Below are 86,042 nucleotides of genomic sequence, written 5' to 3' on the forward strand. Positions count from 1 at the left end.
TCGCGCAGCATCGCCGCCGCGAAGAGCACGTTGCCGTACCCGGTGGCCTCCGGCCGGATCAGCGAGCCGCCCCAGCCGGGGCCCTTGCCGGTCAGGACGCCGGCCTCCCAGCGGTTGGTGATGCGCCGGTACTGGCCGAAGAGGTAGCCGATCTCGCGGCCGCCGACGCCGATGTCGCCCGCCGGGACGTCGGTGTGCTCGCCGATGTGCCGGTACAGCTCGGTCATGAACGACTGGCAGAACCGCATGACCTCGGCGTCGCTGCGTCCGTGCGGGTCGAAGTCGCTGCCGCCCTTGCCGCCGCCCATGCCGAGGCCGGTGAGGGCGTTCTTGAAGATCTGCTCGAAGCCCAGGAACTTGATGACGCCGAGGTTGACCGACGGGTGGAAGCGCAGGCCGCCCTTGTAGGGGCCCAGCGCGCTGTTGAACTCCACTCGGAAGCCCCGGTTGACGTGCACGCGCCCGTCGTCGTCCTGCCACGGCACCCGGAAGATGACCTGGCGCTCGGGCTCGCACAGTCGTTCGATCAGCCCCGGTTCCGCGAACTCCGGCCGCGCCGACAGCACCGGCGCGAGCGTCTCGAGGACCTCGTGGACGGCCTGGTGGAACTCGGGCTGCGCGGGGTTGCGGCGCTCGATCTCGTCGAGCAGGTCGGCGAGCACGGTCTTCGTGTCGGAACTCGTCGTCACGTGGGCCCTTTCTTGCACGGCTGCCACCGGGACCGGGGACGGCACGGGCCGCCCGATCCCGGGCTGGGCGCTCGGCGCCGTTGCCGGGCGCGGGACGGTCAAGTGTTACGTACGCGTAAAGCCGCTGGCCAGTGTGCGGACCCGGGACGTCCAGGGTGTGAGACGCCCCGGTCGCCGGGGCCGTCGGCGCCTCAGGCGTCCCACGCTCCGCCGGCGGCGGCATCGAGGGCGAAATCCGCGAAGTCCCTCGGCTCACGCCCCAGCGCCTTTCGGGCCCCGTGGACAGGTGGGCGTTACGGCCGTCCCGGATCAGCTCGAGCAGGTCGGCGAAGCCCACCGGGAGCCCAGCGTCCGCCAGCGCCGTGCGGTACTCGTCCGCCGTCACGGGGACGTACGTGATCCGCCGGCCGGTCGCCCTGCTCAGTTCCGCGGCGATCTCGTGGAAGCTCAGCAGGCGCGGGCCGGACAGCTCGTAGGTCCTGCCGATGTGCCGGTCGCCGGTGAGGGCGGCCCCGGCGACGTCCGTGATGTCGTCCGCGTCGACGAACGCCTCCACCGCGTCCCCGGTCGGCAGGGCGAGCTCACCGGCACGGACCGGCTCGCGGAAGAAGCTCTCGCTGAAGTTCTGCGCGAACCAGCTCGCCCTGATCACCGTCCAGTCGGCACCGGACTCCTTCAGCCTGTCCGCACTGACCCGCGCGCCTTCCTCCCCGCGCCCGGGAAGGCGAGGTCCGGGTAGTAGGTGACATAGACAGCCCGGACGCCTTCGAGGGCGGCGTCCCACGTACCGGGGTCCTCCCACGACGAAGGGCGGCTCACCGGACCTGGACCCGACCCGCACGGGGACGCCCCGCACGACCAGGCACCCGCGTACGTACCCGGCGGGCTGCGCGCCTCGCCGGTCAGCCTCCGGGGGTGGGAGTCGGCGAGGACGGCGGCGCGTCGGCGGACCAGAAGTCGGAGTGCACGTGGGGGAGCCCGTCCGCCCCGGGAGAGCCGGGGGCGATGGGCCGACGAGGCGGCTCGGTCACTTCGGACTCGAGGGCGCAGGGGGAGGTGACGCTGAAAGAGGCCTGGCCTTTGTGGCCGACCTCCAGGCTGAGCCGGAATCCCTCGGGGGTGGAAGCGAAGATGGCGGGCATTTCCCTGTGCTTGCGAACAGAGGTGATCTCGTACCCGTCCTTCTTCCACTGGCGCTCGATCACGCCGAGGAAGTTCCCCCGCCGTTCCTCCGAGATGATCGTCATGACGTACCGCCTGCGGGTGACGGTCTTGGCTCCTGTCCCGTCATTCTGTCCGTCAGCGCAGATCGAGTCGCTGGACGGCCCCCGGAGAGCCTCGACTTCCGGCTTGATCCCACCCAGGGTGCCGTCGAGGATCTGTTCCGCCCGGTCGGCGGCTTCCTGCAAGTTCACTTTCTTCTCCGGCTTGCTCGGGGTATCGGTGCCGTCGTCACCGATGAGGCCGCAGCCGGACAGGGCCGACGCGGCCAGCACGAACGCCACAGCGTTACGCGGAGCCTGGTGCTTCATCGGGGCTTCTCCGAGGTGACGAGGTCGGGGCGACCCGCGACGATGGCGGCCACATTGGCGGCAGACTCGGGGTCGACTTCAGGGTTGAAGTAATTGGAGTGCGCCGGGGTGGGGCCCTCCCCGTCGATCACTGGTCGCGGACCGTCGTCGACCTTGATCCGGTGCGCACCGAAAGCCTCGCTCGACGGGTCCCTGCCGAACCAGATGTCGTCGTCCCGCTGGTCGGCGATGTCGCCCGCAAGGTATCCGAGCAGCGGTCCACCTCCGCTGAACACCGCTCCCGCGGCAGCCTCCTGCTTGGACGGCAGTTGCGTCACCGGGTCGTTGTCGGCAGCGCCCACGAAGACATGGCCTTTGCCCACGCCCAGGTCCTCTGCCCTGTCGACACCCACGCCGGGACTGCCCAGCAGCACGATGTCGTCCGCTCCGGGGATGCCCCCTGCTTCCTGGGCGGCCGCCCCGACCAATCGCGAGCCATAGGAGTGCCCGATCGCCGTCAGGTGCGGGTCCGAGTGTGAGTTCGTGGCCGTCAGACCGTTCATGAACGCGTTGTAGGCGGGGGCGCCTCTCTCAGCCCGCTCAGCGGACATCACTTCCGTGTTCGAAAGCAGCGTCGTGGCGTCCGCACCGCCGAGTTGGGGCGGGTCATAGCCGAGCCACACGATGGAGGCGCTCGACGGGTCTTTGTCGCGGGCTCCGATGGCGGTGTCCCTGGCGCGTTTGAGGTCGTTGTTCGCAAAATCACTGTCGAGAGCCGTACCAAGACCGGGCACGTACGCGGAGACGTTCTTCGAGGTGTCCGGGTTACCGAAGGCGACGATGGCCCGCCCCGTTCCCTCGTCGGCCAATCCCAGAAGGTACATCGGCGGCTCTTTCGGGTCCGTCAGCCGGTTGGCCGCGTTCAACTTCAACTGGCGCCTGATCTCCTTCAGCCCACCGAGCCGCTCCCGTGCCTGTTCACCCTCCTGGCCCTCCAGCTTGGCGATCAGCAGCGGGAGATTGTCACGGTTCGCCTCGTCGCGTACCACGGCCGGGATGCCGTCCAGATTGCCGATGACGTCCGGATAGCTGGCCAGATACTCCTCACGCTGGGCTTCGGTCAGACCGTCCCACCATTCCCTGCGTTCAGCCGGGGACTTGTCGAGCGGGATCTCACGTCTGAGGTACTCGTCCGCGGCTGCGCGGACCGCCCGCATGTCGGCTGCGGCGTCCGCCCACGTCTTGGTGTCGACTGTCAGCCCAGGTGCGGCCTTCAGCTTCCTCAGGGCCCTGCTGTAGCGCTCATCGGTCTCCCGGGCCTGGCGCAGGGCCCGGGAAATGCTGTCGGCGATCTCCTGGGCCTTGGCGTGGTGCGGGTTGGGGCGGATCAGACCAGGCGTCTGCTCGCCAGGCTGGTAGCGACCGCCCTGGCCTGGACGGTGGAGGCCCTTGCCGCCCGGTCCGAGCAGGCCATCGTTGCCGATCACGGTACCGCCCGGCGCCGGTTCCCCGGTCAGCTCGTTCTTGCCCCCGGCCGGGTAACTGACACTGCCGTCCTCATGGATCGTGTAGGACAGCGCCGCAGCATCCGCCACGGCACCTTTCACCATCTTCTGACAGGGCGCGAGTTCGGCCGACAGACCACTCACCGCCGTACGGATGAGTCCGCACTCGGTCTTGATGTAGTCGTAGTTGGCGCTCAGCCTCTTGAAACGGCCCACCGCTGCCTTTGCAGACTCACTCTCCTGCGTCTTCGACAAGGCGCCGTCCATGTCTCCGTCGACGCGCTCCTCCGCGACGTCGGCATGCCGCGACGCAGCCGCCCAACCGTCCGCTGCGTCGTCCAGCTCCGTCAGCTTCAGGTCGGCGAGCTGCTGCCAGGTCAGTGAAGACGTCACTGGACGCCACCACCTCGCGGAACGGGCACCGAGCCGACCTTCGCGGCGATTCCGGCATCGACCCCGACTAGCTCCCTGCCGACCGAACGCAACGTGGGCACCAGCGACTCGCACTCGTCGCGCACAGCGCCCAGCCTGTCCTCCCAGGAGGCCAGCACGCTCTTCAGTTCCGCCAGACTCGCCAGCCCCGACAGACCGCCCGCCATGCCGGCGTGTGCGGTGACCAGTACCTTTTTGGTCTTGTTGGTGCTGATCCGTAAGTCGTCGGCCGTACCGGCGGCCCGGTTCCACGGCTTGGCACCGTGCTTCAGGCGGTCCCGTCCGCGCAAGGAGCTGGTGCCGCCCGCATCAGAGGCCTGGTTCAGTGTCATTCCTGTGGAATGCCGCTCCGCTGCCGCCGCTTTGAGCTGCTCCCACTCTTCCCACGCCATGCGTGGCCCCTCCAAGTGTCACAGTGATGCCGAAATCGCCACTGGACACGTACGGTAACCCCTCTCGCACGCAGCGCATCCGCCATACAGATCAGCGCAGCCGAGTACCAGTACTCATGACAGAGCGGTTTCGGCACCGACGGAAGGCCGATACGCCCTCCACGACATGGAGCAGGCCCGGCGTGCGGAGCCTCCACGAACCACCCATTCGCGTGGGCACAGGAGGTGGAAACGTCAGCCCTCCGAGGCGTACGACACGAAGCTCGCCCAAGCTGCGGGGGTGAGCGCGAGCCGGGGACCGTCGGTGTGCTTGGAGTCGCGGACGTGGACGGTGCCGGGAGTCGTGGCGACCTCGACGCAGGAGTTGCCGTCCGTGCCGCTGCTGTAGCTGCTCTTGAACCACGCCAGCTCGGGGGTGTCCCCGGTGATGGCCTTGCGGATCATGTTTCTCCCAGCGGTCGTTGTGAAGGTCGCTGGCCAGCACCCGGCCCCGGGGCCGTCCAGGGGTGCGCCGCCGCTGCCGCGGTGTCAGGCGTCCGACGCTCCGGTGACGGCGGCGGCAGCCCATCCCGAGGCATACGGCACGAAGGCCGCCCAGGTCGCGGGGGTGAGCGCCAGACGAGGCCCGTCGGTGTGCTTGGAGTCGCGGACGTGGACGGTGCCGGGAGTCGTGGCGACCTCGACGCAGGAGTTGCCGTCGTTTCCGCCGCTGTAGCTGCTCTTGAACCACGCCAGCTCCAAGGCGTCCCCGGCGGTGGTCTTGCGGATCATGTTTCTCCCAGCAGTTGCTCGATGAAGGCCAGCGACTCCCCGGGCGAGAGCGCCTGAGCCCGGATGGTGCCATAGCGCGGATCAAGGATGCGCAGGTGCTTGGGCTCGGTGATCGGCCGACTGTTGAAGGCCCCGGTCGGAGCGCCCCACCGCCGTACCGTCCGGGAACTTCAGCAACTCGATCCGGCCGTCGAGACCGGAGTGGGTGTCGCAGTCGGTCGGCATCACCTGAAGCACGACGTTGTGCAACCTCCCCACCTCCAGCAGGCGTTCGAGCTGCTCACGCCAGACCATTGTGCCGCCGATGGGCCGCCGCAGGGGACCCTCTTCCAGGACGAAGCTCAGCGCCGGAGCCGGCGAGCGCTCGAAGACCGACTGCCGGGCCAGCCGGGCGGCCACCATGCGCTCCACGTCATCCGGTGAGTACGGCGGCTGCGCCGCCCCGATCACGGCACGTGCGTGCTCCCGCGTCTGCAACAACCCCGGGATGATGTGGCACTCGTACAGGGCGATCTCGACGGCCTTCGCCTCCAGCTTCCCCAGCTCCCGCACCTTCTTCGGGTACCGGACCTTCTTCACGTCCTCCCAGGCCGCCGAGATGAGCCCGCCCGCGCGCAGGACCTCGTCGGCCCTGTCCAGATACTCCTGGCGGGGAATCCGCTTGCCGCTCTCGACCTTGTAGACCAGGTCCTCCCCGTACCCGACCGCCGCCCCGAAATCGGCGGCCCGCACCCCCACCGCCTCGCGCCGCAGCTTCAGCTGGCGGCGACGGTCTCGATGACCGCGACTCCCCACTCGTCGTCCGGGTCCACCTCCCAACCGGACTCCTGCGCCTCGCGCCCGAGCTCCACCGTCATCCCGTACCACCCCTCTGCCGTGCCTCCGTGCAGCACAAGCGCCCTACCCGTACGGGCCGCACCGACAGCCCCGGACACACCGGACAAGCTCCGGACAGTCACCGTACGTACCCGCTGAGTCACTTCTCACGGTATGCGCACGCCGCCACGCTGAGTGACGTGAACCAGGAAATCGCCGAACTCTCCGCCCCCGTCCGTAACTTCAGCGTGCGGCTCTCCCCCACGCCACGCGGCGCCCGGCTCGCCCGGCTGCTGGCGACCGAGCAACTCCGCACCTGGGGCCTGCCCGCGGACCCGGCGCGTCAGCTCGTCGCCGAGCTGGCGTCCAACGCGGCGGGCCACGGACGCGTCCCCGGCCGCGACTTCCGGCTCACGCTCTACGTCGTCGGCGGCACCCTCCGCATCGAGGTCACCGACACCCGGGGCGAGGCCCTCCCCCGCGTCCAGGCGCCCGCCCCCGACGCGGAATGCGGTCGCGGCCTGCTGCTCGTCGATGCCCTCGCCCACCGCTGGGGAGTGACCGAGGGCCGCTTCCCCCGCAAGACCGTCTGGGCCGAACTGCGTCTCACACCGCCCAAGGGCGCCGGCTGAGCCGCCGGGCCCGGCCCGGCGGCCCCTGCCTCCCCGGAGCCTCGCCTTGCTCCCGTCACCGCGGCCGGTCAAGATCGAGAGGTCACCGAGGCCATCGGCCGAAACCGAACCAACGACCCGGGACGTCCGTGCTGCAGAGCCACATGCTTCGCTGCGCTGGAAGCGGGCGGACGGACAAGGAAGGGGGCCCAGGACATGGCCTGGGAAGAGTGGGAACAGCTGAAGCAGGAGGCGGCGCAGCGTCAGCCCGCCCAGACGCAGCTCAATCAGCTGCCCGCGGACGGCGGGGGCGGGGGCGGCACCACTCCGCAGGGAGTGCTCACGGTGAACCAGCAGGATCTGGCCGCCATCGGTGACAAGGCGTTCGATCTGTGGGACTCGCTGGGCAACCACGGCCGGGACGCCTGGTCCAGCAGCCAGGCCGCCGCTTCCGACCTCAAGACGCAGGGGTACAGCCTGGGCGGAGCGCTGGACCATGTGCAGGAGAAGTGGGAGAAGCAGCTGACGTCGCTCCTCGACGCCTGTGCCCACATATCCAACCACCTCGAATTCACCAAGAAGGTGCACCGGGGCGACGAGCACTACATCAGCGGCCAGTTGAGCAGCATTTCGGTTCTCGACCAGGGCTTCCGTGAGGAGGCGGGTCGCTGATGGATCTGGAAGCGCTCCGGTTCGGCAACTTCACCAAGCTGAACACGGCGATCGAGGACTGGTCGAAGGTCGTCAAGCACCTGGAGAAGCTGGAGAAGGACGCCCGCGACGGCCTCAAGCGTGCGGCCGAGAAGGCCAACTGGGCGGGTGTGAACGCCTCCGTCTCACGGGAGTTCATCACGAAGACGGCCGGTGAGTTCGCCGACGCCCACGCCGAGGCGACCACCATCCACAACATTCTGAAGGACACGCACGGAGAGCTGGTCGGCTACCGCGACCAGCTGAACGAGGCGATCGACCGGGGGCTGAAGAAGAACCTCACGGTCAGGGACAACGGCAACGGATCGTTCACCGTCACGATGAACATCCATCCCGACCGGGCAGCCGAGGGCACCTCCGTTCCCGACCACAGCCAGCAGGACGTCGACGCCCTGCGCGACGAGGTGGAGCGCATCCTGAAAGCGGCCACCAAGAGCGACGACTCGGCCGCCCAGGCGCTGCGCGTCCTGGTCGACCAGGCCGAGTACGGCTTCTCCGGCGCCTCGTACGAGGACCGGGACTCGGCCGCGAAAGCCATGGAGGAGGCGGAGCGGTACGCGAACCTGGTCAAGGAGAAGGGGGACTCGATGTCCCCGCAGGAGCTGGACCAGCTCAACCGGGCCCTGGCGACCTACCGGAACGACCCCCTCTTCCAGGAGAGGTTCGCCACCACCCTCGGTCCCCGCGGCACCCTCGACTTCTGGGCCGACCTGTCGGACCCCTCCGACGGCGGCGACCTTCAGCGCGCGCGCCGCGACGAGCTGGGCGAGCTCCAGAAGAACCTGGGGCTCACCCTCGCCGGTGCCACCCGGTCGGACTCACCCGCCATGCGTCAGTGGGAGAACCAGATGGTGCAGCTCGGTGACGAGCGCATCCAGACGCGCGGGACGCAGGTCTACGGGTTCCAGCTGATGAGCAACCTGATGCGGGTCGGAGACTACGACGACACGTTCCTCAACAAGTACGGCAATGCTCTCGTCGAGACCGAGAAGAAGATGAAGCTGCCGGACCGCTACTGGAATTCCGGTCTGCCGCCGATGCCCAAGATGAACTTCATGGGCGAGGACTTCGGACGCGATCCGATGACGGGCTACATGACCGCCCTGTCCCGCAGCCCCGAGGCCGCGACCTCCTTCTTCAACGCCACCGAACCGCAGGACAACGCCCAGTGGGTGCTCAAGGACCGGCCGGTCTTCGACGACACCCCGCTGGACGACGACGACGGCAACCAGTCGCGCGAGGCGACCGGCAAGGCGCTGGTGGCCGCGGCCACGGGGGTCAATCCCCACGACTCCCAGGCCACGCCGGTGGCGCACACCGCGGAGAACCGGCAGGTGCTCGACCGGTCGCTGAAGTACCTCTCCGAAGCGGGCGACGACATGCCCTCCGAGTTCCGTGACGACATGGCCGCAGTCCTGGTCAACTACGGCGACGAGGTCCATCACACCGCCAGCTCCCTCGCCGACGACGCGAACGATCCGCGGCAGCTGGACCGCCGCCAGCTGCTGGAGGTGACCAAGCAGGTCTCCCGCGACCAGCATGCGTACAGCGTCCTCAACGACGGGCTGAACCAGGAAATGGTCCGCGACATCTACAACGACCGGCCCACCGACCCCAAGGAGACCCTCCTGCGGGCCGGGCACACCGCCGGGTTCCTGGAGGAGGCTCGCTACCAGGCGCTGGACACGGACAAGGAAGACCCGTCCTGGGAGGCCAAGTGGCGCTACCACGGGTGGGGCGGTGCCGTGAACTTCATCCCGGTCGTCGGCGACGCCGCGCAGCGGGGCGTCGACGCGCTGGCCTACCAGTGGCAGCTGGACGAGCAGGCTCGCATCGACCAGGAGAACGCCCGCCAGAACGGGGAGGTCTTCACCGCCCGCGAGAACCAGTTGCAGGCACTGGCCGACATCTGGATGGACGCCAACCCCGATCATCCCGGCAACAATCGCTACACCCTCACGTCCGAGATCAACGGAGCCGCCTTCGACGGGAACGCGCGCGCTCAGGGACTGGCGGGGGACCAGTGAGCACGCACACCGCCTCCTCCCGGTCCTGGCCCCGTCGTCCCGGCGCCCGTGCGGTCACGGCCGCGGCCGTCCTGCTCTGCCTCGCCACCGGCTGTTCGGACGGGGGGCGGGACTACGCGGTGCCGGACGACCTCTGCGGCGTGGAGGTGGGGGCCGAGCGGCTGACCCCCCTGCTGCCGGACGGCGGGGAACTCGCCCAGCGGGCCTACGACGCCGGGGAGACCAGCCCCCGGTGTCGCGTCTCCGTCGACGACCAGCTGATCGTCTACGTCGCCGACGACCTGGTGCCGCCGGACACCGATCCGATCCGGACACGGGAACGCGCGCTTCGGCGGCTGGGCGACCCCTCCCCCGTCGACGTGGGCGATGCCGCCCGGGTCGGCGACCGAGGGGCGACGGCGGTCGCCGGGTGCACGCGCGACGGCGCGGACCGACAGTTCGTCACCCTCGTCCAGCTCGAACAGGAGACACCGCAGAACACCGCGGAGCGCCGGGAGGCGCTGACCGAACTGCTCCGCGCCTATCTTCCCCGGGCGATGGCCCGGATGGGCTGTGAGGGGACGTAGGGCGTCGGCCGTACGCCGTAGGCCGTAGGCCGTAGGCCGTCCTGGTAGGCCGTCCTGGCGGCGTCCGGCCGGCCCGGCCCGGCCCGGTCCGGTCGGGTCCGGTCGGGTCCGGCTCTCTGACGGTGTGCTCGTTGTAGCGATCCTGTGCGTGATTGCCTGACGCCATTGGCTTGAATGGTGAGCGGTGTGGCTGATGTGCCACCGTTGTGCGGTGACTGATTTCGGGGGTGGCGCGGGGGCGCCGGAACGGCGCTCCCGACTCGCCGAGTACGCAGAGATGACCCGACGGCCCGGACCGCCGGAGACCCGGCGTCCGGCGCCGCCGCCCGGCACCCTTCCCGCGCCGGAGGCAGCCGGCCCCTCGCCGGAGGAACCCGGCGCCAGGCCGGAAGAATCCGGTGCCAGGCCGGAAGAATCCGGACCCTCGCCGGAGGAACCTGGACCCACACCGGAGGAAGCCGGACCCACGCCGGAGGAGGTGGCCGCCCGCCGCCGGGAGTTCGCGGCGCTGCTGGAGGCCTTCCGGGACACCGCCGTACTGGTTCCGCTGCGCGACGGTGGCTGGCTGACGGCCGACTTCGGCGGGGTCCGCTGGATCCTCGCCTTCTCCGACGAGTCGGCACTGGCCCGGTACGCGGTCGCCCGGGACGAGGCGGACCGGGAGTGGACGTATCGGACGGTGCTCGGGGCGAAGCTGCTGGACGTGGCGGTGCCGGAGGCCGGTGTGCCGTGCGGGGTGGCCCTGGACGCCGCCGACGGACCCGAGCACGCTGTGCTGCTGCCGCCGGTGACCGGGATCGTGCCCGACGCCTTCGCGGTGGACAACGTGGATCAGGTACGGCAAGGAGGGGCGCCTCGATGACGGGGGGCGGCGGCAACGGCAAAGACCTGGCGGCGATCGGCCTCGACGAGATCGCCAAGGGGCTGACGGCTGCGCTGGGCGAGCTGAAGGAACTCGGCATGGCCGGTGAGGCCGGCGCGGGCCGGGGCTTCGGCGACATCGCGCTGTCCGGGCTGGAACTGGGGGCCGAGGGGCTCACCGGCACCTTCAAGTCCTTCTGCGAACGGTGGGAGTGGGGCGTCCGCTCGCTGATCCAGGAGGGCAACGGGTTCGCGCTGAGGACGGGGCTGGCGGCCGGGACGTACTACGAGACCGACCAGTACGTCGAGGGAGCGCTGAAGGTCGGCGTCAACTCGCTGATCGGCAACCCGCACGCCTCCGAGGACGAGATCACCGGCAAGGACTGGGGCGAGGTCTGGTCGAACAACCCGATCACCCAGATCAGGGACGCGGACTACAGCAAGGAGTCCTTCGAGCGGGCCTGGGAGAACAGCGCCCAGGGGTGGAAGGACGCCGGCCGGGACGTGATGACCTCCGACAGCCTCGGCGGGATGGGCCTGGGACCGAACAGCTACCGCGAACGCGCGGGGATCTCGGACGAACAGTACGAGCGGATGCTCGACGAGACCTTCGGCCCCTCCCCCGAGGAACGCGCCCGGATGCAGGGCGCGGGTGGAGGTGAGGGCTGATGGGCGTCCTCGACGACATCGGCAACGGCCTCGGCAGACTGAAGGACGGCGTCAACCACGGGCTCGGCGTCCTGGAGGACGGTGTCGACGCCGGCAAGAAGGTGCTCGGCGAGGGCGTCGACTGGGGCACCGACCGGCTCGGCGACGGCCTGGAGTACGTCGGCCTGGAGGACGCCGCGGACGCGGTGGAGGACTGGGGCGACGGCATCGCCTCCGACCTAGGCGCCACCCCGGGCGAACAGCAGCTCGGCCAGACCGAGGAGGCCGACGAGCTCGTCCACGGCAACCCCGAGAAGATCCGCGGCAGCGCCAAGCACCTGCGGGACTTCTCCGCCGCCTTCGACAAGGTCGGCTCGGGGATGAGGAAGGTCGACTCCTCCTCCTGGCGCGGCGAGGGCGGGGACACCTTCCGGGAGAAGTTCGGCGTCCACCCCACGAAGTGGGTCCGGGCCGCCGACGCCTGCGAGACCGCCGCGACGGCGCTGGACTCGTACGCGGACACGGTCAAGTGGGCGCAGCAGCAGGCGCAGGAAGCCATCGAGCTGTACCGGCGGGGCAAGAGCGCATCCGAGAAGGCGGTCGAGGAGTACAACCGGAAGGTCGACGCCTACAACGCCAAGATCAAGGCGGACCAGGACCCCGGCCCGACGCCCGGGCCGTTCCACGACCCCGGCGAGGAGACCATCCGGCAGGCGCGGGAGAAGCTGGCCCGGGCCCGCGCCCAGCGGAACACGGCCGCCGGGGACGCCGAGGCACAGATCAAGAAGGCGCTCACCCACGCGCCGGCCGAGCCGCCGCCGCTGGACCGCATCACCGGCAACGTGGTCGACGGGTTCGTGGCCACCGGCGTCGAGCTGAACCACTTCGTGGGCGGTGTCATCAAGGGCACGGCCGGTCTGGTCAGCTTCGCCCGCGGCCTCAACCCGACCGACCCCTACAACCTGACCCACCCGGCCGAGTACCTCCAGAACGTCTCGCTGACGCTGTCCGGGCTCGTCTCCACCGCGGCCCACCCCGAGCGGGCGCTGAACGCCGCGGTGGAGGGCTTCAAGAAGGACCCCTCCGAGTTCCTCGGCCGCCTGGTGCCCGAGCTGATCGGCACCAAGGGCGCCGGCCTCGCCCGGGGCGGCCTGCGGATGGCGATGAAGGAGGGCCTGGAGACCGGCGCCGGGGCCGGCGTCCGCCCGCACTCGCCGTTCGGCGACGGCGCGGTGCACTCGGATTCCCTGGACGCCGGGACCGCGCGGGAGTTCCTGGACGACCACTACGGCGACACGGCGGACCTCCGGCCGGACTCGCCGGGCAGCGGCTTCTCGTACCGCCCCGATGTCCCCGACGACGTCTGGGACAGCTTGAGCGTCGAGCAGCGACACCAGGTCGCCGCTGCCGAGCTGGAAAGGGGCGCCCGTTCCTTCGCGGACCCCGACGCGGCCATTTCCTACGGCAGGGACACGTGGAACCGCTACGTTGAGGAGCTGCCGCCCGAGACACGTCAGGCGCTGCGGGACTACACGGGTGAGCCACCGCACTTGGGCGCCCCGGGGTACGCGACGTACCAGGAGATGAACGGTTTCCTGCGCGGGACGCCCGAGCTGGGCACTCCGGAGGTACTCAACAACATCCGTGAGGTGGACCGGGCACTCTCCGGGGCGCCCCTGCCCGAGGACGTGATGGTCGTCCGGGGAACCGGCGTCAGCCATATCGACTTCGACGACGTGGACGACCTGGTGGGCCGCACGATTTCCGACGCCGGCTACACATCGACGTCGCTCGGCAATCACCCGGTGGCCAGTTTCGAAGGCAAAGACGCGATCCTGCGGCTACGCGTGCCGGAAGGAACCCACGCGGCATGGTTGGAAAAGGTCAGCGACTTCGGTGTCACCGAGAGGGAGCTGCTGCTGGGGCGCGGCACGAGCTACAAAGTGACGCGCGCCTTCATGGACGAGAACGGCCAACTGCAGATCTACGGCGAAGTACAGCCGCGTGATTGACTGACCGCATGACCGCGACGAGTCACCTGGCGCCCAGCGCAGTGCCGTAGCGAACGACCGAGGAAAGACGCACATCCCCATGAATTCCGAGCACCCCGGCCGTCCGACCAATCCCCGATTCGCCCAAGACGTGGGTGGAGTCGTCTCGGGTGGGCCCCCGCGCTACGCCCGTCACACCGGCCGGCCCGTGCAGTACGCGACGATCGCCGACCACGACGACCAGGTGATCGGTTACGTCTGGGCGAACGACGAGGACGAGGCCGGGGGCGTGCGGACACGCGAAGCCGCGGGTCCGACCGCCGCCAACGAGGCCGGAGTATGGGGACGGCGGCTGCGCAAGGCCAAGGAAAGGGGACTGCGGCCCACCGAGGCCCTGGCCGAGCTGCTGGCGACGCCCTCCACCAGCCCGCGCAGCCACATCCTGCCCGGCTCCCTCTCCCGCGCCGAGAGCCTCGCCGTCCTCGACGACCTCACCGGGCGGATCTGGCGCAGGGACAAGATCAAGGGCGGAGCCACGGGCAGCGTGTTCGGGCTGGCCATCGGGGACGCCATGGGATACCCCACCGAGTTCCTCGGCATCGACCAGCTCACCAGCCGGTACGGCTCGTGGCGGCAGCTGGAGCTGCCCGTCCGCTCCGGCGTCGCGCAGGTCTCGGACGACACCCAGATGACGCTCGCGGTGATCGAGGCCCTCGCGGAGGTCGCGGAACACGGCGTCGGCTCCCTCACCGCCGCGACGATCGAGCCGGCCCTGCGCGCACGCTTCGTCGCGTGGCTGCGCTCCCCGGACAACAACCGCGCCCCGGGAAACACCTGCCTGGACGCGTGCAGGGCGCTGGAACGCGGGGTGCCCTGGCAGGAGGCGACCGTCATGGGCTCGAAGGGCTGCGGCGCGAACATGCGGGTCACGCCCGTCGGCCTGCTCCCGGGGCTGACGGCCGAGCAGCGGGCGGGCACCGCCCAGTTGCAGGCCGCCCTCACCCACGGCCACCCGACCGCCCTGGCGGCCAGCGACCTCACGGCGCACGCCGTCTGGCTGCTGACCCACAACTGCCACCCCTCCGAGCTGCTGCCGCGCCTGCGCCACTACGCGCGGGCCGCACGCCGGACGTACCACGGGGACTGGCTCGGCGACCTGGCGCGGCGGGCCGGCGCGGCCGACCCCGCGGACTTCATCGCCCACGGCTGGGACGAGACCCTCGCGGCGCTCGACAAGGCCGACGCCGCGCTTAAGCGCCCCCTGCCGGACCGGGACCCGTGCGAGGCGGTCAGCGCCGGCTGGATCGCCGAGGAAGCGCTCGCCACCGCCCTGTACTGCTTCCTGCTGTTCCCCGAGGAGCCCATGGCGGTCGTCCGGCGGGCGGCCTTCTCCTCCGGGGACTCCGACTCCGTCGCCGCGCTGGCCGGGGCCCTGGCCGGGGCGTCGGCCGGTGCCGCCGCCTGGCCGGCCGACTGGGTGCGGCCGCTGGAGTACCACGACCGGGTGCGCCCGCTGGTGGGCTGGTGGGACGAGGGACAGCCACGCAGCGTCCGGGACACGCGAGGCCGCCGCGGATGACCGGCCCCGTACAGCGTGCCGCCGAGTGGCTGCACCGCACGTACGGCGGCCTGGTGGAACTGGCCGCCGCCGGCGTCGTGTACGAGACCCCGACGGCATCGCTGCTGAGCTGCCGGACGGTGGCGCAGCCCGGCTACCCGCGCACGCCCATGCTGGCCGCGTCGGTCGTCGTGCCCCGCTACGGAGGTCTGCCCTTCCACCCGGCGCCCAGCGCGCCGCTGGCGGACCTGGAAGCCGCCCCGAACTGGACACTCGCCGACCGGGTGGTGTCCCAGCCGACCAGGCTCAATGTCCGCGGCCGGGTGGTGGCCCTGCACCACCGGATCGACGGGACCGAGACGACCCCGCTGCCGTGGGCCCCCGCCCACGAGGCCCCGGGCTGGTGGGGCAGACTGGCCCGGCGCTACTTCCCGGGGTTCGCGGAGCGCGCGGCCGGTGACTGGGACGACGTCGTCCGCACGATCGCCGACTCGGGACCGGACGCCCGCGGCCTGGTCTGGGTCCGGCGCGAGATCGCGGGACACGAGATCACGGGCCACCTCGTCTGTGTGCACAACAACGCCGGACGCGTCGTCTTCCTCGATGCGACGACCAAGTCGTTGGCCAAGCTGGACACCGACGGCGTCCGGGAACTGCGCCTGCTGCACGCCCGCCCCGCCGCCGGGACCGCCGCCTCTGCGGAGCCGGGCGACTGACCAGGGACGACATCACGTACGCGTCCGGGGCCCTCTACGCCCTCGCCGCGGGCGCGGTGACGGTGGGCGCCCTGGTGTCGCGGGTCGAGCCGACCCTGCCGGCCGTCGGGACGTTCGCGTTGTTCGGCGTTCTGCTTCCGGCGTTCGCCGCCCATTCCGTCCTGGTGCTGGCGACGCGGGGCCGCCCCGAGACGGACGCCCGGTGGCAGCGCGGGGTCGCGTGCGGCGTCGCCGCGGGCGGCGGACTGGTGTCGGTGGGGCTCGTCGGCTGACGCTGCCCACCGCGCGGTGCGGTCCTCGGGTGACCGCCGTGGGACCGCACCGCCGGCCGAGCCTCACTGCGCTGCGCAGCGAAGCTCAGCGCAGCGAAGCTCAGCGAGGCGCGAACGGGACGTGTCCCGCCCCTCGCCTCGCGCCGTGGCCGGCCGTGGCGCGGCCCGTCGGGAGCAGGGCGCCGAACACTGGTCTGTACCAACCTCTTGCCCTCTCCCCGGCCTCGCCGCAAGCTCACCTCATGGAGCTGGAGTTGCGGCATCTCAGGACGGTCCGAGCCATCGCCGACGCCGGCAGCCTCACCCGGGCGGCGACGGCACTCGGGCTCGCGCAGCCCGCGCTGAGCGCACAGCTCAAGCGGATCGAACGAGCCCTGGGAGGCGAGCTGTTCGAGCGCGGACGGCACGGCGTGCGGGCCACCGCACTGGGCGAACTCGTCCTCGAACGGACCCGCATCGTCCTGCCCGCGGTGACCGAACTCCAGCAGGAGGCGGCCCGGTTCGCCCGCACCCCGCGCTCGACGGCCGGCATCCGGCTGGGCGGCACCCACGGCCCGCTGCTCGGCGCCCTCGTCGACCGGCTGGCGGACGTGGCGCCCGACGCCCGGGTGACCACCTGCACCTCCTGGTCCGAGCGGGAACTGGCCGACCTGCTCACCGAGGGACGGCTGGACTTCGCGCTCGCCGGGACCTGCGGGTCCGCCGCTCCGCCCGGCGCCGAGGGGCTGGTGTGGCGGGAGGTCGCCGTGGACCCGGTGTTCGTGATGGTGCCCGACGGACACCGGCTCGCCGGCGCCCCCGAGGCCGACCTCACCGAGCTGGCCGGGGAGCGATGGGCCTGCGTCCCCGGCGACGGCTGCTTCGGCGACTGCTTCACCGCGGCGTGCACCCGCGCCGGGTTCACCCCGTGCCGGATGTACGAGACGGACACTTTCTCGCTCGTGCACCTGGTGCAGGTGGGGCGGGCGGTCGGGCTGTGCCGGGCCACCTTCCCGACCATGCCCGGCATCGTGACCGTGCCGCTGACCGGCACCCCCCTGTCCTGGCGGCACCTGCTCGGCTGGCACGAGACGAACCAGGACGCGGACACGACCGCCACGGTCCTGGCGCAGGCGCGCATGGCCCACGCGGGTGTGGCCGCGCGCAGCGACAGCTACACCCGGTGGCTGGCCACCCACGGCGTCCCGTGACGCCGGCCCCCCGTCCGCCGTCACAGCGCGTTCCATAACGCCGGGCAGAGGGCCAACCGACGTCTTACGCGGGCCCGTTGCCCCTTCCTACGGTTTCGGCACCTCCCACCGAGCGAGACGAGACCGAGGAGATCCCCCATGCTCCAACGAGGCACCAGAGCCGTGTGCGCCGCCGCCGCGGCGACGGCCGCCCTGCTCGTGGCCGGGCTCAGCGGCTCCGCGAGCGCCGGGACGGCCGCCGCCGATGCCGCCGCCCCGACGGCCGCCGAGACCCTGCGCACCGACGCCGCGCCGCCCGCCCTGCTCCGCGCCATGGAGCGCGACCTCGGCCTGGACCGGCGGCAGGCGGAACTGAGGCTCGCCAACGAGGCCGAGGCCGGTGCCGTCGCGGGCCGGCTGCGGGCCGCGCTCGGTGGCGACTTCGCGGGCGCCTGGGTGCGCGGCGCCGAGTCCGGCACGCTGACCGTCGCGACCACCGACGCCGCCGACGCCGGGGCGATCGAGAGCCAGGGCGCGCAGGCCGCCGTCGTACGGCACTCCCTCGCCGACCTGGACGCGGCCAAGGCCCGGCTGGACCGGGCGGCGGCCAAGAAGGGCCCGGCCGACGCGCCCGTCTGGTACGTCGACGTGCGCACCAACACGGTCACCGTGCAGGCGGTCCGTCCCTCCGCGGCGCGGGCACTGATCGACGCGGCCGGCGTCGACCGCTCCCTCGTCCGGATCGAGCGGACCACCGAGCGGCCCCGCGCGCTGTACGACCTGCGCGGCGGCGAGGCGTACTACATCAACAACAGCGGGCGCTGCTCGATCGGCTTCCCCGTCACCAGGGGCACGCAGCAGGGCTACGCCACCGCCGGGCACTGCGGGCGGACCGGCGCGAGCACCAGCGGCCACAACCGGGTGGCGCAGGGCACCTTCCAGGGCTCGGTCTTCCCCGGCCGCGACATGGCGTGGGTGGCGACCAACTCCCAGTGGACGGCGACCCCGTACGTCCGCGGCGCGGGCGGCCAGAACGTGCAGGTGACCGGCTCGACGCAGGCACCCGTGGGCGCGTCGGTGTGCCGCTCCGGTTCCACCACCGGCTGGCACTGCGGCACCATCCAGCAGCACAACACCAGCGTGACCTACCCCGAGGGCACCATCACCGGCGTCACCCGCACCTCGGTATGCGCCGAGCCCGGCGACTCGGGCGGTTCCTACATCTCCGGCAGCCAGGCCCAGGGCGTCACCTCGGGCGGCTCGGGCAATTGCAGCAGCGGCGGCACCACGTACCACCAGCCGATCAACCCGCTGCTCCAGAACTACGGGCTCACCCTGAAGACGACCGGCGGCGGCGAGGAACCGCCGCCCGGCGAGGAACCGCCCGGCGGCACCTGGGCGGCCGGCACCGTCTACCAGGCCGGCGACACCGTGACCTACGGCGGCGCCACCTACCGCTGCCTCCAGGGCCACCAGGCCCAGCCGGGCTGGGAGCCGCCGAACGTACCGGCGCTGTGGCAGCGGGTGTGAGCCACTGACCCACCGCGGGGGTGTGGAAACGGGCCCGGGTGTGCGTGACGGAGCACACCCGGGCCCGCGCACGTCCGCTCAGGTCCGGGTGACCGTCCCGCACCCTTCGTGCTCCTCCTCGCCCACGGCCTGGCTGCGGTCGTAGGGGTCGGCGGCCGGGCCGGTGGCCGGCGCGCCCGTGACGCGCGCGTCGGGGAAGACGGGGTGCAGATGGCCGTCGTACACCTCGCACGCGTTGTTGAACGTCTCGACCGCGTAGGCGCCGATGCTGAGCTTGCCCCGCGTCGCGATCCACCGGTCCGGGTCCATCAGGAGCATCGTGATGTCACGGCGCACGATGGTGCGCTCGACGTGATCGCCGCCCTCGGCCCGCACCAGGGGATACACGAAGGTGTAGTCGGCGTGCACCTCCACCTGGCCCGCCTCCCCCGCGGCGACCGACATGTGGCCGCGCACCTTGACCACGTCCCCCGCGAGCCGCACCTCGTCCGGGTCGAACCGGCTGAAGAGCCCGACGGGATCGTCCTCGCGCGTCGGCTGGCGCAGCGCGCGCCGTACGCCCGGCAGCAGGTCCGGCGTCTTGGGGTCGAGCAGATCCAGCGCCTTGTCGGGCTGCCCGCCCGCGATCACGTCCGGGTCGAGGTTGGCGGCGACCAGGAACTCCTTGGTGCGGCGCAGCGCCAGCTCCACGTCGGCCTTGCTCATCCCGGCGACCGGCTTCGCCTCCGGCAGCTCGATGGCCTCCGCGCCCTCGGCCCAGCGCAGGGCGGGTGAGCCGCGGAACGGGTGCTCACGGGTGGGTCCGCCCTCCGACTTCACCTGGCCGGGGGCACCGGTGGGCAGCGCCGTCTCGGCGGGCAGCGGTGTCGGGGACGCGGCCGCCTCGGGCTCCCCGCCCGGCAGGTGGTCCGTCACCAGCGAGGGGCGTACGGCCACCACGGCCAGGGCGACGGCCACGGCCACGCCCAGCACGGCACCGGCCCGGCGACGGCGGGGGCGGGTGCCGTTCATCTCCTGCCACGCGGGCCCGGTCCGCCAGCCGGGCGGGGTGCCGGGCGGCGGCCCCGACGCCTTCCGCTTCCGGCGCGGCCACCTCCCCCGGCGGCCGCCGTCCGGCGTCCGCCGGGCCGCGGCCTCCTGCTCGCGCAGCCGCGCGGTCACCATCCGCGCCCGCGCGGACGGCTCCTTGGGCGCCGGTGCGCCACCGCCTTCGGCGGCCTCGCGGAGGAACGACTCCAACGCGTCGTCGGATATGGAGGCGGAATCTCCGCCCGAGGGATCGTCGGGGTGCTCGGGGGGCGGGACGGTACTCACGGACTCACTCTCATCGACGGCCACACCTGCGCCGGTCAGTTTCCCCTCTGCCGGGCCGGGCGCGCGGCGCCGTGTGGAAGCCGTGATCGAATCGGTGCTGCTCCGTCAGCTCGGCACGGGAGCCGCCGCGACGAGCACCCCGAGCGGGCTCGCCGCGGAGTGCGACTGGTGCCTCGGCCGTGCCGGTGCCGTCCGCGCTCCCCCTTTCCGGTGCTCCCCGACTCCGGATGGCCTAGGGGAGCCGGTCGGGGAGCGCGGCCACCGACCGGTGTGTGCGCATGATCGAACGCCAGGCCGCGCACGGGCTCTCCTCCGCGTCGGCCGGCGTCCCCGTCGAACGCCCTCCACCGAAAGGCAGTTCCGACCATGCACGAGACCGAGGACCGGCCGGAGCCCGCCGAGCAGGTCGAGCGGGCCCCCGAGCACCACCCGCAGCCGGCCACCTGGCAGACCCCCGGACTCACGGTGGTCGACACCGCTCTGGAGGTCACCGCCTACTACGCCCGCGAGTCCCGCTGACCCGAGAGCAGGTGCCATGCTGCTGCTGGTACTCGGCACCGCGGCAGGCGGCGGTGTCCCCCAGTGGAACTGCGCGTGTCCCGGCTGCTTTGGGGCACGCACCCACCCGCACCGGCGCCGCCGGCACGCATCGCTCGCCGTACGGACGGGCGCGGGCCGCTGGTACCTCGTCAACGCCACCCCCGACCTCGGCGACCAGATCGAGGCCCGGCCCGAGCTGCACCCGGGCCCCGGCCCCCGCGAGACCCCCCTCGCCGGACTCGTCCTCACCGACGCCGAACTCGACCACACCCTGGGCGTCGCCCGTCTGCGGGAGGCCGACGGCCTCCAGATCCTCGCGGCGCCTCCCGTCCGCCAAGCCCTCCTCGGCCGGCTCCGCCTCGGCGACCTCCTCGCGCCGTACACCTGCCTGACCTGGCGGGAGCTGCCCCGGCGCGGAGCGGAGCCACTGGACCCGCAGGACCCGGGCGGCCTGCGGATCACCGGCATCCCGGTGTCGGGCAAGCGCCCGCGGTACGCCGCCGACGCCCCCGACGACGACGCGTGGGTCGTCGCACTGCGCCTGTACGACCCCGCCTCCGGCACCTCGGCGCTCTACGCCCCCGCTCTGGCCGCCTGGCCGGACCGCTTCCAGCAGGCCGCCGAGGAAGCCGACTGCGTGATCGTCGACGGCACCTTCTGGGACGACGACGAACCCCGCCGCACCGGCATCTCCTCCCGCACGGCGACCGGCATGGGACACCTGCCCGTCGACGGGCCGGGCGGCACCGCCGAGCGCCTGGCCGCCCTCCCCGGCCGCGGCCTCTACACGCACCTCAACAACACCAACCCCCTCGTCGACCCGGCGGCCCCGCAGCACAAGCGGCTCGCGCGCCAGGGCCTGGAGGTGGCGTACGACGGGATGGAGATCGAGCTGTGACCACGGCGATCGCCCCGCTCGAGAAGCCCTGGAGCCCCGCGGAGTTCGAGGCGCGGCTGCGCGCCGTCGGCGAGGAGCGCTACCACGACCGTCACCCCTTCAACCTCCGGATGCACAGCGGCGGGCTGCGCCCGGCCGAACTGCGCCGCTGGATCGCCAACCGCTTCCACTACCAGCGCCACATCCCCGTCAAGGACGCCCTGATCACCGCCAAACTGGACACCCCCGCGCTGCGCCGGACGTGGCTGCGCCGCATCCGGGACCACGACGGGGCCGCGGAGGGCGAGGGCGGCATCGAGCGCTGGCTCAGGCTGGGCGAGGCGGCCGGCCTGGACCGCGCGAGGCTGCTCGCCGCCGACGGCGTACTGCCGGGCGTACGGCTGGCGGTCGAGGGCTACGTCAACTTCTGCCGGCTGCGCCCGCCGCTGGAGGCCGTCGCCGCGTCCCTGACCGAACTGTCCGCCCCGGATCTGATGCGCACCCGCATCGACGCCTTCGAACGCCACTACCCGTGGGTCGAACGGGAGGGCCTCGACTACTTCCGCACCCGCGTCCCCCAGGGCCGGCGCGACGCCCAGGAGGCGCTCGGGCTGGTCCTCGCGTGGGCCCGCACCAGGGACGACCAGGAACGTGCCGTGGCCGCGCTGCGGTTCAAGTGCGACGTCCTGTGGTCCCTGCTGGACGCCGTGGACGCGGCGGACCGCCAGGAGCGGCCGTGACGCCGGCGGCGCCGCGGACCGACTGGCGCCCCGTCCTGGCCCCCGGCGCCGTGCACCGGCACGACCCCGTGCGGGACACGGCCCTGCTGCTCCTGCCCGAGCGCGTGGGAGTGCTGACCGGACACGGCCGGCAGATCCTCGAACTGTGCGACGGCACCCGGCCGGTGAGCGGGATCGTCGGCGAACTGGCCGCGCGCTTCCCCGGCGCGCCGGTGGCCGGTGACGTACCCCCCTTCCTGGAACGCCTGCGCGAGGACGGCTGGCTGCGATGACCACCGCCGGACCCGCGCGCCGCACCGCCCCGGCCCCCGCACCCCGGCCCCAGCCCGCACCCGCGCCCGCACCCGCCCGGCCCTGGGCCCTGCTCGCGGAACTCACCCACGCCTGCCCGCTGCACTGCGGCTACTGCTCGAACCCGCTGGAGCTGACCCGCAGATCCCGCGAGCTGAGCACCGGACAGTGGGCCGACGTGCTGCGCCAGGCCGGCGAGTTCGGCGTGGTCCACACGCACCTCTCCGGCGGCGAGCCGCTGCTGCGCCCGGACCTGGAGCGCATCGTCGGCGCCGCCGCGGCGGCCGGGATCTACACCCAGCTGGTCACCAGCGGCGTCGGCCTCGGCCGGGCCCGGCTGACCGCGCTCGCCGACGCCGGCCTGAACAGCGTCCAGCTCTCCGTCCAGCACGCCGACCCGGCCGCCTCCGACCGCATCGCCCACCACCGTTCCTCCTTCGCGCAGAAGGAACGGGCCGCCGCGCTCGTACGCTCCGCCGGTCTCCCCCTCGGCCTCAACGTCGTCCTGCACCGCGAGAACCTCGACGCCGTCGACGACCTGATCGCCCTCGGCGTCTCCTGGGGCGTGGACCGCATCGAGCTGGCGAACGTGCAGTTCTACGGCTGGGGCCTGCTGAACCGCTCCGCGCTGCTGCCCGGCCGGGACCAGCTCGCCCGGGCCCGGAACGCCGTCGAACGGTGGCGGGAGCGGATCGCCTCCCGGGCCGGGGACGGGGCGCCGCGACCCGACCTGGTCTGGGTCCTCCCCGACTACTTCGACGGTGTCGCCAAACCGTGCATGGGCGGCTGGGCGGCGGTGTCCCTCACCGTCGCCCCGGACGGCACCGCCCTGCCCTGCCCGGCCGCGGCCGCCCTGCCGGACCTGGAACCGCCGAACGTCCGCGACCACCCGCTGTCCTGGATCTGGGAACACTCCCCGGCGTTCACCCGCTACCGCGGGACCGGCTGGATGACCGGTCCGTGCCGCGGCTGTTCCCGCCGCGAGGAGGACTTCGGCGGCTGCCGCTGCCAGGCCCACGCCCTGACCGGGGACGCCACCCGCACGGACCCCGCGTGCCGGCTCTCCCCCGACCACGGCCTGGTCCGCGCGCTCACCGACGGGGTCGCCACCGGCCCGGGCGGCCGGCCCCCGGTGCCGGTCACCCCGCGGACGCCCGGCCGCTGACGGCCGGCGCACACGGCGAAGGGGCCCGCACGACCGAAGTCGTACGGGCCCCTCCGAGCCACTCAGGTCAGGTGACCGTCAAGCGAGCGAACTCACTTGTTGATCTTGGTGACCTGGCCGGCGCCCACGGTCCGGCCACCCTCGCGGATGGCGAACTTCAGGCCCTCCTCCATGGCGACGGGCTGGATGAGCTCCACCTTCATCTCGGTGTTGTCACCCGGCATGACCATCTCGGTGCCCTCGGGGAGGGTCACCACGCCGGTCACGTCCGTCGTGCGGAAGTAGAACTGCGGGCGGTAGTTGTTGAAGAACGGCGTGTGGCGGCCACCCTCGTCCTTGGACAGGATGTAGGCCTGGGCCTCGAACTCCGTGTGCGGGGTGACGGTGCCCGGCTTGATGATGACCTGACCGCGCTCGACGTCCTCGCGCTTGATGCCGCGGAGCAGCAGACCGACGTTCTCACCGGCCTGACCCTCGTCCAGCAGCTTACGGAACATCTCGATGCCCGTAACCGTGGTCTTGGTCTTCTCTTCCTTGATGCCGATGATCTCGACTTCCTCGTTCACCTTGAGGACACCGCGCTCGATACGGCCGGTGACGACCGTACCGCGACCGGTGATGGTGAAGACGTCCTCGATCGGCATGAGGAACGGCTTGTCGACGTCGCGCTCCGGCTCCGGGATCGACTCGTCGACGGCCTTCATCAGGTTGAGGACGGAGTCCACCCACTCCTTCTCGCCCTCGAGGGCCTTGAGAGCGGAGACCTTGACGACCGGAACGTCGTCGCCGGGGAACTCGTACTCGGAGAGGAGCTCACGGACCTCGAGCTCGACGAGCTCCAGGATCTCCTCGTCGTCCACCATGTCGGCCTTGTTCAGGGCGACGACGATGTACGGAACGCCGACCTGGCGGGCCAGGAGCACGTGCTCCTTGGTCTGCGGCATCGGGCCGTCGGTCGCGGCGACCACCAGGATCGCGCCGTCCATCTGGGCGGCACCGGTGATCATGTTCTTGATGTAGTCCGCGTGACCCGGGCAGTCGACGTGGGCGTAGTGACGCGCCTCGGTCTGGTACTCGACGTGCGCGATGGAGATGGTGATACCGCGCTGGCGCTCCTCAGGAGCCTTGTCGATGTTGTCGAACGGGGTGGCCTCGTTCAGGTCCGGGTACGCCTCGTGCAGCACCTTGGTAATGGCCGCCGTCAGGGTGGTCTTACCGTGGTCGATGTGACCGATGGTGCCGATGTTGACGTGCGGCTTAGTCCGCTCGAACTTCGCCTTCGCCACTGGGGTCCTCCTGTGGAGTGGTTCTGAACGCCTTGCTTCATCGGCGCCAGGTGATCTTTGCTGTCAAAACCCGGGGCCCGGGGCAAACCCCCGCGATTGCGGGTGTTTGCCCCACGAGGCTCCGGAGTCAAGCCTACGGCGTGGACGCGAGGTCCGTTACTCGCCCTTGGCCTTCGCGATGATCTCCTCGGCGACGTTCCGCGGAACCTCGGCGTAGGAGTCGAACTGCATCGAGTAGCTTGCGCGACCCGACGTCTTGCTGCGGAGGTCGCCGACGTAGCCGAACATCTCCGACAGGGGCACGAGGCCCTTCACGAGGCGGGCACCCGCCCGCTCCTCCATGGCCTGGATCTGGCCACGGCGGGAGTTGATGTCGCCGATGACGTCGCCCATGTAGTCCTCGGGCGTGGTGACCTCGACGGCCATCATCGGCTCGAGCAGCACGGGGCTGGCCTTGCGCGCGGCCTCCTTGAAGGCCTGCGAACCGGCGATCTTGAACGCGAGCTCGGAGGAGTCGACCTCGTGGTAGGCACCGTCGAGCAGGGTCACGCGCACACCGGTCATCTCGTAACCGGCGAGGATGCCGAACTGCATGGCCTCCTGGCAGCCGGCGTCGACCGAAGGGATGTACTCCTTCGGGATACGACCACCGGTGACCTTGTTGACGAACTCGTACGAGGCGTCGCCGCCCTCGATCGGCTCGATCGCGATGATCACGCGAGCGAACTGGCCGGTGCCACCCGTCTGCTTCTTGTGGGTGAACTCGACCTTCTCGACCGACTTGCGGATCGTCTCGCGGTACGCGACCTGCGGCTTGCCGACGTTGGCCTCGACCTTGAACTCGCGCTTCATGCGGTCGACGAGCACCTCGAGGTGAAGCTCACCCATACCGCCGATGACGGTCTGGCCGGTCTCCTCGTTGGTGTGGACCTGGAAGGACGGGTCCTCCTCGGCCAGGCGCTGGATCGCGACGCCCAGCTTCTCCTGGTCGCCCTTCGACTTCGGCTCGATCGCGACCTCGATGACCGGCGCCGGGAAGTCCATGGACTCCAGGATCACCTGGTTCTTCTCGTCGCAGAGCGTCTCGCCGGTCGTGGTCTGCTTCAGACCCATGACGGCGACGATGTCGCCGGCGCCGACCGACTCGATCTCCTCACGCTTGTTGGCGTGCATGCGGTAGATCTTGCCGATGCGCTCCTTGCGGCCCTTGACGGAGTTCATCACGGCGGTGCCGGACTCCAGGCGGCCGGAGTACACGCGGACGAAGGTCAGCTTGCCGAGGTGCGGGTCGCTCATGATCTTGAACGCCAGCGCGGCGAGGGGCTCCTCGTCCGACGGCTTGCGGGCGATGACCTGCTCCGGGTCCTTGACGTCGTGGCCCTCGATGGCCTCGACGTCGAGCGGGGAGGGCAGGTAACGCACGACCGCGTCGAGCAGGGGCTGCACGCCCTTGTTCTTGAACGCGGTGCCGCAGAAGACGGGGGTGACGGTGGTGCCGCCGCCCTTGCCGGACGCGATGGTGATACGACGGATCGCCGCGTAGAGCTGCTCCACGGAGGGCTCGGTGCCCTCCAGGTACAGCTCCATCAGCTCCTCGTCGTTCTCGGCCACGGCCTCCAGCAGCTTGCCGCGGTACTCCTCGGCGGCCTCGGCGTGGGTGTCCGGGATGTCGACGGTGTCGTACATCTCGCCCTTGGTGGCCTCGGCCGACCAGACCAGGGCCTTCATCGTCACGAGGTCGATGACGCCCTTGAAGTCCGCCTCCGCACCGATCGGCAGCTGCATGACCAGCGGCTGCGCGCCCAGGCGGTCGCTGATCATGTCGACGCAGCGGTGGAACTCGGCACCGGTGCGGTCGAGCTTGTTGACGAAGCAGATACGCGGAACGCCGTAGCGGTCGGCCTGACGCCACACCGTCTCGGACTGCGGCTCGACGCCGGCGACACCGTCGAACACCGTCACGGCACCGTCGAGCACGCGCAGCGAGCGCTCCACCTCGACGGTGAAGTCGACGTGACCCGGGGTGTCGATGATGTTGATGGTGTGGTCGACGTTCTCCATCGGCCAGTGGCAGGTGGTGGCAGCAGAGGTGATCGTGATGCCACGCTCCTGCTCCTGCTCCATCCAGTCCATGGTGGCGGCGCCGTCGTGGACCTCACCGATCTTGTACGACACACCGGTGTAGAACAGGATCCGCTCGGTGGTGGTCGTCTTGCCCGCGTCGATGTGGGCCATGATCCCGATGTTGCGGACCTTGGCCAGGTCAAGTGAAGTGGTAGCCATAAGGCTTCAGTCTTCTCTCGGTCTCGATGTGGGTAGCGACTACCAGCGGTAGTGCGCGAAGGCCTTGTTGGACTCGGCCATCTTGTGCGTGTCCTCGCGCTTCTTCACAGCGGCACCGAGGCCGTTGCTGGCGTCGAGGAGCTCGTTGAGCAGACGCTCGGTCATGGTCTTCTCGCGACGGGCGCGGGAGTAACCGACGAGCCAGCGCAGCGCCAGGGTGTTGGCACGGCCGGGCTTGACCTCGACCGGGACCTGGTAGGTGGCACCACCGACACGGCGGGACTTGACCTCGAGGGTCGGCTTGATGTTCTCGAGAGCGCGCTTGAGGGTGATGACCGGGTCGTTGCCGGTCTTCTCGCGCAGGCCCTCCATGGCGCCGTAAACGATCCGCTCGGCAGTCGAGCGCTTGCCGTTCAGCAGCACCTTGTTGATCAGGGAGGTCACCAGGGGGGAGCCGTAAACCGGGTCGATGATGACCGGGCGCTTCGGGGCGGGGCCCTTACGAGGCATTCTTACTTCTCCTTCTTGGCGCCGTAACGGCTGCGGGCCTGCTTGCGGTTCTTGACACCCTGGGTGTCGAGGGAGCCGCGGATGATCTTGTAGCGAACACCCGGCAGGTCCTTCACACGGCCGCCGCGCACGAGCACGATGGAGTGCTCCTGCAGGTTGTGTCCCTCACCCGGAATGTAAGCGGTGACCTCGATCCCGCTGGTCAGACGCACACGCGCGACCTTACGCAGGGCCGAGTTCGGCTTCTTCGGGGTGGTCGTGAACACACGCGTGCAGACGCCGCGACGCTGAGGGGAACCCTCGAGTGCGGGCGTCTTGTTCTTTTCGACCTTGTCCTGCCGGCCCTTGCGGACCAGCTGCTGGATCGTAGGCACTACTTCTCCGGTTTCTGTGTGCCGATGGGTACAGCTAACCTGGAACGTCGCCGACCCACGCGGTCGGGTGTGTCGAATCCGGCAGACTCTCGCCGCAAAGCGAAAAGGGCACGGATTACGGTGGCCGCTGCCGACCCCTGTGCGGTTGAAGGCACGCACGAAGGCCAGGGCACACCCCAGGCACAAGGTCTGAGCGTACCTACCTCACGGACTTCGGTCAAAACAAATGGAGCCCGGCCCGACACGCCGGACTTCTCCCGTTCGTCCACAGCGCTTTCTCGCCACCGCCGAGGCGCCCTCAGGCCGTGCCCGCCAGCAGGGCCGCCAGGCCGAACATGACCATCACCAGCGTCCAGCCGGCCACGGACACCCAGCCGAGCACCAGGCCCGTCACCGCGAAGCCGTCGCCGCCCTCGCCGGTGCGGCGGATCTCGGACTGGGCCATGTGCCCGAGGATCACCGCCGGCAGCCCGGTGAGCCCGCCCGTGGCCAGGCAGAGGATGCCGCAGACCATGGAGGCCACCGCCTTGCCGTTGGTCCGCTGGGGACGGGCCAGGAAGGTGCCCGGCACCGGCCCGGTCGCCGCCACCGGATGGGGCACCGGCCCCTGCGGCAGATCGGCGACCAGCAGGGCCAGCTCCCCCACCGTCCGGGCGGCGTAGGCCCGGGCGACGCGCTTTTCGAACTCGGGGTGGTCCAGCCGCCCCTCGCCGTAGCCGGCGCGCAGGACGTCCACGGCTCTCTCCCGGTCGGCGTGGGAGGCCAGCATCGACGGCGGGCCGGGCTGCCGGTCGTGCAGCGGCCCGCCCTGCCACGGGGTCGGGTACGACACAGTGCCTCCCGGGGGACGGTGAATCCCTTCTCAAAGGCTCGAACGCACCGTACCCGGCATTTGGTTCCGCGCACCCCGAAGGGCGGCCACCCGTGCCGGGTGACCGCCCTTCGGTGCGTGCGTTCGGACGTACGCCTTACTGGTTGTACGGACCGTAGTCGTAGTCCTCCAGCGGCACCGCCTGGCCGGAGCCCGTGCCGAACGGCGAGTAGTCGATGTCGTCGTAGCCGACGGCCGAGTACATCGCGGCCTTGGCCTCCTCGGTCGGCTCGACCCGGATGTTGCGGTAGCGGGACAGACCCGTACCGGCCGGGATGAGCTTACCGATGATGACGTTCTCCTTGAGGCCGATCAGGGAGTCGGACTTGGCGTTGATCGCCGCGTCCGTGAGGACCCTGGTCGTCTCCTGGAAGGACGCCGCCGACAGCCAGGACTCGGTCGCCAGCGAGGCCTTGGTGATACCCATGAGCTGCGGACGACCGGAGGCCGGGTGACCGCCCTCCTGGACCACACGACGGTTCTCGGACTCGAACTTCGAGCGCTCGACCAGCTCGCCGGGCAGCAGCTCGGCGTCGCCGGACTCGATGATCGTCACGCGGCGGAGCATCTGCCGGATGATGATCTCGATGTGCTTGTCGTGGATCGACACGCCCTGCGAGTTGTAGACCTTCTGGACCTCGCCGACCAGGTGGACCTGGACGGCCCGCTGGCCGAGGATGCGCAGCACGTCGTGCGGGTTGGTGGCACCCACGGTGAGCTTCTGGCCCACCTCGACGTGCTCGCCCTCGCCGACCAGGAGACGGGCGCGCTTGGAGATCGGGTACGCCGTCTCGTCGCTGCCGTCGTCCGGGGTGACGACGATCTTCTTGGTCTTCTCGGTCTCCTCGATCCGGACGCGGCCGGAGGCCTCGGAGATCGGGGCGACACCCTTCGGGGTACGGGCCTCGAAGAGCTCGACGACACGCGGCAGACCCTGGGTGATGTCGTCACCGGCCACACCACCGGTGTGGAAGGTACGCATCGTCAGCTGGGTACCGGGCTCACCGATGGACTGGGCGGCGATGATGCCGACCGCCTCACCGATGTCGACCAGCTTGCCGGTGGCCAGCGACCGGCCGTAGCACATCGCGCAGGTGCCGACGGCGGACTCGCAGGTCAGGACCGAGCGGGTCTTGACCTCCTCGACGCCGTGCTTGACGAGCTCCTCGATGAGGACGTCGCCCAGGTCGGTGCCGGCCGGGGCCAGCACCTTGCCGTCGACCACGATGTCCTCGGCGAGGCAGCGCGCGTACACGGACGTCTCGACGTCCTCCGCCTTGCGCAGCACGCCGTCGGCGGCCCGCTCGGCGATCCGCAGGCGCAGGCCGCGGTCGGTGCCGCAGTCCTCCTCGCGGATGATGACGTCCTGGGAGACGTCGACCAGACGACGGGTGAGGTAACCCGAGTCGGCGGTACGCAGAGCGGTGTCCGCCAGACCCTTACGGGCACCGTGCGTGGAGATGAAGTACTCCAGCACGGACAGACCCTCACGGAACGAGGCCTTGATGGGCCGCGGGATCGTCTCGTTCTTCGCGTTCGACACCAGACCGCGCATACCGGCAATCTGACGCATCTGCATCATGTTGCCTCGTGCGCCCGAGTTCACCATCATGAAGATCGGGTTGGTCTTCGGGAAGTTGTCGTTCATCGCCTCGGCGACCTCGTTGGTCGCCTTGGTCCAGATCGCGATGAGCTCCTGCGTGCGCTCGTCCTTGGTGATCAGACCGCGCTCGTACTGCTTCTGGACCTTCTCGTCCTGCGCCTCGTAGCCGCGGACGATCTCCCTCTTCGCCTCGGGGACGACGACGTCGGAGATCGCGACGGTGACGCCGGAGCGAGTGGCCCAGTAGAAGCCGGCCGCCTTCAGGTTGTCGAGCGTCGCCGCCACGATGACCTTCGGGTAGCGCTCGGCGAGGTCGTTGACGATCTCGGAGAGCTGCTTCTTGCCGACCTCGAAGTCGACGAACGGGTAGTCCTCGGGCAGCAGCTCGTTGAAGAGCGCACGGCCCAGCGTGGTCTTCAGGGTGAACGGGTCACCCTGCTGCCACTCGGAAGCACCCTCGACCTCGGAGCCCTCCTCGGCGGCCGGCGGGGTCCAGCCGCGCGGCGGGATGGTGCCGACCGGGAAGCGCACGTCGATCTTGGCCTGGAGCGACAGCTCGCCGGCGTCGAACGCCATGATCGCCTCGGCGACGGACGCGAACGAACGGCCCTCGCCCTTGAGGTCCCGGCCCTCGCCGTCGGTGGTGAGGAAGTACAGACCCAGCACCATGTCCTGGGTCGGCATCGTCACCGGACGGCCGTCGGCGGGCTTGAGGATGTTGTTCGAGGACAGCATCAGGATGCGGGCCTCGGCCTGCGCCTCCGCGGACAGCGGCAGGTGCACGGCCATCTGGTCACCGTCGAAGTCCGCGTTGAACGCGGTGCAGACGAGCGGGTGGATCTGGATGGCCTTGCCCTCGACCAGCTGCGGCTCGAAGGCCTGGATGCCGAGGCGGTGCAGCGTGGGCGCACGGTTCAGCAGAACCGGGTGCTCCGCGATGACCTCTTCCAGCACGTCGTACACGACAGTGCGGCCGCGCTCGACCATGCGCTTGGCGCTCTTGATGTTCTGCGCGTGGTTCAGGTCGACCAGGCGCTTCATCACGAACGGCTTGAACAGCTCCAGCGCCATCGCCTTGGGCAGACCGCACTGGTGCAGCTTCAGCTGCGGACCGACGACGATCACGGAACGCGCGGAGTAGTCCACGCGCTTGCCGAGCAGGTTCTGGCGGAAGCGGCCCTGCTTGCCCTTGAGCATGTCGGACAGCGACTTCAGCGGACGGTTGCCGGGGCCCGTGACCGGGCGACCACGACGGCCGTTGTCGAAGAGCGCGTCGACGGCCTCCTGGAGCATGCGCTTCTCGTTGTTCACGATGATCTCGGGGGCGCCGAGGTCGAGAAGCCGCTTCAGGCGGTTGTTGCGGTTGATGACGCGGCGGTACAGGTCGTTCAGGTCGGAGGTCGCGAAGCGGCCACCGTCCAGCTGCACCATCGGACGCAGGTCCGGCGGGATGACCGGGACGCAGTCCAGGACCATGCCCTTGGGGCTGTTGCTGGTCTGGAGGAACGCGGAGACGACCTTCAGCCGCTTCAGGGCGCGGGTCTTCTTCTGGCCCTTGCCGGTGCGGATGATCTCGCGGAGCTTCTCGGCCTCCTCGTCGAGGTCGAAGGACTCCAGGCGCTTCTGGAGCGCGGCGGCGCCCATCGAGCCGTCGAAGTAGGTGCCGAAGCGGTCGCGCAGCTCGCGGTAGAGCAGCTCGTCGCCCTCGAGATCCTGGACCTTGAGGTTCTTGAACCGGTTCCACACCTCGTCGAGGCGGTCGATCTCGCGCTGCGCACGGTCGCGCAGCTGCTTCATCTCGCGCTCGGCACCCTCGCGCACCTTGCGGCGCACGTCGGCCTTGGCGCCCTCGGCCTCCAGCTCGGCCAGGTCGGTCTCGAGCTTCTTGGCGCGGGCCTCGAGGTCGGCGTCGCGGCGCTGCTCGATCTGCTGGCGCTCGACGGAGACGTGGGCCTCCAGCGAGGGCAGGTCGCGGGTGCGGCGCTCCTCGTCGACGTACGTGATCATGTACGCCGCGAAGTAGATGACCTTCTCCAGGTCCTTCGGGGCGAGGTCGAGCAGGTAGCCCAGCCGCGACGGAACGCCCTTGAAGTACCAGATGTGCGTGACGGGGGCGGCCAGCTCGATGTGGCCCATCCGCTCACGGCGCACCTTGGCGCGCGTGACCTCGACGCCGCAGCGCTCGCAGATGATGCCCTTGAAGCGGACGCGCTTGTACTTGCCGCAGTAGCACTCCCAGTCCCGGGTGGGACCGAAGATCTTCTCGCAGAAGAGCCCGTCCTTTTCCGGCTTGAGGGTGCGGTAGTTGATGGTCTCGGGCTTCTTGACCTCGCCGTGGCTCCACTGACGGATGTCGTCAGCGGTGGCCAGGCCGATCCGGAGCTCGTCGAAGAAGTTGACGTCGAGCACTATGCGTCAATCCCTCTCAGGGTCGTAAGTCTTGGGGTCTGAAACGGGGGTCCTGGGGCCGGCCGGAGGCTCAGGGATCTTCATCGCTGAACCTCCGGACCGGACTCCCGTCAGACCTCTTCGACGCTGCTCGGCTCGCGCCGGGACAGGTCGATGCCGAGCTCCTCCGCAGCGCGGAAGACGTCCTCGTCGGTGTCACGCATCTCGATGGACATACCGTCGCTGGACAGCACCTCCACGTTCAGGCAGAGAGACTGCATCTCCTTGATGAGCACCTTGAAGGACTCGGGGATGCCGGGTTCGGGGATGTTCTCGCCCTTGACGATGGCCTCGTAGACCTTCACGCGGCCGGTGACGTCGTCGGACTTGATGGTCAGCAGCTCCTGGAGCGCGTAGGCCGCGCCGTACGCCTCGAGTGCCCACACCTCCATCTCGCCGAACCGCTGGCCACCGAACTGGGCCTTACCACCCAGCGGCTGCTGGGTGATCATCGAGTACGGGCCGGTCGAGCGGGCGTGCAGCTTGTCGTCGACCAGGTGGTGCAGCTTGAGGATGTACATGTACCCGACCGAGATCGGGTCCGGGAACGGCTCGCCCGAGCGGCCGTCGAACAGCCGTGCCTTGCCGGACGGCAGGACCATGCGGTCGCCGTCGCGGTTGGGGATGGTGTGCTCCAGCAGACCGGCGAGCTCGTCCTCGCGGGCGCCGTCGAAGACGGGGGTCGCCACGTTGGTACGGGGCTCGACGCGGTCGGCGCCGATCGCCTGGAGGCGCTGGGCCCACTCGTCGGCGAGGCCGGAGACGTCCCAGCCCTGGCTGGCGAGCCAGCCGAGGTGGATCTCCAGGACCTGTCCCGGGTTCATTCGGGACGGGACGCCCAGCGGGTTGAGGATGATGTCGACCGGGGTGCCGTCCTCCAGGAACGGCATGTCCTCGATCGGCAGGATCTTGGAGATGACGCCCTTGTTGCCGTGGCGGCCGGCGAGCTTGTCACCGTCGGTGATCTTGCGCTTCTGCGCGACGTAGACGCGGACCAGCTGGTTCACGCCCGGCGGCAGCTCGTCGCCCTCCTCGCGGTCGAAGACGCGGACGCCGATGACCTTGCCGGTCTCGCCGTGCGGCACCTTCAGCGAGGTGTCACGGACCTCACGGGCCTTCTCACCGAAGATCGCGCGCAGCAGGCGCTCCTCGGGCGTCAGCTCGGTCTCACCCTTGGGCGTGACCTTGCCGACGAGGATGTCACCGGCGATGACCTCGGCGCCGATGCGGATGATGCCGCGCTCGTCGAGGTCGGCGAGGACCTCCTCGGAGACGTTCGGGATGTCCCGGGTGATCTCCTCGGGGCCGAGCTTGGTGTCACGGGCGTCGACCTCGTGCTCCTCGATGTGGATCGAGGACAGGACGTCGTCCTGCACGAGGCGCTGCGACAGGATGATCGCGTCCTCGTAGTTGTGACCCTCCCACGGCATGAACGCCACGAGCAGGTTCTTGCCGAGCGCCATCTCGCCCTGCTGGGTGGCCGGGCCGTCGGCGAGGACCTGGCCCTCGATGATCCGGTCGCCCTCGGTGACGATGACCTTCTGGTTGACCGAGGTGCCCTGGTTGGAGCGGGCGAACTTGGCCAGGCGGTACGTGATGTACGTGCCGTCGTCGTTGGCGGTGGTGATGTAGTCCGCGGAGACCTCCTGGACCACACCGGCCTTCTCGGCCTTGACCACGTCGCCGGCGTCGACGGCGGAGCGGTACTCCATGCCGGTGCCGACGAGCGGGGACTCCGCCTGGATCAGCGGCACGGCCTGGCGCATCATGTTCGCGCCCATGAGGGCGCGGTTGGCGTCGTCGTGCTCCAGGAAGGGGATCATCGCGGTCGCGACCGACACCATCTGGCGCGGCGAGACGTCCATGTAGTCCACGTCCTCGGGGCCGACGTAGTCGACCTCGCCGCCCTTGCGGCGGACCAGCACGCGGGCCTCGGCGAAGCGGAGGTCGTCCGTCAGCGGCGCGTTGGCCTGAGCGATGACGAAGCGGTCCTCCTCGTCGGCGGTGAGGTAGTCGACCTGGTCGGTGACCTGGCCCTGGAACACCTTGCGGTACGGGGTCTCGACGAAGCCGAACGCGTTGACCCGGCCGTAGGTGGCGAGCGAGCCGATCAGACCGATGTTCGGGCCTTCGGGCGTCTCGATCGGGCACATGCGGCCGTAGTGCGAGGGGTGCACGTCACGGACCTCGAAGCCGGCCCGCTCACGGGAGAGACCACCCGGGCCGAGCGCGGACAGACGACGCTTGTGCGTCAGCCCGGACAGCGGGTTGTTCTGGTCCATGAACTGGGACAGCTGGCTGGTGCCGAAGAACTCCTTGATGGAGGCGACGACCGGCCGGATGTTGATCAGGGTCTGCGGCGTGATCGCCTCGACGTCCTGGGTCGTCATGCGCTCGCGGACGACGCGCTCCATACGGGCCAGACCCGTGCGGACCTGGTTCTGGATGAGCTCGCCGACGCTGCGCAGGCGGCGGTTGCCGAAGTGGTCGATGTCGTCCGTCTCGACGACGACCGTCTCACCGCTGTCACCGACCGTCTCGGTCTCGCCGGCGTGCAGCTTCACCAGGTACTTGATCGTCGCGATGATGTCCTCGACGGTCAGGATGCCCGCGTCCAGCGGGGTGTCCGTACCCAGCTTCTTGTTGACCTTGTAGCGGCCGACCTTGGCGAGGTCGTAGCGCTTGGGGTTGAAGTAGAGGTTCTCGAGCAGCGTCTGCGCGGCCTCGCGCGTGGGGGGCTCGCCCGGGCGCAGCTTGCGGTAGATGTCGAGCAGCGCGTCGTCCTGGCCCTGGGTGTGGTCCTTCTCCAGGGTGGCGCGCATGGACTCGTACTCGCCGAACTCCTCGAGGATCTGCTCGGTGGTCCAGCCGAGCGCCTTCAGGAGGACGGTGACGGACTGCTTGCGCTTGCGGTCGATGCGGACGCCGACCATGTCGCGCTTGTCGATCTCCATCTCCAGCCAGGCACCCCGGGACGGGATGATCTTGGCGGAGAAGATGTCCTTGTCGGACGTCTTGTCGATGCTGGAGTCGAAGTAGACACCGGGGGAACGGACCAGCTGCGACACCACGACACGCTCGGTGCCGTTGATGACGAAGGTGCCCTTGTTCGTCATGAGCGGGAAGTCGCCCATGAAGACCGTCTGGGACTTGATCTCGCCGGTCTCGTTGTTGGTGAACTCGGCCGTGACGAAGAGCGGCGCGGCGTACGTGAAGTCGCGCTCCTTGCACTCGTCGATCGAGTTCTTCGGCGGCTCGAAGCGGTGGTCGCGGAAGGTCAGCGACATCGACCCGGAGAAGTCCTCGATCGGGGAGATCTCCTCGAAGATCTCCTCGAGCCCGGACTTGGTGGGGACGTCCTGACCGTTGTCCAGAGCCTCCTCGACGCGAGCCTTCCACGCGTCGTTGCCGAGCAGCCAGTCGAAGCTCTCGGTCTGAAGCGCGAGAAGGTTCGGAACCTCGAGGGGCTCCTTGATCTTTGCAAAGGAGATGCGCAGCGGGGCGGTGCTGGCGCCGTTGTTCGTATTCGCGGTCGAGGCAGTGCGCGAGGCGGCCAAGAGGGGGTCCTTCCGAGGGCTCGGACTCACTACGCGCGTACCGGCCCCTCACCGGTGGCCCCGGGACGGACTGCGGAGAACTGGCCAAAGAGCCAGGTCGGAGCGGTCTGGTCGTCGGTGCTCGAGCGAGGGCATGCCCCTGGTGACGGGCAGGGAGCAGCTAACAGGCAGCGCAAAGGGTCAGTGTAGCCACACGGCACACTGATGTCCAGTCCCGCTTTGCAGAGACCCTCACAGCCCTCACTGTTCTCAACGCCTGCGGCATGTCTGCCCTCAACGCACGTTGATACTGCCCTCTTTGTCGACGATCCATGCCTCGGAACCCGGATCGATGTGACGACGCGTCCTGAGAATTGCGCGCTGCGTGCGGTTCGTCAAGGCCCCCCTTGCCCGAACCTGGACGCCCGGAAGACACGACGAAGATCACCATACCCCGCGTGCCCACGCGTGCAAGGCAACCCGTGGCCGGCCCCCGGGAACGCCGAAGAGCGACCACCCGGATGGATGATCGCTCCTCGGTGCCCAGGCGTTACAGCCCCAGGGGGCTGTTTTTCGCCGCGGCGACGGTCGTGGCCGACCGGAAGGTCTTACTTGACCTCGACGGAGGCGCCGGCGCCCTCGAGGGCCTCCTTGGCCTTGTCGGCGGCCTCCTTGTTGACCTTCTCCAGGACCGGCTTCGGGGTGCCGTCGACCAGGTCCTTGGCCTCCTTCAGGCCGAGGGAGGTCAGCTCGCGCACGACCTTGATGACCTGGATCTTCTTGTCACCGGCGCCGGTGAGGACGACGTCGAACTCGTCCTTCTCCTCGACGGCCTCGGCGGCAGCGCCACCGGCGGCACCGCCGGCCATGACGACCGGGGCGGCCGCAGCGGCGGTGACGTCGAACTTCTCCTCGAACGCCTTCACGAACTCGGAGAGCTCGATGAGGGTCATCTCCTCGAACTGCGCGAGCAGGTCTTCCTGGCTGAGCTTCGCCATGATGGGCGATCCTTCCACTAATTCGGCTGGTGCCGGATGTACATGACTGGCGGGCGTACGGTGGCCCGCTGCGACCCCGACCGCCTCGAGGCGGCCCGGATCAATGCGCGAGCCGAGTTACTCGGCACCGCCCTGCTCGTCCTGCTTGGCGCGCAGCGCGTCCACGGTGCGGACGAGCTTCGACGGCAGCGCCTGGAAGACGGAGGCAGCCTGGGACTGCTTCGCCTTGAAGGCACCGGCCAGCTTGGAGAGCAGAACCTCGCGGGACTCGAGGTCCGCAAGCTTCTTGATGTCGTCCGCGGACAGCGCCTTGCCGTCAAGGACACCGCCCTTGATGACGAGGTTGGGGTTGTCCTTGGAGAAGTCCCGCAGACCCTTCGCCGCCTCGACCGGGTCACCGGTCACGAAGGCGACGGCCGACGAACCCGCGAACAGGTCGTCGAGCGTGGTGATCCCGGCCTCGTTGGCCGCAATCTTGGTCAGCGTGTTCTTCGCCACACGGTACTGAGCGTTCTCACCGAGTGAACGACGCAGCTGCTGGAGCTGCGCGACGGTGAGACCGGTGTACGCGGTAACGACTGCGCCGTTGGAGTTGCGGAACTTGTCCCGCATCTCCACGACGGCATCGACCTTGTCAGGCCTCGCCATGAGCCTCGGCCTCCTTCCGGGTGATTCGGACCGCGCGGACCCGAAGGAGGACTGGGGAAAACGAAACGCCCCGGCGCAGGCGCACGGGGCTCAGCTCGACCGGGCGTTCCGCACGCACACGCAAGCGCATGCGATCCGGGGCTCCGGGAGCTCTTCCACTGTCACCTGCGCGGGCCGTCCGCCGTTCAGCGGATCCTTCGGCCACCGCGCACTCGGACGAACGCGCGGCAACGACCAGCGGTCTTTGGCTTCCGTGGAAGAGTACGGGAACGGGGCGCCGTCGAGCAAATCGCCCGAACGGAGCCCCGGTGCGCCGGGCCCTCGGGGCCGCAGGGCGGTCAGCCCTCGGCGCCCTCCTTCCTCAGCCCCGCCAGGTCCACGGTGTCCTCGGCGGGCGGGGCCGTGATCTCCACGGGCTGGCGATCACGACACAGCAGGGCGGGAGCCTAGCGGGGATGTGCGGGTACGGTCCCGGGATTGAGGGGGTCAGCCTCCGCCGTTCCCGGCCTCCAGCAGCTCCCGGAAGTCGGCCGTGTCGCCGGCGGGCGGCGGCTGTGCCGTGACGCGGGCGCCGTAGCCGGTGTAGTACGTCGTCCGGGTCAGCCGTCCGCTGTCCGACCGGCCCCGCTGCTCCTCCTTGACCGGCAGGTCCCGGTCGTCGAGCCAGAGGTGCACCGTGCGGATGCCGGGGGCGTCGACCGTCCCGGTGTAGTGGACGGCGCGCCGGCCGCGGACGGTCTCCGTGCCGGTGCTGCGGACGTCGTCGGCGGTCAGCAGCAGGTGCAGGGTCCTGTCGGGTGTCCCGGCGCGCAGTCCGTCGGCGATCCCGGTCCCGGAGCCCGCGCCCTCGTCCCCGCTCGCGCCACCGTCGCCGTCGCCGTCGAGCTTCTCCAGGTCCTCGTACCGGTATCTGATCCAGTGCCGGCCGCCGGTCCGCTCGGCGAACTCCTCGCCCATCCGGGCGTAGTAGCCGTCGGGCAGATAGCGGGTCTCCGTGGAGGTGGTGCCCAGCTCGCGCAGGCTGTCGGCCGCGGTGCCGCCGGTGTAGGTGATGGCCAGGGTGCCGGTGAGGCCGTCGCGCCAGCCGAGGGTGCCGGTGGCCGTCAGGGAGAGCCGGTCGCCCATGACGGTCGTCGTCTCGACCCTCGCGGAGCCGGCCCGGTCGACGGCGCGTTCCGCGGCGCGCAGCGCCCGTGCCTCGGGGCCCTGGGCGCCGGAGCCGTCCCCGCCGGGAGCGCAGGCCGCCAGGCACGCCAGCACGGCCGCGAGGAGGAGCCCCGGCACCGGGCGCCACTCCGGGCGCCCGCCGGCCCGTGTGCCCGCCATACGCCCCCCTGCCGCCGTCCCGGTGGTCCTCGGCCCGTCGCCGTGCGCGCACGCTAACGCAGGAACCGCGCGCCCGTACGGGAAAACGGGAACGGGCCCCGCACCTCGGAAGGTGCGGGGCCCGTGACCGTCAGGGTGAGCCGGGGGCTCAGACCGCGGCCGGGTCCTCCTCGACGAGGAGGTTGCGGGTGCGGTTGGGGTCGACCGGAACGCCGGGGCCCATCGTGGTGGTGATGGCGGCCTTCTTGATGTAGCGACCCTTCGCGGCGGACGGCTTCAGACGGAGGATCTCCTCCAGCGCGGCGCCGTAGTTCTCCACCAGCTTGGTGTCGTCGAAGGACACCTTGCCGATGATGAAGTGCAGGTTCGCGTGCTTGTCGACACGGAACTCGATCTTGCCGCCCTTGATGTCGGTGACGGCCTTGGCGACGTCCGGGGTGACGGTGCCGGTCTTCGGGTTCGGCATCAGGCCACGGGGACCGAGCACGCGGCCGAGGCGGCCGACCTTGCCCATGAGGTCCGGGGTGGCCACGACCGCGTCGAAGTCCAGGCGGCCCTTCGACACCTCGTCGATCAGCTCGTCGGCGCCGACGATGTCGGCGCCCGCGGCACGCGCGGCCTCGGCACGGTCACCGGTCGCGAAGACCAGGACCCGGGCGGTCTTACCGGTGCCGTGCGGAAGGTTCACGGTGCCACGGACCATCTGGTCGGCCTTGCGCGGGTCGACACCCAGGCGGAAGGCGACCTCGACGGTGCCGTCGAACTTGGTCGTGGAGGTCTCCTTGGCGAGACGGACGGCCTCGAGCGGGGCGTAGAGCTTCTCCCGGTCGACCTTGGCGTCCGCAGCGCGAAGGGACTTGCTGCGCTTGCTCACTACTGCTCCTGTGGATTCTTAGGAGTCGTGGTCCGGGCCGAGCAGGCCCTGCCACTTCTGCTTGCTTACGGGGGTGGAGGTCAGCCCTCGACCGTGACGCCCATGGAACGGGCGGTGCCGGCGATGATCTTCTCGGCGGCGTCCAGGTCGTTGGCGTTGAGGTCGGGCATCTTGGTGGTGGCGATCTCGCGGACCTGCTCGCGGGTGATCTTCGCGACCTTGGTCTTGTGCGGCTCGCCGGAGCCCTTCTCCACGCCCGCGGCCTTGAGGATCATCTTGGCGGCCGGCGGCGTCTTGGTGACGAAGGTGAAGGAACGGTCCTCGTAGACCGTGATCTCCACCGGGATGACCCAACCGCGCTGCGACTCGGTCGCGGCGTTGTAGGCCTTGCAGAACTCCATGATGTTGACGCCGTGCTGACCCAGCGCGGGGCCGACCGGCGGGGCCGGGTTGGCGGCACCGGCCTGGATCTGGAGCTTGATGAGCCCCGTGACCTTCTTCTTCTTGGGAGGCATGGCTCTCCGGGTCCTTTCGATTCGGGTCTACCTCCGGCCGAGTCGCTCTCCCGGCAGAAGGCATACCGCACAACGATAACGGGTATAGATGTGCGGCCAAAAACCGAGCAGGTCAGACGGCTGCCGTGGCAGCCATCTGACCTGCTCGGACGTTCGGGTGCCAGAAGGTCAGTTCTTCTGGATCTGGTCGAAGCTCAGCTCGACCGGGGTCTCGCGGCCGAAGATCTCGACGAGGCCCTTGACCTTCTTCGAGTCGGCGTTGATCTCGTTGATGGTGGCCTGGAGCGTGGCGAACGGGCCGTCGGTGACGGTGACCGAGTCGCCCACCTCGAAGTCCAGCACCTGGACCTCGACCTTGCGCTGCGGCGCGGGCTTGCCCTCGGCCTCGGCCGCCTCGCGGGCGGCCTTCTCCTCGGCCTCCGGGGCGAGCATCTTGACGATCTCGTCCAGGGTCAGCGGGTACGGGTCGTAGGCGTTGCCCACGAAGCCGGTGACGCCCGGCGTGTTGCGGACGACGCCCCAGGACTCGTTGGTCAGGTCCATGCGGACCAGGACGTAACCCGGCAGCTTGTTCTGCCGGACGTTCTTCCGCTCGCCGTTCTTGATCTGGACGATCTCTTCCTCGGGCACCTCGGCCTGGTAGATGAAGTCCTCGACGTTCAGCGAGACGGCGCGCTGCTCCAGATTGGCCTTCACGCGCTTCTCGTAGCCGGCGTAGGTGTGGATCACGTACCACTCGCCGGGCAGGCCGCGCAGCTCCCGGCGGAGCTTCTCGATCGGGTCCAGCTCGGGCTCGGCCTCTTCCTCGGCGCCCTCGGCCGGGGCCTCGGTGTCGGCGGACTCCTCCGCGACGGGCTCCTCGGCCGGCTCCCCGGCGGTCTGCTCCGTGTCGTCGGCCTCGGTGGCCTCGGCGTCGGCAGCCTGGACCTCGGCGGAGGTCTCGGTGTCCTCGCGGTCCGCGCCCTCGACGGCGTCGAACACGTCCTCGACGGACTCGGCCCCCTCGCCGTGAGGCTCAACGGCGTCGTTCACGTTCGGGTCAGACACGGTGGCTGCTTCTTCCTGGATACATAGGGGTGGAACACGCGAAAGGAGCGCCGGGTACCTCGGCGCTCTTCGCTCTCGGCTCAGCCGAAGACGTACTTGGCGGCGTTGCTGAGCCCATAGTCAATCACGGTGACCAGGCCGATCATGACGGCGACGAAAATGATCACCACGGTGGTGTACGTGGTCAGCTGGTTCCGCGTCGGCCAGACGACCTTGCGGAGCTCCGCGACGATCTGACGATAGAAGAGCGCGAGGCGCTTCAGCGGGCCCTTCTTGCCGCGCTTGCCGCCCCGGCGCTGCTTCTTCTTGGAGTCCGGCGCCTCGTCCTGGGCATCAGGCATGTCGATGGAGCCCACGGCGTCCGTCACTCGTCCTCACCTGATTCCGGGTCGTGGCCGTGCCGCGCCCGGTCTGAGCCGCACGGCGGTGCATTGCTGTACGTACATGCGCACACATCCTGGCGAAGGTGTGTGTAGCAGGGCCGGAGGGACTTGAACCCCCAACCGCTGGTTTTGGAGACCAGTGCTCTACCAATTGAGCTACGACCCTTTGTGTGCCCCCCAACGTACCGCATCCGCCCGGCTGCATGGTGTGCGCCGGTGGAGCGCGGCTCGTCGAAGGCCAACGAGGTGAGAGTGTACGTGTTCTGGGCCCGGGCGTCGAACAGAAAGGGACCGGGCGAGGCATCTCCGGGTTCCGGTGGCGGAAGATCGCCCAGGCGGGACGCCCGTAGGCGCACCGCCGCGCACCGGATACGGACTGGTGTTCCGGGGCCCGCCCCGTCCTGTTCAGTCCGTGAAACCCGTGTGCCGGTGAAGTTTCGGGTCTGGAACGATGGACCGCATGAGCGCTGCAATCCCACCCACCGAGCGCCGGGTCTCCGCCCGAGTCGGCGCGATCTCCGAGTCCGCCACCCTCGCCGTGGACGCCAAGGCCAAGGCCCTCAAGGCCGCCGGGCGACCGGTGATCGGCTTCGGCGCCGGTGAGCCCGACTTCCCGACCCCGGACTACATCGTCGAGGCGGCCGTCGAGGCCTGCAAGAACCCGAAGTACCACCGCTACACGCCGGCCGGCGGTCTGCCCGAGCTGAAGGCCGCGATCGCCGCGAAGACGCTGCGCGACTCCGGCTACGAGGTGGACCCGTCGCAGATCCTGGTCACCAACGGCGGCAAGCAGGCCATCTACGAGGCCTTCGCCGCGATCCTCGACCCGGGCGACGAGGTCATCGTCCCCGCGCCGTACTGGACGACGTACCCCGAGTCGATCCGGCTGGCCGGCGGCGTCCCGGTCGAGGTCGTCGCCGACGAGACGACCGGCTACCGGGTCAGCGTGGAGCAGCTGGAGGCGGCCCGCACGGAGCGCACGAAGGTCGTGCTCTTCGTCTCCCCGTCCAACCCGACCGGCGCGGTCTACTCCGAGCACGAGACCGAGGCCATCGGCCGCTGGGCCGCCGAGCACGGCCTGTGGGTGCTGACCGACGAGATCTACGAGCACCTGGTCTACGGCGACGCCTCCGCCGTGTCGCTGCCGGCGGTCCTGCCCGAGCTGCGCGACAAGTGCATCGTCGTCAACGGTGTCGCGAAGACGTACGCGATGACCGGCTGGCGCGTGGGCTGGATCATCGGCCCGAAGGACGTCGTCAAGGCCGCGACGAACCTCCAGTCGCACGCCACGTCCAACGTCTCCAACGTCGCGCAGGTCGCCGCGATCGCCGCCGTCTCCGGCGACCTGGACGCCGTCGCGAAGATGCGCGAGGCCTTCGACCGGCGCCGCAGGACGATCGTGCGGATGCTCAACGAGATCGACGGCGTGGTCTGCCCGGAACCCGAGGGCGCGTTCTACGCCTACCCGTCGGTGAAGGCGCTGCTGGGCAAGGAGATCCGCGGCCGGCGCCCGCAGAACACCGTGGAGCTGGCGGCGCTGATCCTGGAGGAGTCCGAGGTCGCGGTCGTGCCCGGTGAGGCGTTCGGCACGCCCGGGTACCTGCGGCTGTCGTACGCGCTCGGTGACGAGGACCTCGTCGAGGGCGTGAGCCGGATCCAGAAGCTGCTGGCGGAGGCCAGGGACTGACCCTCGCCGTTCCCGGACAGGGCGCTCCCCATGAGCGGGGGGCGCCCTGTTCTGTCTGTGCGTTCCTTTGTGCGAGCAAGACCACGTACGGGGAAAGGCCTGGTGGGGCAGGTGGGGCGTGCGGCAGGATCCTTGGATGGAGCGTGTACGTGATGTCTCTGAGCTGCCGAAGGCCCATCTGCACCTGCACTTCACGGGATCGATGCGGCCCGCGACCCTGCTGGAACTCGCCGACAAGTACGGCGTACGGCTGCCCGAGGCGCTGACCGACGCGCTGACCGGCGGGGAGCCGCCCAGACTGCGGGCGACGGACGAGCGGGGCTGGTTCCGGTTCCAGCGCCTGTACGACGCCGCGCGGTCGTGTCTGCGGGAGCCCGAGGACATCCAGCGGCTGGTGCGGGAGGCGGCCGAGGAGGATCTGCGGGACGGGTCCGGGTGGCTGGAGATCCAGGTCGACCCGACGTCGTACGCGCCTCGGCTGGGCGGGCTGATCCCGGCGCTGGAGGTCATCCTGGACGCGGTGGACACGACGGTGCGGGAGACCGGGCTCGGGATGCGGGTGCTGGTGGCCGCCAACCGGATGAAGCATCCGCTGGACGCGCGCACGCTGGCCCGGCTGGCGGTGCGGTACGCGGACCGGGGCGTCGTGGGCTTCGGCCTGTCGAACGACGAGCGGCGCGGGATGGCGCGGGACTTCGACCGGGCGTTCGCGATCGCCCGGGACGGTGGGCTGCTGTCGGCGCCGCACGGCGGGGAGCTGGCCGGGCCGGCCTCGGTGCGGGACTGTCTGGACGACCTGGAGGCGGACCGGATCGGGCACGGCGTGCGGGCGGCGGAGAACCCCCGGTTGCTGAAGCGGCTGGCGGACCGGCAGGTGACGTGCGAGGTGTGTCCGGCGTCGAACGTGGCGCTGGGGGTGTACGAGAAGCTGGACGACGTGCCGTTGCGGGCGCTGTTCGAGGCGGGGGTTCCGCTGGCGCTGGGGGCGGACGACCCGCTGCTGTTCGGTTCGCGGCTGGCGGCGCAGTACGAGATCGCGCGGCGGTACCACGCCTTCACGGACGCGGAACTGGCGGAGCTGGCGCGGCAGTCGGTACGGGGGTCGGCGGCCCCGGAGGACCAGAAGGCCAAGCTTCTGTCGGACATCGACGCCTGGCTCAACGCGCCGATGGGGTGAGCGGCGCGGCGGGTGGTGGGGTTCGCGTGGTGTGTCGGGTGCGGGGTGGTGGGTGGATGCCTGCGGCGCCGCTGCGGGTGGTCGGGGGTGCGCGTAGCGCCTAAGGCCCCGGTGGGTGGTACGGGGCCGCGCCGGGGGGTCTCCGTCCTCGGAACGTCGCGAAATCGGCCGACGGGAAGGTCCCCGTGTTGACGCGACAACCGCTGCGGGCGGAGACCCCCCGACACGACCCCTCCCCGCCGTACGCGCCTGCGGGTAGCGCCCCGGCCCGTGCCTGGTTGCGCGCCATACGCGTCTGCAGGCGGCGCCCCGGCCTGCCGCCGCTTGCGCGCCGCGGGCGACTGCCGCAGCCCGCGGGCAGTCGTGCCGCTGGGGCGGCACGGGTGGGCGCGGGCGGCGCCCCGCTACGCCGGGCTGCGCAACGCCCCCCACGCCAGCCACAACGCCGCGCACTGCCGTACCGTCGGCGACATCTTGTGGGCGCGGGCGGCACCCGGCGGTGCCTAGAGGCTGACGCCCACCGTCACCGGCTCGTTGACCAGCGTGATCCCGAATGCCTCTCGGACGCCGGTGACGACCTCGCGGGCCAGGGCCAGGAGGTCCTCCGTGGTGGCGTCACCGCGGTTGGTGAGGGCGAGAGTGTGCTTGGTGGAGATGCGGGCGGGCCCGCTGCCGTAGCCCTTGGTGAAGCCGGCCCTGTCGATCAGCCAGGCCGCGGAGGTCTTGGTGCGGCCCTCCCCCGCCGGGTACGCCGGCGGCTCCACCCCGTCGCCGAGGCGCTCGCGCACCCGCTCCCGGAAGGCGGCGAACTGGTCGCCGGTGAGGATCGGGTTGGTGAAGAACGACCCGGCCGACCATGTGTCGTGGTCGTCGGGGTCCAGCACCATGCCCTTTCCGGCGCGCAGCTTCAGCACCGTGTCCCGCGCGGCGGCCAGCGGAACGCGGTCGCCGGGTTCGACGCCGAGGGCGCGGGCCGTCTCGGCGTACCGGAGCGGCCCGGACAGTCCGCCGGCGTCCTCCAGCTCGAAGCGGACGCGCAGCACCACGTACCGCTCGGGGTGGGCCTTGAAGCGGCTGTGGCGGTAGGAGAAGTCGCACGCCTCGTTCGACAGCGTGACCGTCTCGCCGGAGCGGCGGTCGTAGGCGATCACCTCGGTGATCGTGGAGGAGACCTCCTGGCCGTACGCCCCCACGTTCTGGATGGGGGTCGCGCCGGCCGAGCCGGGGATGCCGGACAGGCATTCGACGCCGGCCAGCCCGGCCTCGACCGTACGGGCCACGGCGTCCGTCCACACCTCGCCGGCCGCCAGCTCCAGCCGGGTGCCGTCGAGGGAGAAGCCGCGCGTGGCGATGTGCAGGGCCGTGCCGTCGAAGCCCTTGTCGCCGATGACCAGGTTGGAGCCGCCGCCGATGAGCAGCAGGGGCGTGCCGCTGACATCGGCCTCGCGGACGGCGGCGATCACCTCGGCGTCGGTGGTGGCCGTCACCAGGCGGGTCGCGGGGCCGCCCAGCCGGAAGGTGGTCAGCGGGGCGAGGGGGGCGTCGTGGAGTTCCTGCACGGGCCCAAGACTACGAGACGGCACCGACAGCGCCGGGCGGGGCGGACGCCTCGGATGTCCGGCCGGGTCGGCGGGCCGGGATCAGCAGGGCGGTGAGGGCGGCCAGGGCGACCACGGCGGCGCCCACCGCCACGGCGGGCCGCAGGCCGTCGACGAAGGCCTGCGGTGACTCGTAGCCGCCCCGCGCCGTGAAGACCGACGACATGATCGCGATGCCGAGGGCGCCGCCGACCTCGCGCAGCGCGTTGTTGGCTCCGGAGGCGATGCCCTGCTCCTTCGGTGCGACGCTGGACATCACCAGGGCGGAAGCCGGTGCGAAGAACAGCGCCATGCCGATCCCGCCGAGGACCAGACCGGGCAGCTGGCTGCCGTAGGAGGCGCCGACGGCGGCCACGGAGCCGAGGTGGGCCAGGCCGGCCGCCTGGAGGAAGAGGCCGGTGGCGACGACCGGCCGCCCGCCGATCCGGTCCGAGAGCAGACCGGCGACGGGCGCGACCAGTATCGGCATACCGGTCCAGGGGAGCATCCGCAGCCCGGCCTCGGTGGGCGAGTAGCCGAGCACTCCTTGCAGGTACTGGCTGAGCAGGAAGATCGAGCCGAACATCCCGAGGAACATCAGCAGGCTCGCCGCGTTGATCCCGGCGAAGGCGCGGGAGCGGAACAGCCGCATCGGCAGCATCGGGTTCCTGCCGCGTACGCCGTGGCGGACGAAGCCCGCCAGCAGCACGGCCCCCGTGCACAACGCGACCAGCACCGGCGTCCCCGTCCAGCCGTCGACGGGCCCGCGGACCAGCCCGTAGACGACGCCGAACAGGCCGCCGCTGGCCAGGAGCGTGCCGGGGACGTCCAGCGGGGCGCCGGTGCCGTACGACTCCGTGAAGCGCAGCCGGGCGAGCGGGAGCAGGGCCAGGCCCAGCGGAACGTTCAGCCAGAAGATCCACTGCCAGGAGATGTGCTCGGTGAGGGCGCCGCCGACCAGCGGCCCGGAGGCCACGGCGAGCCCGTTGACGGCTCCCCAGATCCCGTACGCCATGCCCCGGCGCTCGGCGGGCACGGCGACCGTCAGCAGGGTCAGCGCCAGCGGCATCATGACCGCCGCTCCGGCGCCCTGGACCGCGCGGGCGGCGATCAGGGTGTCGATGCCCGGCGCCAGGGCCGCGGCGGCGGACGCCGCGGTGAAGACCGCGAGCCCGACGAGGAAGAGCCTGCGACGCCCGAAGCGGTCACCGAGGGCCGCGCCGAACATCAGCAGGACGGCGAAGGTGAGCGTGTAGGCGCTCACCGTCCATTCCAGATCGTGCAGCGCGCCCCCGAGGTCCTCGCGGATGGAGGGCAGCGCGGTGGTGACGACGAGGTTGTCGAGGGCTGCCATGAATCCGGCGGCGCTGGTGAGGACGAGGGCCCAGACGGCTCCCCCGCCACGTGCTGTCCGGTCCTGCATCGCTCCCCCTGCGAGTGATCCCCATGATGATTAGTGATCGATGACTAACTTGTGCGGGCGTACGAGGCGGCCGCCGTCCGCGGTCCTGGTGCGCTATGTGCTCTCCCGGTCCCGCATGAGCCGGGCCGAGATGTCCAGCCCGTCCCAGACCCGGTGCTCGGGCGGAAACCCCATGCCGGCCAGGGCGTTGACGAGCATGCCGTACGCCATGAATCCCGTCGTCTCCGCGACGTCGCCACCCAGGGGCACGTGCGCGGCGTCCCAGATCTCCATCCAGCCCTCGCGCAGCAGCTCGCCGAACTCGCGGTCCCCGGCCGCCTCGGCCGCCGCCACCGTGACGTAGATCTGCAACTGCATCAGCAGCCGCTCGGGATGCTCGGAGATGAGCAGGGCGTACGCCCGCGCCATCGCCTCGTGCGCCTCCGCACCGCGCAGGCCGTCCGCCGCCTCCTCCACGTGCCGGCGCATGTCCCGCAGACAGCGCTGCGCCACCGCGAGGAACAGGGCCTTCTTGCCCGGGAAGAGCCGGAAGAGGTACGGCTGGGAGACGCCGACCCGCTTGGCGATGGCCTCCGTGGACGTGCCGTGGTAGCCGCCGCGGGCGAACTCGCTCATCGCCGCGCGGATGACGCTCTCGCGCCTCTCCTCTGCGCTCATCCTCGCCATGGAGGGAAGTTAGTACTCAATCACTAACTCGGGCAAGCGTGGGGTGAGGGAGTCGGCAAGTCGGGGGGGACAGGGCGTAAGGGGCGCTCCTCCATGGAGAACGCCCCTTACCTTCCCTGGAGGACGCCCCTCACCTTCGGCACCTTCGGCGTCAGGACAGCCGTACGACCGCGCGGGACCTGCCCAGGACCTTCTGGCCGTCGCTGGTCGCCGTCAGGTCGATGCGGACGGTGTTGTCCTCGAGCTTGGCCGCGACCTTGCCGCTGACCTCGATGAGGGCGCCCTTGTCGTCGTTGGGGACGACGACGGGCTTGGTGAAGCGGACGCCGTACTCGACCACCGAGCCCGGGTCGCCGGTCCAGTCGGTGACCACGCGGATCGCCTCGGCCATGGTGAACATGCCGTGCGCGATGACGTCGGGCAGGCCGACCTCCTTGGCGAACTTCTCGTTCCAGTGGATGGGGTTGAAGTCGCCGGAGGCTCCCGCGTACCGGACGAGCATGGCACGGGTCACGGGGAAGCTCTGGGCGGGCAGCTCGGTGCCGACCTCGACGTCGGAGTAGGAGATCTTCGCCGTCATCGGAATGCTCACGCCTCCTCGGCCGCGCGGGCCACCAACTTGATCCAGGCGGTCACGACGTGCTCTCCGGCCTCGTCGTGGACCTCGCCGCGGATGTCCAGGATGTCGCTGCCGGCCATGGTCTTGACCGCCTCGATGGTCGAGGCGACCCTCAGCCGGTCGCCGGCGCGGACGGGACGGGAGTAGGCGAACCTCTGGTCGCCGTGCACGACCCGGCTGTAGTCCAGACCGAGCTGCGGGTCCTCGATGACCTGCGCCGCCGCCCGGAAGGTGACGGAGAACACGAAGGTCGGCGGTGCGATCACGTCCGGGTGGCCGAGCGCCTTCGCGGCCTCCGTGTCCGTGTACGCCGGGTTGGCGTCCCCCACCGCCTCCGCGAACTCACGGATCTTCTCCCGGCCCACCTCGTAGGGCTCGGTGGGCGGATAGGTCCGCCCCACGAAGGACTGGTCGAGCGCCATGGGCTCGGCACCTCCTGCTGCTGTCTGTCTCTGTGCGGCCGGTGAAACGACGCGAGGCCGCCCCCAGTTTCGGGGACGGCCTCGTGTACGAGCCTGATTTATCGCGTCTCGCGGTGCGCGGTGTGCGCGTTGCAACGCGGGCAGTGCTTCTTCATCTCAAGACGGTCCGGGTTGTTACGCCGGTTCTTCTTGGTGATGTAGTTCCGCTCCTTGCACTCCACGCAGGCCAGCGTGATCTTCGGGCGGACGTCGGTGGCAGCCACGTGAGTGCTCCTTGACGAACGGATGGACTTGATTAACGCAAGAAGAGTAGCCGATCGAAGGACCGACCCCGCAATCGGCTACTGACAGTAGCGGTGACCGGACTTGAACCGGTGACACAGCGATTATGAGCCGCTTGCTCTACCGACTGAGCTACACCGCTGCGGTGCGATCGGGCCCCGCCTTGCGGCGGGAACCTCTCTCACCAGAGCCCCAAAACGGAATCGAACCGTTGACCTTCTCCTTACCATGGAGACGCTCTGCCGACTGAGCTATTGGGGCGAGCGATGAAGACATTACACGGTCGGCCGCCGTTCGCCCAAATCCGTTTGTCCGACCCTGCCCCGCCTGCCGGGCCCGCCCTCCGGGCTGCCATACGGTCCGCTACCGGGTCCGCCGTACGGGCTGCCGCGGCTGCCGTACGGTCCGTCGGCGGGCCCGGCCCGGGGTCCGGCCGCGGCGGACCACGCCGGTACGACTATTGCGCTCCTGCACGCCGCGGGCCGACCACCGTCCTAGGCTCGACTCACTCTGCGTGATCTTGCGTCCTCCGCACGGACAGGCCCCAGCCCACAGGAGCGCGATGCCCGACAGCCAGCCGCAGCCGCCCCACTCGTCCTCCGCCTCGGGCCCGGACGCCCGGGACGCGCTGCTGCTGTCCGGGGCGCGCCTGACCGACGGCCGGACCGTGGACGTACGGCTGTGCGGCGGGCGCATCGAGGCGGTCGGCACCGCCGGCAGCCTGGCGGTCGCCGGGGCGCCGGGCGACGGCAGGCGCGTCGACCTCTCCGGCTATCTGCTCCTCCCGGCCCCGGCCGAGCCGCACGCCCACGCCGACACGGCGCTGACCGCCGACGGCGACGGGCCGGTCTCCTACGACCCCCCGGACGTCCAGCGCCGGGCGACCGAGGCCGCGCTGCTGCACCTCGGGCACGGGTCGACCGCGCTGCGCACCCATGTGCGGGTCGGTGACGTGCAGGGGCTGGGCGCGCTGGGCGCCGTCCTCCAGGCCGGGCGGGCACTGCGGGGTCTGGCCGAGCTGACGACCGTGGCGATGCCGAGGGTGCTGACGGGGGCGGCGGGCGCCGAGGGGCTGGCGATGCTGCGGGACGCGGTGAAGATGGGCGCCGGGGTGGTGGGCGGGTGTCCGGACCTGGACCCGGATCCGACGGGGTACGTGGAGGCGGTGCTGGACGTCGCCGCCGAGCACGGCTGCCCTGTCGACCTGCACACGGACGCCGCCGACCCGGCCCGGCTGGCCCGGCTGGCGGCGATGGCGGGCGGACTGCGGCCGGGGGTGACCCTGGGCCCCTGCGGTGGGCTGGGCCGGCTGTCCGCGGAGGTGGCCTCCCGGATCGCGGACCAGCTGGCGGCGGCCGGGGTGACGGTGGTGTGCCTGCCGCAGGGCGGCTGCGGTGCCGTCGACGGCCGCGACGGCACCGCTCCGGTACGGCTGCTGCGCGCGGCCGGGGTGCGGGTCGCGGCCGGGAGCGGTGCGCTGCGGGACGCGTCCAATCCGGTGGGGCGCGGGGACCCGTTGGAGGCGGCGTACCTGCTGGCCTCCCGCCACGGCCTGCGGCCCGAGGACGCCTACGACGCGGTGAGCGCCTCGGCGCGGGCGGCTCTGGGCCTGCCCGAGGTGCGGGTGGAGGCCGGGTTCCCGGCCGAACTGCTCGCGGTGCGCGGGGAACGGCTGGCGGGTGCCCTGTCCCTGGCGTACAGCCGGATCGTGGTGCACCGGGGGCGCGTGGTGGCGCGCACCAGCGCGGTACGGGAGTACGGGGACGCCACGGGCGCCACGGAACGGGGGCTGCCGCGGCAGGGCCGGGGGGACGTTTCCTGAGCCTGGCGGGGCGGAGGCAGGGAGGCTGGAGACGCGGGGTCGGTGGCGGGGGCACAGGCGCCGGAGATGGGATGCAGGCGGGCGGGGACGAGCCGTCACGGGCGGGTGGGTCTTGCCGTCACCGGCCGGTGGGTCATGCCGTCACCGGCGGGTGGGTCATGGCCGAACTCGTGCGGCGCACGCGGCCGTCCGGGCGTACGGTCGAAGGCATGCGCATTGTCATCGCTGGTGGTCATGGTCAGATCGCGCTGCGGCTGGAGCGGTTGCTCGCCGCGCGCGGGGACGAGGTCGCGGGCATCATCCGCAAGGCCGAGCAGGCGGACGACCTGAGGGCGGCCGGTGCCGAGCCGATCGTGCTGGACCTGGAGTCGGCGTCGGTCGAGGAGGTCGCGGAGCGGCTGCGCGGTGCGGACGCGGCGGTCTTCGCGGCGGGCGCGGGCCCGGGGAGCGGTGCGGCACGCAAGGACACGGTGGACAAGGCGGCGGCGATCCTCTTCTCGGACGCCGCGGTACGGGCGGGCGTACGGCGGTTCGTGATCGTGTCGTCCATGGGCGCCGACGCCGGGCACCAGGGGGACGAGGTCTTCGACGTCTACCTGCGCGCCAAGGGCGAGGCCGACGCCTACGTGCGGTCGCTGGACGGCCTGGACTGGACGATCCTGCGCCCGGGCCAACTGACGGACGACGCGGGGAGCGGGCTGGTCCGGCTGGAGGCGGAGACCGGACGCGGGCCGATCCCCCGCGACGACGTCGCCGCGGTCCTGGCGGAACTGATCGACACGTCGGCGACGGCCGGCCTGACACTGGAGCTGATCAGCGGCTCGACTCCGGTGTCGGTGGCGGTGAAGTCGGTCGCCGGGAACTGATCGGTCCGGCGGGAACCGATCGGTCCGGCGGGCGAGCGGACGCAGGGACCGACGGGCGTCCGGGTGGGCCGGCTGGCGTTCTGAGACCGGCAGGCGTTCTTGGAGGGGCCGACGGGGTCAGGAGAGCGGCGCGGGGCAGAAGACCGGCGGGGATCAGAAGAGCGGTAGCTGTCCGGGGAACTCGGGGACGGCGTACCCGTCCAACGACGGCTGGGCCGCCCCCAGTTGCGCCGGCCGCCGGGAGCCGGGGCAGGAGGTGAGCTCCCCGCTCTCCCGGGCGCCGGGCGGATCATGGCGCGCATAGCGCCCGGCGACCACGGCGATCTCGCGGCGGCACTCGGGGCAGAGCCTGCGACGGGAGGACATGCGGCCAGTGTGCCCCAGGACACCGGAGGCTCACGGGAGCCCGTGAGGGGCAGAGCGACGACACGGAGACGGCACAGAGGCGCAGACCGACGAAAAGACCCCCTCCGCTCTGCGTTTCCGCAGTTCGGAGGGGGTCTCCTCAAGTGTGGCGGCGCCAGGATTCGAACCTGGGAAGGCTGAGCCGGCAGATTTACAGTCTGCGCTGTGCGGCCCTCAGATGCAGCACAGTGACCGGAACATAGAGGCTGCATCCCACACCTGCCCCACAGATCCGGTCCGCAAGCGACACATCCAGTTAGGGAAGCGCAGGACGCCAAGTGCCCGCCAACGAAGACTGTGGGGCTGACGCACCGAGGAAGGCCGTGAACTGCCGAGCGGTTCGATGCACTTACATCAGTCTTGGCTGTGGATCAGGACTTCCGTGGCCAGAAGCCTGACTAGCGTGATGTCAGGTTTCAGGTTGTTGGCTTCTCTACTCCGGGGGAGCAGTACCGGAATGGGAGCGAACTTTGGATCATCTTTAGCGTGAACAATTCTATTCCTCAAAGCATAAATACGCTTCGCCACTTGCAACGATAGCGCGTCACTCTTTGGATGCAAAGAGATGCCGGATATGCCGGAAATCGGCGCACCCTTACCTTCAGAAAAGTGCTTCAGATCCTCTGTCGCGAAAAATTCCTTGAGCTTTTCTTCTCTCGTGAAGTCCCGCAAAAGCACCTTGAGCTGATCTTCTTCACTCGCCTGCTTGAATCGCTCAATGGAGGTAATCAGGCGCAGCACTGAAGAGTCTTTACCCTCATCAAAGAAAGGGTCCTTCAACTCTTGACGCAAAGTTCTAATACCGTCGCGCCTGTGCGCCAGAGGAAGGAAGTACTCCAATACCTGATAGTACGAGAGGAAAATAAAGGGAGGGTTGTCCCAAGCTTCAGAGGCGAAAGAGAATAGGGCGGCGACCTCGCGAGGCGTCTTCAGTTTAGGGAAACGTACTTTCGGCGAAGTGGGGCCTTCTGGCAGCTCGAACGACACGCGCATACGCTCGCGAGGCAGCAGCACGAGAGGGATACCATTCCTGACGTCCAGTTCGAAAATGGTTCGAGCTGCAATCTCCGTCGCTCGCCGAGTAACCTCAGCCGGATCTCGGGAATCGTCAAGAAACACTTTCAGACTGTATGTAGCAGTAAGCCCCTCCCGTCCAAGCGGGGGAGGGACATGCCATTCATCCAGCAGAAAATTCGCTGTCGCACTCGTGGGGGACAGCTCGACGCAAGCCTTCTCCTTGGGGGATGCAACATGGAAGCCGATCCTGTTCGGCCCCTCACCAAAAGAGCGAGTCGGCCGCGTAGGGCTCGTAGGGGCAAATTCGTGGCCACATGTACTTTCATCCGCGACCCAGTCATACTTTTCAATCGCCCTGCGATTCGTGTACCCCCTGCTAGCTCGAATGGTGAATTCCGCGAATCCTTTACTTGGCACGACGAATCCCAAATATTCGCCATGTTCAGTAGCGCCTCGAATCAGATCATCCGCGACGCTCGATAGTCTATCCACTGGGATTACGCGAAAGAGGACGCCGTTTCCCTTTTTCGCCTGCGGCTCGACAAATACAGCGATGCCTTCTCGGATCGCTGTAAGCTTGCGATCAACACTTTCGATTTCTGCTACGGACGCTCTTTCAAAGTCTTCCAGTGCATCCATCGCTTCGATACGACTGGGTTCCTCTACCGTCTCGCTAAGTGATTTCTTCCCGTCCATTGCAACCCCCTGTGTTTCCCGAAGTCATACAGCAGGCTCGTTAGGTTCCGAGCCCCCTTTTTTTGCACAGGACTGCCGAACCCGTGGCCTGGGCTCCGATCGTCTCCTGTTTCTCTTCCCCCCAACATGAGCACCCTAGCTTCACCAGCGCGCACCAACTGCCTGATTCCTGAAGTGCACGCGCAGCACTCGGGTACGCTGGTACGCACCACAGCAGAACGGAGAGTGCCCCACAAATGGGACCGAAGACGACCAAGGTTTACGAGACACTTCGGGAGCGGCTCAGGTCCGGCGAGTACGCTCCCGGTGACAAGCTCCCGCCGGAGCGCACGCTGGTCGACGAACTTGGTATCGGTCGAACGGCACTACGACAAGTGCTCGCCCGTCTCGTCTCCGAAGGTCAGTTGGAGGTTCGGGGACGGAGTTCGTACCGGGTGCCGGGCGCGGTGAGCGTCCAGCGTCCGGCAGGGCTGGAACCCTGGCGTATTCACGGCGAGCGCGACGTGTACAACAACCGATGGGTCAAACTCCAGCTCTGGGACGTGGAGCCTCCCGGGGTGAAGCGGTTCGAACACCACGTCGTGAGGCTTCACCACGTGGCGGTCACAGCAGTCATTGATGACCAGGACCGCGTTCTGATGATGTGGCGGTACCGCTTCGTACCGCAGCAATTCGGCTGGGAACTCCCCGGCGGCATCGTCGACGACGGGGAGGACCCGGCGGACACGGCCCTGCGTGAGACCGTCGAAGAAACGGGATGGCGGCCCAAGTCGCTGGAACACATCGTGAGCTATCAGCCCATGGTGGGCATGGTCGACTCGCCACACGAGATCTTCGTAGCGCGCGGTGCTGAGAAGGTCGGCGAGCCGACTGACCTGGAAGAGGCTGGCCACATCGAGTGGGTACCGCTTACGGACATCCCCGGGCTCTTGGCCCGCGGTGAGCTACTGGGGTCGGGCACTCTGGTCGCTCTCCTGCACGTCCTGGCGGCTCGACGAACGCCAGGACTCACAACCGCGCAGTAAGCATGTCGACGCGACGGCGCTGCCGGACTGAACCGGTCCGGCTCGCCAACAGTCGGGCCCGACGCAGGTGCGTACTGGCGTCGTCGTACTCGGCTCGCGTGAGGTGCGCTTGGGCAAGGTCGGCGTGGAGGCCGGCGCGTGCACGAACGAACGTCGGGTCCATCACCTCAAGCGCGCTGTAGAGGCTGGTAACCGCCGAATCCTCCCCGAGCAGGGCGAGCACGTTGCCTTGCCACCGGGCGAGATGCGCGCCGTTCAGGAAGATGCTCAACATGTCCGGGTCCCGATCCTCGGGCCCAGGCGGAATGACCGCCATGGCCGCCTCTAGCGCGCGTCGGCAGTCGTCCGGCATGTCGGCGTGCGCGCACATCTCGGCTTCCGCCGCATACAGCCATGCCCGGAGTCGGGCGGAACCGGCTTGCCCGACGGTGCGCTGAGCATCCCGCACGAGGTCGACGGCAAGCGCCGGCCGTCCCGCTTCGCAGAGCACGTACGCCTGTTCGCCCATGGCATGAGCGAGGTACATGGGCTCTTCAGCGTCGCGCGCCGCGCGCTTGGCAAGTTCGTAGTGGCGCCACGCCCGCTCGACGGCCCCCGAGTCGATTGCCTGCCACGCTGCCAGAGTTGAGGCGCCGGCGAGTGCGAGCGCCACGGGCCGACGGGCGGAAGGCAGCACGGCAAAGTTGAGCGCGTCTTCCAGGGCGGACAGATGGCCGGACATCTGATCGACCAAGGCTGCGGCGCCTCTCTGGCGGTCCATGGTCCGCAGTAGTTCGGTCTGGTCGTTGAACATCTTCACCATTGACTCGCTGACACTGCTGGCCGAATCAATCCGGCTCAAGAGGTCGTCGTAGCCGTCGGCGGTCGGCGCCACGGGGGCCGGGTCGGAGTCCCGTAGCTCCCCGTCCGTGACGCCGAGGAGCTGCCGCAGGATGCGTGCGTACCGGTCCGAAATGGTGCGCTTGCCGTTCTCCCACTCGGACACGTACACCCGCAGACTCGCGGTTGACGCAACGTCCGTGAGGTTCCGTCGGGCGAACTGCTCGATCTCGCGAACCAGTCGTTCCTGCGACCATCCGCGCGCTGTCCGCGCGCTCCGAAGTCCCGCACTCACGGGACCACCTCCCGGCGTTGGCTTGCCTCACAACACCTTGTCAGCCTGACGCACGTTGCCGCAGGTCAACAGGGGTTAACAGGCCGAAAGTTAAGCCCTGTTGGCTACCGGCGGCCCTGCCTCCAGATGTCTTCTGGAGATGCACCGCGGCGGTTCGACCGCCACCCGAACCAGCGAACCACCTTGACACTGGTGCGCACCAGATGCAGTCTGTTGGTGCGCACCAGATGACGAGTCGGTCTCGGAGTCACGGTGTGCGAGACAGCGCCCGGACGCACGGCCCGGAGTACCCGCTGTGGAGAACTCAACAGAGTGCCGACCCAGCCGCATGAACACGTGCGGTCGATGGGTGCGGGTCACCATCCCGACCGCCCATGTCGGGCCGGGTGACCTGCCCTGATCCGCCTCATCGGGGCGGTGACTGGCATTGCGTGATCAGAAATCCGCAGAACCTTCGCGGCATCTGCCGCTTCGAACCTCATCCCTTCCGCCGCGCTGGTCGCGGCGGCCGGTTGCCTCCGCTGCTCGTCTCGTACGAGCAGCGCTGAGGGGAGCCGGAACCGACTCCAACGGCGAGCGGCTCCCGGGGTGCCACCCGGGAGCCGCGTTCGGGCCGTTCCTCGCTGGAAGGAACCACGACCCATGGACCACATCGTCACTGTTCAGGACGCTGTTACCGCGTTCGCCGACTTCATGGAGCCGACGGACGCGGAGCTGGACGCGATCGAGCAGGAGATGCCCGTGATCCTCGCGGACGTCGACCTGCTTGACGCGCACATCGTCACCCTGGACCGCACGCCGACCGAGGTCGACGAGCGTCGCATCCGCCGGGCCCGCCGGCGCGCGCTCGCCGCCCGCGTCGCGCTGGTCAACCGCACGGTCGGTGCGAGCCTGCCCGGCGGTGCCGCATGAGCGCCACCGACCGGAACCTGGCCGCCGCGCACGCTGAGGTGAAGGCGGAGATCACGCGGACGGACACGAAGACGGCGCTGCTGCTGGCGTTCGTCGGCGCGGTGCTCGCCGGCGCGTGGACGGTCGCCCGTGACCTGCCGCTGACCGTGCCCGCGGCCGTCGTGGGCGGGGCCGGTCTGGCGCTGCTGGTCGGTGCGGCCGGTCTGCTGCTGCGGTCGGTGCGCCCGAACCTGCGCGGGCGGCACGGCTTCCCCCTGTGGGCCACGCTCACCGCCGACGAGATCGGCGCCTCCGTCGCCCGGGACCTGGCCGCCGACATCGCCGGACTGTCCCGGCTCGCGGTCGCCAAGTTCACGTGCCTGCGCCGCGCGGTCGACCTCACCCTGACCGGCGGCGCCCTGCTCATCCTCGCCGCCCTGCTCACCGCCGGGGGTGCGGCATGAACCTTCACCGCAAGGGCCGCGCCGCCCTCGTGCTCGCCCTCGTCGCCGTGGTCGGCATGGCCTTCCGGGTGTCCTGGAACGCGCTGCGGGACATCGCCGGCGCCGTCGGCGCCGACGACACGGCCGCGATGCTGTACCCGTTCGTGGTCGACGGCCTCATGGCGCTCGCCCTCATCGCCACCCTGGTACTGGCCGACCGCGACCGCACGTTCGCCCTGCGCGTGCTGGGGGCGTACACGGTCGCGTCGCTGGTCCTCAACTACGTGCACGGTCTCGTGCCCGAGCTGCACGGCCGCACCGTCGACTGGGGTCGACTCGCGGACTGGGATCCGGCGAACTGGGCCCTGGTCCTGCTCGCCACCTCGTTGCCGGTCGGGTCGATCTACTTCGGCTCCGACCTCGTGGCCAAGGTGCTCCACCACCGCCCCGCCCCGATTCCAGCCGCGAGCACGAATGCGGAGGAATCCACCGGCACCGATACGAAACGGTCTATGGCTGACCTGCCGGTATCGACCCCCGCGCCGATCACCCCGAACGTGACCGTGCTGCCCCGTCCGGTGGCCGTCGGCTTCCTGAAGTCGACCCTGCCCGCCAAGCCGCTCCCCTCGATCGCCCCGGCCCCGGCCACACCGATCGAGCGGCGCGCGGTGGCGGCGGAGTCGACCCGACCGCGCCGTGCCACGGGCCGTGTCCCGGCGGTGGCGAAGTCGACCCGCCCGAAGCGCACGCCGGAACAGTTGCTCGCCGAAGCACGGAAGGCGACGGCCGATTGGCCGGACGCGAAGGTGACCGGCGAGGGCATCCGCCGCGCCATCCGCACCTCACCGGCAAACGCCCGCTCCCTGCGGGACGCCATCCTCGCCGAACGCGCCGCCACCGCTGCGTCTGCTGAGGCGGTGGCGTCGTGAGCGCCTACGGCAAGTGCTTCGACCCGAACGGCGCCCGCTACGGCATCCCGACCTACCCCTGGCGCCTGGCCCCCGACGGCCTGGCCACCCGCTGGCAACTCCGGGCGAAGGGGTTGCGGCCCGGCGGTCAGGAAGTCGTGGCGCAGGTCATGCGGACCAACCGCCGGGCGGGCACGGACAAGGTGGCCTACCTCTACCGCGTCGACTGCGCCAAGCCTGTGCGGCCGATGACCTCGCGCAAGTGGGGCGCCCTCGCGCTGGCCATGCTCGCCCGGCGCACGTGCCAGGTGTGCGGCATCACGTACGGCTACTGCCTGCCCACCTCACTCGGCATGTGCATCCTGTGCGCCCACCCCGACCAGCACGGCCCCGAAGGGAGCGTCTGACCATGCGCAACGCCGACATCCGCCGCCTGGACCGCGAGATCCAGGCGACACAGAAGAAGCTCGAAGCGGTCCGCCGGGGCGAGTGGTGGCCGCTGAACGGCAGTGAGCGCCGGGCCATGGCCCGCTCGCTGGCCGTCGGCGGCTACAAGGTCGCCCGGGGCCGCAGCGCGGGCCGCGAGGAACAGCGCATGGACGCCACCGGCAACAGCGCGGAGATCCGGCTGAACGCGGAGCTGACCGCCCTGCACGGCGAGCGGCAGCGCCTCCTCACCGAGGCCGCGAAGACGAAGGCGGCCAAGCGGTCGTCGGGCTGGTTCTGACCAGCCGTTTCAGTGCCGGGGTGGCCGCTCTTTCCACGGACCCGGCCACCCCGGCTCACTCCCTCACTCCCGCCCCAAAGGGGCAGTCAGGAGCAGTTCCAGCATGTCTGAGAACGTCGTTCACCTCCACAAGCCCACCGACCCCCCGACCGCCGACACCGCCCCGACGGTGCTCACGGTCGTGCCCGACGCGCCCCCGGCCCGCCCGGTACCGCTGTGGGTCCGCTCCGGCCGCGCCGTGAAGTCGGCCGCCACGCACGAGACCACCCGGGCCACCGTGCGGGCGGCGGCCCGGCACGGCCTCTACACCTTCAACGGCGGCCGGATCGTGGCCCGTCGGGTGTGGGACGGCCGTACCGGCTCGCGGTACGAGCGGATGATCCGGGCGGCGGAAGCCGCGGGGAACCTGGAAGCGGCCGAGGAGTGGGAAGAGCGGTTGCAGCGCTTCCGCGCCGCCCGCCACCACCGCCGTATGGACCTCCTGCACTCCCCGGTCGAGGCCGCCAAGGGCGTCGCCGTCGGCGCCGGGATGAGCATCGGTGTCCTGGTCGCCCTCGGAGTCGTGATGGCCATCAACACGGGCCGTGTCGAGGACGTGATCACTCCGCTGTCGGCCACGGTCGACTTCATCGCCCTGCTGATCCGGATCGTCCAGGTGGTGTGGGGTCCGGCCCTGTCGATCGGCCCGTTCCTCGCCCTGCTCGCCCTGTGGTCGGTCGGCCGCAAGCAGCACGCCGCCCCCGCCTGGGCACTGCCCGCCAACGTCCGCAACGCCGAGGGCGAGCCGATCACGCCGTCCATCGTGGTCAAGGCCCTGCGCGACCTCGGCGTACCCGCCCTGGCCCGGGCCATCAAGGAGATGGGCGACGCCGGCGCCTCCATGCTCGGACCGATCACCATCGCCGGATGCGGTGTCGAGGTCGACGTGACCCTTCCCTCCGGCGTGTCGACCAACGAGGTGCAGGCCAAGCGGCGCAAGCTGGCGGAGAACCTGACGCGGCACGAGCACGAGGTGTTCATCACCATCCCGCAGGCGGCCCGTACGGTGCGGCTGTGGGTTGCCGACTCCGGTGCGCTGGATGAGCCGATCGGTCCGTCGCCGCTGGTCACCGACGACACGATGACCGCCGACTACACCAAGGGCAAGGCACCCTGGGGACAGGACCTGCGCGGGGATGCCGCCGCCCTGTCCCTCTACCAGCGCCACCTGTTGATCACGGGTCTGTCGAACCAGGGCAAGACCGTGGCCCTGCGCTCCCTCGCCCTGTGGCTGTCACTGGACAGGTCCGTGCAGTTCCTCATGGGCGACCTCAAGGGCGCGGGTGACTGGGCCATGTTCGACGGCCTGGCCACCACGCTGATCCAGGGGCCGACGGATGAGCACGTCATCCAGGTGACCGAGATGGTCGAGGGCGCCGTGACCGAGATGAACCGGCGACTCCAGGCGCCGCCCGGCACGGTGTTCCCTCCGCTGATCGTGCTGGTCGACGAAGCGCAGGTCGCGTTCATGTGCCCCGCCAAGGACGCCGACAAGCGGCCCTACGGCGGCTCGAAGGCCAACTCCCGGTACTTCATGGCCGTGCGGAAGATCCACAACCAGGGCCGTGCGGTCAACGTGCTGATGTGGCAGGGCACGCAGGACCCGACCAACGAGAACCTGCCCAAGCTGGTCCGCGAGGGTGCCCACACCCGCGCCTCCCTCGCCCTGGGCACGGAGTCGCAGGCCCGCATGGCGCTGGGGGACAAGGCCGTCGACGGGGGCGCGGCGCCGAACCTGCTGCGTCCGGGGCTGGACCGGGGAACCCTGGTCGTCGCCTCCGACGGGATCAGCATCCCGGCGGGACAGTCGTCGATCACGGTGCGCACGCACTACATCGACGACGACGCGGCCGAGGCCATCACCGACCGGGCCAAGGCCCTGCGCGACGGCGTGACCACCCTGCACGCCATCGACCGGGGTGCGGAGCACGACCCGCTCGCCGACATCGCCGCCGTGATCGGCGACGCCTCGCGGGTGCGGACCAAGGACGTGCTGGCGCGGCTCGCCGCGCGGAACGCGGACGCCTACGGCGGCTGGTCGTTCCTCGACCTCAAGCGCGTCCTCGACGACGCCGACGCTGGGCCGTACAAGTCCGACGGCGTCATGGTCGTCTCCCGCGACCGCGTCGCCCGCGCGCTCGCCAACCGCGACGGCGACGGTTCCGCTTCCGCCGAATGACGGCAGGGAGCGAACGACCGGCGGGTCAGGGAGGCAGGGAGAACTCCCTGACCGCCTCCCTGACCCGCCTCCCTGGCCCTGACCTGCGCGAATGATCGTTCAGGGAGTCAGGGAGGCACGCAGGTCACACCCCCCGAACACCCCTCCGCAGGGCATCCCGAAGGGGGTGTCTCTGCCTCCCTGGCCCTCGGCCGGAAGGGATTCCGCATGTACCCCGAACACACCCCGCACGTGCCCGCACAGCGGGCCGTAGAGGTCCACCAGCCCACCCCGTACCCGCCCGCCGTGCCCGTCGCGGCGCCGGTCGTGCCGGTGCAGCCGGGCGCGGTCCCGGCGGTGGCGAGCATCGTCCTGCCGGACGGCCGCGTCGTCACCGGCTACGCCATCAACCCCGCCCAGCCCGAGCCGGTCGCCGCCAAAGCGGCCGTGTCCCGCACGGCCGTGAACGTCGCCCTCGGGGGCGCCGGGTTCCTCGCGGTGTGCGGCGGACTGGTCCTGCTCACCTCGTTCATCGCCGCACTCACCGCGCTCATCACCCAACTGATCACCCTCGCCGCCGTGATCTTCGGCGGATGGATCGCCGTACAGATCTTCAGCGCACGCGGCCACCGGGGCGGCGGGACCACGGTGAACATCCGCAAGGCCGTGATCAAGCGCAACCACTTCCGCAGCTAGCTACGCCAAGGGCGGCCCCCGCTTCACGCCAATGAGTCCGGGGCCGCCCTTGTCCACCTGCCATCACCTGACCTGTGGAGGTCTCCCAGCATGACGCAACCCGCCACCATCCGGCGAGTGCGCGACCACCGGCCGCGCCTGCTGGATCTGTTCTGCTGCGCCGGCGGCGCCGCCATGGGCTACGCCCGCGCCGGATTCCAGGTCGACGGCTGCGACATCGCCGACCGACCCAACTACCCCTTCCCCCGCCACCACGGCGACGCGCTCACCTACCTCGCCCACCTCATCGCCACGGGCGAGATCGAGCGGTACGCGTTCGTGCACGCCTCCCCGCCCTGCCAGCACGGCTGCGCGCTCACCGTGGGCACCAACCGGTCTCAGGGTTGGGGACGCACGCACGTCGACCTCGTGGCCCCCACCCGGGAACTGCTCAACGCGTCCGGACTGCCGTACGTGATCGAGCAGCCCAACGGCCGCGCGAAGATCCGCAAAGACCTCACCCTGTGCGGGGAGATGTTCGGTCTCGGAGTGATCCGGCACCGCAACTTCGAGGCCGGCGGCTGGACCGTCCCCCAGCCCGAGCACGTCCCGCATCGGGGCCGCGTGCGCGGCTACCGGCACGGCCAGTACTACGACGGCCCGTATGTGGCCGCCTATGGCAACGGCGGGGGCAAGCCCAGCATCCCGGAGCTGCAAGCGGCGATGAGCATCGACTGGACCGACGTGCGCGAGGAACTCACCGAGGCCATCCCCCCGGCCTACACCGAGCACATCGGCGCCGCATTCCTCGCCACGGCCACGCTGGGGGTGGCGGCATGAGCGAGACGCTGCACCCCCAGCACACCGCACTGAGCCTCGCCGCGTCCGGCGTGCCCGTGCTGCCCCTGCGCCGGGGCAAGGTGCCGTTCGGCAACTGCACGGCGTGCGCGGACAACGCGTGCGGCGGCCGACCGAACATGAAGGCGCCCGGCCCGTGCCGGTGCCCGGCCCCCTGCCACGGGTGGGCCGCCGCCACCATCGAACCGGCCGTCATCGTCTCGTCGCCGTGGGCGGCGGCATGGCGGCAGGCGGTGTGCGTCGCCTACCACCCCGGCGGCGCCGGACTGACCGTCGTCGACCTCGACGACGCCGACGCCATCACCTGGGCCCGCACCACCCTGCCCGCCACTCGGACCGTGCCCACGACGCGCGGCGAACACTGGATCTACCAGGGCGCCGTGACCTCCCGCAACGCCGTGCATCCCGGTGTCGACATCAAGTCGACCATGGCGTACGCGCGTTGGCTCGGACCCGGCGCGGGGGCTATCGCCGCTCTGCCGGACGCTCTGCGCGCCCTGGCAGTAAAGGAGCCGTCCCCCGCCCGCAGGGCGCCACAGACGCTCCCAGGGCCGTTGAGGGGCGGTCAGGAGGAGTGTCCGCACCGCACGCCCGTCTTCCTGGAACGGGGCGTCGCCATGGCGGAGCAGCGCATCACGGAGGCGTCCAGTGCGGTGCACGCGACCGTGTACCGGACGTTCCTCGCGGTGCTGTCCCGGCACGGCCGGTGCGGCTGCCTCACCGACACCCACGTCGCCCGGCTGTTCACCGCCGCGCAGGCCAAGGGCGAGACGGCCCGGCACTGCACGGACGCGTGGACCAACGCCCGCACCACGTTGGGACTGTGACATGTCCGAGGACGAAAAGACCCCGGGCCGCGAGGTCATCACCGAATACGCGCAGGCCCATTTCCGCTACTTCCGCACCGTCGACGGCACCGTCTACGCCCAGCGCAACGGCCACCCCGTAGCCCGCCCCATCCGCTCCCAGGGCACCACCGGAAGCCACCGGCAGGAACTCATGGTCGGCCTCTTCCGCGATGGGGTCGGCGTATTCAACGGCACCGCCTTGAAGGAGGCACTGGACTTGATCGAAGCACTCGCCCTCTCCCAGGACGTGCAGGCCACCCACATCCGCGTGGCACCCGGCTCCGACGGAGCCACCTGGCTCGACCTCGGCCGCGACGACGGCCAGTCCGTGCGCATCCACCCCACCGGCTGGACCATCGCCACCCCCGACCCCGCAGAGGTCTGCTGGAGGCGCACCCAGCTCACCGGCGAACTGCCCCTGCCCGCCAAGGACACCGCCGGGCAGGGCATCGACGCCCTGCTGAGGCTGACCAACTTCGCCACCCCCGACACCGAATGCTTGGCGCTGGCCTGGCTCGTCGGCTGCCTGGAACCGGGCGTCCCCGTCCCCGCGCCGTTCCTCACCGGCCCCCAGGGCGCCGGCAAGTCCACCGCGGGCCGCATGCTGGTGCGCATCATCGAGGGCATGAGCGGCGACCTGCGCCGCGCGCCCAAGGACGAAGAGAGCCTGATCACCGCCGTTGCGGCAGGCTGGATCACCGCCCTGGACAACCTCTCCCACCTGGCCCCCGACCTGTCCGACCTCATGTGCTGCATCGTCACCGGAGCCGAGTCCATCAAGCGCGCCCTGTTCAGCGACGGCGACGTGTACCGCTCCCGCTACCGTCGCCCCCTCCTGCTGACCGGCATCGACGTGGGCGTGATCCGGCCCGACCTCGCCGAACGCCTTCTGCCGCTTAGGCTGGAACGGCCGAAGGTGCGGCGCACCGAAGCGGAACTGTGGGCCGACTTCACCGCCGCCCTGCCCGTCATCCTGGGCTCGCTCCTCGACCTCACCGTCAAGGTCCGCGCCGCCACCGCCCCCACACCCACCGACCTGCGCATGGCCGACTTCGCCCACCTGTGCGCGCAGTTCGACACGGCCACCGGCCTCGCCTCCCTGCCCGCCTACCGGGCCAGCCTCGACGACCTCAACGACGACGTGATCGAAGGCGACCTGTTGGCACAGACCGTCCTGCACCACGCCGCCGGACTCGAACCGGGCGCAGAGCAGCGCATGACCTCCTCGGAGTGGCTGGACTGCCTCAGCCGCCTCCACAGCGGCGAGGACTGCCGCCCCCTGCCCAAGGGGTGGCCCACCACCGGCAAAGTCCTCTCCGACCGGCTCAAGCGGCTTCAGCCCACGTTCGCCGCCCGTGGCGTGGTCATCGACTGGGGACGCACCAGCGCCGCCCGCTACATCGCCATGACCCGACCCGTGCCCGAGCCCCTGCACCAACAGGGGTCCCTGCACTGACAGCGCGCGCTCGCCTGCACGACAAGCAAGAGGAGCACCCGGCGCCCTGGTGCTCCTCTTGCTGTTCGGCGACAGCCGCCCCAAGAACGCGCCGCGAAGCGGCTCCTTCTTCAACACCGCAACCGCACCACAAACAGAAACCACCCCCTCTCTTTTGTCCTAAGAGAGAGCCCCTGCGTCACCGCGTCATCCGTCACCACAATGACAGCCCCTGACCTGCGCGAACGGGCGTGACACAGACGCCCGAAACCCGCGTCACAGCACGTCACCCGCGTCACAGCCGAGTGACACACGCCCTCGGCCGTGACAGACACCCGACACCGCCGAGTCACACAAACCAGCAGGTCACAGACCCGCATGACGCGTTTGACGCAGTGACGCAGAAATCCGCACCTCGGACACACCACCACCCCGAGATCACCAGACCGAGGAGTAGCAACGATGGCCCGCGACGAAAAGCTCAAGCTCCCGGAAGTCCTCGCAGAGATCAAGATGAGCCGTGCCGCCTTCTACCGCCTACGCGCCCGGGGCAAGGCCCCGAAGCTCATCAAGCTCTCCAACGGCCAGATTCGTTGCCGCCGCAGCGACCTGGACGCGTGGTGGGCCACGCATGAAATCGCAGCCTGATCCATGACCGCACCGGAGGGGCCCCACTACGGGGCCCCTTTCGTAGGAAGGCCCTCGATGGGGAAGACGTACGACGTTCGGATCTGGTCCGTCCGCCAGCGGAAGGATCGTGGACAGACCTCCGCAGAGTTGCGCTGGAAAACGGGTGAGACACCTCATTCGCAGACGTTCCGCACTAAGACACTGGCAGACGGCCGCCGCGCCGAGCTGCTGCGGGCGGCTCACGCTGGCGAGCCGTTCGACGAGTCCACCGGGGCGCCGCTCTCCGAGTTGCGACAGCGCAACGACGTCAGTTGGTACCAGCACGCCCGCGAGTACATCGAGATGAAGTGGCAGCACTCCCCTGGCTCCACACGCCGGACGCTCGCGGAAGCCATGGCCACCGTTACGCCCGCTCTCGTCAGGGACACCAAGGGCATGGCTGATGCTCAGACTGTACGGACGGCCCTCTATAGCTGGGCATTCAACGTGAGCCGCCGTGACCAGGAACCGCCGGACGAAGTGACCGCCGTGCTGGCATGGTTCGAGCGGAAGTCCCTGCCCACGTCCGCGCTGGCCGACCGCATGCAGGTACGCGCCGCCTTGGACGCCCTGACCAAGAAGCTGGACGGCACCACGGCGGCGGCGTCGACTATCCGCCGGAAGCGAGCCATCTTTCACAACGCTCTCGGCTACGCCGTTGAAGCCGGACGCCTAACGGACAACCCCCTGCCACAGGTGCAGTGGAAGTCTCCGGAACAGGTAGCGGAGGAACTGGACCCCGCCTCAGTGCCGGGCCCCCGGCAAGCTCTCGCCCTGCTCGATGCCGTGCGTACGCAGAGCCCACGCGGGCGGCGCCTGGTCGCGTTCTTCGGCTGCATGTACTACGCGGCGGCACGGCCAGCGGAAGTCATCGGCCTCCGTCTCCAGGACTGTGACCTGCCCCGCCGGGGGTGGGGCACTCTGCGGCTCCGGGAGACTCGCCCCCGTTCCGGGGCGGCCTGGACGGACAGCGGTGAGGCGCACGACCGCCGAGGGCTCAAGCACCGGCCCCGGAAAGCAGTCCGCACGGTGCCGATCCCGCCCGATCTCGTGAGCCTGCTCCGGTGGCACGTCACCGCGTACGGCGTCGCACCGGACGGGCGGCTGTTCCGGACGCAGCGTGGCGGACTCATCCAGGACACCGGATACGGCGAGGTGTGGGCGGAGGCCCGTTCTCGTGCCCTCACGCCCGCTCAGTGCGCGTCGCTCCTGGCGAAGCGTCCTTATGATCTTCGCCACGCCGCCGTATCCACATGGCTCAGTTCCGGGGTGGAACCGCAGGAAGTAGCAGCGCGCGCCGGCCACAGCGTGGCCGTGTTGTTCCGGGTCTACGCGAAGTGCCTGGACGGCGGCGCCGCTACAGCCAATGCCCGGATCGAGCGGGCGTTGAAGAACGGCAGCTAGGAGGGGTGGAAGCTGCCCCACGCCTGCCCCACACGGACTGGTCAGCACCCGAATCAGGGTGAGACACACTGGGAAAAAGCGCCCATAACGATCAGGGCAGACCCGTCAACGACGAAAGGGCCTGTGATCAGCATTTCTGCTGATCACAGACCCTTTCGGTCGTGTGGCGGCGCCAGGATTCGAACCTGGGAAGGCTGAGCCGGCAGATTTACAGTCTGCTCCCTTTGGCCGCTCGGGCACACCGCCTGGGTTGTCGCCCGTCGAACCGCTTTTCGGCGGTGCTCCGTGGCAACGACGTAAACAATACCCGATGCACAGGGGTGCTTCGCCACCCGGTTGATCTGCGTCCGGGGGGCGTGGGTGTGGCTAGGCTTGTCCGGATGCGGTCCGGGCCCTGCGGGGCTCGGCGGCCGTCGACGTATGCCGGTACGCCGGTTCCGGCCCGCCCCGCACACCGACACGCACCCCGATACAAGGAGCCACAGGACATGGCCGACTCCAGTTTCGACATCGTCTCGAAGGTCGAGCGGCAGGAGGTCGACAACGCCCTCAACCAGGCCGCCAAGGAGATCTCGCAGCGCTACGACTTCAAGGGCGTCGGCGCCTCGATCTCGTGGTCCGGTGAAAAGATCCTCATGGAGGCCAACTCCGAGGACCGGGTGAAGGCCATCCTCGACGTCTTCCAGTCCAAGCTGATCAAGCGTGGCATCTCGCTGAAGGCCCTGGAGGCGGGTGAGCCCCAGCTCTCCGGCAAGGAGTACAAGATCTTCGCGAGCATCCAGGAGGGCATCTCCCAGGAGAACGCCAAGAAGGTGGCGAAGATCATCCGCGACGAGGGCCCCAAGGGCGTGAAGGCGCAGGTGCAGGGTGACGAGCTGCGGGTCACCTCCAAGAGCCGTGACGACCTGCAGACCGTGATCGCCCTGCTGAAGGGCAAGGACTTCGACTTCGCGCTGCAGTTCGTGAACTACCGGTGAGCTGAGTCCCGGGTCGTCGAACCGAGATCGTGCGAGGCTGCTTCTGCGAGAGGGCGGGCACCGGGTGCCCGCCCTCTTCGTTTCCACTGCCGGTGGCGTGTCCGGCGCGGGTCAGTCGCGCGAGTGGCCGAAGAGCAGGCGGTAGGCGATCAGGAGGACGAGCGATCCGCCGATCGCCGCCACCCATGTGGTGCCGTCGTAGAAGTCCTTGGTGACGGGGTGGTCCAGCCAGCGGGTCGATATCCAGCCGCCGATGAAGGCACCGGCGATGCCGATGAGCGTCGTCCCGATGAGGCCGCCGGGGTCGCGGCCCGGCAGCAGGAACTTGGCGATGGCTCCGGCCAGCAGCCCCAGGATGATCCAACTGATGACGGTCATGCCGTGACCCTGCCTTTCCCGCTGTGCTCGTACGTGCTCGCCGGCGTGCGTTCGTTCATGCCGTCCTGGTGGGGAAGACGGCTCGGCACCATCGCGCGGTTGCACTGATCAATAAGGTGCGGCCCATGTCATCTTCGGCCGGACCGCAGCTGCGGCGCACGTTGGGCGTGGGCGGGCCACCTGGGGTCTGTGGACAACCGGGTCTGTGGGCGCTTCGGGGTTGTAGGGAACTGGGGGGTGTGACGGGCTCACCAGGCGGCCGTGAACGGCTGGTCCGTGCGGACGATGTCCCGTCCGAGCGGGAGCAGTGAGACCGGGATGAGCTTGAAGTTGGCGATGCCCAGCGGGATGCCGATGATCGTGACGCACAGCGCGATGCCGGTGGCGATGTGGCCGAGCGCCAGCCACCAGCCGGCGAGGAGCAGCCACAGCACGTTGCCGACGCAGGAGGGGGCGCCTGCGTCACGGCGCTCCACGGTCGTGTACCCGAACGGCCACAGGGCGTAGACGCCGATCCGGAAGGCCGCGACGCCGAACGGGATGCCGATGATCGTGATGCACAGCAGCACGCCCGCGACCATGTAGGCGAGGAACAGCCAGAAGCCGCTGAAGACGAGCCATATGACGTTGAGGATGGTCTTCATGGGGTGCGACCTGCCATTTTCTCGAGCCGGGCGATGCGTTCGGCCATCGGCGGGTGGGTGGAGAACATCTTCGACAGCCCCTGGCCGGGCCGGAAGGGGTTCGCGATCATCATGTGGCTGGCGGTCTCGATACGGGGCTCCGGCGGCAGCGGAAGCTGCTTGGTGCCGGCGTCGAGCTTGCGCAGGGCGCTGGCGAGGGCGAGCGGGTCGCCCGTGAGCTGGGACCCCGAGGCGTCGGCCTCGTACTCCCGGGAACGGCTGATGGCCAGCTGGATCAGGCTGGCGGCGAGCGGACCGAGAAGCATGATCAGCAGCATGCCGAGCAGGCCGGGGCCGTCGTCGTCGTTGGAGCGGCCGATCGGGATCAGCCAGGCGAAGTTGACCAGGAACATGATCACGGAGGCGAGGGCGCCCGCGACGGACGAGATCAGGATGTCGCGGTTGTAGACGTGGCTGAGCTCGTGGCCGATGACGCCGCGCAGCTCGCGCTCGTCGAGCAGGCGCAGGATGCCGTCCGTGCAGCAGACGGCCGCGTTGCGCGGGTTGCGGCCCGTCGCGAACGCGTTCGGGGCCTCCGTCGGGGAGAGGTACAGGCGCGGCATGGGCTGGCGGGCCTGGGTGGAGAGTTCGCGGACCATGCGGTACAGCGCCGGTGCCTCGAACTCGCTGACCGGGCGGGCGCGCATCGCGCGGAGTGCGAGCTTGTCGCTGTTCCAGTACGCGTACGCGTTGGTGCCGAGGGCGACGACGACGGCGATGACGAGCCCGGTACGGCCGAAGAAGCTGCCGATGACGATGATGAGTGCGGACAGTCCCCCGAGGAGTACTGCGGTCCTGAGCCCGTTGTGCCGGCGGTGCACGGTACGCCCTCCAAGTGGTGCAGCAGGGGAACCCTTTGCTTGCTGGTCTCGCTCGCTGTGGTTGCTTCCCGGTCTGTCGATGCCACCGGTGCCGTGGTGTCACGTCCAGTGGACCCTCCCGTACTGGTCAACGCCATGGGAACGCTGCCAGTTCCCTGGCAGGGGCGGTGGGGGGTGTGGGCCGTCCGGGTGACGGGGGCGCGGTCAGGGGTTTTTCGCCTCCGCCGCCCCTACCCGTCCCATCCCGGGGGCTCCGCCCCCGGACCCCCGCTCCTCGAACGCCGGAGGGGCTGGATCCAAGAGCGGCGGGGGCGAGGGGGTCAGGTTGGTCAGAAGAGGGGGGTGGCGGTGAAGTGGAGGATCAGTTGGGGGGCGCCCGAGAGGGCGACGGCGAGGACCGCGGTGACGGAGATCGCGGCGGTGAGCGGGGCGGGCACGCGATGCCCACGGGCCTCACCCTCGGGGGCGCGGAACAGCAGCGCGGTCCACCGGAGGTAGTAGTACAGCGCGATGACGACGTTGACGGCCATGACCACGGCGAGCCAGCCGAGCCCGGCGTCGACGGCCGCGGCGAACACGGTGACCTTGGCGAACAGGCCGATGATACCGGGCGGCAGTCCGGCGAGGCAGAGCAGGAAGAACGCCAGCAGCAGGGCCGTCACGGGGTTGGTGGCGTACAGGCCCCGGTAGTCGGAGACCCGGTTGCGGGACCTGGTGCGGCCCACGAGCGCCGCCACGGCGAACGCGCCCAGGTTCACGGCGGCGTACATCAGGGCGTAGGCGACGGTGGAGCCGATGGAGCGTTCGGCGTCGTCGGAGTACGCGGCGGCGGCGATCGGCACCAGGAGGTAGCCGGCCTGGCCGACGGACGACCAGGCGAGCAGGCGTACGGCGCTGTACGCGCGCGTGGCCTGCTGGCGCAGGGCTCCGAGGTTGCCGACGGTCATGGTGAGCGCGGCGAGCACCGCCAGCGCCGGGCCCCACACGTCGGCGTAGGACGGCAGGGCGACGACCGTGACCAGGATGAGCCCGGTGAAGCCGACCGCCTTGCCGATCACCGACAGATAGGCGGCGATGGGCAGCGGGGCGCCCACGTAGGTGTCGGGCACCCAGAAGTGGAAGGGCACGGCGGCCGTCTTGAAGGCGAAGCCGACGAGGGTGAGCACGACGCCGGCGTGGGCGAGGGTGGTGAGCTGCCCGTCGACGTTCTGGACGCGCTCGGCGATCTGGTCGAGGAAGAGGGTGCCCGTGGAGGCGTACAGGAAGCTGACGCCCATGAGGCTGACCGCGGTGGCGGTGACCGAGGACAGGAAGAACTTCAGGGCGGCTTCGGAGGAGCGCCGGTCGCCGTGTCGCAGGCCGACGAGGGCGAAGGCGGGCAGGGAGGCGACCTCCAGGGCGACGACGAGGGTCGCGAGGTCGCGGGAGGCGGGCAGGAGGGCGGCGCCGGCCGCCGAGGAGAGCAGCAGGAACCAGAACTCGCCGTCGGGCATGCCCCGGTCGGCGTCCTTGAGGGCGGTGACCGACAGCAGGGCGGTCACGAGTGCGCCGGCGAGCACCAGGAACTGGATGACCAGCGTGAACGGGTCGGCCACGTAGCTGCATACGTCGGCGTCGCGGTTGAGGCAGAAGGTGCTGCGGCCGGCGTCCAGCAGGGGCAGCAGCATGAGGAGGGCGGCGGCGAGGCCCGCGACGGAGATCCAGCCGAGCAGGGCCTTGCGGTGCACGAAGAGGTCGGTGACGAGGACGGCGAGTCCGGCGACCGCCGCGATGGTGGGCGGTGCGATGGCGAGCCAGTCGACGGACTGGACGAGGCTCTGGGCCGTCGGCTGGGCCAGCGGGCTCATCGGGTGCCTCCTGCGAGGAGCTGCTGCACGGCGGGGTCGGTCAGGCCGAGAAGGGCCTTCGGCCACAAGCCGGCTACGACGGTGAGGACGACGAGCGGGGTCCAGGCCGCGAACTCGTACCGGCGTACGTCGGTGAGCTTCGGGCCGTCCTGCGGCGTGGCGCCCATGCAGACGCGGCGGACCACGACCAGCAGGTACGCGGCGGTCAGCAGGGTGCCGAACGCGCCGATCGCCATGAAGGTGAGGAAGGCGGGGCGGCTGAGGCCGGCCGCGGGGTCGAAGGCGGCGAACAGGGCGAGCATCTCGCCCCAGAAGCCGGCCAGGCCCGGCAGGCCGAGCGAGGCGACCGCGGCGAAGGCGAGCAGGCCGCCCAGGCGCGGGGCGCGGCCGTAGAGGGCGGCGCCGGTCTCCTCGGCGAGGGTGTCCAGGTCGGTACTGCCGGTGCGGTCCTTCAGCGCGCCGACCAGGAAGAAGAGCAGGCCGGTGATGAGGCCGTGGGCGATGTTGGCGAAGAGGGCGCCGTTGACGCCGGTGGGCGTCATGGTGGCGATGCCGAGGAGCACGAAGCCCATGTGGCCGACGGAGGAGTAGGCGATGAGTCGCTTGAGGTCGCCTCCCGCCCCCTTCTTGGCGAGGGCCAGGCAGGCCAGGGATCCGTAGACGATGCCGACGACGGCGAAGGCGGCGAGGTAGGGCGCGAAGGTCCGGAAGCCGTCCGGGGCGGCCGGAAGGAGAATGCGGACGAACCCGTACGTACCCATCTTGAGCAGGACGCCGGCCAGCAGGACCGAGCCGACGGTCGGCGCGGCGGTGTGGGCGTCGGGCAGCCAGCTGTGCAGCGGCCACATCGGGGTCTTGACGGCGAGGCCGATCCCGACCGACAGAACGGCGATGACCTGCACGGATGTGGTCAGCGACCGGCCGTTGTCAGTGGCGAGTGCCACCATGTCGAATGTGCCCGCGCTGATTCCGATCAGCAACAGGCCGAGCAGCATGACCACGGAGCCGAGCAGCGTGTACAGGATGAACTTCCACGCCGCCGCGCCCCGGCCCTCGCCGCCCCAGCGGGCGATGAGGAAGTACATCGGGATCAGGACCATCTCGAAGGCGAGGAAGAACAGGATCAGGTCGAGGACGGCGAAGGTCGCGAGGGTGCCGGACTCGAGGACGAGCAGCAGTGCGACGAAGGCCTTCGGGGACGGGCCCGTGGGCGGCTTGAAGTACGAGTAGAGCGCGCAGAGGAAGGTCAGCAGCGCGGTCAGGACCAGAAGGGGGAGGGAGATGCCGTCGATGCCGAGGTGGATGCGCACATCGAGTGCGGGGATCCAGCTGATGTCGGTCGTGGCCTGCATCTTCGACGGCTGGTCGTGGTCGAAGCCGGCCGCGAGGACGATCGCGGCGAGGAGGACGGCGCCGGTGACGGTGACGCCGTGCCGCAGCACGGCTTGCTCGGGCGACTTCCCCTTCAGCCCCGGTGGTGCGGGCAGGAGAGCGGCGGCGGCGCCCAGGAGCGGGCCGACGACGATCAATACCAGAAGGAACTGCATCACGGACTCGTTGATATCCATCACGCCTGCTCACGCTCCCGTGGCGACGAGTACGGCGGCGACCGCGAGGACGACGGTGCCGGCGAGCAGCGCGCTCACATAGGTCTGGACGTTGCCGGTCTGGGCGCGGCGGACGGCCGTGCCGAGCCAGCGGGGCAGGGTGCCTGCACCGCGTACGTAGGTGTCGACGACCTCCCGGTCGAGGAACCGCACGAGGTCCGCTCCGGCCCGGACCGGGCGGACGAAGAGCGCCGAGTACACGGCGTCCAAGTGGAAACCGACGGCCGCGTGCCGGTGGAGGGGGCCGAGCAGGAGCCGCCCGGGGTCGGCCGGGTCGGGGGCGTGGGCCACGTCTCCGTAGGCGGGCTCGTGGGCGGCGATGGCCTCGGCCTCGACCCGTCCGGCGTCGCCCTCCGGGTGGGCGGCGACCGCGCCCAGGGGGACGCGGGCGGCGAGCGCGGTGGTGTGCCGCCAGGCCCCGTAGGTGACGATGCCGCCGACCAGGGCCACGCCCGTGCCGAGCACGGAGGTGGTCAGCGTCGGGGTCAGGCTCTGGCCGCCGAACCAGTCGGGGAGCAGGCGGAAGGCGAGCCCGCCGAGGGCGAGGGACGGGATGGCGAGCACCCACAGCACGGCGTTCATGACCAGGGGCTGCTTGCCGTGGTCGGGGGCGTCGGCGCCCTGGCCGCGGAAGGCCAGCAGCCACAGACGCATGGCGTACGCGGCGGTGAGGAGGGCGGTGAGCAGACCGGCGAGCAGGACGGTCCAGCCGGCGGCGCCGGGGGCGTGCTCGGTGTGGCCGCCGACGACGTGCTCGGCGGCGCCGAGGACGGACTCCTTGGAGAAGAAGCCGCTGAACGGCGGGATCGCGGCGAGCGCGAGGAGCGCCACGGTCATCGTCCAGTAGGCGTCGGGGACGCGGTCGCGCAGGCGGCCCATGCGGGACATGGCGGCCAGCGAGTTCGTGCCGGCGGCGTGGATGATCACGCCGGCCGCGAGGAACAGCAGCGCCTTGAAGGCGCCGTGGGACAGGAGGTGGAAGACGGCGGCACCTCGGTCGGCGACGGCCAGGGCGCCGGTCATGTAGCCGAGCTGGCCGATCGTCGAGTAGGCGAGGACCCGCTTGATGTCGTCCTGGGCCAGCGCGGCGAGAGCCGAGCCGATCATCGTGACCGCGGCCATGGCGGCCAGGACGACCATCGCGGCCTGCGAGGCCCCGAAGACCGGAAGGAGCCGGGCGATGAAGTAGACACCGGCGGCGACCATGGTCGCGGCGTGGATCAGCGCGGAGACGGGCGTGGGGCCGGCCATCGCGTCGGGCAGCCAGGTGTGCAGCGGGAACTGCGCCGACTTGCCCGCCACGCCGGCCAGGAGCAGCAGGGCGATCGGGGTCGGGTGGTCGAGTCCGCCGCTCGCGACCGTGCCGAGGATGCGGGTGATGCGGAAGGACCCGGCGTCGGTGGCCAGTGCGAACAGGCCGATCAGAAAGGGGACGTCGCCGAGCTTGGTCACCAGGAAGGCCTTGAGGGAGGCCGCGCGGGCCTGAGGGGTCTCCCAGTAGTGGCCGACCAGGAAGTAGGAGCAGATGCCCATGATCTCCCAGCCGACCAGCAGCACCATCAGGTCGCCGGAGTAGACGACGAGCAGCATGGCGGAGGTGAACAACGAGACCAGGGCGGCGTACGAGGGGTAGCGCGGGTCGTCGCGCAGATAGCCCGTGGAGTAGAGCTGCACGCAGGCGGCGACCAGGGCCACCAGGACGGCGACGAGGGCGGCGAAGCCGTCGATGTGCAGGACCAGCTCGATCGGTACGGAACCGGTGGGTGTCAGTTCCGTGGCGGCGTCGACGGGCCGGCCACCGCCCTGGCGGCCGGCGACCACCGCGGCGAGCACGAGGGAGGCGAGCGTCGGCAGGACGGCCAGCGGACGGACGAAGCCGGGGGCCGTGCGGCCCAGCAGCAGGCCGGCGGCGGCGCCCAGGAAGGGAAGGAGGGGGACGAGGACGGCGAGGGTGGTCGTGGTCACGCGGTGGCCTCAGCCTTCTCGGCCCGGTCGGCCGCTTCGGCCGGGAGGGCGTCGCTGTCGGTGCCGTCGGCGTCCGGGCCGTCGGGGCCGTCGGGGCCCTCGGCGGTGTCGCGGAGCCGGTCGATGTCCGAGGTGCCGCGGTTGCGGTAGACGGCGAGGACGATCGCCAGGCCGATACCGATCTCGGCGGCGGCGATGGCGATGGTGAACAGGGTCAGCGCCTGGCCGGAGTGCAGGGTCTCCTCGGCGGCCCTGCTGAGCCAGACGTCGAAGGCGACCAGGTTGAGGTTGACGGCGTTGAGCATCAGCTCGACCGACATCAGGACCAGGATCGCGTTGCGGCGGGCGAGGACGCCGTACAGGCCGGTGCAGAACAGGAGGGCGGAGAGGACGGCGGGGTAGGCGAGGTGCATCAGCGGGCCCCTCCTTCGTCGGTCCCGGTCGCGGGTCCGGTCCCGGTCTCGGGTTCGGCCCCGGTCGCTGTCCCGGTTGCGGCGGCGGTGCCTGGCCCTGCCCCGGTGGCGGTCGCCGTGGTGGTACGGGCCGGGCCGGCCTCGCGGTCCGTCCTGGCCTTGCGGGACAGGACGATCGCGCCGACCAGAGCGGCGAGGAGGAGGACGGAGAGGGCCTCGAACGGGAGGACCCAGTGCTGGAACAGGCTCGCCCCGGTCACGGCGGTGGAGCCGGCGGCCGGGCCGTCCAGGTCGATCCAGGTGGTGCGGAAGGCGTCGACGACCACCCACACCAGCGCCGCCGCGGAGGCGACGGCCACGGTGAGGGCGGCCCAGCGGTTGCCGGAGTCGGCGTCCGGCGAGCGGCCGATGGGGGCCCGCGTGAGCATCAGACCGAACAGGAGGAGGACCACGACGGAACCGACGTAGATCAGGACCTGCACCCAGGCGATGAACTCGGCGGTGAGCAGGAGGTACTCGACGGCGAGGCCGCCGAGCGTGACCACCAGCCAGAGGGCGGCGTGGACGAGCTGCCGGGTGGTGACGGTGACGACGGCCGCGCCGAAGGTGACCAGGCCGACGAGGAGGAACGCGATCTCGACGCCGGTCGGGGAGAGGAAGCCGTGGGTTTCCGCGGCGGCGGTCACCGCATCGGCCGCCGCGGGCGACGAGAGGCTCATGACGGGTCCTCCGGCCTCGGCTGGTCGGTCTGCTGTGCGGAGTCGCCCATGGGGCGCGTGGGCTGTTCGGCGGCGCGGGCCTGCTCCGTGGCGTGGGGCACGGTGGGAGCCGGCTGCTGCTGGGCGGCCAGCTTCTCGGCGTTCTTGCGGGCGGCGGCGAGTTCCTTCGGCTCCTCCGCCCCGGCGTCCAGGGCGGGCGGGGCCGGCACCGTCCACATCCATTCGCGGAGCTTGTCGCGCTCGTGGGTGAGGTCGCGGATATCGGTCTCGGAGTACTCGAATTCCGGCGACCAGAACAGGGCGTCGAAAGGACAGACCTCGATGCAGATACCGCAGTACATGCACAGGGAGAAGTCGATGGCGAAGCGGTCCAGGACGTTGCGGCTGCGCTCGCGTCCGCCGGGGGTCGCCGCCGGGATCGTCTCCTTGTGGGAGTCGATGTAGATGCACCAGTCCGGGCACTCGCGGGCGCACAGCATGCAGACCGTGCAGTTCTCCTCGAAGAGGCCGATCACACCACGGGTGCGGGGCGGGAGGTCGGGCTGGACGTCCGGGTACTGCTCCGTGACGGTCTTCCGCGTCATCGTGCGCAGGGTGACCGCCAGACCCTTGGCCAGGCCCGAGCCGGGGAAGCGGGAACGGGAGGGCGGGAGAGGCGCGGCCATGGTTACTGGATCACCACCTTGACGACGCCGGTGAGGGCGATCTGGGCGAGTGCGAGGGGGACGAGGAGCGTCCACGAGAGTTTCTGGAGCTGGTCCTCGCGCAGCCGGGGGTAGGTCACGCGCAGCCAGATCACGATGAAGGCGAGGACGGCCGTCTTCAGCAGGGTCCACACCCAGCCGAGGCCGTCGGCGCCCCAGGGGCCGTGCCAGCCGCCCAGGAAGAGGACGGTGGTCAGGCCGCACAGGACGATGATCCCGGCGTACTCGGCGAGGAGGAACAGCGCGAAGCGCAGGCCCGTGTACTCGGTGTACGCACCGAAGATGATCTCCGAGTCGGCGACGGGCATGTCGAACGGCGGGCGCTGGAGCTCGGCGAGGCCGGCGACGAAGAAGACGATCGCGCCGACGATCTGCCAGGGCAGCCACCACCACTCGAAGGCGTCGAGGATGCCCACGAGGGAGACGGTGCCGGCCGCCATGGCGACGGAGGCGGCGGCGAGCAGCATCGGAAGTTCGTAGGCGAGCAGCTGGGCGGCCGTGCGCAGGCCGCCGAGGAGGGAGAACTTGTTGGCGGAGGCCCAGCCGGCCATGAGCGAGCCGAGCACGCCGACGCCCATGACGGCGAGGACGAAGAAGATGCCGGCGTCGATGACCTGGCCGACGGCGCCCTCGCCCGGGCCGATGGGGATGGCGAGGAGGACGAGGAGGTACGGCAGGAGGGCGACGGCGGGGGCGAGCTGGAAGATACGGCGGTCCGCGCCGGCGGGGACCACGTCCTCCTTCTGCGCGAACTTCACGCCGTCCGCGACGAGCTGGGCCCAGCCGTGGAAGCCGCCGGCGTACATCGGGCCGAGGCGGCCCTGCATGTGGGCCATCACCTTGTGCTCCGTCTGCCCGACGATCAGCGGGAAGGCGAGGAAGACGGCGAAGACGATCAGCAGGCGCAGGGTGACGTCGAGCGCGTCGTTCACTCCGAGCCTCCCGAGCGGCGGTCGTGCGGGTCCTGGGTGGACTGAGGGTCCTGGGTGGACTGAGGGTCCTGGGTGGACTGCGGGTCCTGGGTGGACTGCGGGTCCTGGCTGGGCTGGGCCCTCTGGGGGTTGTGGGCTTCTTGGTTCGCCTGGTCCTTCTGGTCTTCCTGCGGCCCTTGGTTCTGCCGGGACTCCTCGAAAGCCGGACGGGCGTGGTGCCACGGGGCGTCCGGGCTGCGGGGAGCGTCGGGGGTGCGGAGAGCGGCGGAATCGGTGGGCGGGTCGGCGGGTGGTGCCGTGCGCTGGCTCGCGGAGCCCTCCGACACGCTGCGGGCCCGGCGCGGGCCCGTGGGGCGCTGGGAGGCCGAGCCCTCGCTCGCGCTCCGGGCGCGCCGTGGGGTCGTCGATGCCGAAGCGGCGGCATCGGTGTCTCCGGCACCCCCGGTCGTCTGGCCGGCGGAGCCCTCCGCCGCCGAACGGGTACGGCGGACCGGGCGGTCGCCGGCCGCACGGGCCGGGCGGTCGCCGGCCGCACGGGCCGGGCGGTCGGCGCCCGCCGCGCGGCCGGCGCCGCGTGCCGGGCGGGCCGGGGCGGGGGGCAGCTGGCCCTTGAGCGGGCCCCACTCGTTGGGGTCGGGGACGCCCGGCGGGAGCATCTGGCGGCGCTTCGGCCCGCCGTGGCCGGCCGCCGGCTCGCCGGGTTCCTTCGCCCCCGGCCAGGCCTTGGCGACGCGGGCGGCGAGGACGAAGTCCTTCCGCAGGGGGTGGCCCTCGAAGGACTCCGGCAGCAGCAGGTGGTCCAGGGCGGGGTGGCCGTCGAAGACGACGCCGAACATCTCGTGGGTCTCGCGCTCGTGCCAGGTCGCGCCCGCGTACACGGCGACCGCCGAGGGCAGGACCGGCGACTCGTGCGGAACGGTGGTGCGCAGCAGCAGTCGCCGGACCGGCGCGAGGGCCGCGACGTGCGCGGCGACCCGGAAGCCCGTGCCCGGTTCGTCGACCGCGCTCAGCCAGTCGAAGTAGGTGCAGCCCAGCCGGTCGCGGGCGGTCTCCAGCGCGGAGATCCAGGCCGTGGGCGGTACGTCGACGGTGAGGACGTCGTACGCCTCCTCGGCCGTGGCGTCCGGGCCGAACAGGTCCTCGGCCCCGGCGGGCAGCCAGCCGACCGCGGTCATCGGCCCTCTCCCTCGGTCACCGGTCCGGAACCCGCCGCCGGCCCCCCGGCTGACCCCCGGGCCGGCCCCGGCGGCTGCACCAGGCCGCTGCTCAGTGCCGCCGCCGACGGACGGGCGGACGTGCCGTACCGCTCCCCCAGCGACTCGCGGGCGATCTTCTCCTGGAGCTTGAGGATCCCCTGGAGCAGCGCCTCGGGGCGCGGTGGGCAGCCGGGGACGTAGACGTCCACCGGGATGATCTGGTCGACGCCCTTGGTCACCGAGTACGAGTCCCAGTAGGGCCCGCCGCAGTTGGAGCAGGCGCCGAAGGAGATGACGTACTTCGGCTCGGGCATCTGCTCGTACAGACGCTTGACGGCCGGGGCCATCTTGTCGGTCACCGTGCCGGAGACGACCATCAGGTCGGCCTGGCGCGGGCCCGGCGCGAACGGGATCACGCCGAGGCGGATGAAGTCGTGGCGGGCCATCGACGCGGCGATGAACTCGATCGCGCAGCAGGCGAGGCCGAAGTTGAACACCCAGAGCGAGTAGCGGCGGCCCCAGTTCAGGACGACCTTCATCGGTTCGGGGGCGAGGCGCGCGAGGGCGCCGAGCCGCTTGGGCTCGGGCAACCGCACCGGCTCGGACACCGGCACCGGCCCGGAAGCCGACGAGGCGGAGGCGGGGTTCACGTCCATGCCAGCACGCCCTTCTTGTACGCGTACAGCAGGCCCACGGCCAGGAAGCCCAGGAAGACGAACATCTCCACCAGGGTGGTCGCGCCGTACGCCGGGTCGGCGAAGACCGTCGCCCACGGGAACAGGAAGATCGAGTCGATCGCGAAAATCACGTACAGAAAAGCGTAGACGTAGTACCTGACCTGGGTGTGTGCCCACCCCTCGCCAACGGGGTCGACACCGCACTCGTACGTCAGGAGTTTCTCGGGTGTGGGCACGACGGGCCGCAGCAGGCGCCCGGCGCCGAACGCCACGGCGACGAAGAGGACGCCGACGACGGCCAGCAGTCCGACGACCGAGTACGACTGGAAGTAGTCGGCCGCGACGACGGTCGGTTCCCGCACTTCCGCCCCTCGCTCCCTGTTCGCTGTTCGCTGTTCGCTGTTCGACGATCTGTACGCACGGGAGTCTAGGCCCTGATAAAGACACGGTAAGCAGCCCGTCACGCCTTGGGACAGCGGGACGGGGTTTTCTCCGCCGCCCCGGGACGGCGGGACGGGTTCCTCTCCGCCGTGGTCGTCCCGGCCGGCGTGACCGCGGTCCCGCGGGGTGGGGTTTTCCTCAGGTGGTCCCGGCCGGTCCACCTCATGGCGCGGGCCCGTGCCAGACGGCACGCTGACTCGTATGACCGAACACCTCACGACATCGGCGCGCGCCGGAAGCGGCGGCCCGGGCGGCGCGGCCGGCACGGGCAACGCGGTTGGCACGGGCGGCGCGGCCGGTACGGCGGACGGCGACCGCGTGCCGCCGCCCGTCCGTTTCGCCTACGACCGGCACACCTGGAGGGAGATCGTCCACCTGCTGGCGAACCTGCCGGTGGCCCTTCTCGGATTCGTCTACGTCGTGACGGTGCTGTTCGTCGGCCTCGGGCTCACGGTGACCGTGATCGGGTTCCCGCTGCTCGCGGCCGGGCTGCTGGGGGCCCGGCACCTGGGCAGGCTGGAGCGTGCGCGGGCCCGTGCGCTGCTCGGGGTGCGGGTGGACGAGCCGAGCCGGCTGCCGCTGCGCGGCGGCGGGTTCTTCCCGCGTCTGTGGATGGCGCTGAAGGACCCGGTGGGCTGGCGCACGGTGCTGTACGACCTCGTCCGGCTGCCCTGGGGCGTCCTCACCTTCGCCCTCACGCTGGTCTCGCTGTTCGTGCTGTGGCCGGTGCTGCCGTTCATCGCGCGGGCCCTGACCAACGTGGACCGCGCGATGGTGCGCGGTCTGCTGTCGCCGTCGGACGAACTGGAGCGGCGCATCGCCGAGCTGGAGTCCGACCGCGGGGTCGTCGTGGACACGGCGGCGGCCGATCTGCGGCGCATCGAGCGCGACCTGCACGACGGCGCGCAGGCCCGCCTGGTCAACCTGGCCATGGGCCTGGGACTGGCGAAGGAGAAGCTGCTGGAGGGCCAGGCCGACGAGCACGTCGCGGCGATGGTCGAGGAGGCGCACGGCGAGGTGAAGCTCGCGCTCCAGGAGCTGCGCGACCTGGCCCGCGGCATCCACCCCGCCGTACTGACCGACCGCGGCCTGGACGCGGCCCTGTCCTCCGTCGCCTCGCGCTGCACCGTCCCGGTGAAGGTGACGGTCGATCTGACGGAGCGGCCGGCGGCGGCCATCGAGGGGATCGCCTACTTCACCGTCTCGGAGCTCTTGCAGAACGTCAGCAAGCACAGCGGGGCCCGGTCCGCCTCCGTGGACGTGTGGCGCGCGGAGGAGCGGCTGCTCCTCCAGGTGCGGGACGACGGCCGCGGCGGGGCCCGCCTCGACGGCGGTACCGGGATGAAGGGGCTCGCCGAGCGGCTGGGCGCCGTAGACGGGCTGTTCGTCGTGGACTCCCCGGAGGGCGGCCCGACGACGGTGACGGCCGAGCTGCCGTGGCGCGACCGGGAGCAGGGACGCCCACGGGACGGGAGCACGGGCGCCTCCGGCTCGCGGCGCTGACGGCAGCGCCCGTCTCGGCGGCACCGGCGGCCCCTCCCCGGTCTCGCATGGTGGGGAAAACCCCCCGCCCAAGACGCCGACGGGCTCCATGGTCGGTGAGCGGCCGTACGAGGAGGGTGGAGGTACGACGGCAGAGCCGTAGGGCGCGGCACAGCGGGTGCGGTCGCAGGGACGAGGAGAAGGACGACGCCGATGGCCACGGAGTACGGACAGGGTGACTACGGGCTGGGCAGCGAGCTCGACGCCCCGGGGCGCGGGGGCGGGCGGCACCGGCTGCCGGCGGGGCTGCGGGCCCCGTTCGAGGCCCGCGCCTGGCGGGAGCTCGGCCATGTGGTGCTGGGCCTGCCGATCAGCATCCTGCTGTTCACGTTCGCGGTCACGATGGTGTCGCTGGGCGCGGGGCTGCTGGTGACCTTCCTCGGGGTCCCGGTACTGGCGGCGGCGCTCGCCGGGTGCCGGGGGTTCGGGGCACTGGAGCGGATGCGGGCGCGCGCGCTGCTGGGGCTGCGGGTGGACGACCCGGAGCCGCTGCGGGTGCGCCGGCACGGCGCGATGGCCTGGATGGGCGCGGTCCTCAAGAGCGGCACCTCGTGGCGGACGCTGCTGTACGCGCTGCTGCACCTGCCGTGGGCGGTGTTCTCGTTCGCCGTGGCCGTGACCGTGTGGACCTGGGGCTGGGCCATGCTCACCTACCCGCTGTGGTTCTGGGTGTTCCCGATGTACGCCGGTCAGGACGGGCTCCAGCTGTACGGCGACGAGACCCACCGGGTCTACCTGGACAACCCCTTCGAGATCACGGTGACCGCGCTGGTGGGACTGCTGTTCACACTGGCGGCGCCCTGGATCGTGCGGGCGCTGACCATGGTGGACCGGGTGCTGGTGCACGGGCTGCTCGGGCCGTCGCGGCTGGCCACCCGGGTGGTGGAGCTGGAGTCGGACCGGGGCGTCGTCGTGGACACGGCGGCGGCCGATCTGCGGCGCATCGAGCGCGACCTGCACGACGGCGCGCAGGCCCGCTTGGTCAACCTGGCCATGGACCTGGGGCTGGCGAAGGAGAAGCTGCGGGAGGACCCGCGGGCCGCGGCCCGGATGGTCGACGAGGCGCACGGCGAGGTGAAGACGGCGCTTCAGGAGCTGCGGGACCTGGCGCGCGGCATCCACCCCGCCGTACTGACCGACCGCGGCCTGGACGCGGCCCTGTCGTCGGTCGCCTCGCGCTGCACCGTGCCGGTGCGGGTCGAGGTGGACCTGGCTCAGCGGCCGGCCCCCGCGATCGAGGGGATCGCCTACTTCACGGTGTCGGAGCTGTTGCAGAACATCAGCAAGCACGCGCGGGCGACGCAGGCGGTCGTGGAGGTGTGGCGGGTCGACGACCGGCTGCTGCTCCAGGTCGTGGACGACGGCGTGGGCGGGGCCGAGGTGTCCCCCGGGTCGGGTCTGGCCGGGCTGGCGGAGCGGATCGACGCGGTGGACGGGATCCTGGTGGTGGACTCGCCGGCGGGCGGGCCGACCCGGGTGACGGCGGAGCTGCCGTGGCGGGCGGAACGCTGAGCGGACGGAACACTGAGCTGGCAGAACGCTGAGCTGGCGGAACACTGAGCGGGCCGAGCGCAGAGCGGGCAACGGTGACCGCCGGTACGGCTCCCATCGCACCCCCGATCCTGAAATGCTGGACCCCACAACAGGCGGGCGGAGTGCCCGCGTCGGGTGTGGGGGGGCCGAGGATCGTGGAGGACAGGGTGCGGGTGGTCATCGCCGAGGACTCGGTGCTGCTCAGGGAGGGGCTGACCCGGCTGCTGACCGACCGTGGCCATGAGGTCGTGGCCGGGGTCGGGGACGGCGAGGCGTTGATCAAGACCATCACCGAGCTGGACGCCCAGGGCGAGCTGCCGGACGTGGTGGTGGCGGACGTGCGGATGCCGCCGACGCACACCGACGAGGGGGTGCGGGCGGCGGTGCAGTTGCGCAAGGCGCACCCGAGTCTGGGCGTGCTCGTGCTGTCGCAGTACGTGGAGGAGCGGTACGCCACCGAGCTGCTGGCGGGTTCCAGTCGCGGTGTGGGCTATCTGCTCAAGGACCGGGTGGCCGAGGTGCGCGAGTTCGTGGACGCGGTGGTGCGGGTCGCCGAGGGCGGTACGGCGCTCGACCCGGAGGTGGTCGCGCAGTTGCTGGGCCGCAGCCGCAAGCAGGACGTGCTCGCCGGGCTCACCCCGCGGGAGCGGGAGGTGCTGGGGCTGATGGCAGAGGGCCGGACGAACTCGGCGATCGCCCGCCAGCTCGTCGTCAGCGACGGCGCCGTCGAGAAGCACGTAAGCAACATCTTCCTGAAGCTGGGGCTGTCCCAGAGCGACGGGGACCACCGGCGGGTGCTCGCCGTCCTGACGTATCTCCGTTCCTGACCGGTCTCCTCTCCGTTCCTGACCGGTCTCCGCCGGTGACCGGCGCGTCTCGCCGGTCACCGGCGCATCTCCGCACGGGTGCGTGGAACCCGTGCGTACGAGGATGGCCGTCATCCGAACGGACGAGAAACCGGGGACCGGCCGACGGGCGTCCTCACCAGCGGCGGTGGCAGGAAGCCGGGCGCGGCGGGGGCGGGGGGCCGTCCCGCCCGAGCGTCCATCATGCGAATGTCCACGGGATGGCGACCACGGCGGACGTAGGGTTGGGTCTTGGGATGGTCAACGAAAGACCACGCCCCGGACAGCCGCCTCGAGGGAGGTCCACTTCAGTGACCAGCCAGGTCAGCAGCCCAGCGGAGCAGGCCGACGGAGCCGACGAGACCGTCGTGGGAGCGCAGCGCAAACCGGCGGGGACGAAGGATGTCCGCCGGCTGGACCGGGTGATCATCAGGTTTGCCGGTGACTCGGGTGATGGTATGCAGCTCACGGGTGACCGGTTCACGTCGGAGACGGCGTCGTTCG

General features: G+C 70.5%; 82 protein-coding genes, 5 tRNA genes and 2 pseudogenes (1 of these 89 cut by a window edge). 39 read left to right on the forward strand and 50 right to left on the reverse strand.

The features are described from left to right. From gdhA to ACZ45Q_RS03130, 8 genes and pseudogenes are all read right to left on the reverse strand, one after another. Window positions 1-689: the 5' portion of an NADP-specific glutamate dehydrogenase gene (gene gdhA, locus ACZ45Q_RS03095; protein WP_468254077.1), read on the reverse strand. 670 nt of this gene lie to the left of the window's left edge; the window shows 689 of its 1,359 coding nt (coding positions 1-689); its start codon is at window positions 687-689; its stop codon lies beyond the left edge, outside the window. A gap of 191 nt (window positions 690-880) precedes the next feature. After that, a pseudogene (locus ACZ45Q_RS03100) lies at window positions 881-1,551 on the reverse strand (Rossmann-fold NAD(P)-binding domain-containing protein). Between the two features lie 40 nt (window positions 1,552-1,591). Then, entirely contained in the window at window positions 1,592-2,221 is a 630-nt protein-coding gene (locus tag ACZ45Q_RS03105; RefSeq protein WP_468254080.1) for a hypothetical protein, read from the reverse strand. Continuing rightward, a complete protein-coding gene (locus ACZ45Q_RS03110; RefSeq protein ID WP_468254082.1) occupies window positions 2,218-4,098 on the reverse strand; it encodes an alpha/beta hydrolase in 1,881 nt (626 codons plus the stop codon). Before ACZ45Q_RS03110 ends, ACZ45Q_RS03105 begins: the two co-directional genes overlap by 4 nt. After that, window positions 4,095-4,529 (reverse strand): amino acid ABC transporter permease, encoded by a 435-nt coding sequence (locus ACZ45Q_RS03115; protein WP_468254083.1) that lies wholly within the window; start codon window positions 4,527-4,529, stop codon window positions 4,095-4,097. Before ACZ45Q_RS03115 ends, ACZ45Q_RS03110 begins: the two co-directional genes overlap by 4 nt. 234 nt (window positions 4,530-4,763) lie before the next feature. After that, complete coding sequence (locus tag ACZ45Q_RS03120; protein WP_468254085.1) at window positions 4,764-4,973, reverse strand: DUF397 domain-containing protein; 210 nt, start codon at window positions 4,971-4,973, stop codon at window positions 4,764-4,766. An 84-nt stretch (window positions 4,974-5,057) separates the two neighbouring features. Continuing rightward, the gene (locus ACZ45Q_RS03125) at window positions 5,058-5,300 is read right to left on the reverse strand and encodes a DUF397 domain-containing protein (RefSeq protein ID WP_468254088.1); all 243 of its coding nucleotides are present in this window, start codon (window positions 5,298-5,300) and stop codon (window positions 5,058-5,060) included. Continuing rightward, window positions 5,297-6,157: pseudogene (locus ACZ45Q_RS03130) on the reverse strand (helix-turn-helix domain-containing protein). The gene ACZ45Q_RS03125 and the pseudogene ACZ45Q_RS03130 overlap by 4 nt, the downstream one beginning before the upstream one ends. Before the next feature lie 159 nt (window positions 6,158-6,316). Here ACZ45Q_RS03130 and ACZ45Q_RS03135 point away from each other — a divergent pair. The 12 genes from ACZ45Q_RS03135 to ACZ45Q_RS03190 all read left to right on the forward strand — a co-directional run bounded on the left by ACZ45Q_RS03135 (window position 6,317) and on the right by ACZ45Q_RS03190 (window position 18,776). Further along, entirely contained in the window at window positions 6,317-6,748 is a 432-nt protein-coding gene (locus ACZ45Q_RS03135) for an ATP-binding protein (protein WP_468254090.1), read from the forward strand. Between the two features lie 195 nt (window positions 6,749-6,943). Continuing rightward, on the forward strand, window positions 6,944-7,399 hold the full coding sequence (locus tag ACZ45Q_RS03140) for a hypothetical protein (RefSeq protein ID WP_468254092.1): 456 nt from the start codon (window positions 6,944-6,946) through the stop codon (window positions 7,397-7,399). Continuing rightward, on the forward strand, window positions 7,399-9,465 hold the full coding sequence (locus ACZ45Q_RS03145) for a hypothetical protein (protein WP_468254094.1): 2,067 nt from the start codon (window positions 7,399-7,401) through the stop codon (window positions 9,463-9,465). Before ACZ45Q_RS03140 ends, ACZ45Q_RS03145 begins: the two co-directional genes overlap by 1 nt. Continuing rightward, a complete protein-coding gene (locus ACZ45Q_RS03150; RefSeq protein WP_468254096.1) occupies window positions 9,462-10,031 on the forward strand; it encodes a hypothetical protein in 570 nt (189 codons plus the stop codon). Before ACZ45Q_RS03145 ends, ACZ45Q_RS03150 begins: the two co-directional genes overlap by 4 nt. A 478-nt stretch (window positions 10,032-10,509) precedes the next feature. Beyond that, window positions 10,510-10,893, forward strand: a complete 384-nt coding sequence (locus tag ACZ45Q_RS03155) for an SseB family protein (RefSeq protein WP_468254098.1) — start codon at window positions 10,510-10,512, stop codon at window positions 10,891-10,893. Beyond that, window positions 10,890-11,561, forward strand: coding sequence for a hypothetical protein (locus ACZ45Q_RS03160; RefSeq protein ID WP_468254099.1), 672 nt, complete (start codon window positions 10,890-10,892; stop codon window positions 11,559-11,561). The genes ACZ45Q_RS03155 and ACZ45Q_RS03160 overlap by 4 nt, the downstream gene beginning before the upstream one ends. Then, a complete protein-coding gene (locus ACZ45Q_RS03165; RefSeq protein WP_468254101.1) occupies window positions 11,561-13,552 on the forward strand; it encodes a putative T7SS-secreted protein in 1,992 nt (663 codons plus the stop codon). The genes ACZ45Q_RS03160 and ACZ45Q_RS03165 overlap by 1 nt, the downstream gene beginning before the upstream one ends. A gap of 499 nt (window positions 13,553-14,051) precedes the next feature. Then, complete coding sequence (locus ACZ45Q_RS03170; protein WP_468254335.1) at window positions 14,052-15,110, forward strand: ADP-ribosylglycohydrolase family protein; 1,059 nt, start codon at window positions 14,052-14,054, stop codon at window positions 15,108-15,110. Next, window positions 15,107-15,805: a toxin glutamine deamidase domain-containing protein gene (locus ACZ45Q_RS03175; RefSeq protein WP_468254103.1), complete on the forward strand. Its 699-nt coding sequence runs from the start codon at window positions 15,107-15,109 to the stop codon at window positions 15,803-15,805. The genes ACZ45Q_RS03170 and ACZ45Q_RS03175 overlap by 4 nt, the downstream gene beginning before the upstream one ends. Before the next feature lie 74 nt (window positions 15,806-15,879). Continuing rightward, window positions 15,880-16,077 (forward strand): hypothetical protein, encoded by a 198-nt coding sequence (locus tag ACZ45Q_RS03180; protein ID WP_468254105.1) that lies wholly within the window; start codon window positions 15,880-15,882, stop codon window positions 16,075-16,077. A 242-nt stretch (window positions 16,078-16,319) separates the two neighbouring features. Then, window positions 16,320-17,267, forward strand: coding sequence for a LysR family transcriptional regulator (locus ACZ45Q_RS03185; RefSeq protein ID WP_468254107.1), 948 nt, complete (start codon window positions 16,320-16,322; stop codon window positions 17,265-17,267). A gap of 138 nt (window positions 17,268-17,405) precedes the next feature. Then, entirely contained in the window at window positions 17,406-18,776 is a 1,371-nt protein-coding gene (locus tag ACZ45Q_RS03190; protein ID WP_468254109.1) for an alpha-lytic protease prodomain-containing protein, read from the forward strand. 78 nt (window positions 18,777-18,854) lie between these two features. Here the strand turns inward: ACZ45Q_RS03190 and ACZ45Q_RS03195 are convergent, their stop codons facing one another. Further along, window positions 18,855-20,090, reverse strand: a complete 1,236-nt coding sequence (locus tag ACZ45Q_RS03195) for a hypothetical protein (RefSeq protein ID WP_468254111.1) — start codon at window positions 20,088-20,090, stop codon at window positions 18,855-18,857. Between the two features lie 366 nt (window positions 20,091-20,456). On the opposite strand from ACZ45Q_RS03195, the gene ACZ45Q_RS03200 reads away from it, so the two are divergent. From ACZ45Q_RS03200 to pqqE, 5 genes are read left to right on the forward strand one after another with little or no spacing between them, the layout of a single operon-like run. Beyond that, window positions 20,457-20,609, forward strand: a complete 153-nt coding sequence (locus ACZ45Q_RS03200; RefSeq protein ID WP_468254113.1) for a pyrroloquinoline quinone precursor peptide PqqA — start codon at window positions 20,457-20,459, stop codon at window positions 20,607-20,609. A 16-nt stretch (window positions 20,610-20,625) separates the two neighbouring features. Further along, window positions 20,626-21,528: a pyrroloquinoline quinone biosynthesis protein PqqB gene (gene pqqB, locus ACZ45Q_RS03205; protein WP_468254114.1), complete on the forward strand. Its 903-nt coding sequence runs from the start codon at window positions 20,626-20,628 to the stop codon at window positions 21,526-21,528. Beyond that, the gene (gene pqqC, locus ACZ45Q_RS03210; RefSeq protein ID WP_468254117.1) at window positions 21,525-22,247 is read left to right on the forward strand and encodes a pyrroloquinoline-quinone synthase PqqC; all 723 of its coding nucleotides are present in this window, start codon (window positions 21,525-21,527) and stop codon (window positions 22,245-22,247) included. The genes pqqB and pqqC overlap by 4 nt, the downstream gene beginning before the upstream one ends. Then, window positions 22,244-22,519, forward strand: coding sequence for a pyrroloquinoline quinone biosynthesis peptide chaperone PqqD (gene pqqD, locus ACZ45Q_RS03215; protein ID WP_468254119.1), 276 nt, complete (start codon window positions 22,244-22,246; stop codon window positions 22,517-22,519). The genes pqqC and pqqD overlap by 4 nt, the downstream gene beginning before the upstream one ends. Then, window positions 22,516-23,703: a pyrroloquinoline quinone biosynthesis protein PqqE gene (pqqE, locus tag ACZ45Q_RS03220; protein ID WP_468254122.1), complete on the forward strand. Its 1,188-nt coding sequence runs from the start codon at window positions 22,516-22,518 to the stop codon at window positions 23,701-23,703. Before pqqD ends, pqqE begins: the two co-directional genes overlap by 4 nt. Before the next feature lie 92 nt (window positions 23,704-23,795). Here pqqE and tuf read toward each other — a convergent pair whose 3' ends face one another. The 15 genes from tuf to ACZ45Q_RS03295 all read right to left on the reverse strand — a co-directional run bounded on the left by tuf (window position 23,796) and on the right by ACZ45Q_RS03295 (window position 42,571). Further along, window positions 23,796-24,989 carry an elongation factor Tu gene (gene tuf, locus ACZ45Q_RS03225; protein ID WP_468254124.1) on the reverse strand — a complete coding sequence of 398 codons (1,194 nt, stop codon included), beginning with the start codon at window positions 24,987-24,989 and terminating at the stop codon, window positions 23,796-23,798. Between the two features lie 156 nt (window positions 24,990-25,145). Further along, window positions 25,146-27,272, reverse strand: coding sequence for an elongation factor G (gene fusA / locus ACZ45Q_RS03230; RefSeq protein ID WP_468254127.1), 2,127 nt, complete (start codon window positions 27,270-27,272; stop codon window positions 25,146-25,148). Window positions 27,273-27,311: 39 nt separating this feature from the next. After that, window positions 27,312-27,782, reverse strand: coding sequence for a 30S ribosomal protein S7 (gene rpsG / locus ACZ45Q_RS03235; RefSeq protein ID WP_003998848.1), 471 nt, complete (start codon window positions 27,780-27,782; stop codon window positions 27,312-27,314). Window positions 27,783-27,784: 2 nt separating this feature from the next. Continuing rightward, window positions 27,785-28,156, reverse strand: a complete 372-nt coding sequence (rpsL, locus tag ACZ45Q_RS03240; RefSeq protein WP_003948652.1) for a 30S ribosomal protein S12 — start codon at window positions 28,154-28,156, stop codon at window positions 27,785-27,787. 298 nt (window positions 28,157-28,454) lie between these two features. Beyond that, on the reverse strand, window positions 28,455-28,988 hold the full coding sequence (locus tag ACZ45Q_RS03245) for a DUF1707 and DUF4190 domain-containing protein (RefSeq protein WP_468254129.1): 534 nt from the start codon (window positions 28,986-28,988) through the stop codon (window positions 28,455-28,457). 136 nt (window positions 28,989-29,124) lie between these two features. Further along, a complete protein-coding gene (locus tag ACZ45Q_RS03250; protein ID WP_468254132.1) occupies window positions 29,125-33,039 on the reverse strand; it encodes a DNA-directed RNA polymerase subunit beta' in 3,915 nt (1,304 codons plus the stop codon). 110 nt (window positions 33,040-33,149) lie between these two features. Then, window positions 33,150-36,635, reverse strand: coding sequence for a DNA-directed RNA polymerase subunit beta (gene rpoB / locus ACZ45Q_RS03255; protein WP_468254135.1), 3,486 nt, complete (start codon window positions 36,633-36,635; stop codon window positions 33,150-33,152). Window positions 36,636-37,222: 587 nt separating this feature from the next. Further along, the gene (rplL, locus tag ACZ45Q_RS03260; RefSeq protein WP_468254137.1) at window positions 37,223-37,612 is read right to left on the reverse strand and encodes a 50S ribosomal protein L7/L12; all 390 of its coding nucleotides are present in this window, start codon (window positions 37,610-37,612) and stop codon (window positions 37,223-37,225) included. A gap of 117 nt (window positions 37,613-37,729) precedes the next feature. Then, window positions 37,730-38,260 carry a 50S ribosomal protein L10 gene (gene rplJ, locus ACZ45Q_RS03265; RefSeq protein ID WP_416525499.1) on the reverse strand — a complete coding sequence of 177 codons (531 nt, stop codon included), beginning with the start codon at window positions 38,258-38,260 and terminating at the stop codon, window positions 37,730-37,732. A gap of 486 nt (window positions 38,261-38,746) precedes the next feature. Next, entirely contained in the window at window positions 38,747-39,586 is an 840-nt protein-coding gene (locus ACZ45Q_RS03270) for an SCO4651 family lipoprotein (RefSeq protein ID WP_468254139.1), read from the reverse strand. Between the two features lie 148 nt (window positions 39,587-39,734). Then, window positions 39,735-40,460: a 50S ribosomal protein L1 gene (gene rplA / locus ACZ45Q_RS03275; protein ID WP_468254142.1), complete on the reverse strand. Its 726-nt coding sequence runs from the start codon at window positions 40,458-40,460 to the stop codon at window positions 39,735-39,737. Window positions 40,461-40,540: 80 nt separating this feature from the next. Further along, entirely contained in the window at window positions 40,541-40,975 is a 435-nt protein-coding gene (rplK, locus tag ACZ45Q_RS03280; RefSeq protein WP_073940577.1) for a 50S ribosomal protein L11, read from the reverse strand. A gap of 168 nt (window positions 40,976-41,143) precedes the next feature. After that, entirely contained in the window at window positions 41,144-42,022 is an 879-nt protein-coding gene (gene nusG / locus ACZ45Q_RS03285) for a transcription termination/antitermination protein NusG (protein WP_468254144.1), read from the reverse strand. An 80-nt stretch (window positions 42,023-42,102) separates the two neighbouring features. Beyond that, complete coding sequence (secE, locus tag ACZ45Q_RS03290) at window positions 42,103-42,390, reverse strand: preprotein translocase subunit SecE (protein WP_468254147.1); 288 nt, start codon at window positions 42,388-42,390, stop codon at window positions 42,103-42,105. Window positions 42,391-42,498: 108 nt separating this feature from the next. Then, window positions 42,499-42,571, reverse strand: a tRNA-Trp gene (locus tag ACZ45Q_RS03295). A gap of 294 nt (window positions 42,572-42,865) precedes the next feature. Between ACZ45Q_RS03295 and ACZ45Q_RS03300 the strand changes: the two genes are divergently transcribed. Beyond that, complete coding sequence (locus ACZ45Q_RS03300) at window positions 42,866-44,092, forward strand: pyridoxal phosphate-dependent aminotransferase (protein ID WP_468254150.1); 1,227 nt, start codon at window positions 42,866-42,868, stop codon at window positions 44,090-44,092. 136 nt (window positions 44,093-44,228) lie between these two features. Beyond that, the gene (locus tag ACZ45Q_RS03305) at window positions 44,229-45,269 is read left to right on the forward strand and encodes an adenosine deaminase (protein WP_468254152.1); all 1,041 of its coding nucleotides are present in this window, start codon (window positions 44,229-44,231) and stop codon (window positions 45,267-45,269) included. Between the two features lie 503 nt (window positions 45,270-45,772). On the opposite strand, the gene ACZ45Q_RS03310 is transcribed toward ACZ45Q_RS03305, so the two are convergent. The 8 genes from ACZ45Q_RS03310 to ACZ45Q_RS03345 all read right to left on the reverse strand — a co-directional run bounded on the left by ACZ45Q_RS03310 (window position 45,773) and on the right by ACZ45Q_RS03345 (window position 50,519). Beyond that, window positions 45,773-46,828 (reverse strand): UDP-N-acetylmuramate dehydrogenase, encoded by a 1,056-nt coding sequence (locus ACZ45Q_RS03310; protein ID WP_468254155.1) that lies wholly within the window; start codon window positions 46,826-46,828, stop codon window positions 45,773-45,775. A gap of 10 nt (window positions 46,829-46,838) precedes the next feature. Next, window positions 46,839-48,269, reverse strand: a complete 1,431-nt coding sequence (locus ACZ45Q_RS03315; protein ID WP_468254157.1) for a DHA2 family efflux MFS transporter permease subunit — start codon at window positions 48,267-48,269, stop codon at window positions 46,839-46,841. Window positions 48,270-48,362: 93 nt separating this feature from the next. Then, window positions 48,363-48,935 (reverse strand): TetR/AcrR family transcriptional regulator, encoded by a 573-nt coding sequence (locus ACZ45Q_RS03320; protein WP_468254159.1) that lies wholly within the window; start codon window positions 48,933-48,935, stop codon window positions 48,363-48,365. A gap of 151 nt (window positions 48,936-49,086) precedes the next feature. Next, on the reverse strand, window positions 49,087-49,515 hold the full coding sequence (locus ACZ45Q_RS03325; RefSeq protein WP_468254336.1) for a MaoC family dehydratase: 429 nt from the start codon (window positions 49,513-49,515) through the stop codon (window positions 49,087-49,089). An 8-nt stretch (window positions 49,516-49,523) separates the two neighbouring features. Beyond that, entirely contained in the window at window positions 49,524-49,976 is a 453-nt protein-coding gene (locus ACZ45Q_RS03330) for an FAS1-like dehydratase domain-containing protein (RefSeq protein ID WP_468254160.1), read from the reverse strand. Between the two features lie 98 nt (window positions 49,977-50,074). After that, a complete protein-coding gene (rpmG, locus tag ACZ45Q_RS03335) occupies window positions 50,075-50,239 on the reverse strand; it encodes a 50S ribosomal protein L33 (RefSeq protein WP_003948671.1) in 165 nt (54 codons plus the stop codon). An 88-nt stretch (window positions 50,240-50,327) separates the two neighbouring features. Next, a tRNA-Met gene (locus ACZ45Q_RS03340) sits at window positions 50,328-50,400 on the reverse strand. Between the two features lie 46 nt (window positions 50,401-50,446). Beyond that, a tRNA-Thr gene (locus ACZ45Q_RS03345) sits at window positions 50,447-50,519 on the reverse strand. A gap of 301 nt (window positions 50,520-50,820) precedes the next feature. On the opposite strand from ACZ45Q_RS03345, the gene ACZ45Q_RS03350 reads away from it, so the two are divergent. Together ACZ45Q_RS03350 and ACZ45Q_RS03355 are read left to right on the forward strand one after the other, a co-directional pair. Then, on the forward strand, window positions 50,821-52,080 hold the full coding sequence (locus tag ACZ45Q_RS03350) for an amidohydrolase family protein (protein WP_468254163.1): 1,260 nt from the start codon (window positions 50,821-50,823) through the stop codon (window positions 52,078-52,080). 209 nt (window positions 52,081-52,289) lie between these two features. Next, entirely contained in the window at window positions 52,290-52,946 is a 657-nt protein-coding gene (locus tag ACZ45Q_RS03355) for an SDR family oxidoreductase (protein ID WP_468254165.1), read from the forward strand. Between the two features lie 153 nt (window positions 52,947-53,099). On the opposite strand, the gene ACZ45Q_RS03360 is transcribed toward ACZ45Q_RS03355, so the two are convergent. The 3 genes from ACZ45Q_RS03360 to ACZ45Q_RS03370 form a co-directional block, all read right to left on the reverse strand. Beyond that, window positions 53,100-53,312 carry a hypothetical protein gene (locus ACZ45Q_RS03360; protein ID WP_468254168.1) on the reverse strand — a complete coding sequence of 71 codons (213 nt, stop codon included), beginning with the start codon at window positions 53,310-53,312 and terminating at the stop codon, window positions 53,100-53,102. 146 nt (window positions 53,313-53,458) lie between these two features. Beyond that, window positions 53,459-53,538, reverse strand: a tRNA-Tyr gene (locus ACZ45Q_RS03365). Window positions 53,539-53,705: 167 nt separating this feature from the next. Then, entirely contained in the window at window positions 53,706-55,064 is a 1,359-nt protein-coding gene (locus ACZ45Q_RS03370; RefSeq protein ID WP_468254171.1) for a hypothetical protein, read from the reverse strand. Window positions 55,065-55,300: 236 nt separating this feature from the next. Here ACZ45Q_RS03370 and ACZ45Q_RS03375 point away from each other — a divergent pair, with 236 nt between their 5' ends. Beyond that, window positions 55,301-56,089, forward strand: a complete 789-nt coding sequence (locus ACZ45Q_RS03375) for an NUDIX domain-containing protein (protein ID WP_468254174.1) — start codon at window positions 55,301-55,303, stop codon at window positions 56,087-56,089. Here ACZ45Q_RS03375 and ACZ45Q_RS03380 read toward each other — a convergent pair. Then, window positions 56,073-57,080, reverse strand: coding sequence for an XRE family transcriptional regulator (locus tag ACZ45Q_RS03380; protein ID WP_468254176.1), 1,008 nt, complete (start codon window positions 57,078-57,080; stop codon window positions 56,073-56,075). The genes ACZ45Q_RS03375 and ACZ45Q_RS03380 overlap by 17 nt on opposite strands. Window positions 57,081-57,845: 765 nt before the next feature. Here ACZ45Q_RS03380 and ACZ45Q_RS03385 point away from each other — a divergent pair. The 12 genes from ACZ45Q_RS03385 (at window position 57,846) to ACZ45Q_RS03440 (ending at window position 68,258) form a co-directional block, all read left to right on the forward strand. Further along, window positions 57,846-58,115 carry a DUF6284 family protein gene (locus ACZ45Q_RS03385; RefSeq protein WP_399592061.1) on the forward strand — a complete coding sequence of 90 codons (270 nt, stop codon included), beginning with the start codon at window positions 57,846-57,848 and terminating at the stop codon, window positions 58,113-58,115. Then, window positions 58,112-58,558 carry a Pycsar system effector family protein gene (locus tag ACZ45Q_RS03390; protein WP_468254178.1) on the forward strand — a complete coding sequence of 149 codons (447 nt, stop codon included), beginning with the start codon at window positions 58,112-58,114 and terminating at the stop codon, window positions 58,556-58,558. Before ACZ45Q_RS03385 ends, ACZ45Q_RS03390 begins: the two co-directional genes overlap by 4 nt. Next, entirely contained in the window at window positions 58,555-59,466 is a 912-nt protein-coding gene (locus ACZ45Q_RS03395; protein WP_468254180.1) for a DUF2637 domain-containing protein, read from the forward strand. The genes ACZ45Q_RS03390 and ACZ45Q_RS03395 overlap by 4 nt, the downstream gene beginning before the upstream one ends. After that, complete coding sequence (locus tag ACZ45Q_RS03400; protein ID WP_468254183.1) at window positions 59,463-59,852, forward strand: RRQRL motif-containing zinc-binding protein; 390 nt, start codon at window positions 59,463-59,465, stop codon at window positions 59,850-59,852. Before ACZ45Q_RS03395 ends, ACZ45Q_RS03400 begins: the two co-directional genes overlap by 4 nt. Window positions 59,853-59,854: 2 nt before the next feature. After that, window positions 59,855-60,172: a hypothetical protein gene (locus ACZ45Q_RS03405; RefSeq protein ID WP_468254186.1), complete on the forward strand. Its 318-nt coding sequence runs from the start codon at window positions 59,855-59,857 to the stop codon at window positions 60,170-60,172. 103 nt (window positions 60,173-60,275) lie between these two features. Then, window positions 60,276-62,390 carry a P-loop NTPase family protein gene (locus ACZ45Q_RS03410; RefSeq protein ID WP_468254188.1) on the forward strand — a complete coding sequence of 705 codons (2,115 nt, stop codon included), beginning with the start codon at window positions 60,276-60,278 and terminating at the stop codon, window positions 62,388-62,390. Between the two features lie 207 nt (window positions 62,391-62,597). Further along, window positions 62,598-63,065 (forward strand): hypothetical protein, encoded by a 468-nt coding sequence (locus ACZ45Q_RS03415; protein ID WP_468254191.1) that lies wholly within the window; start codon window positions 62,598-62,600, stop codon window positions 63,063-63,065. Window positions 63,066-63,155: 90 nt separating this feature from the next. Beyond that, window positions 63,156-63,884: a DNA methylase gene (locus tag ACZ45Q_RS03420; protein ID WP_468254194.1), complete on the forward strand. Its 729-nt coding sequence runs from the start codon at window positions 63,156-63,158 to the stop codon at window positions 63,882-63,884. After that, window positions 63,881-64,729 carry a bifunctional DNA primase/polymerase gene (locus tag ACZ45Q_RS03425; RefSeq protein WP_468254197.1) on the forward strand — a complete coding sequence of 283 codons (849 nt, stop codon included), beginning with the start codon at window positions 63,881-63,883 and terminating at the stop codon, window positions 64,727-64,729. Before ACZ45Q_RS03420 ends, ACZ45Q_RS03425 begins: the two co-directional genes overlap by 4 nt. A gap of 1 nt (window position 64,730) precedes the next feature. Beyond that, window positions 64,731-66,206 carry an ATP-binding protein gene (locus ACZ45Q_RS03430; protein WP_468254200.1) on the forward strand — a complete coding sequence of 492 codons (1,476 nt, stop codon included), beginning with the start codon at window positions 64,731-64,733 and terminating at the stop codon, window positions 66,204-66,206. A gap of 441 nt (window positions 66,207-66,647) precedes the next feature. Continuing rightward, a complete protein-coding gene (locus tag ACZ45Q_RS03435) occupies window positions 66,648-66,833 on the forward strand; it encodes a helix-turn-helix transcriptional regulator (RefSeq protein WP_224295993.1) in 186 nt (61 codons plus the stop codon). 57 nt (window positions 66,834-66,890) lie between these two features. Further along, window positions 66,891-68,258: a tyrosine-type recombinase/integrase gene (locus tag ACZ45Q_RS03440; protein WP_468254203.1), complete on the forward strand. Its 1,368-nt coding sequence runs from the start codon at window positions 66,891-66,893 to the stop codon at window positions 68,256-68,258. A gap of 164 nt (window positions 68,259-68,422) precedes the next feature. On the opposite strand, the gene ACZ45Q_RS03445 is transcribed toward ACZ45Q_RS03440, so the two are convergent. Next, window positions 68,423-68,504: transfer RNA gene (locus ACZ45Q_RS03445), tRNA-Tyr, on the reverse strand. Window positions 68,505-68,746: 242 nt separating this feature from the next. On the opposite strand from ACZ45Q_RS03445, the gene ACZ45Q_RS03450 reads away from it, so the two are divergent. Continuing rightward, window positions 68,747-69,235 carry a YajQ family cyclic di-GMP-binding protein gene (locus ACZ45Q_RS03450; RefSeq protein ID WP_468254206.1) on the forward strand — a complete coding sequence of 163 codons (489 nt, stop codon included), beginning with the start codon at window positions 68,747-68,749 and terminating at the stop codon, window positions 69,233-69,235. 111 nt (window positions 69,236-69,346) lie between these two features. Here the strand turns inward: ACZ45Q_RS03450 and ACZ45Q_RS03455 are convergent, their stop codons facing one another. The 13 genes from ACZ45Q_RS03455 to ACZ45Q_RS03515 form a co-directional block, all read right to left on the reverse strand. Further along, window positions 69,347-69,613: a GlsB/YeaQ/YmgE family stress response membrane protein gene (locus tag ACZ45Q_RS03455; protein ID WP_468254208.1), complete on the reverse strand. Its 267-nt coding sequence runs from the start codon at window positions 69,611-69,613 to the stop codon at window positions 69,347-69,349. A gap of 248 nt (window positions 69,614-69,861) precedes the next feature. Further along, entirely contained in the window at window positions 69,862-70,257 is a 396-nt protein-coding gene (locus ACZ45Q_RS03460) for a YccF domain-containing protein (RefSeq protein ID WP_468254211.1), read from the reverse strand. Continuing rightward, complete coding sequence (htpX, locus tag ACZ45Q_RS03465; protein WP_468254214.1) at window positions 70,254-71,117, reverse strand: zinc metalloprotease HtpX; 864 nt, start codon at window positions 71,115-71,117, stop codon at window positions 70,254-70,256. Before htpX ends, ACZ45Q_RS03460 begins: the two co-directional genes overlap by 4 nt. Before the next feature lie 329 nt (window positions 71,118-71,446). Continuing rightward, entirely contained in the window at window positions 71,447-72,964 is a 1,518-nt protein-coding gene (locus tag ACZ45Q_RS03470) for an NADH-quinone oxidoreductase subunit N (protein WP_468254217.1), read from the reverse strand. Further along, window positions 72,961-74,535 (reverse strand): complex I subunit 4 family protein, encoded by a 1,575-nt coding sequence (locus ACZ45Q_RS03475; RefSeq protein WP_468254219.1) that lies wholly within the window; start codon window positions 74,533-74,535, stop codon window positions 72,961-72,963. Before ACZ45Q_RS03475 ends, ACZ45Q_RS03470 begins: the two co-directional genes overlap by 4 nt. Before the next feature lie 6 nt (window positions 74,536-74,541). After that, complete coding sequence (locus ACZ45Q_RS03480; RefSeq protein ID WP_468254222.1) at window positions 74,542-76,536, reverse strand: NADH-quinone oxidoreductase subunit 5 family protein; 1,995 nt, start codon at window positions 76,534-76,536, stop codon at window positions 74,542-74,544. Further along, window positions 76,533-76,949 (reverse strand): NADH-quinone oxidoreductase subunit NuoK, encoded by a 417-nt coding sequence (gene nuoK / locus ACZ45Q_RS03485; RefSeq protein ID WP_468254225.1) that lies wholly within the window; start codon window positions 76,947-76,949, stop codon window positions 76,533-76,535. The genes ACZ45Q_RS03480 and nuoK overlap by 4 nt, the downstream gene beginning before the upstream one ends. Continuing rightward, window positions 76,949-77,668 carry an NADH-quinone oxidoreductase subunit J family protein gene (locus ACZ45Q_RS03490; protein ID WP_468254227.1) on the reverse strand — a complete coding sequence of 240 codons (720 nt, stop codon included), beginning with the start codon at window positions 77,666-77,668 and terminating at the stop codon, window positions 76,949-76,951. Before ACZ45Q_RS03490 ends, nuoK begins: the two co-directional genes overlap by 1 nt. Further along, a complete protein-coding gene (locus ACZ45Q_RS03495) occupies window positions 77,665-78,333 on the reverse strand; it encodes a NuoI/complex I 23 kDa subunit family protein (protein WP_468254229.1) in 669 nt (222 codons plus the stop codon). The genes ACZ45Q_RS03490 and ACZ45Q_RS03495 overlap by 4 nt, the downstream gene beginning before the upstream one ends. A 2-nt stretch (window positions 78,334-78,335) precedes the next feature. Further along, window positions 78,336-79,304, reverse strand: a complete 969-nt coding sequence (locus ACZ45Q_RS03500; RefSeq protein ID WP_468254231.1) for a complex I subunit 1/NuoH family protein — start codon at window positions 79,302-79,304, stop codon at window positions 78,336-78,338. Beyond that, window positions 79,301-80,479 (reverse strand): NADH-quinone oxidoreductase subunit C, encoded by a 1,179-nt coding sequence (locus tag ACZ45Q_RS03505; RefSeq protein WP_468254234.1) that lies wholly within the window; start codon window positions 80,477-80,479, stop codon window positions 79,301-79,303. Before ACZ45Q_RS03505 ends, ACZ45Q_RS03500 begins: the two co-directional genes overlap by 4 nt. Continuing rightward, the gene (locus ACZ45Q_RS03510) at window positions 80,476-81,156 is read right to left on the reverse strand and encodes an NADH-quinone oxidoreductase subunit B (RefSeq protein ID WP_468254237.1); all 681 of its coding nucleotides are present in this window, start codon (window positions 81,154-81,156) and stop codon (window positions 80,476-80,478) included. The genes ACZ45Q_RS03505 and ACZ45Q_RS03510 overlap by 4 nt, the downstream gene beginning before the upstream one ends. Beyond that, a complete protein-coding gene (locus tag ACZ45Q_RS03515) occupies window positions 81,147-81,539 on the reverse strand; it encodes an NADH-quinone oxidoreductase subunit A (protein WP_468254240.1) in 393 nt (130 codons plus the stop codon). Before ACZ45Q_RS03515 ends, ACZ45Q_RS03510 begins: the two co-directional genes overlap by 10 nt. A 280-nt stretch (window positions 81,540-81,819) precedes the next feature. Here ACZ45Q_RS03515 and ACZ45Q_RS03520 point away from each other — a divergent pair, with 280 nt between their 5' ends. The 4 genes from ACZ45Q_RS03520 to ACZ45Q_RS03535 form a co-directional block, all read left to right on the forward strand. Beyond that, window positions 81,820-83,121, forward strand: a complete 1,302-nt coding sequence (locus ACZ45Q_RS03520) for a sensor histidine kinase (protein ID WP_468254243.1) — start codon at window positions 81,820-81,822, stop codon at window positions 83,119-83,121. Window positions 83,122-83,313: 192 nt separating this feature from the next. Continuing rightward, window positions 83,314-84,672, forward strand: a complete 1,359-nt coding sequence (locus tag ACZ45Q_RS03525; protein ID WP_468254246.1) for a sensor histidine kinase — start codon at window positions 83,314-83,316, stop codon at window positions 84,670-84,672. 188 nt (window positions 84,673-84,860) lie between these two features. Further along, window positions 84,861-85,520: a LuxR C-terminal-related transcriptional regulator gene (locus ACZ45Q_RS03530; protein WP_468254338.1), complete on the forward strand. Its 660-nt coding sequence runs from the start codon at window positions 84,861-84,863 to the stop codon at window positions 85,518-85,520. A gap of 329 nt (window positions 85,521-85,849) precedes the next feature. Beyond that, window positions 85,850-86,042 (forward strand): hypothetical protein (locus ACZ45Q_RS03535; protein WP_468254248.1); only part of this gene is annotated, 193 nt, incomplete at its 3' end.

Source organism: Streptomyces sp. NPDC031049, from assembly GCF_055571015.1.

Coding starts and splice junctions, on each gene's coding strand:
- ACZ45Q_RS03525 (WP_468254246.1), top strand. CDS start 83,314: ATGGCCACGGAGTACGGACAGGGTGACTACGGGCTGGGCAGCGAGCTC.
- ACZ45Q_RS03325 (WP_468254336.1), bottom strand. CDS start 49,515: ATGACGGCGAAGATCTCCTACTCCGACGTCGAGGTCGGCACCGAGCTG.
- ACZ45Q_RS03425 (WP_468254197.1), top strand. CDS start 63,881: ATGAGCGAGACGCTGCACCCCCAGCACACCGCACTGAGCCTCGCCGCG.
- ACZ45Q_RS03360 (WP_468254168.1), bottom strand. CDS start 53,312: ATGTCCTCCCGTCGCAGGCTCTGCCCCGAGTGCCGCCGCGAGATCGCC.
- ACZ45Q_RS03125 (WP_468254088.1), bottom strand. CDS start 5,300: ATGATCCGCAAGACCACCGCCGGGGACGCCTTGGAGCTGGCGTGGTTC.
- ACZ45Q_RS03430 (WP_468254200.1), top strand. CDS start 64,731: ATGTCCGAGGACGAAAAGACCCCGGGCCGCGAGGTCATCACCGAATAC.
- ACZ45Q_RS03510 (WP_468254237.1), bottom strand. CDS start 81,156: ATGGACGTGAACCCCGCCTCCGCCTCGTCGGCTTCCGGGCCGGTGCCG.
- ACZ45Q_RS03115 (WP_468254083.1), bottom strand. CDS start 4,529: ATGGCGTGGGAAGAGTGGGAGCAGCTCAAAGCGGCGGCAGCGGAGCGG.
- ACZ45Q_RS03120 (WP_468254085.1), bottom strand. CDS start 4,973: ATGATCCGCAAGGCCATCACCGGGGACACCCCCGAGCTGGCGTGGTTC.
- ACZ45Q_RS03420 (WP_468254194.1), top strand. CDS start 63,156: ATGACGCAACCCGCCACCATCCGGCGAGTGCGCGACCACCGGCCGCGC.
- ACZ45Q_RS03270 (WP_468254139.1), bottom strand. CDS start 39,586: ATGGCGGGCACACGGGCCGGCGGGCGCCCGGAGTGGCGCCCGGTGCCG.
- pqqB (WP_468254114.1), top strand. CDS start 20,626: ATGCTGCTGCTGGTACTCGGCACCGCGGCAGGCGGCGGTGTCCCCCAG.
- ACZ45Q_RS03375 (WP_468254174.1), top strand. CDS start 55,301: ATGGGACCGAAGACGACCAAGGTTTACGAGACACTTCGGGAGCGGCTC.
- ACZ45Q_RS03140 (WP_468254092.1), top strand. CDS start 6,944: ATGGCCTGGGAAGAGTGGGAACAGCTGAAGCAGGAGGCGGCGCAGCGT.
- ACZ45Q_RS03165 (WP_468254101.1), top strand. CDS start 11,561: ATGGGCGTCCTCGACGACATCGGCAACGGCCTCGGCAGACTGAAGGAC.
- rplJ (WP_416525499.1), bottom strand. CDS start 38,260: ATGGCGAGGCCTGACAAGGTCGATGCCGTCGTGGAGATGCGGGACAAG.
- fusA (WP_468254127.1), bottom strand. CDS start 27,272: ATGGCTACCACTTCACTTGACCTGGCCAAGGTCCGCAACATCGGGATC.
- ACZ45Q_RS03470 (WP_468254217.1), bottom strand. CDS start 72,964: ATGAGCCCGCTGGCCCAGCCGACGGCCCAGAGCCTCGTCCAGTCCGTC.
- ACZ45Q_RS03355 (WP_468254165.1), top strand. CDS start 52,290: ATGCGCATTGTCATCGCTGGTGGTCATGGTCAGATCGCGCTGCGGCTG.
- ACZ45Q_RS03460 (WP_468254211.1), bottom strand. CDS start 70,257: ATGAAGACCATCCTCAACGTCATATGGCTCGTCTTCAGCGGCTTCTGG.
- ACZ45Q_RS03190 (WP_468254109.1), top strand. CDS start 17,406: ATGCTCCAACGAGGCACCAGAGCCGTGTGCGCCGCCGCCGCGGCGACG.
- ACZ45Q_RS03185 (WP_468254107.1), top strand. CDS start 16,320: ATGGAGCTGGAGTTGCGGCATCTCAGGACGGTCCGAGCCATCGCCGAC.
- ACZ45Q_RS03520 (WP_468254243.1), top strand. CDS start 81,820: ATGACCGAACACCTCACGACATCGGCGCGCGCCGGAAGCGGCGGCCCG.
- ACZ45Q_RS03320 (WP_468254159.1), bottom strand. CDS start 48,935: ATGGCGAGGATGAGCGCAGAGGAGAGGCGCGAGAGCGTCATCCGCGCG.
- ACZ45Q_RS03450 (WP_468254206.1), top strand. CDS start 68,747: ATGGCCGACTCCAGTTTCGACATCGTCTCGAAGGTCGAGCGGCAGGAG.
- ACZ45Q_RS03440 (WP_468254203.1), top strand. CDS start 66,891: ATGGGGAAGACGTACGACGTTCGGATCTGGTCCGTCCGCCAGCGGAAG.
- ACZ45Q_RS03490 (WP_468254227.1), bottom strand. CDS start 77,668: ATGAGCCTCTCGTCGCCCGCGGCGGCCGATGCGGTGACCGCCGCCGCG.
- ACZ45Q_RS03505 (WP_468254234.1), bottom strand. CDS start 80,479: ATGACCGCGGTCGGCTGGCTGCCCGCCGGGGCCGAGGACCTGTTCGGC.
- ACZ45Q_RS03495 (WP_468254229.1), bottom strand. CDS start 78,333: ATGGCCGCGCCTCTCCCGCCCTCCCGTTCCCGCTTCCCCGGCTCGGGC.
- ACZ45Q_RS03415 (WP_468254191.1), top strand. CDS start 62,598: ATGTACCCCGAACACACCCCGCACGTGCCCGCACAGCGGGCCGTAGAG.
- ACZ45Q_RS03145 (WP_468254094.1), top strand. CDS start 7,399: ATGGATCTGGAAGCGCTCCGGTTCGGCAACTTCACCAAGCTGAACACG.
- ACZ45Q_RS03390 (WP_468254178.1), top strand. CDS start 58,112: ATGAGCGCCACCGACCGGAACCTGGCCGCCGCGCACGCTGAGGTGAAG.
- ACZ45Q_RS03305 (WP_468254152.1), top strand. CDS start 44,229: ATGGAGCGTGTACGTGATGTCTCTGAGCTGCCGAAGGCCCATCTGCAC.
- ACZ45Q_RS03350 (WP_468254163.1), top strand. CDS start 50,821: ATGCCCGACAGCCAGCCGCAGCCGCCCCACTCGTCCTCCGCCTCGGGC.
- rplL (WP_468254137.1), bottom strand. CDS start 37,612: ATGGCGAAGCTCAGCCAGGAAGACCTGCTCGCGCAGTTCGAGGAGATG.
- rplK (WP_073940577.1), bottom strand. CDS start 40,975: ATGCCTCCCAAGAAGAAGAAGGTCACGGGGCTCATCAAGCTCCAGATC.
- rpsG (WP_003998848.1), bottom strand. CDS start 27,782: ATGCCTCGTAAGGGCCCCGCCCCGAAGCGCCCGGTCATCATCGACCCG.
- ACZ45Q_RS03395 (WP_468254180.1), top strand. CDS start 58,555: ATGAACCTTCACCGCAAGGGCCGCGCCGCCCTCGTGCTCGCCCTCGTC.
- ACZ45Q_RS03330 (WP_468254160.1), bottom strand. CDS start 49,976: ATGGCGCTCGACCAGTCCTTCGTGGGGCGGACCTATCCGCCCACCGAG.
- ACZ45Q_RS03300 (WP_468254150.1), top strand. CDS start 42,866: ATGAGCGCTGCAATCCCACCCACCGAGCGCCGGGTCTCCGCCCGAGTC.
- pqqE (WP_468254122.1), top strand. CDS start 22,516: ATGACCACCGCCGGACCCGCGCGCCGCACCGCCCCGGCCCCCGCACCC.
- ACZ45Q_RS03105 (WP_468254080.1), bottom strand. CDS start 2,221: ATGAAGCACCAGGCTCCGCGTAACGCTGTGGCGTTCGTGCTGGCCGCG.
- ACZ45Q_RS03455 (WP_468254208.1), bottom strand. CDS start 69,613: ATGACCGTCATCAGTTGGATCATCCTGGGGCTGCTGGCCGGAGCCATC.
- ACZ45Q_RS03410 (WP_468254188.1), top strand. CDS start 60,276: ATGTCTGAGAACGTCGTTCACCTCCACAAGCCCACCGACCCCCCGACC.
- nuoK (WP_468254225.1), bottom strand. CDS start 76,949: ATGCACCTCGCCTACCCCGCCGTCCTCTCCGCCCTCCTGTTCTGCACC.
- ACZ45Q_RS03405 (WP_468254186.1), top strand. CDS start 59,855: ATGCGCAACGCCGACATCCGCCGCCTGGACCGCGAGATCCAGGCGACA.
- ACZ45Q_RS03200 (WP_468254113.1), top strand. CDS start 20,457: ATGCACGAGACCGAGGACCGGCCGGAGCCCGCCGAGCAGGTCGAGCGG.
- ACZ45Q_RS03175 (WP_468254103.1), top strand. CDS start 15,107: ATGACCGGCCCCGTACAGCGTGCCGCCGAGTGGCTGCACCGCACGTAC.
- ACZ45Q_RS03315 (WP_468254157.1), bottom strand. CDS start 48,269: ATGCAGGACCGGACAGCACGTGGCGGGGGAGCCGTCTGGGCCCTCGTC.
- ACZ45Q_RS03370 (WP_468254171.1), bottom strand. CDS start 55,064: ATGGACGGGAAGAAATCACTTAGCGAGACGGTAGAGGAACCCAGTCGT.
- ACZ45Q_RS03385 (WP_399592061.1), top strand. CDS start 57,846: ATGGACCACATCGTCACTGTTCAGGACGCTGTTACCGCGTTCGCCGAC.
- ACZ45Q_RS03160 (WP_468254099.1), top strand. CDS start 10,890: ATGACGGGGGGCGGCGGCAACGGCAAAGACCTGGCGGCGATCGGCCTC.
- ACZ45Q_RS03435 (WP_224295993.1), top strand. CDS start 66,648: ATGGCCCGCGACGAAAAGCTCAAGCTCCCGGAAGTCCTCGCAGAGATC.